The sequence below is a fragment of the Gilliamella sp. B2828 genome (assembly GCF_026537125.1).
Taxonomy (GTDB): domain Bacteria; phylum Pseudomonadota; class Gammaproteobacteria; order Enterobacterales; family Orbaceae; genus Gilliamella.
On sequence record NZ_JAFNMU010000010.1, the window covers coordinates 1 to 96,518 of the forward strand.

The window sequence follows — 96,518 nt, forward strand, 5'->3', positions numbered from 1 at the left end:
ATATATTGAGAGCCCAGCAGGAATGCTGGGCTTTTTTGCATACAGAAATTACAAACTTCTAAAGAAGTTTGTATGTTTGAGTATGTGATTAGATGATTATTTTATTAATCACTTTTAATAAACTATTTTTTTATTGTTTATTCATATGTAAGTTACTAACTAATTATTAGATCCATTTATCTATGGAGTGAACAATGGATAATCTAAACTTTTTGTATCAATTCATGGGCCCAGATTTTATTGATAGATATACTACTTTACCTCAATTAATTGGTATTTTAGGTTATCTTGTAGGTATTAGTGCATTCTTACAACGTAGTGATAATGCTTTTCGTTGGCAGTTAACAATTGTTAATATCATTATGACTGTACACTTTTACTTATTGGGTCCAGAGTCTTATCCTGCGGCAATTCTTAATATAGTCAATATATTTAGAAATATTACTTCGAATTACACTAAAAATATGTTAGCAATGTTATTTTTTATTGCTTTAATGTGGATATTTTATTTTCTTACTACTCCCGATACGACTGAATTTATAAATTATTTATCTGTTATCGGTACTACATTAGTTACTATTGCATTATTTCGTTTACAACAGCAGAAAATGCGGCTACTTATACTAATGAGCAGTGTTCTATGGATTATTTATAGTTTATGGATAGGATCTTTAGGTAGTCTGGCAATTGAAGTAACTTTTGCCATAATTAATATTATAACGATTATCAAATTATCTAAAAAACAAACTATATAAAGGTATATTTACTCGATTAATTCATTTTCCTATTTATTTCTTGCTGTATGTATGAAACAATTTAGCTATATAAGAATAAATTTTTTGAGGTAGTCAGTGATTGATAATGATGGCTACCGTCCAAATGTAGGAATAGTTATTTGTAACAGGTATGGTCAAGTACTTTGGGCTCGTCGTTATGGACAAAATTCTTGGCAGTTTCCTCAGGGCGGAATAAAACTAAACGAAACGCCTGAGCAGGCAATGTTTCGTGAATTAAACGAAGAAGTAGGATTATTACCTCAAGATGTAAAAATTCTATCCGTTACAAACGGTTGGTTACGCTATAAATTACCTAAACGAATGATACGTTGGGAAAATCAACCTGTTTGTATTGGTCAAAAACAGAAATGGTTTTTATTAGAATTAATCTCTGATACATCGGTAATTAATCTTAATATGTCTTCTACTCCTGAATTTGATGATTGGAAGTGGGTTAGTTATTGGTATCCTATTCGTCAGGTTATTGCTTTTAAACGTGAAGTTTATCGAAAAGCAATGAAAGAATTTTCATTGTTAGTATTTAGCATCCAATCTGAGGTGGAAGCGCCAATAGCAAATGTTTCTAAGAAGAAACGATTTAATTTCTTCGCTCATAAACGAAAAAATAAACAGTGTGTTAAAAAATGAATCAATACTTACAATTTCCTAATTTCAATCCAATTGCTTTTTCACTAGGTCCCATATCGCTCCATTGGTATGGTGCAATGTACTTATTTGGGGTACTTGGAGCACTTTATTTAGCTAAACGAAGGGCAAATAAACCTAATAGCCAATGGACAATACAACAAGTTGAAAATTTGCTATTCTGGGGTTTTTTAGGGCTTTTTATAGGCGGACGATTAGGTTATATCTTTTTTTATAATTTTAGAGTTTTTATCGAAAATCCAATTATATTGTTTAAAGTCTGGGAAGGCGGTATGTCTTTCCATGGTGGTTTAATAGGCGCAATTTGCGTTATTGCAATTTTCGCAAAAAAGAATCATAAAACCTTTATGCAAGTAGCTGACTTTGTTGCTCCATTAGTACCTATTGGATTAATGTTTGGACGATTTGGTAATTTCATTAATGGCGAACTTTGGGGGCGTGTGACTCAATCACACATTGGTATGTTATTCCCAACTTCCTCTCATGCTGATTTTATGTTTGTACAAGCACATCCAGAGTGGTTATCGCTTTATACTACTCTTAATGGTATTTTACCAAGACATCCTTCTCAGCTTTATGAAATGATGTTTGAAGGGATTGTTTTATTTATCATTCTAAATTTGTTCATTCGTAAAAATAGACCAACTGGTGCTGTTTCTGGATTGTTTTTGCTTTGTTATGGTTTATTTCGATTTATAATCGAATTCTTTAGACAACCTGATGAGCAATTGGGACTATTTTTTAATATCATTAGTATGGGACAAATTTTATGCCTACCAATGATTTTTGCTGGTATTTTATTTCTTTTATATACATATAGAGTTAACAAAAAGGCGACAACACAATGAAACAGTATTTAGCACTTATGCAAAAGATTTTAGCTGAAGGTGCGCCTAAGTCAGACCGAACAGGAACTGGAACATTATCCATTTTTGGTCATCAAATGCGGTTTAATTTACAAGATGGATTTCCATTAGTCACTACAAAAAAATGCCATTTACGTTCTATCATTCATGAATTACTATGGTTTTTAAAAGGCGACACAAATATTAACTATCTAAAAGATAATAAAGTAACTATTTGGGATGAATGGGCAGATGAGAATGGTAATTTAGGTCCTGTTTATGGAAAACAGTGGCGAGCATGGACTTCGCCTAACGGTCAGCACATCGATCAAGTATCACAACTGATAGATCAAATCAAAAATGATCCTGATTCAAGGCGTCTAATCATTTCTGCCTGGAATGTTGGGGAATTGGATCAAATGGCTTTAGCTCCATGTCATGCATTTTTTCAATTTTATGTCGTTGATGGTAAACTTTCTTGTCAGCTTTATCAACGTTCTTGCGATGTGTTTTTAGGATTACCATTTAATATCGCTAGCTATTCACTGTTGATTCATATGATTGCTCAGCAGTGTAATTTGGATGTGGGCGATTTTGTTTGGACTGGTGGTGATACGCACCTATATTCAAACCATCTGGAGCAAACTCATTTACAATTGAGTCGAACTCCTAGGGCACTGCCAAAACTTGTTATTAGACGTAAACCACCAACAATTTTTGACTATGAGTTTGAGGACTTTGAAATTATTGACTATGATCCTTACCCTGCGATCAAAGCACCTGTTGCGGTTTAGATTCTTATAAAAAAGTTTCAGAAAAATATTACGTTAGCATATAAAATTTAAAGAACGAAGATCACAGCAAATAATTATATATTGTTGTGATCTGTATTAACTATACTTTATTCAATAAATTATTGTTTCGAAGATCTTTCTATTTTTTGCCCTTTAAATCAAGATATAGTATATAATAATCAACTTTGTTATTAACAATAACTTAATCTTAATATGAGTCAAAATCAGGAAATCCATCCTATCTTTACTAAACGCCTACTTCACCCTCGTTACTGGTTAACGTGGTTTGGTATTGGCATTTTATATTTAATTGTTTTATTTCCTTACCCAGTAATTTATCAATTAGGAAAAGGTTTAGGATTGCTTTCAATGAAATTAATTGGTAAGCGTAAAGAAACAGCAAGACAAAATCTTAAACTTTGTTTTCCTGAAAAATCACAGCTTGAACGTGATCAAATATTACGAAGAAATTTTATTTCCACAGGATTAGCTATTTTTGAAACAGGAATGGCATGGTTCTGGTCTGATAAAAGATTAGCTAAACATTCTTCTATTGTTGGTGATCCATATATCAAAAATGTACAGCAATCCGGTCAAGGTGTTTTACTTATTGGAATCCATTTTTTAACATTAGAATTGGGAGCGCGTATTTTGGGAATGAGTCATCCTGGCGTAGGGGTTTATCGACCAAATGATAATCTGGTAATGGATTATATTCAGCTTAAAGGTAGACTCAAATCTAATAAATACATGTTAGATCGCTATAATACCAAGGGTATGATCCGTGCATTAAAAAATGGAGAGTTACTTTGGTATGCCCCAGATCATGATTATGGACCTAAAAATAGTGTATTTGCTCCATTATTTTCAGTAGAAAAAGCAGCAACTACGATAGGTACACGCATATTGGTTAAATTAGGACAACCCGCCATTATTCCATTTACACCTAAGCGTGAGAAAAATGGTCGCTATACAGTATATGTAACACCAGCGCTTGAAGGCTATCCTATTGAAGATGATGTACGAGCAGCAACTTTTATGAATAAAGCTATTGAAAAGGAAATTTTAAAAGCTCCAGAACAATATATGTGGTTACACCGACGATTTAAAACTCGTCCAAAGGGGGAAGCACCTTTGTATACTGATGATGTTCAATCTGATTAATCCAATTATTTTTTATAGTGTCTGTTTGATGAGTAAAAATACGAAATGCAAAAACTAAATAAAATTATTCTATACTGTCGTTGTGGTTTTGAAAAAGAATGTGCTGCAGAAATCACAGATAGAGCTGCACAACTAGAAATATTTGGTTTTGCCAAAGTGATAGAAAACAGTGGGTATGTCACTTTTGAATGTTATCAAGATGATCAAGCTACAATACTGATAAAAAAACTCTCTTTTCGTACCCTGATTTTTGCTAGACAAATGTTTGTATCCGGTGATTTATTGACTAATTTGCCAGCTAACGATCGGATCACTTCAATAATTAATGCGTTATCTGGTCTAATAAATAATGCAGGTGATGTGCGTGTAGAAGTTCCTGATACGAATGAAGGTAAAGAATTAGCTGGATTTTGTCGCAAATTTACTGTACCACTTCGTCAAGCATTGCGAAGTAAACGTATTTTGTTAAAAGTTGAAAATCCAACAAAACCTGTTATTCATCTATTTTTTACTAATAGCAATAGTTGTTATGTTGGTTATTCTTTAAGCCAGAATAATTCACCATTTTATATGGGAATACCAAGACTAAAATTTCCTGCTGATGCACCAAGTCGTTCTACATTAAAATTAGAAGAGGCTTTCCATATTTTTATTCCTTATGAGGAATGGGATGAACGCTTAAAAGGTGGTTTAAACGCGGTTGATTTAGGTGCTTGCCCAGGCGGTTGGACTTATCAATTAGTCAAAAGAAGTATGATGGTTTATGCTATTGATAATGGTCCAATGAATGATAAGTTAATGGAAACTGGGCAAGTTAAACATTATCGTGAAGATGGCTTTAAATTTATACCTAAAAAGCATAATATTTATTGGTTAGTTTGTGATATGGTTGAAAAGCCGACTAAAGTAACGCAACTAATAGCCAAATGGCTTATTAACGGTTGGTGTCGAGAAACTATTTTTAATCTTAAATTACCAATGAAAAAAAGGTATGAAGAAGTAAAACAAAATATAAAGTTACTCAACGATGAATTAAATAATAATCAAATCAATGTTCAAATTCAGGCTAAACAGCTTTATCATGATCGCGAAGAAATTACTGTTCATGTGCAACGAATTTGGGGATAGCAAATTACAAGAGAGTAGGTGTATGAATTTAAAAAATTTCTTTTATACAATATTAATATCTACATTATTGACATTTTTAACTGGATGCCCAAGTAATCAAGCTCAACTTAATGATTATGATGGAAATAAAAGTTCTAGTTATTATCTATCTCTCGCGGATCAAAGTTCTGGAAATGTTAAAACCAATTGGCATTTATTAGCTATTCAGGCATTAATTAAAGAAAATAAAGTTTCTCAAGCAAAGGATTTATTATCTCAACTATCTTCTGATCTCAATGATAAACAACAAAAAGAAAAATTATTATTGCAAGGTGAAATTGCCGTAAAATCAGGCAAATCATTTAATATCAAACAGTTAAATTCTGATGAATTAACTAATTCACAATTATACCGTTACTACTTTATTAAATTAAGTTTGGATGAAAAAAATAGAGATGTTAATGGACAAGCCCATGATTATATTGAATTAGAAAAATATATCCCAGCAAACCAGAAAAAACAATTATTAAATGATACATGGAAATTTTTTAGTAAATTAAGTTCTAAAGATATTAATGCCATTTTAGTTTATGAAGATGAAATAACCTTACAAGGTTGGATTAATCTAACTGATGCTTATAAGCGTAATAGTATAGAACTAAAAACACAAGAAGATGATACACCCGAAATTATTACAGAAAAAGTACAAAAACAGAGCCAATTATTAAAACAGGCTGTAAATGATTGGTTAATACAATATCCAGATCATCCTGCTAAAAATATTATTTCTGTATTAACTGGAGAACCAGTATTAAATGTTGATGATGCTAATGCTAAAAAAGTAGCATTATTATTACCATTAACAGGTTCATCACGTATTTTTGGTGATACTATTCGACAAGGTTATTTTGATGCTATTAAATTTTTTCCACAAGAGCCACAACAAAGTATAGTTTTACTTGATACAACAAGTACCGAAATAGATGTACTTCTAAGACAAGCTAAGGAACAAAATGTAGAATTGATAGTTGGCCCCTTATTGAAAGATGAAGTGATTAAGATTAAACAATTATCTCCTTCTTTACCTGTTTTAGCATTAAATAAAGTGGATAATAGTTCCACCACAGCGAGTAAAATGTGTTATTTCGCATTATCACCAGAAGATGAAGCACAAGATGCAGCAGATCATATTTATGCGCAAAACAAATTAAAGCCGTTATTGCTTGTTCCTCAAAATGATCTCGGTCAACGTGTGGCTCAAAGTTTTGCCAAAAAATGGTCTGAATTATCATCTGATAGCTCACAAGCTTATGTCCAATATTTTGGTAATAAAAGTACATTAAGTTCTGGTATGAATCGTGATGTTGGGATAACACTTACTGGAACGCCGATTTTAACAAATAATACAGAAGATCAATCCGATAATTTTGACGCTGTCTATATTTATGCCTCATACGATGAACTAACTCTTATTAAACCAATGATTGATATGGCAGCAGGAAGAACAGTTGGTAATTCATCATCACTTATGATCTACACAAGCTCTAAAAGTCATGTGGCGAATGCTTCAGAGGATTTTAATTATGATATGAATCATACAGAGTATGCTGAAATCCCAATGATCGTTAATTATTCTGATAATGTGTCAGAAATGATCCCTCATAATATCAAGAAAAATTATTCATTAATGCGTTTATATGCAATGGGGATAGATGCATGGAGACTCGCAAATCGCTTTAATCAAATCAATTCCTATCAAACTGACTTTTTAAATGGTATGACAGGAGAATTATCGACGAAGGATCAATGTGAAGTCACTCGTGCTTTATCTTGGCAACAATATACCCATGTGTCATCTAAATCAAATTCACAAGAATAACAAAAAAATTGGCAAGTATTATGAAGACATTGCTTGTCAATATTTACTAAAACAGGGACTTTTGTTTATTGCTCAAAATAGCCAGTATCGTTTAGGCGAAATTGATTTGATTATGCGTGATAAACAATGTCTTGTCTTTGTTGAAGTCCGTTATCGAAAAAATGCTAATTTTGGTAATGCTGAAATGACAGTAACATCTAGTAAACAAAATAAAATTAAGCAAGCGGCACAACTCTGGATGTTGTCAGAAAATATGAATATTGATGATACAGAATTTAGATTTGATATTTTTGCCATTACGGGCAAAAACCAAAAATGGATTATTAATGCGTTTTAATTTTTAGGTGAAAAACGTGCAAGATTTAATTAAAAATTATTTTACTGAGAGTATTCAAACTCAAATTGTAATGGCTGAGTCTTTAGGTACATCAATTGAAAAAGCGGCAAGCATTATTGTTCAAGGTTTACTTAATGGTAATAAAATTATGAGTTGTGGCAATGGTTCATCAGCTGCAAATGTACAAAGTTTTACTTCTCGATTAATTACCAGTATTAATATAGAAAGGCCCAGCATACCCGCTATAGCTTTGGTATCGGATAATGTATTATTGAGTGCAATTGCTAATCATGAAGAAGTATATGCTCGCCAAATACAAGCTTTGGGTCATCGCGGTGATATTTTGATCGTATTGACTTGCCAAGGTAACAGCCGTTCAATTATTCGTGCTGTTCAAGAAGCAGTGATTAAAGATATGAAAATTGTAGCTTTAACTGCCTTTGATGGTGGTGAAGTTATTGGCTTACTAGGTCAAAATGATATTGAAATAAGAGTTCCATCTTACAAAAAAGTAATGGCATATGAAATGCATGCCATGATTTTAAATTGTTTATGCCAATTAATTGAAAATACTTTGTTTATTCAACATGAATAAGTTGAAATAAAAACAGTATAGTCCTGCATTAATAACGAATTTTATGCTATAATTACAAGCTATTTTGATGACCTAATTTAATAAGAGAATATGGTGTTATGACCGAACTAGCCAAAGAAATAACCCCCGTTAATATTGAAGATGAGCTAAAATCCTCTTATCTTGACTATGCAATGTCTGTCATTGTTGGGCGTGCTTTACCTGATGTACGCGATGGCTTAAAACCGGTCCATAGAAGGGTCCTTTTTGCCATGCATGAAGCCGGATACGATTGGAATAAACCTTATCGAAAATCTGCTCGTGTCGTTGGGGATGTCATTGGTAAATACCATCCGCATGGTGACTCTGCTGTATATGACACAATCGTACGTATGGCACAGCCATTTTCATTACGTTATATGTTAGTTGATGGTCAAGGCAATTTTGGTTCTGTTGATGGTGATTCGGCTGCAGCAATGCGTTACACTGAAATACGTATGCAAAAGTTTGCAGGCGCGTTATTGACTGATCTTGATAAAGAAACTGTTGATTTCTCTCCAAACTATGACGGCTCAGAAATGATCCCTGATGTATTGCCAACGCGTATTCCTAATCTACTAATCAATGGTTCTTCAGGTATCGCAGTGGGTATGGCAACTAATATCCCTCCTCATAATTTATCTGAAGTCATTAATGGTTGCCTTGCTTTTATTGAAGATGAAAATATTTCAGTCGATGGATTAATGGAACATATTCATGGGCCTGACTTCCCTACTGCCGCTTTAATTAATGGCAGAAAGGGTATTGAAAATGCTTACCGAACCGGACGTGGTATTATCTATATTCGTTCTAAAGCAACTATCGAAGTTGATGATCATACTGGACGTGAAACAATCATTGTTAATGAGATTCCATATCAAGTTAATAAGAAAAAACTGATCGAAAAAATAGCAGAATTAGTCAAAGACAAAAAAGTTGAAGGTATCTCAGCACTGCGTGATGAATCTGATAAAGATGGGATGCGAATTGTTATTGAAATTAAACGAGATGCTGTCGCTGAGGTTGTATTAAATAACTTATTCTCATTGACTCAATTGCAAGTCTCCTTTGGTATCAATATGGTAGCTTTACATAATGGGCAACCTAAACTTTTAAATTTACGTGATATGATTGAAGCCTTTGTGCTTCATCGACGTGAAGTAGTCACTCGTAGAACTATCTATGAATTACGTAAAGCTCGTGAAAGAGCTCATGTTTTAGAAGGATTAGCTATTGCGCTAGCTAACATTGATCCCATTATCGAATTAATTCGCGCTGCATCAACACCAGTTGAAGCTAAAAGTAAATTATTATCTCAAGCTTGGCAGCTTGGTCATGTAGCAGCAATGCTCGAAAAAGCGGGTAATGATGCTGCCCGACCAGAAGATTTAGCACTAGAATTTGGTATTCGTGATGGTTATTATTACCTATCAGAAGCACAAGCACAGGCTATTTTAGATCTTCGTCTACATCGTTTAACGGGTCTAGAACATGAAAAGATTTTGGATGAGTATAAACAATTACTTATTCAAATTAGTGAGTTATTACATATTTTAGCTAGTCCAGAACGTTTAATGGAAGTGATTCGTGAAGAGCTTGAAGCGGTTCGTGATCAATTTCAAGATGCAAGAAAAACTGAGATCACAGCAAGCAGTGCTGATATTAATATTGAGGATCTTATTGCTCAAGAGGATGTTGTTGTAACTCTTTCACACCAAGGCTATGTAAAATACCAACCTTTATCTGATTATGAAGCGCAACGTCGAGGTGGTAAAGGTAAATCTGCAACCAAAATCAAAGAAGAAGATTTTGTTGAAAAATTACTAGTAGCAAATACACATGATACTATTCTTTGTTTCTCAAGCCGTGGACGGTTATATTGGATGAAAGTCTATCAATTACCTGAAGCAAGTAGAGGTTCACGTGGACGTCCAATTATCAATTTATTACCACTTGAAGCAGGTGAACGAATTACTGCAATTCTACCAGTCCGAGAATTTGATGATGAACATTGTGTATTTATGGCAACTGCACAAGGTACAGTTAAGAAAACTTCATTAATTGAATTTAGCCGTCCTAGAAGTGGTGGTATTATCGCAATTAATTTACGTGATGATGATGAATTAATTGGTATTGATCTAACAAGTAATGATCCTTCTGCTGTTTGCGATGATGAAGAACTTAATGATGATAATGTTGTTGAGGATATTGAAAGTGAGGATGAAGAGGTTACTCTGCTTTCAACTACTGAAGACATTATGTTATTTTCTGCTAATGGCAAAGTTGTTCGTTTCCCAGCTAATAAAGTCCGCTGCATGGGACGAACAGCAGCAGGGGTTAGAGGTATCAAACTTGATAGTAATGATAAAGTTGTTTCACTTATTGTTCCTCGTGGTGATGGCGCGATCTTAACCGCAACACAGAACGGTTACGGTAAACGTACACAACAAGAATTATATCCAACTAAATCACGAGCAACCAAAGGAGTGATTTCTATCAAAGTTAGTGAAAGAAATGGTGAAGTCGTTGGTGCCGTTCAAGTTGATGAAACGGATCAAATTATGTTAATCACTGATGCTGGAACGCTTGTACGTACCCGTGTATCAGAAGTAAGTATCGTTGGCCGAAATACACAAGGTGTTATGCTTATTCGTACAGCAGATAACGAGAAAGTGGTTGGATTACAGAGAATAGCTGAAACTGAGGATGAGGAAAGTGAATCTGATTTTTCTCAAGATGAGGAACGGCAGAATTCAGCTCTGGAGTCCGAAGAATAATTTTTAATTATCAAAAAGGATTAGTTATAACTAATCCTTTTTTATTTATAAAATCCAGAAAAGGAATAGTATTAAATGTCATTTTTTTTAAAGAAAATCTTAACGAATCTTGCATGGCAAATTTTAATTGCTTTGATACTAGGCGTAGCGATGGGCGCTTATTTATTTGAACTTTCTGTCCCAAGCCATCCTTTACATTCATACTATCAATTTTCGATAGTTAACATTTTTCAACCAGCAGGTGATATCTTTATTCGTTTAATTAAAATGATTGTATTACCTATTATACTCAGTACTCTAACTTTAGGCATTGCAGGTATTGGTGGTTCAAAAAGATTAGGAACATTGGGTTTCAAAACAATTCTCTATTTTGAAATTATCACCACGATTGCCATCTTATTAGGGCTTTTGTGGGGAAATATTTTTGCACCTGGTGCGGGAATTGATTCAACAACCTTAGCAACGACAGATATCACTAAATATACTAAAGCCGCAGAAGAATTAAGCGGAAAACCTCATGGTTTGATTGTGATGATACTAGATATGATCCCAGCTAATATCTTCAAAGCTATGACTGATGGCGCTGTTTTGCCAGTTATCTTTTTCTGTGTCTTTTTCGGTTTAGGTTTAATGTCGTTACCAGATAAACAACGTGAACCATTTGTTTTCTTCTTAAAAGTGGTATCTGACACCATGTTTAAAGTAACCAATATGATTATGCGTTATGCGCCAATTGGTGTTTTTGCGCTCATCACAGTAACAGTTGCTAAATATGGATTTGAATCTCTTCTACCGTTGTTTAAATTAATTTTAACTGTTTATTCAGCAATGATTATTTTCACATTAGTAGTATTAGGACTTGTATGTAAACTTTGTAGATTTAATATTTTTACCCTTTTAAAAATATTAAAAGAAGAGTTAGTCATAGCATTTTCAACAGCCAGTTCTGAAACGGCATTACCCAAAATTATTGAAAAGATGGAAGCATATGGTGCTCCAAAATCGATCACAAGTTTTGTTATTCCAACTGGTTATTCCTTCAATCTCGATGGTTCAACGCTTTATCAAAGTATTACGGTCATCTTTTTGGCTCAGTTATTTCATATTGATTTAACTATTCTAGATCAAATTATTATTGTTATAACATTGATGATTGCTTCTAAAGGCATAGCAGGTGTACCAGGTGCTTCAATTCTTGTTTTATCTGCAACCCTTGGTAGTGTAGGTATTCCACTTGAGGGTATTGGTTATATTATGGGGGTAGAGCGTATTTTAGATATGGGTAGAACTGTTGTTAACGTTGTAGGTAATGCATTAGCAGCGATTGTTATTGCTCGTTGGGAACATGCTTTTGATGATAAAAAAGCAAAAGTATATGAACAACACTATTTAAAATAACGTATTAACTATTTTCTTAAAAAAGCTTCAGTTTTACTGAAGCTTTTTTTTTGTAAAATTTTAATAAATAATTTATTTTACTTAAACAGGTATAATTTATGATTTATATTCTTTAATATTTGAAATGAATTATCCGTCTTTTGCTCATCCTAGATAAATAAAATATATTGCATAATTTATTACAAATAATATTAAGAGAATTTTATATAATGATATAAAAAAACCCAGCATTTGCTGGGTTTTTTTATTTATTAGATAACTATTTAATTTTAGCTTCTTTATAAATAACATGCTGACGAACAACAGGATCGTATTTTTTGATTTCCATTTTCTCAGGCATAGTTCTTTTATTTTTGCTAGTGGTATAAAAATGACCTGTACCAGCAGAAGAAACTAATCTAATTTTTTCGCGTACACCTTTTGCCATGATAGGGTTTCCTTATTAGTACTTTTCACCACGGGCACGAAGTTCAGCTAAAACTGCATCAATACCCTTTTTATCGATAGTTCGCATACCTTTAGCAGATATACGCAATTTTACAAAACGTTTTTCACTCTCAACCCAGAAACGGTGAGTTTGAAGATTTGGTAGAAAACGACGTTTAGTAGCATTCATCGCATGAGAACGATTATTTCCCACTAAAGGACCTTTTCCTGTTACTTGGCATACTCGTGACATGTCAATAATTCTCCGAAATTTCTATGCTTAAGCCTTGGGCGTAATATGTTAATGGAATTAACCTCGTCAGGCTTTTAGTTTGCTGCAGTTCTATCTGAGAAGCAGTCTAACCTCTCACACTACACCCACAATAATGAGGTAGCGAAGTATACGCTGTTATACACAAATTCTCAAGCATTATCTTATGTAAGCTTAAAATAAGTTTAAGTAAATGTCATTCAAATAAAACCCAAATACAAATATTGTGTTAATAAATATTTATCCTATACTGTCTTGGGTATAAATCATTAAAGAATGTTTGACTATATGAATTTGAAACAATTAAAATATTTCCAATTGCTTGCAAAAACTCAACATTACACATCTACTTCGGACTATTTTTCGATTAGTCAACCAAGTTTAAGCCATTCGATTTCAGAACTTGAAAAGGAAATTGGAATTAAATTGTTTCAAAAACGAGGCCGAAATGTAGAGTTAACTAAAGAAGGTAAACAATATTTAACCTATGTTGAGCAAGCATTAAATGCGCTATCGGAAGGTGAACAATTTGTTAAAGAATTGCTCAATGTTTCCCATGGACATATTGGGTTGGCTTTTATCTACTCCATTAGCTCAAATTATATTCCTAAAATCATTAAAGCTTTTTTAGCTGAACCTGAAAATAACGACATTACGTTTTCTTTTTATGAAGGGACATCACAAAATATTATTGAAGGACTTAGAGAAAAAAAGTATGAGATTGGAATTTGCTCTCATTTACAAAATGAACCCGATGTTCACTTTCGAAAGTTAACTAAGCAAGAACTTGTTTTTATTATTTCTAATGATCATCCTTTATCTAAACGTAAAAAACTTGATTTAAAAGAATTGATTCATGAACCTCTAATTCTTTTTAATGAAAAAAACGGTATAAAAACTGTGATAGATGATATGTTAACTAAAACGGGTTTGCAACCCAATATTGCTTGTCATGTTGAAACAGAAAGTGCCATGATGGGTTTGGCTTCCATAAATTATGGTATAGGCATTATGCCAAGAGTACTTATTCCTGAAGAATTTAATGTTACTCTTGTTCCCATGAATAAATGTTATCAAAAAAGAGATATTTTCATTGCAACAATGAAAAATAGACCTTTATTGCCTGCACCACAAAAGTTTTATCATTTCCTAATTGAGCATAGTGATGATGCTATTTTTGGCCGCTAAAATTATCTTGCTATTTGAGATGTCAAAATATTACCTTGAAACAGTGAAAAATTAAAAAGTTAAATTCTGTTCAAAATATTCTTTTGATAGAGTAGGAATTATTTTTTATAAATTAAACAAATTATTATAAAACAGAATCTTAACTTCTTCTGTAATTTTAGAAAAAATGATTCAATTTTATAATAAATGTGTTTTAATAATTAGGATTAAGATTTTATTTATGCCTTTTGATTTTTCAACTTTCAAGGAGATTATATGAGTCAGTTTAAGCCATATAGTATATACGGTATTATCGGTTATCCTTTAGGTCACAGTATGAGTCCACTTATTCATACTACCTCATTTCAAGATTATGGTATTGCTGCTGTTTTAGTTCCATTTCCTACTCCTCCAGAAGAAATTCCAACGTTATTTAAATCTGTAAGATTATTAAATATACGTGGATTATGTGTCACTATCCCACACAAACAGACAATTATTCCTTATTTAGATGAAGTCACAGAGCATGTAAAAAAAGCGGGGGCAGCTAATTTAGTTTATTGGGATGGCGATAAGCTTTGTGGTGATAATACGGATATTGTTGGTTTTATGGAACCACTTAGAGAAAAGAATTTGCCAGCCGAATACAAAAGAGTTTTATTACTTGGGGCGGGGGGGGCCGCACGAGCAGCAGTAGTTGGATTACAAGATCTCGGTTATACAGATATTACTGTCACTGATATTGTTGATGATTTACCACAATCGTTAGCAAATGAGTTCAATCTTAAAACCGTTACATGGCAAGATAGAAGTAAAGTAGAAGCACAAATAATTATTAATTCGACTCCATTGGGTATGACAGGTAAATTTGAAGAGCAAACACCTTATGAACAAGCATGGTTTAAAGGTAAAGGTATTGCGTATGATATCGTATATACGCCCTATAATACTCGATTCAGACAAGAAGCTGAAAAAGCTGGTTGGGAATCAATTTCAGGTCGAGAGATGTTTATCGGGCAAGCAAATGCTCAATTTAAAATTTGGACAGGCAAAGATCTTTCTGAACGGGCAAAACAAGCTGTAATTGATGCTCTAGCAGGAAAATGATTAATAAGTAAAAGTATTGACTTATCTAATTAATTTAAATTAGATGTATTGCTGATATCTATATGTTTAAATTTTATTTTAAACACGTTATTTCAATGGATGATATTGGTACCATATGTAGAGTTACAGTATATGTAAAAATATGTTAAGGAGGAGTATTTATGACTAACCTAGAATTGCAAGCGTATCGTCGCTTCCTTATGCTAAAAGTTTCAGAGGCAAGTGAATATATTGGTAAAACTGATGTTAGTACATGGCATAATTGGGAAAAAGGCACTAGCCCTGTTCCCCAATATGTTGTTACAGCAATGCAAGAATTAAAAAAACTCCGAACTGATAAAGTCAATATTATCATTAATAGTATTAATGATCGGGTTGGTAGTAGTACTATTCGCTATTTTTTGACCTATGAAGAGTTCAAGAAAGTGAATCCAAAACTTGATATCATTCAATGGCGATTACATCAATCTATTGCTACAGAGTTATATTTTCGGGGGTTAGAAAAATTGTGTTAATAAAATATAATGCAACCAATATTTATATTTAGAGATATCTTTAATAATGTGTAAACTATTGTTTACGAATATGGATTGAAATATATTAAATTATTTTATAAAAATCAATGTCTTTTTAAATTTATTATAATATGTAAAAAAAATATTGCAAAATTTAGAGTGAATCACTAGCATAGACGGTATATTCTATAAGCTGTAAATTTGAAAGGACATGACTCAATATGAATAATACTATTTTTTTAGTAGGTGCCAGAGCAGCTGGCAAAACAACAATGGGAAAAATGCTTGCAAATAAGCTATCGTTTTCTTTCATTGATACAGATTGTTATTTACTTGAAACTACAAAAAAAACAGTAGCTGAAATTGTTGAAAAAGAAGGTTGGGAAGGCTTTAGAGCCAGAGAAAGCCAGATTTTAATTGATACAACGAAGCCTAATCGAGTCATTGCTACCGGTGGCGGAATGGTACTCGCTGATCATAATCGCCATTTTATGAAACAAAATGGGACTGTCATTTTTTTATCGGCCACTGCTGAAACATTAGCTGCACGTTTAATGAAAGATCCTAATATTGCTCAGCGACCTTCATTGACAGGTCTGTCTATTGTTGATGAAATGGAAAAAGTGTTGGCTGAGCGATTACCGCTATATCATGATGCAGCACATCATGTTGTTAATGTTGAACAGGATGAAGCTCTAATACTCACTAATATACTTCACATGTTGCAAAACTAACTGAATACTCTTTTACTAAATACCACTTAATAAAGTGGTATTTTTATTGATAATAAATAAAAATAATTATTTAATAATTTATAAAAAAAACCTATTGGTAAGTTTGATTTTTATTCAATATTATGCTGCTTTTATTTATAGATAAATTCAAATCTATAGATAAATGTGAAAAATGTAAAGTTTAACAATAAATTTGTCGTTATTGCTTTCAGATTAATGCTGATGCTTGTATATTGAATACAATTATAAGGTTAAAAATTTAATTCTACATATGGAGTATAGCAAATGGATAATCGAAAAATAAATTCTTATGGAATAGTCGGATCTATTTATGCAAATTATATTATTCAAAGTATCGCATTGATTGTGATTATGCAATTTTCTCTAGATCTTTCAAAGCAGCTTAACACAGATATGATTGGTCTTGGCTATGTTGCTTCTGGTATAGGGATTGGTAAGATTTTTCTAATGTTTGCAGGTGGAATTTTATCAGATAAATTTGGAAGAAAACTTTTTATCTATCTGGGTATGGCCTGCTATGCGATTTTCTTTATTGGCATGACTTTCTGTACCAATATTCATATCGCTTTTTGTCTTGCAATTGCAGTAGGGGCTGGCAATTCTTTTTTAGATACAGGTTCAATGCCTGCTCTGACAGAGTGTTTTCCACGTTCAGCGGGTTCTGCAAGTGTCCTTATTAAAGCATTTATTTCTATTGGAACACTAATTCTTCCATTCATTGTCACTTTTTTTGATACAAACAAAATCTGGTATGGTTGGGCGTTTCTTGGCTTTACTGCTTATTTAGTTATTAATAGTTTAATTTTATTTCCTCAAAATTTTCCTAACAAAGAAACTGCAATAAAAGGTAACGGTGGTACTGAAAATTATTTCAAAGCTAAACCTAAGTTCGAAGTTGAAGGCGTTTTGTTGATCATTATGGGATTCACTACAACAGCAACGTTTGTCATAATTTTACAGTGGTTACCTACAATTGCCATTAATGGGGTTAATATGAGCGATATCGAAGCTAAACAATTGATTAGCTATTATAGTACCGCATCAATTATCTCGGTCTTTGTAACGGCATTTATCGTTAAACATTTATTAAAACCAATATATTGTATCATTATATTACCTTTACTCTCTGCAATAGTATTAATCCTATTTTACTTTAATATTTCACCTATGATGTGTGTTATCGCCGCAATTGGTATGGGATTTACAGCAGCAGGAGGTGTACTTCAATTAACTCTAGTTGTTATGCAGCAATTGTTTCCAACACGCAAAGGTATAGCTGTAGGGTGTATGTATACGTTTAGTGGGTTATCCTTTATTGTTATACCGCTCATTGTTCCTAAATTAGCTATCTATAATGTAAGTTATGCTATTTTGATCGACTTTTTTATCGCGTTGTCTAGTGTAATACTTGGTTCTATTGTCTTTTATCGATTTAAACAAGTGATTGATATGAAAAAAATATAGGACAAAATTTTAATAAAGTTTTTAAAAAACAAATAATTATTCGAAATAAAAAATGAAAGTTTAAAGGAAATAATAAATGTTAAATAAATATTTAGGCACCTCAGTTTGTTTATATATGAACTATTTTGTGCACGGAATGGGAGCGATAATTCTTGGGCTTAATATTGATTATTTAGCCGCACAATTTAATCCAGAGCTTGCCTATTTATTTAGTATTACAAAAGATTCATTAACACCGGAACAACTTGGATTAGTAGGTGAAGCTAAACAAAGTGTTTATAATGTCATGATGGGGTTAGGTGTCGGTCGATTATTAGTTTTATTTATTATGGGAACTCTTTCAGATACATTTGGACGTAAACCGTTTATAGTTTTAGGAGCCCTATTTTATATTGGATTTTTACTCGGTATTTTAGTAAGCCCGAATGTGCAAATTGCATTTATGTTTGCCGTCTTAGGCGGTATAGCTAACTCAACATTAGATGCTGGTACTTATCCAGCTTTAATGGAAGCATTTCCAAAATCACCAGGGTCAGCGTCAATTTTAATTAAAGCAGCCATTGCCGCCGGTCAATCTGTACTGCCAATTATTGTGGGTATTATTATGGCTAACCATGGTTATTTTGGTTGGTCATTTATATTATGTTGTATTATTTTAGGATTAAATGCGTTAATTGTATTAAAAATGCCATTTCCGAATTATAAAGTTACTGCAAAGGAAAAAGAGAAAGATCTACAAACTTTGGAAAACGAGACACCAACATTGAAACAAGAAGCTAATTTTTTTATTGAAGGTATATGCTTTATTGTGATTGGTTTTACCTCTACAGCGACATTTTATTTAGTCTCATCTTGTTTAAAAGATTTTTCACAAACAGTTGCTGGTATGGACTCATCTGGCGCGATTCAGGCATTTTCATCATACGGTATTGGCACATTAGCCAGTGTATTTTTAACTTCAATTTTAGTAAAAAGTTTGGTAAGACCTATTTATATTGTTGTTATATATCCCTTATTTTCAATGTTAATGTTAATTATTCTTTATAGTCATCCAACACCAATAATGTGTATTATCGGAGGTTTTGTGCTTGGATTTACAGCAGCAGGTGGCGTATTGCAGTTAGCATTAACAACAATGGCCGAATTTTTTCCATCGGGTAAAGGAAAAGTATTGGGTATTTTCTTCACATCGTCAAGTATTGCAACTACCGTAATACCATTTTTTATTGGTTGGATATCAACAAATTTTGGTTTGCGTTATGTTATGCTTAGTGATGCAATTATTGCTGGTTTAGGAACATTATTAGCAATTGTTGTCTTGATGCGTTACCAAAAAATATTTAACTTTCCTAAAAGAGTAGATAAAGTTCAATAATTCATTTAACAAAATATTTTAATCTTAAGAGTTTGCGGTTACTTGCAGGCTCTTTTTTATAGATTAAACAAATCACATTCATAAAATCAATTATTTCAATTTAATAATTGAAATTTTTACTGTTACATGAATAAAATTTCTTTTCTCAATTATTTTCAAAAACTGCTTGCGATCAAAATAAAAATAAATAAAAATACACAAATAATGAATAAATATTCAATTTAAAAGGTTGTGTAAATGAAAGAGCGTACAACTGAGTTAGTTGAAGGTTTAAGACATTCAGTACCTTATATTAATGCGCATCAGGGTAAAACATTTGTGATTTTACTTACTGGCGCTGTCCTAAACAGTGATAATTATTCAAGTATCATCAGTGATATTGGATTGCTTTACAGTCTCGGTATTAAACTCGTTATTGTTAATGGTGCACGTAACCAAATTGATGCGTCGTTAAAAAACCATCACATTGCACCTAAATACCATAAAAATACACGTATTACTGATGCAACTACATTAGATATCATCAAGCAAGTTACTGGTCTGTTACAGCTCAACATAACCGCAAGTTTATCTATGAGTTTAAATAATACCCCGTTACAAGGTGCTCATATTAGTGTAGTTAGCGGTAATTTTGTCATTGCTCAGCCATTAGGGGTTGATGAAGGTGTCGATTATTGTCATACAGGCAAAATTCGCCGCATAAACAACGAAGCTATTGCTGAACAATTAGAGCGAGGTTCTATTGTCTTGCTCGGTCCTGTAGGTGTCTCGGTAACTGGCGAAAGTTTTAATTTAGCATCTGAAGATATTGCTGCTGAAGTTGCTATTCGCTTAAAAGCCGATAAACTCATCAGTTTTTGTGCAGAACAAGGTGTACTTGATGAACAAAATCATGTAATAACTGATCTGTTCCCAGTGGATGCTGATAATTATGTTAATCGCAAAGAAGAATGTGGTAAACACCTATCTAGTGAGGCTCGTTTTTTGCGTGCGGCATCCAAAGCATGTCGTAATGGCGTCCGCCGTAGCCATTTAGTTAGCTATTTAGTAGATGGCTCTATTTTGCAAGAACTGTTTTCTCGCGATGGTATTGGTACACAAGTTGCAATGGAACATTCAGAGCAAGTTCGCTTGGCAACAATCAATGATATAGGTGGAATATTGGAGCTGATTCGACCACTTGAAGAGCAGGGTATCTTAGTTAAACGTTCACGAGAACAATTAGAGATGGAAATTGACAAATTCACTATTATTGAACGTGATAATATGACAATTGGTTGTGCTGCGCTTTACCCTTATCCAGAAGAAAAAATGGGTGAAATGGCTTGTTTGGCGATTCATCCGCAATATAGAAACTCATCACGCGGTGATTTATTATTAGAAAAAATTTCAGAAAGTGCTAATAATTTAGGATTAGAAAAAATCTTTGTGCTTACCACTCGAAGCATTCATTGGTTTCGTGAAAAAGGTTTTAATCCAGCTGAAGTGGATGATCTACCAATTAAAAAGAAACAACTCTATAATTATCAAAGAAATTCAAAAATATTAATGTTTGATTTAATTTAAATTTATCGAGAAAAAGTCCGTTATAGCAACGGACTTTTTGATTAACTAAATAGCTTAACAATAAATTCAGTGATTAACGATAAGGATGTGAAATCAGGATCAGCAAAGGTTACACCTTCAACACCTAAAAATTTAAAGAGAGGTAATGCGAGGGCTGGCAACACACATAAAAGTAAACCATTAACGAAAGAGGCAATAACCGCTCCTCTTGCTCCACCTGTTGAGTTACCAAATATTGCTGCTGTTCCACCAGTGATGAAGCTTGCCATAATTCCGGGAATGATAATAGGTAAACCAATAAAGGGGAAAACAACCACACAAGCTATTTCAGTAAAGAAACTCACAATAAAACCAACTAATACACAATTTGGTGCTTTATCAAATAACACCATTGGATCGACCGCCGGTACACAACCAGGTGCGACAACTTGGGCAAATCCTTTAAAAGCTGGGATGATTTCTTCAGTAAAAATAGCGACCCCTTTTTTGGCAATATAGAGTCCTCCGGCAAAAATAGCTGATTGTTCCAACGCAAAAATAATAAACGTATTGTTTTTAAGTATCTCTTTCAAATACTCAGCGGATGAAAAAGCACCGGATAAGCCTAGTAAAACAAACATGGTAATAAAAGTCGCAACATCTGATTGCCTCAAAAAGCTAAAACGATCATTTATTTTAATCTTTTCGATATCATTTTTTTTATTTCCTAGCCATTTACCTAAATAGGAACCTAATAAGTATGAAACGGTACCAGCATGGGCAATACAATAATCATTATTCCCTATTATTGTACGGCTAAATTTAGAGAGTAAAGTTGGAAATATCGCCATATAAAGGCCAATAATCATTGCGCCAGTTGCAACAATAATATAGCCATTATAGCCCATACCTTGTAAAACTGCGGTAAATGAAAATGCCATGAATAGCACTAAATGCAATGATAAATAAATCGATTTAAAGCGGGTAAATCTTGCTAATAGTAGATTAATTATCATCGCAAAAAAGAGGATAAAGGCGGCACTAGTACCAAGTGATTCCATCGTCAATGCGGTAATGGCTTCATTACTTGGTACGACCCCATGCATTCCAAATGCATGAGTAAACATGTTACTGAACATAATTAACACGCCACCTAAGATTTTTCCACCCGTTTTAATTAACACAAACCCAATAAATGAAAGTAGGGTGCCAGTAATAATTTTAGAAAGTTTTGCTCTCTGTAGTACCAAACCTATGAACGCAACTAATGCAATAATAATAGCTGGCTGACCAAATATATTTAGAAAAAGGTCCATTTTTTAGCTCCAAACTCAATAACATAACTTAAGATTATTATAATTAAACCGATGTTTTATATTGTGTTTTGGATCACAAATCATCAAATAACAATATGCGAATAATCAATTGGTAGCAAATTATTGATCTTGATTATGGAACATTAATTAAACTTTTTAGTTGATGATTTTCTGGGTTGATTGACGTTTATTTGTAAAAATAATTGAGGAGTCTATACCATTTAATTAAGTTTTGAGTTCTATATTGAATTACTTAATTTACATTGAACGGATAAAAATCATTTTAGAGGCGAGATTTTAAAGTCAAAACGATTAATGAGAGATCACGTTGTGGTAAAAAGAAAAATTAAAAAACAGCATAATGAACAAAAGCGAGATATCTTGCTTGCGCTTAGTCGGTATTGATTTCACGGAAATTAATGATAGATAATGCACTTTTTAGCGAAGATCAATGAAATGTTCTGTAGTTCTTCAAGTAAATTTAATAAGATTATTTATTGCGTTAATTTTGAGTCAGAAATATAAGCGTTACCTGTTTTGTTTGTCGGTTTGACAGTTTCAATTGGTAACGCTCTAGTTTGTGAATTTTTTATTAGCTCAAATCTGAGCCACCAAATTACTATTTATGAGTAATATGACTTCCTTTTTCTTTAATAATATCTGATCCTTTTTCTACATTAATTTTAGTGTGACTAAACTCAACTGATGCGTTACGAATTTTAAAACCATTTTCCGCTTCAATATTGATGTTTGAAAATCTAATATTATTGAATGGCTTTTCTGGTGTTCCAATAATAAAACCAGCGTAATTACTTTTACCTTTTACAGTAAGCTTATTGAAGCTAATGTTATTGAAGTATGGGGTTTGTTTATGCTCTTTTGGTTGTTCAGTATCCGCAGGATAAATCTGATCGCCTAACATAAATCCACCAGCAAATTCACCTTCTTGCAACGCTTTAATTTTTGCATCTTTTGTTGTTGGGCCGCCTTTATAATAAGCTGACAAAACAATTGGCGTTTTTACATTGACCATTGTTGTATTGTTATACTCAATATCTTTAACTTCACCACCTTTGCCTCTTGGCGATTTGATTCGAATACCATACATCGCATCGGTAAAGGTATTATTTTCTGCCAGTAAATTGCTCACACCGCCATATGTTTCTGAACCAATAGATAATCCACGACCGAGCATAAAGTTATTATCTGCAATATAAAAATCATGGCTAAGGTTGTTTACTGTTGATTTAATTGCAACATGGTCATCACCCACACTTATTGTGTTTTTTGTAATACTGACTCTTCTACTATCCATTGGATCAATGGCATCGGTGTTTTGCCACCAAGCTGGAGCGGATATTGTTGTTTTATTAATTGTAATATCTTCCACATTTTTAAAAACAATATGAAAACTTGGCGAATTTTGTATTGTGACGCCTTCAACTAAAATATTGTTAGCGTTTTTAAATAAAAGTAGACGTGGGCGATTGGTTGGTCCCTTTTTTCCGGCTTGACGAGTCTCGGCGCGGTATTTTTCTAAAAGCGTTGAACCTTGCCCATCAATAATTCCTTCACCGGTGATAGCAATATTTTTCTCTTCTGCAATATTAATAAACCCAATCCATTGTTTTGTTAGTGGTAATGATTCAGCTGATGATGACCATTTTTTTTGTTCTTCTGAAGGATGATATGCACTTTCCTCTGCTGAAGCTTGTACTACCGCCCCTTTTTCTAAATGAAATTCAATATTACTTTTTAAAAATAGAGGTTCAGATAGGTAATAACCCGCAGGAACAATAACTTTACCACCGCCATTTTGCGCACAATCATTAATAGCGGTTTGAAATGCTTTTGTATCATACCAAATACCTGTTGCTTCAGCGCCATAATCTCTGACATTACATTGTTTATTAGGAATATTAAGTTTGTCCAAAGTAACTGGAACAAATGGTGGTGAAGCTATAACAGCGAAACTAGCGGTAAGCGTGAGTAAACTAATCGATAATCCATTTTTTATAATTAAACGATACATGTTTTTTCCTTAATGAAGAATAAAAAAGAAGAAGTATAAAAATGATTATCTAGGTTAATAGTCTAAGAATCTGTTAATAGAGTCACAAATTTAAGAAATAATTTATAAAAATTGAAATGACGTTTTAATTTACGCAAGTGTCAGCTTTTTTATGAGATCAATTAACTAATTGATTTGCCATTTCATCACTAAAGACTAATACATCAATATAATTTGCATTTAATACCGCAATCAAACTGTTAACTTTTTCAGCATCACCTTTAACAAATATTTTTAAAGTGGTATTTTTATCTTTCAAAATAAAAGAAATGATTTTTTCTTAACGAAAAAAAAGTTTTGTAAGGCTAAAAAAATAAGGGTGATAGAAATTAAATGATCAATTCTTTTTAACTAAAATGATCAATGGAATTCTGTAGGATTTGTGAAGTGAATGACTTTTTAAGATAGAATCCTCTTGGGCGAGTTAAAATGATCTCGCCATTTTTACCAATGGCTTGAGTTAAAGCTTTTCCATTGGCTGCTTTAGGTCTAATCTGCAAATAGGTGCCATAACGTGCGGTAATTTTTTCAACTTGACCAAGTGCTATCATATCCATCAATTCTTGCCAATCTTGTTTAAGCTGTTGCTCTTGTTCAAAAGTTGGTGTCCACAGTATTGGTTCTCCAACTTTTCTTTCTGCAAGAGGTATACTTCTTTCCCCTTCAATAGGGATCCAAAGCACTTTGCTAAGTTTGTATTTAACATGGCTGGTTTCCCAAATCACACCGTGATTTGCCATTAAGGGAATAACGCTGACAAAGGTGGTTTCTAATGGTTTACCGTCTTTATTGACTGGAATTGTTTTTAGCTCAATACCTAATTTAGAAAAGTCTCTTTCTGCTTTACTGCCAGCATTCGCACCAAGGTAAGTTTCAATCAGATTGCCTACCCATCCTTTTTGCTTATTAAGATTAGCAGGGATAGGAATATTGACATACTGAGCTATCTCAGCAAAGCTATAACCAGCAGCCATTTTTGCTCGATTTAATAACTCTTGTTCATTAGAAGGATGGAAGTTTAGCATGTGTTTCAAATAAATTTAATAATATCCACAGTCAATTATATTGGTTGTGGATATTAAAATGAATCATTATTAACTTAGCTGTTCAACCCATTTAGCATAACTTTCAATAATTAATGAAAGAAAAGACTTGGTTTTTTCATTAATATTGTCATTTTCACTAAAAGCTGTACCAATATTACCGATGTAAGCTTCCGGTTGTTGTAATGTAGGCATATCAAGAAAAACTAAAGATTGTCGTAACTGATGATTGGCACCAAAGCCACCAATGGCACCTTGTGATACCGAAACCACAGCGGCTGGTTTTTTTGACCAAACACTTTTACCATAAGGACGTGAACCAACATCCAGTGCATTTTTTATGACAGCAGGTAATCCTCGATTGTATTCTGGTGTAACAAAAATCACACCATCGCAATGAGTAATTTCTTGACGAAAACGATTATAAGATTGTGGTGGCGTATCAGCATCAATATCTTCGTTGTAAAAAGGTAAATCACCTATTTCAACAATATTGAGTGAGAGTGATGGTGGTGCAATCTGTTGAAACACTTTGGCTACTTTTAAATTATAGGACTCTTTACGTAAACTCCCAACAAGAACAGCAATTTTTTTACTCATTTGTAATTCCCCCTTAATGAAATGATAAAGAGACACAATAATGTGTCTCTTATTAGGGATAATGATTCAGCATTACTAAATTTTTAGTGACCCGAAGAATCCAATTTACGACTGGTTTCAAATAAAAACCAAGCACGTTTTTCTGTTTGATCTATCCACTCTTCAATCAAACTTGCTGTTGCTGAATCGTTATATTTATCACAAATATCATGTGCAACACGCATACGAGTGGTAAGTTTAATATTATCTTGGCAAAGTTCAGCAATCATATCTGAAGGTTCAACAAAATCTGCATCATTATCAGAAATACTTTGTAATTTTGATATATGACCAATAGAACGTAATGTTGTGCCACCTAATTTGCGCACACGTTCCGCAATTGGATCAGTCATTGCAAATAATTCATCTCCGTGATCATCTAACATTAAATGGTAATCACGAAAATGAGGACCACTTACATGCCAATGAAAGTTTTTAGTTTTTAAATATAAGGCAAACACATCTGCTAATACAGAGTTCATTGCGCCGGAAATATCTTTTGATGCCTTTTGACCTAAATCAGTAGGAAACAAAATTGCTGATTGCTGTATTTTCTTTACACTAGCAACTTTTTTAGATTTAGATGAGGTAATACTTTTAGCCATGATATTCTCCTTAAGTTGAAAAACAAAACAAGTAAGTATTTACAAATTACGCTAACTATCAATTAAAGTCCAATCAAAATGAGCTATTGTTGTCTATCACTGCTATTTTAGCAATCTATGGATGACAATCGTTTCATAAACACCTTTTTTTTTAATTATTTTCTAATTTATTTCTTTCAAAATAAAAGAAAATATTTCAAAGTGTGATCTAGTTAAAAGTTATTTGTTTTTGATGTTGATAGTATTTAATCGAAATTCAACTCAATAGGAGACAATATGATTGATGCTATTTCATTTGGTGCTGAATGGTTTATTGGTTTATTTCAGGAAGGAGGAAAAGTTTTTGTGGGGATGGTAACATCGATTTTACCATTATTAATTTCATTGCTTGTAGTGATGAACGCACTGATTAAATTTATTGGACAAGAACGTATTGAACGTCTAGCTCAAGCTTGTGCGGGTAATCCTGTTTCTCGTTATTTGATTTTACCGCTAATTGGTACTTTTGTATTTTGTAATCCAATGACACTAAGTCTAGGACGCTTTATGCCTGAGTTTTACAAACCAAGTTATTACGCTGCTTCATCTTATAGCTGCCATTCAATGAATGGTTTATTTCCTCATGTTAATCCTGGTGAACTTTTTGTTTATTTAGGGGTAGCAGCAGGCTTAACCACTTTAAATTTACCATTAGGTCCTTTAGCGGTTAGCTATTTCCTCATCGGTTTAGGTACAAACTTTTTTAGAGGTTGGATCACAGACTTTTGTACAGCCATTTTCGAACGAAAAATGGGTATTAAATTAGATAGAAAAGTGCATTTATAACAATGATAAGGAACACAAAATGGCTGAATTTATTCGTATAGAAAAAGGTGAATCTGGTTGGGGCGGACCTTTAGAATTGCCTGTCATTGCTGGAAAAAAAATTGTCTATATTGCTGCCGGTACGCGACCTACAATTGTTGACACTCTCACCCAATTAACGGGTTGGCAAGCGATTGATGGTTTTAAAGAAGGGGAACCACCAAAAGAAGACATTGGCGTGGCTATAATTGATTGCGGTGGTACATTACGGTGCGGTATTTATCCAAAAAATCGCATACCAACCATTAATATTCATGCAACGGGCAAATCAGGGCCTCTTGCGCAATATATTGTTGAAGACATTTATGTGTCAGCTGTAAAACCACACAATATCACATTAATTGAAAAAGAAGATGAAGTTGGTGACAACACGGAATACCAAGCGAGCGGCACCACCTCTAATTTTAAAGATTATGATAGCAGTAAAAAAATTACTGAACAAAGTGATGGTTTATTGGCAAAAATTGGTATTGGAATGGGATCCGGTGTTGCAGTTTTCTTCCAAGCTGGTCGTGATACGATTGATACAGTACTTAAAACCATCCTTCCTTTTATGGCGTTTGTATCGGCATTAATAGGAATAATCATCGCATCCGGTTTAGGTGACTTTATTGCACATGGTCTTGTACCATTAGCTAATAATCCACTTGGTCTGGTTATATTATCGTTAATCTGTTCTTTTCCTTTGCTTTCACCATTCTTAGGTCCTGGCGCGGTAATTGCACAAGTTATTGGTACTTTAGTTGGGGTGCAAATAGGACTTGGTCATATTCCACCACATTTAGCTTTACCTGCGTTATTTGCCATAAATGCTCAGGCCGCATGTGACTTTATCCCTGTTGGGTTGTCATTGGCTGAAGCTAAGCAAGATACAGTTAGAGTTGGCGTTCCTTCTGTTTTAGTCAGTCGATTTTTAACTGGTGCACCAACTGTATTAATCGCTTGGGCCGTATCATTATTTATTTATCAATAAACGAACTAAAAAATGGAATTGTACATCCCATTTTAAGCTGACGATAGTAATGGAAATGAGTGTTTAGTCAAAATATGAGAAGGTTAAAAATGTCCAAAGTTATCTATCATTCAAATATTAATCAAATCGGTGAATTTGCATTAGAAGCATTAGCCGATGGCATGCTAATTCTATTTAAAACTGGCGCACCAGCAGATTTAGCAGATTACTGTTTTATTCATAGCCATGATGTTTTAAAGCAGAATTTGCAAGTCGGGCAAGTAATTTATTTAGGCAGTCGTATTTATAACATTACAGCGGTAGGTGATGTAGCAAATGTTAATTTTCAACAGTTAGGACATATCACAATAAGGTTTGATGGTAATAATCAAGCTGAATTACCTGGAACGGTGCATGTAAAAGGTGACATCCCTGCAAAACTTTTTGTCGGTGATGAAATTAGAATTTTAACTAATTAAGGAATATAAAAATGAAACAAGTAGCAGTTATTGTAGGTGGTGGTCAAACTTTAGGTGAATTCTTATGTAAGGGGATTGCTGATGCTGGATACAAGGTTGCTGTTGCCGATTTAAATATCGCTAACGCCAATAAAGTTGCAAACGAGATAAATCAAAAACATGGTATGGGTGCTGCAAAAGGTTTTGGTGTTGATGCAACGAACGAAAAGAGTGTTATCCAGCTGGCGAGTGATGTTGATGATGCTTTTAAACGTACGGATTTAATGGTGTACAGCGCTGGCATTGCTAAAGCTGCACCGGTTACTAATTTTATATTAAGCGACTTTCAACTATCAGTGAATGTTAACCTTACAGGTTATTTCTTATGTGCACGTGAATTTGCTAAATTAATGGTAAATCATAAAATCTCTGGTCGAATTATTCAAATTAATTCAAAATCGGGTAAAGTGGGCAGTAAACATAACTCTGGATATAGTGCGGCTAAATTTGGTGGCGTTGGTTTAACTCAATCATTAGCTCTTGATCTTGCTGATTATGGTATTACTGTTAACTCATTAATGTTAGGTAATTTATTAAAATCACCCATGTTCCAATCATTAATACCTCAATATGCTAAAAAGTTAGGTATTGAGGAAGACCAAGTTGAGCAAGTTTATATTGATAAAGTACCACTAAAACGTGGTTGTGATTATCAAGATGTGCTTAATGTCCTATTATTTTATGCAAGTGACAAAGCTTCTTATTGCACAGGACAATCAATTAATATAACTGGTGGTCAAGTAATGTTTTAATTAGAATAAAGTGCGTAAGTTAATGTAAAACTTATCGCACTTCATTATTTAGTTTATATCAAATGGACAAATCATAATTATGACCAATACGCTAATTGTCATGGCATTGTTTGCATGGTGTACCCAAATTATTTTGAGTTGGTTGCAAATACGCCGTTTTAATCATGCTTTTTCATCTATGAAAAGAAGTAGGTACTTGGGTGTTGGCCGTAGTAAAAATAAACATTTTAAACCGAGAGTATTAATTGCGCTTTCATTGGATGAAAACCAGATAGTCATTGATTCTGTTATTATGAAAGGGATCACGGTATTTGCTAAACCCAAACCCGTCTCACAATTACATGGACTGTCAGTTTTAGATATCATACCTGAAAAGGTATTTCCCAGTGAGCCGTCTTCACAAAGTGCATTAATAGTTGCTTTGACTGCCAATAAGTGAAAATTAACTTTTATTTTGAAAAGTATTTTCTTTCATTATAAAGTATAATAATTATATAAAATAAAAATTTTTATACACTAATTTTTTATACACTAATAATGATGGGATCCAAGCATGAAGGTAAGGCAAAGACAGACAGCTATTTTAGAATACTTGCAAAATCACGGACAAGTTAGTGTTGATGAATTAGTTCGACACTTTAAAACAACTGGTACAACGATTCGTAAAGATCTTACACAGCTTTATGAAAGTGGTTTAGTTTTGCGTACTTATGGTGGCGCTATGCTAAATCGTGAAATTGGTGATAGAGCCATCGATCATAAAACTTACATTAATACTGTAGCTAAAAAAGCGATTGCTCAAGAAGCTGCTAAATTGATCTATGAGGGGGATTCAATTATCTTTGATGCAGGTAGCACGGTTGCCCAGATGATCCCTATGCTTGCTAGATTCAATAATCTGACTATTATGACCAATAGTTTACATATGGTAAATGAACTGGTAGCTAATGATAATGATCAAACTATTATCTTAACAGGGGGAACATTTCGCCGTAAATCAGCCTCATTTCATAGCAATAATGCTTCAGCCATCGCCGCTTTTGAATCCTATACGTTTGATAAACTTTTTATGGGTGCCGATGGCGTAGATTTAGTTGGTGGTGTAACTACATTTAATGAAAGCTATCATGGTAGTGTCGCAATGAGTAAGGCTGCTGCTAAACTAATTTTATTAGCGGATTCTTCAAAATTTGGACGACGCAGCCCGAATGTCGTGTGTAATTTAAGTGCTGTCGATACCATCATTACCGACGATAATTTAGATGATAAATACTATAATGCATTAATTCAAAAGGCTATTAACGTTATTAAAGTAAAGCCGTTAGATAAGTAAGAAAACCTAAATTTAAAATCTTAGAAAGTGGGTATTAAACTCAATAGCAAATATCAAAGCTTATTAAAATTAACATAATAACAAGCTTTGAGTTTTTAATGATCTTGAGTAATTTCCGATTTTATTTAAAATTGCTCAAACGATAATTTTATTTATTATCCTTAAAAAAATTACTGCTCGAACGCATTATTAAAATAATAATCTCGCTCGAATTGTGCCTTCTACATTTTTTAATTTAACTAATAACTCTTCAGCTTTGCTTTGTTCTACTCTATCTATATCAATAACAACATAACCAATCTTAGGGTCCGTTTGCAGATATTGCGCAGATATGTTGAGGCCTTGTTCTGCAAATAAAGTATTAATTGCCGTTAATACCCCAGGTTGATTATGGTGAATATTAATAAAACGACTTGACCCTTTTGCTGGAATTGGTAGAGCAGCTTTAGGGAAATTAACTGCGGAAAGTGTTGCTCCTGTGTCTGAGTATTTAGCCAGTTTTGTTGCCACCTCAATACCAATGTTTTCTTGGGCTTCGCTGGTTGAACCACCAATATGTGGAGTAATAATGACATTATCAAATTTACATAATGGCGACTCAAATGGATCATTATTGCTGGCTGGTTCAGTTGGAAATACATCAATTGCTGCACCACTGAGCTTATTGGCTTCTAACGCTTGAGTTAGGGCATCGATATCAATGACACTACCGCGGGAAGCGTTAATTAAGATTGCTCCTGATTTCATCATATCAATTTCTGATTTACCGATCATTTTAATTGTTGTTGGATTTTCAGGAACATGCATGCTGACGATATCACTCATGGCAAGTAACTCTTTCATAGTTGAAATTTGTTTGGCATTGCCTAATGACAATTTTGTTTCAATATCATAAAAGTAAACATTCATACCTAATGCTTCAGCAAGTACACTCAATTGACTGCCAATGTGACCATAGCCAACGATACCTAAATTTTTACCCCTCGCTTCATGGGAGCCTGTAGCCATTTTATTCCATTTTCCTTGATGAGCTTTGGCATTGGCTTCTGGTACACGACGAAGTAATAAAATCGCTTCAGCTAATACTAGCTCTGCAACAGAACGGGTATTAGAAAACGGTGCATTAAAAACAGGAATACCTTTAACGGTAGCGGCATTAAGTTCAACTTGATTGGTACCAATACAGAAACAACCAATCCCAGCAAGTTTAGGGGCGGCATCAATGATATCTTTCGTTAAGTGTGTTCGTGATCGAATTCCAATAAATCTTGCATCTTTTAAAACGGCCTTGAGTTCCGATTCCGATAATGCACTTTTATGATATTCAATGTTGCTATAACCTGCTGATTTAAGTGTTTCAACCGCACTAGGGTGGATACCTTCAAGTAATACAAACTTATTTTCATCTTTTGTTAACGACTGAACAACCATTATTTCCTCTCTTTCCTACAAAATAGATTTGGTATTTACTATGATTTAAAATTTTAAATTTTTAAAAATTAGATAGCTTTATTTAACTCTTTTACACCTGAGCGACATCCGACTAATGCAATATCTGCCCCTTTATTGGCAAATAATCCAACGGTTACCACTCCTGCAATATTATTAATCCGATGTTCTAATTGCTCAGGATTGGTGATAAGAAGATCATGCACATCTAAAATAACATTGCCATTATCGGTCACTACACCTTGTCGATAGATTGGCTTACCGCCAAGTTTAAATAATTCTCGAGCAACATAAGAACGGGCCATCGGAATTACTTCTACTGGAAGTGGAAATTTACCAAGAACATTGACGACTTTAGATTCATCGACAATACAAATAAACTGTTTAGCCAGCGCTGAGACTATTTTTTCACGTGTTAATGCAGCACCCCCGCCTTTGATCATTTGTAATTGTTGATTTATCTCGTCAGCGCCATCAACATATACATCTAAACTATCAACATCATTACAGTCTAATACTGGAATACCGTAGCTTTTTAATTTTTGTGTCGATGCTTCCGAACTTGAAACGGTGCCTTTAATCTGATCTTTTATTGTAGCTAATGCATCAATAAAATAAGACGCAGTAGAACCTGTTCCCACTCCAACATAAGAATTTGGTTTGATATATTTTAAGGCTGACCAGCCTACAGCTTTTTTTAATTCGTCTTGTGTCATGATATCATCCTATCTGAAGGATAATTTTCTCAAAAAAATAAAATTTTAAAAGAAAATTTATTAAAGATATGGCATAGTACCCAATTGGAAAGCAAAAATCATTAGTATTTTAAGAAATATATTAATTTTTGATCTATTAAAAATTTTTTACGATATTAAAATAGCTTGAATATCCAATCAATGATCAAATCATTAGTAAAGAGATTATGAAGCGTCCAGATTATAGAGCATTACAAGCATTAGATGCAGTGATAAAAGAACGGGGATTTGAACGAGCAGCTGATAAATTGTGTATTACACAACCAGCCGTATCACAGCGTATCAAACAATTAGAGAGCTTTTTCGGTCAACAATTATTAGTTAGAACTATACCACCGAAAGCCACTAAACAAGGAGAGCATCTTCTAGGATTGCTTCATCAAGTTGAATTATTAGAACAGCAATGGTTAGGTGATAATGAGCAAAATACGACCCCTTTGTCGTTATCTATTGCGATTAATGCAGACTCTTTAGCCACATGGCTTTTACCTGCTTTAAAACCCGTGTTGGATAAAAATATTCTTCGTTTTGATATTCAAGTAAGGGATGAAGAGCATACTTTAGAACTATTGCGTTTAGGCACGGTGGTTGCGGCCATCAGTATTCAAGCCAATCCATTACCTGGTTGTTTATCTGATTTACTAGGGGCGCTTGACTATATTTTTGTTGCATCTCCTGAGTTTGCTAAAAAATACTTTCCTAATGGTGTGACTCGATCTTCGCTTTTAAAAGCACCTGCGGTTGCTTTTGACCATTTGGATGATATGCATCAAGCTTTTTTACAAGAAAATTTTAATCTTACACCTGGCAGTGTAATTTGTCATATCACAAGTTCATCAGAAGCCTTTGTTCAGCTTGCTAAGCAAGGATCTGCTTGTTGTATGATACCGATGTTACAAGTTGAGCAAGAGTTAAAAAATGGTGAATTGGTAAATTTGACCGAAGGTTTATACCAAAGACGAATGCTTTATTGGCATCGGTTTGCACCTGAAAGTAGTGTAATGCAAAATATTTCTGAAACTTTAATTCGTTATGCCCAACGTTCTTTATCTCAGCCACAAGATAGAAAATAATAAATAAAACGAGATGTTTTTACTGAAACGTAGTGCTAATCTGAAACTTCTTTACAAAGTACAATCATCACTTACAGAGCAAATAATATGAATCAATTAAAAAATGATCGTTATTTACGCGCATTACAGTGTTTACCTGTTGATTACACCCCTATTTGGATGATGCGACAAGCTGGACGTTATCTGCCTGAGTATCGACAGTTACGAGCTAAAGCTGGTGATTTTATGACGATGTGCCAAACACCAGAATTAGCGTGTGAAGTGACTTTACAACCATTACGTCGGTTTGATCTTGATGCAGCAATTATTTTTTCAGACATATTAACCATTCCTGATGCAATGGGACTTGGATTATATTTTGAAGCGGGGGAAGGTCCCAAATTTACTAAAACTATATCTCACTTATCTGATATTGAAAAATTACCTATTCCCGATCCGCAATTGTCTCTAAGCTATGTAATGGATGCGATAAGCCTGACAAAAAAAGAGCTTAATGGCAAAGTTCCTTTAATCGGTTTTTCTGGTAGTCCTTGGACGTTGGCGACTTATATGATTGAAGGGGGAAGCAGTAAAGCTTTTACCAAAATAAAAAAGATGCTTTATAGTAATCCCAAAGCACTGCATCTATTACTTGAAAAATTGTCAACCAGTGTTGCTTTATATTTAAACGCACAAATTGAAGCGGGAGCTCAATCAATAATGATATTTGATACTTGGGGGGGAGTGTTAAGTCATCAAAGTTATCAAATATTTTCTCTCAACTATATGCAATTAATTTTATCAAAGTTAAAACGAGGTAATAAAACTCCGGATATCACCTCATATGTGCCTGTTACATTGTTTACCAAGGGTGGTGGATTATGGTTAGATAATATTGTTAACACTGGCTGCGATGCGATTGGTGTTGATTGGACCGTTAATTTAAGTGATATTCGACAAAAAGGTAAAATTGCTGTGCAAGGTAATTTAGATCCGTCGGTTTTATATGCTGATAGACAAACAATAGAATCTAATGTTGATACTGTTCTTAAAGAGTATGGTACAGAGAATGGTCATATTTTTAATTTAGGACACGGTATTCATCAAGATATTCCAGTAGAACATGTACAATATTTAATTGAGGCTGTACATCAACGCTCCAAAAGGTTTCATCATGATTAAAAATCCAATTCAGTTAAGAATCGAAAAATTAGCATTATGGCAACAACGTTTATTTATGCTTTGTTTGTGTGAGAGAATGTATCCAAATTTTGTCTTTTATGCAAAACAGCAGAAAAATGAAGAAGATGCTAAAAGTTATAAAAAGATACTTGATCTGATGTGGGAATCATTACTGATTGATAATGTAAAAATCAATTTTGATTTACAATTGGAAAAGTTAGAAGTCATTATTCCTATTATCACCGAAAATAGTCCCTACATGATTTACCCTGCTATTGATGCATGTCAGGCTTTAAGTGAGGTGTTACACTCTCACTTAACTGGTGAAATAGCTGAGCACGCAATAAAAGTGAGTAGTATATCGGCAACAACTGTTGCAGAATTTGAAATGACAAAATCAAATATTGCTCTAAGTGAAGATGAGCAACAAACTTTACCTAGTGTGATTGATGAATTTGATTTTCAATGGGAAATCTATCGATTATTACGAGATGAAAATAACGATATGATTGACTTAATAAAAGGTTTAAAAGCCGATATTCGAGAATCAGCAATAAGTAATATTGGTGTTTTTTTGAGCGATTAAGCTTTTAAATGCGTCATTTTTTTATTTTTTACCAAATTTTTCTTTAACATTAGGAGAATATAGACTACATTTAATAACAATGTAATCTGAGGTTGTTTACAGAAGCAAAGTTGATTCTCGGCATTGCTTATAATGTTAACTTTAACAATAAAATAATTATGTAAGGATATTTCCATGAATAAAACAGAACTTGTCGATGCTATTGCTAGCAAAGCAGATATTACAAAAGTTGCTGCAAAAACAGCTCTAGAAGCAACATTAGCAGCTATTACTGAATCATTGAAAGCGGGTGAATCCGTGCAATTAGTTGGTTTTGGTACATTCAAAGTTAACGATCGTAAAGCTCGTATTGGTCGTAATCCAAAAACTGGTAAAGAAATCAAAATTGCCGCAAGTAAAGTACCAGCGTTTGTATCTGGTAAAAGCTTAAAAGAAGCAATCAAATAAGTTTGGTTTTTCTTCCTATTTTATTATATTGATGGGATGTACTTTTGGTCATAAGACGTTGTCTTGTGGCCTAGTTTTTCTTGGCTATTTTCTTTTTTCAACACACAGCGATTTGTTATAAAACAAAAGCAGATTTATATAAAATTAAGATTTTATTTCTACAAATGTTGCTTTTAATATTCTAGCTAAATCTTGTGGGATCAGTTCTATTTCTAAGCCTCTTCTTCCTCCCGAAATAAACATTTTTTCTAGTTGATCTGCACTTGAATCTATAACAGTAGGTAATTGCTTTTTCTGTCCTAATGGACTAATACCTCCTACTAAATAACCGGTAATTTTTTGAGCTAAACTAGGATCTGCTAAATCGACTTTTTTACAATTCAGCGCTTTGGCTACTTTTTTAAGATCTAAATGATTATCAACAGGTAATACACAAACTGCTAACGTCTTATCGTTACCATTTAAACTCACAACCAATGTTTTAAACACTTGTGCAGCAACTACGTTTAAACTGGGAGCGAGTTTATTCACGGCTTCTTGTCCATAATGTGTATCATTAGGATTATGTTCATATTGATGAATTTTAAATGTGATATTTAACTTTTTGAGAAGGTTAATCGCAGGTGTCATAGTGGTGTCTACTAGGATGAAATAAAATAGGTTAATTATTTAATTTTAACTACCCTAGTCACGAAAGTGAATAGGGTAATATGAGAAAGTAATTATTATTTAAATAATTAAATTGTTATTTTGCTCAGTTGCTTCAAGATCTGATTTGTTATTTGTTAATAGCATATTCAATCGATAAAAGAAGCAAATTGTAAAAATATTTAAGATTGTTAATAATGTTGAATAAATAACAGATAAAAAAGTATTACTGTTTACTGAATTAAAAAGCGAAACGACTAAAATTACAAGAAAATATATTAGCATCATTGGAAGAGCGAAACGCCAATACTTTAAGGTATATCTGTTACACTCAGCGAATTTTTCGAAAAAAGTTTTAGTCGTTGGTTGAGTGATTAATCCACAAAAATTATAGTAAAGTGCATTAAAAAATACAGCAAATACAATCGCGACAATTACAAATAAAAAAATGGCTACAGTATTTGGAATAATTAATCCTAAAATCATAAATATTAATCCCCCAAATAGAAATACTACTGGCAATATGATTAAGAATACCAATTCAAAACCAATCATATAGAGTAAATTGGGTAGCATTCTGGAGAATACTGTATTTAAATTCAGTTTTTCATGGATAGAATAGTTATAAATAACGGCAATTAAAATAGCATCAATTACTATAAATAATACTAATTTAATTACTAGCAATTTTAATAAATGTGGAAATGCGCTTGAATTTTCTGTTTGAAGAAGTTGAGTGAGAGTAGCTAGATCAACTGTATTTTTTAAAATTAATGATGAGACTAAATTTAAGAATAAACTGATTAGCGCGATTGGCCAAAACCGATTTCGAATAAAATTAGCGGCCTGAGTAAAAACTATGGAAAAAGAGAGTTCTGTTTGCATGTTTATATTCTTACCTCATTAGTGGTAACTATTAAGTTACCACTAAATATAATTAACGAAAGGGATATTATTGTAAAAGTGAAATGTCAGCAACTTTTAAAAATAAATTTTGTAGCTTTTTCAAAAGGGCTAAACGATTGAGTTTAACCTGTTCATCATCTACCATCACCATGACCTTCTCAAAGAAGGCATCAATTGGTGTTTTAAGCGCGGCTAATTCAACTAAAGCCTCTTGATAACGTCCATCTTTAAAGTAAGGCGCTAATTTATCCGTTAATATTGCCACATGTTTAGCTAATTCTCCTTCAGCACCATCTACCAACAGGGCAGCATTTACATGTTCAGAGATAATGCTATCGGTTTTAGACAAAATATTTGAAACACGTTTATTGGCTTCCGCTAATGACGATGCTTCCGATAATGTCCTAAAATGCGTTACTGCTTTAACTCTGGCATCAAAATCGGCAGGTTTAGTTGGATTGAGTGCTAATACAGCTTGAATGGTATCAATGGTAAAACCTTGTTCTTGATACCAAGCACGGAATCGTCCTTGCATAAAGCTAACAATATCTTCAACAACATTTTTATTGTTTAACTTATCGCCATATAGTAACACCGCATAACTTGATAAATCTGACAAATCTAAAGGTAGCGCTTTTTCAACAATAATACGTAGAACGCCAATGGCTGCACGACGTAACGCAAATGGATCTTTATCACCTTTAGGGTGTTGACCAATACCAAAAATACCCGCTAAAGTATCCATTTTCTCGGCAATAGACACAGCGCATGACACGTAAGTACTCGGTAACTCATCACCAGCAAAGCGAGGTTTGTATTGCTCCTCGATAGCTGTAGCTATTTCGATACTTTCTCCATCTTTTAGTGCTAAATAGCGACCCATGATACCTTGCGTTTCAGGGAACTCAAAAACGGTATTTGTCACTAAATCACATTTAGTCAGTTTACCTGCACGCTTAGCTTGTTCAACGTTAGCACCTATTTTATCGGCAACAAAGCCAGACAAAGCTTCTAAGCGCAACGCTTTATCTTTAACTGTTCCTAATTGTTGTTGAAATAGAACGGTTTCAAGACGAGGTAAGCGATCTTCTAAACGTTGTTTTAAATCAGATTGATAAAAGAATTCCGCATCCGCAAGGCGAGGGCGAACAACCTTTTCATTACCTGAAATCACCACTTGTGGGTCTTTTGATTCAATATTTGCCACAAAAATAAAATTTGGTAGCAGTTTGCCTTGCTTATCGTAAACTGGGAAATATTTTTGATCGCCTTTCATGGTATAGACCAATGATTCGGCAGGTACAGCTAAAAAGCGTTCTTCAAATTTAGCTGTTAACACTACTGGCCATTCAACTAAAGAAGACACTTCCTCAAGTAAACTGTCGGTTAAATCTGCTTTACCATTCAGTTTAGCTGCAGCAGCTTGAGCTTGTTGTTTGATGATAGCTTTACGTTTATCATAATCCGCGATGACTTTACCTCGTTGCTCTAAAATATCAGGATATTGATCAGCATTATCGATAGTAAATTCTTGTTCACCCATAAAGCGATGACCACGAATTACTCGGTTAGATTCAATGTCTAAAATAATACCAGGCACTAAATCTTCACCATAAAGCATCGTTACAGTATGACTTGGTCGAATAAACTCAACTTGACGGGCAGCCCAACGCATCGGTTTAGGAATGGGTAATTTGCTTAATGCATTTTTTACCATTTCACACAATAAATTAACTACAGGCTGGCCTTTTTGATTTTGCGTATAACAAAGCCATTCTCCCTTATCAGTTTGGATCCGTTGAGCCTGCACTACGCTAATACCACATCCGCGAGCCCATCCTTCCGCTGCTTTGGTTGGATTGCCATTTGCATCAAATGCAGCACTCACTGCTGGACCACGTTTCAGGATTTGGCTATCTGGCTGTGTATCATTTAAATTCAATACTTTTAATGCTAAACGACGAGGCGATGCATACCAAAGTACTTCACCGTGTTCCAATTTGGCATTATCAAGTTGTTCAATAAAATTCGCTGCAAAACTCTCAGCTAATGTTCGGAGTGATTTTGGAGGTAACTCTTCAGTACCAATTTCCACTAAAAATGTTTTTTGCATAATCTTTAAATTCCTACTTTGCTACGCTTGGGTTAGAACGTGAATTTTGGCACATAGGGAAGCCGAGTGCTTCGCGTGATGCATAGTATGCTTCAGCCACCATTTTGGTTAATGTTCTGATTCGTAAAATATACCGTTGCCTTTCAGTAACTGAAATTGCTTTACGTGCGTCAAGTAAATTAAAACAGTGAGCAGCTTTTAAAATACGTTCATAAGCCGGTAATGGCAGTGGTTTTTCGAGTTCAAGTAAAAATTTAGCTTCTTTTTCATGCTGTTCAAAACAGTAAAATAAAAATTCAGTATTGGCATATTCAAAATTATAAGTTGATTGTTCAACTTCATTTTGATGAAACACATCGCCATAAGTTGTTTTACCAAATGCACCGTCACTCCAAACTAAATCATATACGCTATCTACACCTTGAATATACATAGCGAGTCGTTCAAGACCATAAGTAATTTCACCTGTAACAGGTTTACACTCAAGTCCTCCAACTTGTTGAAAATAAGTAAATTGGGTAACTTCCATACCATTTAACCAAACTTCCCAACCTAGTCCCCATGCGCCTAAAGTTGGGTTTTCCCAGTTGTCTTCAACAAAACGAATATCATTGATAGTTGGATCCAGACCTAACTCTTTTAATGAACCTAAATATAGCTCTTGAATATTGTCAGGAGAAGGTTTTAAGATAACTTGAAATTGATAATAATGTTGTAGCCTGTTTGGGTTTTCGCCATAGCGACCATCGGTAGGGCGACGCGAAGGTTGTACATAAGCAGCATTAATAGGCTCGGGACCAAGAGCTCGTAAGCAAGTCATAGGGTGAGAGGTTCCTGCCCCGACTTCCATATCTAACGGCTGAATCACCGTACAACCTTGATTAGCCCAGTAATCTTGTAACGTTAGTATTAACCCTTGAAAGGTTTTGACATTAAACTTTTGCATGATGTTATCTTTATGGTTGAATTGATTTTTTGGTAATTTAAATAGTTTTATATTTTATACTTTTTATCAGTGCTTGTGAAATATCTAATATACTATTATGCTGCAATTATTCTTAAACCCACTGAGATGGTATACATTTTGCTTATTTAGTTATTTGTATGTATAGTATTTTATCATTTACGTTTGATAATAAATCCTAATTACAATTCTATGGCTATTTATCAAAAATTTCTTATCCCTATTTTAATTGGATTAATGCACGCCAACTTCTTGTATGCTATGGATGATAATCAGAAGTTACAAACTTTGCGCCAGTCAATTAAAGAACAAGAAATTCGTTTAGCTGAACAGAAAAAGGAAAGAACACAATTAGTGAGTGATCTCAAACACCAAGAAACTGAGATTGCCAAACTGTTGACTTCAATTGAAAAAAATAATGTCACATTGAATAAACTTAATAAGGAAATTACTCAGTTAATCAAGCAGATCGATGAGTTAAATGTTAAACAACAGCAACAAAGACGCGCATTAGCAAAGCAACTTGAAACAGCTTTTAAACTAGGTAAAAAAACAGGTTTTGAGCTTATTTTTGCTAGTGAACAAAGTGAACGTAATGAACGTCTTATCACCTATTTTGGTTACATTAATGACGCCAGAGAACAACATATTAATGCTCTGCGTGAAACTCAATTACAGCTTAACGAAAAAAAATTAGCTTTACAAAAGAAACAGGTCTCCCAGCAAACGTTACAAACAAAACAAAAGCAGGAACAAATAGGACTTGAAAAAAATCGTCAAGATAGAAAAAAAACGATTACTTCATTAGAATCATCCATGCAAGTAAATCAACAAAAACTGGCTCAATTGCATGAAAATGAGACAAAACTACAAGCAAAAATTGCTGAAGCTGAGAGAGAAAGCCGGCGTGTAGCAGAAGAAGAAGCAAGACAAGCAAAAAATATACAAGCAAAACAAAAAAATAATAATTATACTTTAAGCCCTGATGAGCGTTCGCTCATGGCTCGAGTGAGTGGCATTGGTAAACCACAACGCCAGTTTAATTGGCCTGTAAGTGGAACTGTCTTACATCGATTTGGTGAGTCACTACAAGGTGAATTATATTGGAAAGGAATGGTGATAAATGCTAAAGATGGTACACAAGTGAAAGCGATAGCCAATGGACGAGTAATATTAGCGAGTTGGTTACAAGGTTATGGTTTTGTTGTCGCAATTGAACATGGTAAAGGTGATATGAGTTTGTATGGATATAATCAGAGAGTGCTTGTGGCAGTCGGTGATAAAATTTATAGTGGTCAACCCATTGCTTTAGTAGGCTCTAGTGGTGGGCAAAATAGTTCAGGATTATATTTTGAAATTCGTCGAGATGGAAAAGCGTTAAATCCTAGTGGATGGTTAAAATAGTGGTTCGTTTACTTAGTTCAATGGCCCTCGGTCTATTATTACAAACAAGCAATGTATGGGCGGCACAGTTAGCAATTGTTATTGATGATTTTGGCTATAGGCAACATAATGAAGAACAAATTATTAAGCTTTCGCCTAATATTACTGTGGCGGTATTGCCTAATTCTCCAAATGCGCATCGTATTGCAAATATCGCTCATCATCATGGTAATGATGTGATCATTCATTTGCCAATGGCGCCATTTGGTAAGCAGCCGTTAGAAAAAGATACTTTGTATCCTTATATGGAAGAAGAGGAAGTTGATCGTATTGTAACTGATGCGGTAGCACAAGTACCTCATGCAATTGGTGTTAATAATCATATGGGTAGCTTAATGACATCCAACCAAATTGGAATGGAAAATGTTATGAAAGCACTCCGCCATCACTCAATGTTTTTTTTAGATAGTAAAACTGTCGGAAAAACAGCGGTCATAGATGCTGCAAGTATTTATGATATTCCCGTCTTAGAACGAGATGTATTTCTAGATGATAAGCAAAATGAAGCTGCTATTAGTCAACAATTCGAATTAGCTATCAAAGTTGCACGTAAAAATGGTTCAGCCATTGCTATTGGGCACCCACATCCACAGACGATCAATGTGCTTAAAAATAAACTGGCTAACTTACCATTAGATATTGAATTAATCAAAGTCAGTCAACTTGTAATTCCATTACCAACAGAATCTAAACCAAAAGTAACATTAAAATACATTGTTGAACATTGTATAAAACGTTTAGAAGATGCATGGAATTTTAATAATGATCTAAATAAATAATTATCTTTTTTCTAATGTTCGATGGCGAATTTGTGTTTGTTTATTTTGTGCTTGAAAAAATTCAGCTAACTGTTCTGCAATAAAAACAGAACGGTGTTGTCCACCGGTACAGCCAATAGCGATAGTTAAATAACTTCGATTATTTTTCTCCAACATTGGCAACCATTGTTGTAAATAATTAGCGGTTTGATAAATAAAATTGGTTACTTCATCTTGTTTGGATAGATAATTTATAACAGGCTTATCTAATCCGGTTAGGGGTCTTAAATTGATATCCCAATGAGGATTAGGTAAAAAACGGACATCAAATACAAAATCGGCATCAACTGGTAATCCATGTTTAAACCCAAATGATTCAAAAATGATAGTCAATTCACGCTCTTTTTTACCTAAAATACGTGTTCTTAAAATGTCAGATAATTCGTGAACGGAAAGATTATCAGTATTAATTACTAAACTTGCATGTGATTTTAACGATTCTAAATAATTTTCTTCAAGATCGATTGCTTCCTCAAGTGAATATTTTTGGTTGGCTAAAGGATGGATTCGCCTTGTTTCACTATAACGACGGATAAGAGTATTACGGCTACAGTCTAAGAAAATGATTTCAGGTGTTACTGATTCAGGAAGTTTTTGCAGTATATCGTAATTAAATTCAAAATTGATAGGTAAATTGCGAATATCAATACTAACAGCAACAGGCGTATTATTATTTTTTAATGCATCGGCTAATTGCGGTAATAAAGCGACAGGAATATTATCAACACAATAAAATCCCATATCCTCTAGCGCTCGTAAAGCAATTGATTTTCCTGAACCAGAACGTCCACTTACTATCATCAGAATCACAATTAAAACTCCAATATTGATGTTTTTTTCAGTATATACTGTTTGTTTGTAAAGATGCAATTTCGTGTTGATATGAAACTGATTTAATTTTCGGTTTTAATCTTAGCAATAAGTTGTTTAAGTGCTTGTCCTCGATGAGAAATCTGGCTTTTATGCTCTTTTGTTAACTCTGCTGCACTGCAATTGAGTTCAGGTACATAAAATAATGGATCGTAGCCAAAGCCACCTGTACCTCGTGTTTCATTCAAAATGATGCCATTCCACTTTCCTAAGCAAATAATTGGTGTTGGATCATTTTCATGTCGCATAAATGCCAATGCACAATAAAAATAAGCGGAACGTTTTTCACTTGGTACATTGTTTAATTCCTGTAATAATTTTTGATTATTGTTTTCATCGTTACCTTGTTCACCTGCATAACGGGCAGAATAGATCCCTGGAGCACCGTCAAGAGCATTAACCACTAATCCGGAATCATCAGCGATTGCTGGCAATCCAGTAAATTTAGCGGTATGTCTTGCTTTTAATATCGCATTTTCAATAAAGCTTAAACCTGTTTCATCCACATCAGGTACATTGAACTCTTTTTGTGCAACAATGTTAAACCCTGCATTGGCTAAAAGGTTTTGGAGTTCATTAACTTTACCTTGGTTATTTGTTGCTAAAACAATTTTTTGCATTCTAATTTCCTTAATATAACTTGTTTGTTAAATATTATCGTTAGTGAATTTTGTGTCACTGTGGGGAGTTGATATATGCACATTTTTAAAAATCGGGTTCGCACGTAAAAGTCATGCTTTCACCTGTTTTAGGATGATTAATGGTCAGTAATTGGGCATGTAACAACAATCTTTGAGACATCGAAAATGCCTCAGGATGCGCATAAAATTTGTCTCCTAAAATTGGATGCCCAATAGCTTGCATATGAACACGTAATTGATGTGACCGCCCCGTAAATGGAAATAATTTAACTCTGGTGGTATTATTGGCATTTCGTGAAATAACTTGATATTCAGTTAATGCATGTTTACCATTTTCAAAATCGACCATTTGCCTAGGGCGATTAGGCCAATCACAAATTAAAGGCAGTTCAATTTTTCCCGTATCTTGCGCAAGATGCCCATATACAACAGCAATATAGGTTTTTTTAGGGATCCGTTCTCGAAATTGCTTTTTGATGTCTCGATCTGCTAATTTTGATAGTGCTGCAACCATAATACCACTGGTTGCCATATCTAAGCGATGAACAGACTCCACATAACTGTATTTCTGTTGTAAACGGTGAATAATACTGTCAATAAATTGAGGTTTATTGCCTGATACCGACAATATACCAGGTTGTTTATTAACAACGACAATATGGTCATCTTGATGTAGGATAGAAAGCCAAGGGTCAATGGGGGGATGATATTCCAAAAGCATTTATGTATGACAATTCTCAAAATAAAATTGCCATACATTTTAGCAAACTCAACAAAAAGTGCCAGTTTTATAAAAGTGCCTCTGGCTTGACATTATGTTTTCTTGCCGAGAAAAATTGAGCAATAAAGACAGCTAGCCCAACAAGAAAATAACAGGTGAAAATAATAATCATCCATTGAGACATTTCGATGGTTAAAAAAGTCCAAATTTTATCGGCACATGAGCCATACGCATTAAACATACTTGGTAACCATTGATTTAAAGGTAACCAAGATGGAAATTGAACGTTAATTGAACATGTATCACTGAGGTTGGGTTCAAATTGTAAATGGGCATGAAATGTGGCTAGGGTAAATCCTTTATATGCACTAATCAACCAAATCAAAATTCCGATTAATCGAAAAATAAAATTATTAGGCTTAATCAATCCAATAATGCTTGCAAGCATAATTCCAAAAATTGCACAGCGTTGATAAATGCATAATGTACAAGGGGCTAGTCCTAACCCATATTGAAAATAGAGAGCCGTTAATTCAAAAATAAAGGTAGAAAGGAATAATAAAAACCAAGCAGCTCTGCCATGTGAGTAATGATTGAGTAGTGATAACATACTATTTTATTCCTCCATATTCCGTTATAATTACCTATCTTTAATTATATCGAAAGTAATCTAACTGATTTTTTAGTGATGGTAGTGTAGTTTATTTTCGGATAATGTAAACGACTTTTATACATTGATGGCGGATTAATCACTTCTTATGGATTCAAACGTTCCACAAACTAAATTGCAAGTCTCATTTGTTACAATTTCAGAAGAAAATGCGACACAACGAATTGATAACTTTTTAATCACACATTTAAAAGGTGTGCCTAAAAGTATGATTTATCGCATACTAAGAAAAGGTGAAGTGAGAGTTAATAAAAAACGCGTAAAACCCGAATATAAATTAAATCATGGTGATGAAATTCGTATTCCTCCTATTCGCGTTGCCGAAAAATCGACCCCCGAAATTTCAACTAAGCTTAATAAAGTAGCCGATTTGGAAAAAGCAATTATTTATGAAGATGATGTGATTTTAGCAATTAATAAGCCTTCTGGTATTGCTGTTCATGGTGGTAGTGGTTTGAGTTTTGGTGTTATTGAAGGATTACGTGCATTAAGACCCGAAGCAAAATTTTTAGAATTAGTCCATCGAATTGATCGTGAAACATCGGGTGTGTTGTTAATCGCTAAAAAACGTTCTGCATTAAAAGCATTACATGAGCAGCTGAGGCTTAAACAGATGCAAAAAAATTATCTTGCATTAGTTAAAGGAAATTGGTCGTCGGAATGTAAAGTAGTGCAGGCTCCATTACTTAAAAACGTATTAAAAAGTGGTGAACGAGTTGTCCGAGTTGATAAAGAAGGAAAACCTTCTGAAACACGATTTAAAGTTGAAGAGCGATTTGATTTTGCAACTTTAATTAAAGCCAGTCCGGTTACGGGGCGTACTCATCAAATTCGAGTTCATACTCAATATGCTAACCATCCAATTGCTTTTGATGATCGTTATGGTGATAACCAATTTGATGCACTATTGGTAAATACAAAGCTTAACCGGTTATTTTTACATGCAGCAAATGTGAAATTTATTCATCCTAAAACTTTACAAGAAATGCAATTACATGCGCCTATGGATGATAAGTTACAGGCATGTTTAAATCAGCTTAGAAATGATAAATATCAACAAACAGAATCGTTAAAATAAAAAAAAGGTAGTGAGTACGAATGAAAGATCTCAATTTATACTTAATTAGACATGGGCAAACAGAGTGGAATGTTAAAGATCAAATGCAAGGATCGCAAAATTCACCTTTGACAGAGCAAGGCATTTTGGGTGCGAAAATAACAGGGAAACATTTAAAAAATGTGCCTTTTTTGCAAGCATACTCCAGTACTCAACAACGTGCTATAGAAACACGAAATTATATTGTTAACGAAAATCTTCATAATATTCCAACTTTCGAACTGTCTGATTTGCAAGAAATGGATTTTGGTAATTGGGAGGGAAAACACGTACCGACTCTTAAAAAAGAAGTGCCAGAATTTATGACTTATTTAACCGATCCCGCTAATTTTGATGCATCTGTTAATAAAGGTGAAAATTACCTGGATGTTCTAACACGAATGAAACAAGCTTTAAATACAATAATCCAACAAGTGCCACAAAATACAGGCAATATTTTGGTTGTTTCGCATGGAACGGTATTACGGTTATTACTTTGCGTATTAAATGGAGGCGATTGGCGTTTACATCGTGATGAACAATACTTTCCTCGTATGTTAAATACCAGCGTAAGTGTTGTTAATTATCAACAAGCCGATGACCAGTCAGAAGGGAAATTTACGGTTAAATATTATAACAATATAGATCATTTAACGGATAAATAATTGGCCATGTATTTTTTATTATCTCTCAAATAATGTGTTTAATAACATAAAATGAGAGATAATAAACTGGCATAACATTTATGTTTTACTGTATTGTGAATACCGTTGTTGTAGCTGTTGTAACTGTTTAATTCTAGCCTCAATCCTTGACATCAAGATTTGATCGCCTTTCGTATGATTTTTAGCATTTTGTAATATTTGGATTGAACGTTGAAATTGACCTTGTAGTGCAATGAGTTCTGCTTGAGCACTCATTTCTTTAGCTCTTGAATGCAATCCCCCATAAGCCAAAATCAGTAACTCCCAACCATTGGTATCATCATTGTGATCAAAAGTATATCGATGAAGGATACTTACGGCTTTTTGATAATTTTTATTTTGCACATAAGCATTAGCCAAATTGAGTTGTAATGCTGAACTATTTGGAGATTTTTTTAATGCAGCTTGCAATCGATTAATTGCAGCACTATTGTTATTCGTACTTAGATCAATATCTGTCATTAAATCTATGTACCAAAGATTATTGGGATCATTATCTAATAATGGTTGCAGTTGCTGTTTTGCTTTTTGATAATTACCATCTCGATAATCCGTTAGTGCAGCACCATAAATCATAGCCATTTTGCTTTGTTCATTATTGATTTTTTTGTAATCTTCAAGTAATAATTTACCAGTATTGCTATTATTATTGAGTAAAATTGCTATTCTTGCTTTGGCTAAATAATAATTAAGTGAAGGAGCAACATCTTTTTTGGAATATTGCATTGAACGATTACGAATATCGGCTAAACGACTATTTGGTAGCGGGTGAGTAAGCAAAATTTCTGGCTGCTTACTACTAAAACGGGTTTCATCCGCTAGCTTTTGCAAGAATTCCGATGAAGCATATGGATCAAACCCTGCTTTAGCAAGTGTCCTTAAACCAACACGATCGGCTTCTTGTTCATTACTTTGAGTAAAACTAATCATACTTTGCGTTGAACCAGCAATAGTACTTGTCATTGCCATCATCCCAGCTTCTGGATTGGCTAATGCTAATAGTAAAGAACCTAATGTAGCACTCCAAACATAAGGACTGTTACGATTCTGGTTTTCCATTGATCTCGCTAAATGACGTTGAGTAACATGTCCAATTTCGTGAGCCATGACAGAAGCTAATTGGCTTTCATTATTTGTATCTAATATTAATTTAGAGTGAATAACCACATTACCGCCAAACATAGCAAATGCATTAATTATATTGCTTCGTATAATATAAAAATGAAAAGGTGTTTGTACTGATTCTGCTTTTGAAACTAATTTTTTACCTAAATCATTGATATATTGATTCAAAACTGGATCGTTAATAATAGGGGCATCCGCGCGTAATAACCGCATAGAATAATCGCCCATCTCCATCTCTTGTCCTATACTTAACGTTGAAGCAGCGGTCGTACCTATATCAGGAAGATTGATATTATCGGCATAAACTAAAGGGGCATGTTGTAATAATAGTGAGGTAGATAGCACAAATGCGACTGTTTTTTTTAACATTATTTCAACCTATAGGAATATGAATATTTGACAATTATCATTTTAGATGAAAAAAAACACAATTTCACTTTGATTTATTAATCAATCTATAAATATATCAGGTTTTGAGGATAAAAAATAATAAAATATTATAATACTGCGGCTCTAATTTTTTCGATATCTACATTTTTGATGTATTTAACAATATTAGGATAAACATTATAGTGATGACCAAATTCTGGGTTCATTAATTCATCAATGGCTTGAGATTTTGACCAATTTTGGAAGACTATACGATACATAGCCACAGCAACACCAGTACGATCGCTACCATGCCAACAATGAATTAAGACTGGTTTGGGGGATTGTTTAAAAGCTCTGAGTATCTCAATCATTTTTTCGTCGGTAATATTGCCAGCCCGTACCTTGATCCAAACTTCGGAAAGAACAGTATTTTCTAACTTATCTCGATTACTATGCAATAAACGCAAGTTGATAATGGTTTTAAAACCTAACTTACTAAGATATTGTATCTGTTTTCGAGTAGGCTGTTCTGATCGTGAAAGATCGTTCGAGATTTTATAAAAATTATTGGGTAAATTATTGCTAGGTTTCATATTAAATTGGCAGTCAAATATCCTGAAAAAGACACAACACAACATGAATAAATTTGTTATTTTTACGTTGATAAAGCAATAACAAGGACTTAATTGTTGTGTTGTGACAGCATAAATATGTGCAATTTATCTATTAATTTTATACCAATTGACGACGGTTTTGGATAAATTCAATGATGCTTTCAATTTTTACCATTTCTTTATCCCCTCCACAGCGGTGTTTATATTCCACTTCGCCATTTTCAAGATTTCGTTCACCAATAACAATGGTATGTGGAATTCCTATTAACTCAGCATCGGCAAACATCACACCTGGTCGCTCTTTACGATCATCAAGCAACACTTCAATACCTGTAGCTTGTAAATCCGCATAAAGTCTTTCAGCTGTTGCTTGTACTTTTTCAGATTTATGCATGTTCATAGGAATAATGACAACACTAAATGGAGCGATGGCTTCTGGCCATACAATACCACGTTCATCATGGCATTGTTCAATTGCTGCGGCCACAATGCGACTGACACCAATGCCGTAACACCCCATAATCATAACATGGTTTTGTCCATCCTCGCCTTGAACCGTAGCTTTCATGGCTTCTGAATACTTAGTTCCAAGTTGGAAAATGTGCCCAACTTCAATGCCGCGTTTAATTTGTAATGTGCCTTTACCATCAGGACTCATATCACCTTCAACCACATTACGAATATCTTCAATGCGTGGAAGAGCAACATCTCGTTCCCAATTAATATTAAAGTAATGTTTATGATCAATATTCGCTCCAGCACTAAAATCACTCATTACTGCGACATCCCGGTCAATAATAATTGGCATATTTAGGTTAATTGGACCTAATGATCCAGGACCAGCATTAACAATAGCGCGAATTTCTTCATCAGTTGCAAATTCTAATGGTGAAGCAACAATGTCAATTTTTTCAGCTTTGATTTCATTTAAAGTGTGATCACCACGCACTAATAATGCGACTAATTGATGACCACTTTCTTTAGTTGCTTTTACCATTAATGTTTTAACCGTTTTTTCAATTGGTAAATTGAACTGTTGAACTAATTCATCAATGGTTTTAGCATTTGGAGTATCCACAATTTCCATTACTTTTGTTGGCGCTGCACGGTTTTGAGTCGGTGCTAATGCTTGGGCCATTTCGATATTGGCTGCATAATCTGATTCAGTTGAAAAAACAATATCATCTTCACCACTATCAGCTAAGACTTGGAATTCGTGTGACCAATTACCTCCAATTGATCCGGTATCGGCACGTACTGCTCTAAAGTTTAAGCCTGCGCGAGTAAATACTGCACTATAAGCTTTGTACATGTCATCATAAGTTTCTTGTAATGATGCTTGTGACGTATGGAATGAATAAGCATCTTTCATAATAAACTCACGTGAACGCATTACACCAAAACGTGGGCGAACTTCATCACGGAATTTGGTTTGAATTTGATAAACATTCAATGGTAGTTGCTTATAGGAACTAACTTCATTGCGTAGTAAGTCGGTAATCACTTCCTCATGTGTTGGTCCTAATACAAAGTCGCGATGACCACGGTCTTTAATACGTAATAGCTCTGGGCCATATTGTTCCCAACGTCCACTTTCTTGCCAAATATCAGCAGGTTGGACAACAGGCATTAGTACTTCAATTGCACCAGCTTTATTCATTTCCTCTCGGACAATGTTTTCAACTTTTTTAAGTACACGATAACCAGTTGGCAACCAAGTATATAAACCTGCCGCAACTTTTCGAATCATACCGGCACGTAACATTAATTGATGACTAATTACTTCAGCATCAGCTGGCGTTTCTTTTAACGTAGAAAGAAGATATTTACTGGTTCGCATGAATTTATCCCGAAAAATAATTTACTTATAAATATACTAAAAATGCTTGCTAGTTTAGCAGTACCCAGCGCAACACTAAAGTAATTTTATCGTTATTTTTGATGTGAAATAGATAATAAAAACCTTAATAGCCTTTCAAATAACACAAGCGACTTGCGATCAATGCCAAATCTAATTCTAATTTAAATTGCATTATAATTTTTTGGCCAATTGAAAATTGTTGGTAATTTTATAAATATTTTGTATTAAAATTGATGCTTTAATTTTTTTGGCAACACTAAGTATCAAAATAGATATATTTTTAAAATATATGATATTGATTATATTTAACTTATTATGTTTATGTGACAAAGATCACGTTGATAAGGATATTAAGTTGATATCATATGCGCAAAATTTTTAAACATAAGGAGTAGTTTAATATGGACCAATTAACCATTAATGAGGGGATAACAATTTCTAAAGAGGATGCGGCATTATCTAAATGGCGTAAAAGCGATACTCTATGGATGCTAAGCCTTTATGGTACTGCGATTGGTGCAGGAGTTTTGTTTTTACCAATTAATGCGGGTGTTGGAGGTTTAATTCCTTTATTAGTGATGTTAGTTCTTGCTTTTCCTATGACATTTTTTGCTCATCGAGCTTTGTGTCGATTTGTATTGTCAGGTAAAAACCGAGAAGGGGATATTACTGTTGTCGTTGAAGAAGCTTTTGGCCGCACTGCAGGTAACTGGATAACAGTACTTTATTTTTTTGCTATTTACCCCATTTTATTAGTATACAGTGTTGGCATTACTAATACCGTCGACAGTTTTATGGTGCACCAACTTGGTTTGGCTTCACTACCAAGAGTTTTGTTATCTTTTATTTTGGTCGCTTTTTTAATGTCGATTGTTCATTTTGGTGAAGGGTTTATTGTAAATGTTATGTCCATTTTGGTGTTTCCTTTCATTGCGGTATTAATGATTTTAGCATTATTTTTAATTCCTGAATGGAATGGTGAAATTTTTCATAATATTTCTTTTAGTAATAATGATTATAGTGGTCATGGTACTTTAATGACACTTTGGTTGGTCATTCCTGTTATGGTTTTTGCATTTAATCATTCGCCGATTATTTCTTCTTTAGCTGTTGCGAAACGTAAAGAATATGGGGAAACTTATGCTGAACCAAAATGCACTAAAATTATTGCAGTCAGTAATATTATGATGGTTGTAACTGTGATGTTTTTTGTATTTAGTTGTGCACTTTGTTTATCACCTACAGAACTTTTAGAAGCAAAAGCGCAAAATATTTCAATATTATCTTATCTAGCTAATCGCTTTAATTCGCCGGTGATTGAGTATATTGGTCCACCAATTGCCTTTATTGCTATGGCTAAATCGTTTTTGGGACACTATTTGGGAGCTAAAGAAGGGTTTAATGGTATAGTGAATAAAGCTTTACGTTGTCGTAACAAAACAATATCTGAAAACAAACTTGAAAAACTTGTTGTGTCATTTATGTTTTTAACAGCATGGGGCGTTGCAACACTAAATCCGAGTATTTTAGGTTTAATTGAATCACTAGGTGGTCCAATTTTGGCTGTCCTATTGTTCATAATGCCTATGTATGCCATTCATAAATTGCCCACATTAGCAAAATATCGTGGCAAACTGAGTAATGGATTTATTGTGATCATGGGATTCATTGCGATTTCAGCCGCTATTTATAATTTAATTTAAGATTAACCCATTATTTATTATGAATGATTTGATTTTTTAATGAATAAAATCCATGGGTATTAGCCAATAGTATGCAGGATCTATAGGTAAAATAGTGTTAATAGTGAATTAGCTTATTGGCCGTTTTGTTACAATAGTAAATTTTTAAAGATTTAGACTCGCGCCATTGAGTTGCGTTTGTATCAAAAAGGGAAAAATATGAGTTCGGTATTTGAAATATTTAAAATAGGTATTGGTCCTTCAAGCTCACATACTGTTGGCCCTATGAGAGCAGGAAAGGCATTTGTAGATCAACTGATAAATAATGACATGATGTCATCAGTTACCAAAATTGTTGCTGATGTTTATGGATCTTTATCACTAACAGGTAAAGGTCATCAAACCGATATTGCAATTATTATGGGGCTTGCCGGCGAAAAACCTGATAGGGTTAATATTGATAGTATTCCATCATTCATTGAAAGAATCAGTCAAACGCATCGCTTACCGATTTATAATAATCGTTACGAAATCGATTTTTCTCTTGCGAGTTGTATGGTGTTTCATTCAAAATTTTTGCCACTCCATGAAAATGGTATGAAATTGAGTGCCTACAATGGTGAAACTCTGCTGTTTGAGAAAACCTACTATTCAGTAGGTGGTGGTAAAATTGTAGAAGAAGAACAGTTTGCACAGCAAAAACCAGAAACAGTAAAACTGCCTTATCGGTTTTCTTCTGCCTCACAATTATTAAAATATTGTGAAGATAATTCTTTATCAATTTCAAGTATTATAATGAAAAATGAGCTGCAACTTCATTCGTATGAAGAAATTGAAGATTATTTTTCACGCGTAGGGCAAACTATTTTAGAATGTATCAAACGTGGCATGAACACAGAAGGTTTATTACCTGGGCCACTTAAGGTACCACGCCGAGCTTTCTCTCTTTATCGGCAGCTATCAACAATGAATGATCAGATCATCGGCGATCCTATGGTGATCATTGATTGGGTGAATATGTTTGCATTTGCAGTTAGTGAAGAAAATGCAGCTGGTGGGCGTGTGGTTACGGCTCCAACTAATGGTGCTTGCGGTATTATTCCTGCTGTTTTGGGTTATTATAATAAATTTATTAATCCAGTCACGCCTGATATTTGTATTCGATTCTTTTTAACCTGTGGTGCAATTGGACAACTTTATCAAATGAATGCTTCTATTTCTGGTGCCGAAGTGGGTTGCCAAGGTGAAGTGGGCGTGGCTTGTTCAATGGCTGCTGCGGGATTAGCTGAACTTTTAGGGGGTAATCCTCAACAAGTCTGTATGGCGGCTGAAATTGCGATGGAACATAATTTAGGTTTAACGTGCGATCCTGTCGCTGGGCAGGTGCAAGTGCCATGTATTGAGCGTAATGCTATTGCAGCGGTTAAAGCTATTAATGCCACAAGAATGGCGTTGAGAAGAATAACGGCAGCAAAAGTCTCTTTAGATAAGGTGATTAAAACAATGTATGAAACCGGTAAAGATATGAATGCTAAATATCGAGAAACATCGCGAGGAGGATTGGCAATTACGGTACATTGTAATTAAGATCTCATCATTTATCTTCGTCTGTTTTATCATTGGCGAAGATAAAAATTACCCTATATACTTATTTTTAGCATTTTGTTTTTTAGAGTATCTTTTTAGTATTTCCAGCGCATGGTATTCACTTTAGAGCGTAAAAAATCATTTTCAATTAGTATTTCAACTGTTTCTTTTCTGGTTGTTCGTTGTTTTCTTTTTCGTTTTGGTTGGTCTGCATAAGTTTTGTGAATGACTTCGTTGTAGGCGAGTAGATTATTGAGTTGATCGAGTTCACCTAATCCTTTAAGAACTGAAATTAATGTTTGTAATGTGATTGATTCGCCTTGCTCAATACGTTTTATCGTTGCTATACCAATTTGAGATTTATCTGCAAGTTCTTGTTGTGATAAATTTTTTTCGATTCTAGTTATTTTTATTCGGCGACATAACAATTTAATCATATCGGTAATTTCATTCATGAAATATCCTTACTGAGTAAACTAAAACTACAGGTTATATGTTGAGCTAAATTTATAATATATCATTTAGACTGTCGATGACATCACTGGCTAATAAACTGTATTTATTTCGTCTTTTTAACGCCTCATCACCCGCCAATCCATGTAAGTAAACGCTTACTGGGGCCGCTTTTATAGGTGGTAAATGTTGTGCTATAAGTCCTGCCATAATTCCGGTTAAAACATCACCAGTCCCGCCCGTTGCCATACCATTATTACCGGTTTGGTTAATATAAGTGGCGTTTTGAGGGATTGTGACAATGGTTTTTGCATCTTTAAGAACGCAGATTACGTTATAGTCTTGTGCAAATTTTTTTGCTGTCATGATGAGATTGTTTTTAATTTTTTCAATTGGTAGATTGATTAATCTGGACATTTCCCCTAAATGTGGAGTGACAATGATGGTTGAGTGCGCTTGTTTTAATAATTTCAAATTCCCACCTAAGGTATTAAGTCCATCAGCATCTATAATAATGGGAATCGTAGCGTATTGTAATACGTGCATTAATATTGTATAAGTATCTTTAGATACTCCCATTCCCGGCCCAATAACGATGACTGAGGCCCAATTTATTAATTCTTCAAGTTTTGTTGTATCAATTTGATTGGGAATATAAGGTGTAAATAATACTTCAGGTAGTTGTGTTAATAAAATATCACGATTGCATATTGGTGTGTAAATACGTACTAACCCAGCACCAGTTTTATAAGTGGCTTTAGCTGAAAAGAAGGCTGCTCCGGACATATTTTCTGATCCGGCAATAATCAATACGTTACCATAGCTACCCTTATGACTATGATTCGATCTACGTGGTAATAACTGGCTCAACTCACTAGATTGATAAGTATAATGAGTTGCTGGCGTATCTGCATAGAGACCAATATCTGCAATAGTGATTTCGCCGGCTAATTCAGCTCCTGGATAAAGTGATAAACCAATTTTTGAATAGGCGAATGTTACCGTTTGTTTCGCTTTGACAGCAATACCAAGAATGTTACCCGTATTGCTGCAAAGTCCTGAAGGAATATCAACAGCAAGAACTTCAGCGTTACTCTGATTAATCAATTTAATTGTATGAAAAAAATCACCTGTAACGATACGATTAAGCCCTATACCAAAAATAGCATCAACAATCGTTGTATATTTAGTTAAGGACCCTTTGAGTGAAGTTACAAAGGTAATATTATAATGTTGTGCTATTTTGATTTGCTGTAACGTTTCATTTGAAGCCTTTTCTGGTTTGCCAATTAAATAAACATTAACATCAATGTTTTGTAATTTGAGTAAGCGAGCAATAGCAATACCATCACCACCATTCTTACCATATCCACATACTACAGCCACTTTATTTAAATTATAGTTATTTTTATTAAGTTGATTCACCACGGCTAGGGCAGCACGTTCCATGAGTACCAAGGAGGGTAAACCAATTTTATTTGAGGTATAAGCATCATAATGCTTCATTTCAGACGAGGTAACTAAGTATTGCATGATACTGCCTCTTACTGTAAATGAGATGCCACATTAAGTGGCAAAATCATACAGGTAAATTCACCCATCATTAGAGTAATGATTGTTCATCCAATTGATCTTTTAGCTGTTTTTTTTTTAGGCTTTCTAAAATTTTATCATGTATTCCGCTAAAACCGCCATTACTCATAATTAAAATGGCATCAGAAGGTTTAGCGGATTTCGTTATCATTTCAACAAGCAAATCGATATCGCCAGACCAGTATGCAGGTTGAATACAACCATCAACAACATCTGCTACTAACCATGGTAATTGTTCCGGTTGGAATATAAAAACTTCATCAGCACGACCCAGTGATGGTGCCAACTCATCTTTTGATACACCAAGTTTCATTGTATTTGAGCGAGGTTCAAGAACGGCTAAAATTCGGCGATTAGCTCCAATTTTGCTACGCAAAGCTTCAAGAGTTGCCAAAATTGCAGTCGGATGATGGGCAAAATCGTCATATATTTCAATATTATTAACTTCACCATAAAGTTCTAATCGTCTTTTCGCATTGATAAACGTACTTAATGCTGCACAAGCATCCGTAGGTTGAATGCCCACATTATGAGCGGCAGCAATAGCCATCAGCGCATTATGCATATTATATTCACCCACTAAAGAATATTTAACTTCGCTCACTTTTTCGCTATTATAATAAACCGCGAAGTGGCTGGCATCACTATTAATACGTTGTGCTAGCCAACCTGTTTCAGATTCCGTAAAGCTTTGTTCACTCCAGCAACCTTTAGCTAATACTTGTTTTAAATTTACATCATCTTGTGGCGTGATGATAAGTCCTTTACTTGGTACTAAACGGACTAAATGATGAAATTGCTTTTGGATTGCACCAAGATCATCAAAAATATCAGCATGATCAAATTCTAAATTGTTCATGATTAAGGTTTTAGGGCAATAATGCATAAATTTTGATCGCTTGTCGAAAAATGAACAATCGTATTCGTCAGCTTCAATTACAAAAAAATTACCTTCGCCTAATCGTGCCGATACATCAAAATTACCCGGAACACCACCAATAACAAAACCTTGCTGATAACCTTGTTTTTCTAATATCCAATTGACCATTCCAGCAGTCGTTGTTTTACCATGGGTACCTGCAACAGCAATCACCCAACGATCGCGTAAGACATTATCATGTAACCATTGAGGGGCTGAAATATAGGGAATATTATTATCAAGAACATATTCAACGCAAGGGTTACCTCTTGATAGCGCATTACCGATTATTACCAGATCGGGAGTAGGGGTCAATTGAGAAGGATCATACCCTTCAATAATATCGATATGCTCTTTTTGCAAAAGTGTACTCATCGGCGGGTAAACATTCTTGTCTGAACCCGTTACGTTATGACCTTGCGAACGGGCTATTAATGCAATTCCTGTCATAAATGTGCCACAAATTCCTAGAATATGAATATGCATTTTTAGTCCTTAACTTTAATAAAAATGTATTGATAATAATATTTGTTTAGTTATCACTGTTGTTTTGATTGGCAATTGGATGTAATTCCGAAATGTCTGCGTAATTATAGTCGATTTTTATGGCTTATGCGATAGGCCATAAATATCTAATCAATAGTTTTGCCATTTGATTACCACGAAATTCATCTACCATTAAATGATAAACGATTTTGACATTTTTTAATGATTGATCTGGCCATTGTTGCAAGTTAGCATTAAACAATATGCCTTCAACAAGTGGTCCTCCCTTTTTGGGTTCCAAAACTAATCTAAGATGTTTTTCTGCAAACAAGCGCTGTTGATGAATAATAAATTCCCCATCAAAAATGGGTTCAGAAAAACCTTCTCCCCAAGGACCGGCTTCTTTTAAATGTTTTGCTATGACATAATTAAAATCTTTACCCTCTATTTCGCCATCTGTTTCAATGATTGGTTCTAATGGTGTCTTAATGAATTTAGTATTGACTAGCTCTTCGAAGCAAGTTTTAAATTGTTCAAAATCCTCTTCACGAATGGTTAAACCTACCGCCACTGCATGACCACCAAAATTCACAATTAAATTCGGGTATTGCTGATCAAATTCATCTAATAAATCACGTAAATGTATTCCTGCTATTGATCTTCCAGATCCTTTTAAATAACCATCTGTAGTTGAGGCAAATGAGATAACAGGTCGATAATACTTATCTTTTAATCGAGCCGATAAAATACCAATAATACCTTGGTGCCATTGAGAGTGGTAAACAATCAGTATGTCTGGAATGGCTGTTGCTTGTTTTTCAATTTGTTGAATAAATGATAATGCTTCTTTATGCATAGTTTGCTCAATCAATTTGCGATCATTATTGAGCATATCAAGATTTTTGGCTTGTTCTATAGCCGTATCAAAATCATCACAAAGTAATAATTCAACACTTAAAGACATATTATCCATTCTTCCTGCTGCATTTAATCTTGGTGCAATATAAAAAGCGAGATCTGTTGCAGTGAAAGAAGATGGCTCTTTTCTTGCAATATACAATAAAGCTTTTATTCCTTCACAACAATAGCCAGATCGAATTCGTCTTATGCCTTGATGGACCAAAATTCGATTGTTGTGATCCAGTTTTACTACATCGGCAATGGTACCCAAAGCTACTAAATCTAATAAATTGGCAACATTGTATGGTATTAAGTTATTTTTTGTATACCAATCTTCCTTACGTAACTTAGCCCTTAATGCGAGCATAAAATAAAATGCTACCCCGACTCCAGCTAAATGTTTAGATGGAAAAGAACAATTAGGTAAATTAGGATTGATTATGGCATCAGCCCTGGGTAACTGTTCTGGACATAAATGATGATCAGTAATAATGACCATTAAGTTAGCTTGCTTTGCAAACTCAACAGCTTCAATGGCAGCAATACCATTATCAACAGTGATTATCAAATCCGCACGTTGTGAAATGGCTTTTTTTACGACGCTTACACTCAATCCATAACCATCTTCAAAGCGATCTGGAATGATATAATCAACAAATTGACAGCCCATTTTTTTCAGTGCTGTTACGGTTAATGCCGTACTTGTTGCCCCATCGGTATCGAAATCACCTACAACAACAATGCGTTTGTTCTCTTTCATTGCTGAATAAAGGATTTCAACAGCATTTTGTGTGCCAGTTAATTTATCATAATTGCATAAATTACGCGTTGTATAATCAAGTTCATGCATGGATTTAATGCCACGTAATGCGTATATTCGTTGCAATAATTGCGGAATATCTTGTGATAACTCGGGAAAAGAATCAGGTAATTTTCGATGTAATATTCTGTTTTTATTCATATTATAGATGTTAGCGTCAAAACGCTAACATATGTCTTTATGTTCGTTTTAATTAATAATTAAAATTGATTCGTAAAATCTTACTTAATCGATTTTTTATTTAAAATAGTAAGTAATTTATCAGCAGGGACATAGCCAGAAACAAGTTGACCATCAGCTAAAACAATGGCAGGTGTGCCAGTAATACCAATTTGTTTACCAACATTAAATTGTTGGGTTACATAAGGTATCATACTGCTTGCTGGAGAGATAGGATTATCTTTGTAAGCATTTTCAAAAGCAGCTTTACGATCCGCTACACTCCAGATTGATTGCATGTTTTTTCCAACTTCGCTATCTGCGCCAGCTCGAGGAAAAGCAAAATAGTGTACTGAAATACCTGCATCCAAATATTTATTAATATTTTCATGCAACAGTTTACAATAATGACAGGTATAATCCGTAAATACGGAAATAACATATTTTTCATTGTTAGCTTTATAGACAATAGCATCTTTCTCAATCGATTTGATTAATTTAGCATTGTGACTATTAGCGATATTTTGAGGTTCGTTGCCTTGAACATCAAAGATTGGTCCTTGAGTTAGGTATTTTCCATCATCAGAAACATAAAAAACGCCATCAGGTGTGATCACGGTTTTAAATCCATTTACTGGACTATTCTCAATTTTTATGTCTTTGGTTTGATATCCTAATTGGTTTAAGCTTTTTGTAATATCGGCATTCGCTGCTAGTACTGAAGTTGAGATCAATGCTAAACCTATACTTAAAACTATTTTCTTCATTTAATTATCCTTATTTTGTTGAGAACTATGCTCGAGGATGATGTTTGCTGTGTAACTGTTTTAATCTTTCCGTTGCCACATGTGTGTAAATTTGAGTGGTCGATAAGCTACTATGACCGAGTAACATTTGTACCACGCGTAAATCTGCACCATGATTAAGCAAATGGGTTGCAAAAGCATGTCGAAGTACGTGTGGGGAAAGTGCCTCAATGTTAATACCGGTTAGTATGGCATAATATTTAATTCTATGCCAGAAGGTCTGTCTGGTCATTTTTTTACCTAATCTGCTTGGAAATAGTACATCAACTGCGCCATTTTTTAAAAGATCATTTCGGGCATATTTAAAATAATACTCTAACCAATAAATCGCTTCTTCACCGAGTGGCACTAAGCGTTCTTTGTTACCCTTACCGATGATTCGAACGACGCCTTGACGTAAGCTCACATCACTTATTTCTAAATTAACCAGTTCAGAAACACGTAAACCTGTGGCGTAAAGAACTTCTAACATGGCTTTGTCTCGAAGCTCAATAGGATCTTCAATACTTGGAGATTCAAGCAATGCGTCGACTTGTGATTCAGTTAAATCTTTGGGCAGTTTTTTCGGTAATTTTGGTGATGATAAAACTGCTGAAGGATCATCAGTGCGATAATTTTCTTGATAAAGATACTGAAAAAATCTTTTAGTCGCGCTGAGTAAACGTGCAGAGCTACTGGCTTTATAACCATCTTGAACACGCTGCATTAAAAAATTCTGTAAATTGTTAGTTTGCGCGGTCAATAATGTTACATCTTGTTGTTGCAGTGATTGACTTAATGCAATTAAATCAAGTTTATAAGATGTAATAGTATTTTCTGCTAAACTACGTTCCAGCCATAGCGAGTCTAAAAATTGTTCAATTAACATTTTATTTTGTGCTGGTATGTTTTTATCAGATATCAAAAGTAGTCCCTACGAATAATTTGTGATAAATATTATATACCAACTGAAGATAAGAAGTTAAAGATAGGTTCAGATTATAAGGCGATATAATCTTTTTTTGATGCTCAATTACAATTAGATTTAACCAATATTTTTACTCAAAGATATAGTTAACCTGAAACTTTTTGACAAAATTAATTTCATTATCTAGTCACACTGAATTTTGTAAAAACGTTAATGTCCATTTTTAATTATACGTCATTAGCTGCATAGCACTATTAAATATCCGACGTTTCAATTTAGAAAAATCTAAGAAGCTTGATATGAGTTCTTAATACAATTTTAACTACTTTTATCATCAATTCTGACTTCGATCTCCTTCATTTTCAGATGTAATGGTAGTTTTTGTTTTAAAATAAATGATACCGGTATAACTCTTTGAATCCTTTGTTTCTGAAGCAGAAATACTTTTTTACGATAGGCAGGTTGGCAACGAATTTTAGGCTCAATTTATTAGCAAATAAGCCAATGGGCTTCTGTAATTGAAATAGGATTTTGTCTATGGTTTAGGGTGAAAATTATCTATTTGATCTCGCCATTTATTATAATTCCAAGTGACCACTTTGGTTTTCGGCGTTTCCAAATAATCTAATGCCGCTTGTTTTTCGGTTGGGGGTAAGTTGTTGCTCCAAACGATTTTGGATTTCTTTGTTATATTCCCAAACCGGTGGTAGTTGCTCTGCATCCCACGCTAAATTCCTGCCTATCTCGATAATTTTTTTTGCATAATCACTTAATAGTGACCAGGCATTGGCTTTAACCGGATCTTGCTCCCGTCCTAAACCATATAAATAGGCTTCAGTCATGCGCAATATGCCTATAATCGAGCTATGCTCTGCTATTAGCTATGCATAATCTATCGCCTGTTTTAACTTGTCTGATTTTAATACTTTGCGGTATTCGGTTAATTTATTCAGTTGCTCATATTTCTGATCTTTATATTAACGCCCTTGTTGAAATAACATACGGGCTATCAAACCTTCGTAGCAATGATAGCCACCGTCAATGGCGTAATTAAAATACTCAATACTTTTTTCTAATTGCTCATCTGTACAGGGTCTCGCCATGCCTTGTTCATCATACCTACAAGCCCCCTTACTCCAACCTTTTCTAATTGCAAAATACGGATATTTTAAATCGGCAAACTTATCCCATAAGTACCCCCGCATTTGCTCACTTTTAAATACGTAAGGTTCGACTAACGGTTTACCTGGATTATCCACTAACTGATCCCGATACTTATGCATAAATTCTGTAAATGAGATCATCCCTTTTTCTTCGTAATCTTCATCAAAGAATTTATGCCAAGTAAGAAGAGAGTAATAATATGGCATGGCATTTTTATCTTATTGCCAGGCATGTTTTAAAAATTTGATTAAGTTGTCCGGGCTAACTACCGCATGGAATACTTGATCGTCAAAAGCTGATTCATACAACTTTTTAGCTTCTTTTATATGTAATAATTGATTTTCAGGAATGGTTGAAGGGTAAATTGTAAGGTCTATAATTAAATTTTCCGGTTGATTAAGTTCATGATTTTGTTTTTTTGAATCATCATTGCTTAAATATATAAGACCAATACCGATAATAAAACCCAAAATAATGACAAAAATGATCATTTAAGTTGTAAAAAATATTCAGGAGTGTATACCGTTTTATTCTAAAATCGTGGTAATTTTAAATTAGAAGCGTAAATTGCAATAGTGAAAAATACTTAGATTTTATGCCTTCTTTATGCTTTCTTTATGAGTATTTTGTTCAGAGTTTTGATTAAAAGTCACACATTAATCTATTTTTATATTTTCGTTTTTTTATATGAACTGATATATACTGCAATACGGTTTGATTTTTTTATGTTTGTTATGTTGAAACGAAATTTTCATTTTTTTATTGCATTATATGTGCTGTTTGTTGTCGGTTTTGAAACTTATACTTATTGGCATGCACAACTTCGAAGCTGGCAACCAGCAACACCAATAGGGCGTATGGTGTTTTATTACAGTTTTTTTACTGTATTATCTAACCTTATGTTGGCAATAAGTTGTTTATGGTTAGCTTTTAGCCCGAATTGTAATCGTTTTATTTTTCGAGTTATTCGATTAAATGGGTTGGTGGGGGTAATCATTACTGCTATTGTGTATAACTCGCTTTTGCGTGGCATTCATATCCCGCCCAATATATATATGCGATTAGCTAATGAAAGTTTACATGTCGTTATTCCCACATTTGGTATTTTAAGTTGGTTGATTTGGGGACCATTTCAGCGGATTAATTTTCGCGTCATTATGGGATCTTTAATTAGCATGTTAATTTATGGTGTTTATACTTTTGTACGAGGGTATTTTACTCATTTCTATCCGTATCCTTTTATCAATGTAACAAAAATCGGTTATTGGCAAGCATTGATTAATGCAAGCATTGTTATACTGGTATTCCTCGGGCTCGCATATTTATTATGGGCTATTGATTGGTTAAGAAGGAGGTAAAAATGAAATTATATATTTACGAACATTGTCCTTTTTGTGTAAGGGCTAGAATGATCTTTGGTTTAAAAAATATCCCAGTTGAGCTACATGTATTTCTAAGTGATGATTTTAAGTCTCCCGAAAGCATGATAGGTCAAAAAATGGCCCCAATTTTACAAAAAGATGATGGCAGTTATTTGCCTGAAAGTTTAGATATTGTTCATTATGTGGATAATCATTATGGGAGCAAACCTATTTTAATCGGACCAACATCTGCAAATATTGAAAATTTAATTAAACAACTACAACAATATGATTATAAATTAGAGTGCCCACGCTATATAAAACTTGGTTTGGCAGAATTTACTACTCAAAGTGCAATCAACTACTTTGTCACAAGTAAAACTAAAAAAATAGGTTCGTTTGATGAATGTTTAGCACAGACGGATTCATTGGTATCTAAAATATCTAAATTATTGAATGATCTTGAACCGTTAATTATCTCGTCACAAGCGTGTAATGGGCAATTATCTTTAGATGATATATGTTTGTTTCCTGTGCTACGCAACTTAACATGTGTAAAAGGATTGTCTTTTCCACCTAAAGTGCAAAGTTATATTGAGTCGATGGTTAAATTAACTAAAGTAAATTTATTTTTTGATAAAGCGCTCTAATATCATTTAGGACGTTCTAATTTATTTTTTATTGACAGCACATCTTGGTAATAACATTTTTAGCACTTTAAAAGAGAGTACAGGTAAATAGGATAACATCCTGTACTCTATCTTTGCTTACTCGTAATTTACAGCTATTTGGTTCGAAATTATGATTAATTACCTAATTTAATATCGATCACTTCTATGTTTTGTTTACCACCATAAATATCATACCAAGGTGTCGCATACTGTTTTAAAATTTTATTGAGGTGTTCAACATTTTCACGTCCTGTTTGATCTAACCAGCGTTTAAGACCGTCTTTTCCTTCTTTGGCATAAGCTGCAACGCCTTCAAACCATGTTGCGCGACCACCTAAAATACCACTGTATTTAGCGCCGTTTTCGCCAGCAAAAATTAATTCTTGATGGAAAGTTTTAGTGGGTACACCTGCACTCAAATAAATAAATGGGCGAGTTGCTACGTCATTGGCCTGTTTAAAATAATCAGCGGCTTGTTTTTGGGTGTAAACAACAACATTATTATCATTAAATCCTTCAACATTTTTGAAAAGTACTGGGACTTCAACTTTTAGTACATCAATATAATATTGATTTTTAGTAAACTCTTTAATGGTATTAATGACTTTTTGAGGTTTTATTTTGGCAAATTCAGGGCTTTTATCATCAGTTACCACATTATCATAGACGATTGGTTCTACAAATAACGGGATATCCGCCGCTCTTGCTTCAGTACCGATACGTTCTAAAAAAGCATGTTTTTTTTCTAGAATATCTTGAGGATCATCGGGATTATAATAAACCAAAACTTTTGCGGCATCGGCTCCTTTTTTCAATAACCGTTGTAGAGAGTCTTCTGGCAAAACATCGGGTAGACGACCTGGAGTATTAGCATCATAACCTGTTTTTTCGTAGGAGATGATTAATCCAGCATCTTTATTTTTTTTAGCCATACCTTTAAAGCCATACTCTTCATCTAACAAGATAGCACTAACATATTTGGTTAATTCTTGTGAGACAAGCTCTTTGAACTCATACACCATATCTATATGATAGTGATCTTTACCTACTGCCGATTCCATCATTTTTACCATTGAACCGCGTTGGTCAATCGCTAATGCTGCAATCACACCATCTTGGTTAGATAATTGTTGCATGCGTGTGAATTTACCTCGAGTAATATGTTTTATAGCCATTTCACGACTCTCCATTTTAAAATATTTTTTGATTGTAGTTTTAATTTGTCACGGTATATTAATCATTTAGTGCTGTTTATCTAATCAAATAAGATATATTTTAAAAAAAGATTTTATATTATACCGATAATAAAATGTAGGTTGTCGTTTTAATTGATATTTTCTTTTAAAAAATAGGGTGTTCAGGTATATTAGTACATTAAAATATACTATGTGTAAAAAAAAAATTACAAGGAAGATCATGTCATACACAGCACCCATTACGTACACTCGTACTTTAAATAAACAAGATTATAAAACGTTAGCATTGTCTGCTTTAGGTGGAGCTTTAGAGTTTTATGATTTTATTATATTTGTTTTCTTTTCAATTACTATTAGTCATCTGTTTTTTCCAAATGATATGCCAGTATGGTTAAGTCAGGTACAAACATTCGGTATTTTTGCAGCAGGTTATTTAATTCGTCCCTTTGGAGGAATTATTATGGCGCACTTTGGCGATCTTTTTGGTCGAAAACGAATGTTTACGCTTAGTATACTGCTTATGGCTTTACCGACGTTATTTATCGGTTGTTTACCAACATATACCCATATTGGTGTTTTTGCTCCTTTATTACTCCTACTTATGCGATTATGTCAGGGTCTGGCAGTAGGCGGTGAAGTACCCGGTGCTTGGACATTTGTTGCTGAACACGTACCAAAAAATAAAATTGGTTTAGCATGTGGAATTTTAACCAGTGGCTTAAGTTTAGGTATTTTATTCGGATCATTGGTTTCAACTGTTATGAATAAAAGCGTCTCTCCCGAACAATTAATTGATTGGGGATGGCGAATTCCTTTTCTTATTGGTGGTATTTTTGGTTTGATGGCAATGTATTTGCGCCGTTGGTTAAAAGAAACCCCAATTTTTCTTGAAATTCAGAAACGTAAACAGCAAGAATTGTCTAATAAAATTCCTGTTATTACCGTGATAACTCAATATTTACCCCAGACAATATTATCAATGTTACTGACTTGGGTTTTGTCTGCCGGTATTATGGTCATTATGTTAATGACCCCCATTTTATTGCAAAAAGCATTTGGTTACTCACCTATTGATGCATTACAAGCTAATATATTAGCCATCATTGGTCTGATTATAAGTTGTACTTTTTATGGCATGATGATGGATAAGTTTGCTATGGGTAAAGTCATATTAATGGGTTGTATTTTTGCTACACTTGCTATCGCTATTTTTTATTTATCATTAGATAACCATCAACTTTTATTTATCACTTATTCTCTAGCCGGATTCTGTGTTGGTATTGTTGGGGCTTTTGCGTGTTTTATGGTGAAAGTTTTTCCTGCTCAAATTCGTTATAGTGGCGTATCGTTTTCATTTAATATGGCGTATGCCATCGCAGGTGGATTAACACCTTTATTAATATCTTTTTTGAGTGACTTTGTAAGCAAAATGGCACCTGCTATGTATGTGGTTGGGTTATTTACACTAGGTGCATTAATTGGGCTATTTTTATTAATAAATAACCAGAGTCAGAAATATATTGCAAAAGATATTGGTTAATAATCATTGTGTTAAACTTAAATAAGGAGCGAGTATTTAGACTCGTTCCTTTAAGGTATATAAACATTTTTTCCTGCCCATGATCGTCCATTCTTTTCCTGACAGAATCTTTCAAAATATCTTAATACGTTGTTAACTGGCGTTAAATTTCATGATATGAATGCAAAGTTAAAATTAGGATTATTGATCGTGAAAATACTTTTGTTATCCATTTATTTGGCAAAGTTTAATTAAGTTTATAAGTATGCTTTTTTATTCAATAGAGAACAAAAAAATAAAAAACTAACCAAATTATCAAAATCTAATTTAAACACGTTTTTTTGAAATATTTCGCTATTGTTTGTCAATATGTTTGAGGTTAGATATACGTTTCAATTAGGATTATTAAATATTCAATGTTTTTAATAATTTTGTGAAATAACTCATTTTTTTTCAGCATGGTTAGGATAAAATAAACTCAGTTATATTGTATTTTCAAATTATGTAGGAGAAAAAAATGAAGGCAGCAGTTGTTAGACAAGAGTGCGATGGTCAAGTTGAAATTAAAGATATTCCACTGCGTCCATTAGAAGCAGGTGAAGCTTTAGTAGAAGTTGAATATTGTGGCCTTTGTCATACCGATCTTCATGTCGCGGCAGGTGATTTTGGTAAAAAACCAGGTCGTGTTATTGGACATGAGGGAGTAGGGATCGTGACTAAAATTGCTCCAGATGTAAAAAGCTTAAAAATAGGTGATCGTGTCAGTATTGCTTGGTTCCATGCTGGCTGTGGTTCGTGTGAGTATTGTATTTCAGGTCAAGAAACCTTTTGCCGTAGTGCTTTAAATTCTGGATACAGTGTTGATGGTGGTATGGCAGAACAGTGTATTGTAAAAGCGGATTACGCTGTTAAAGTGCCAGAAGGATTAGATCCAGCTCAAGCAACCAGTATAACTTGTGCAGGAGTAACAACTTACAAAGGTATTAAAGTTGCAGACACCAAACCGGGGCAATGGCTTGCGGTATTTGGTATTGGTGGTTTAGGCACCTTGGCAGTTGAATATGGCAAAAAAGTATTCAACAATAAAGTGGTGGCGATTAGTAATAGTGACAGCCAGTTAGAACTATGTAAAGAACTGGGTGCTGACTTAATTGTCAATCCGAAAAAAGTAACTGATGTTGGTGCTTATATTAAAAAACATACGGGTGGAGGTGTGCATGGTGCGGTAGTGACATCGGTCACTAAAACAGCCTTTAATCAAGCAATTGAGTCTGTTCGTCCTTTAGGTAGAGTGGTCGCTTTAGGTTTACCTTCTGAAACTATGGATTTAAGTATTCCTAAAACGGTATTAGATGGGATTCAAATTTTAGGTTCTTTGGTTGGTACGCGTGAAGATTTAGCTGAAGCATTCCAATTTAGTGCTGAAGGTAAAGTTGTACCAATAGTTGAAAAGCGTCCATTTGAAGACATCAACGAAATGATTAATGAAATGAGAGAAGGTAAAATTCGCGGTCGTATGGTTGTTGATATGAAAATGAAAAAACAGAGCTGATCGTTTTTCTATTTAAGTTGAAAAAGAATAAAAGCTGGCTTGATGCCGGCTTTTTTCTTGACTAAATATTGATTTATTCATTTTACTTTCGCGACTTTTACTATCAATAATATTAATCTTTCTTGTATTTTATTGATAAATCCCTATCATAAATCTATTTTGCTCGCTAATTTAATATGTTTTAAGAGGACCTGTATGGAAGATCACAATTTAGAAAATAATTTACGGAAAGATCTTGGTTTAGTTTCTGCATTGTCACTGGTGGTTGGTATGGTTTTAGGGGCAGGTGCATTTATGAAACCACCTGCCGTATTAGAAGTTGCTGGTGATTATAACTATGCATTATTAGCGTGGATTATTGGTGGTGTTTTTTCTATTTGTGGTGGATTAACACTTTGTGAATTGGGTGTTATGTTTCCACGTACAGGTGGTATGCTGGTTTATTTGGAAAAAATTTATGGCTCAAAAGTTTCCCATCTTTATGGTTGGATGATTACGGTGCTTTTTGCTCCGTCATTAGTTGGCGCATTGGTGGGGTATTTTAGTTCGGTATTTTGTCTGTTATTTGGCATAGATGATTCTTTTAAAATGGCGGTCAGTGCTGGTGTTTTAGGTTTTATTGCTGTTATTAATGCTATTGGCGTGAAACAAGCCGGTTATCTGCAAACGATTGCTACTGTTTGTAAGCTTATTCCTATTTTATTATTAGCGGTATTTGGACTATTGAAAGGCAATGGTCAAGTCGCATTATTTAGTACTAGTGGTCAAGGTATTGAAACTTATGCTCCGTTTGCTGTAGCGATTTTGGCCACTTTATTTGCTTATGATGGCTGGGCTCAAGTAGCCTCGGTTGCTGGTGAAATTCATAACCCTGCAAAAGTGTTACCTAAAGCAATCATTTTGGGTATTATATTTTTAGTTATTGTTTATGCTTGCATCAATATTGCATTATTTAAAATTTTTCCTGTACAAGAAATGGTATCACTCGGTCATGATGCATCGGCTGTTGCTTCACAACGTATGTTTGGCCATTTAGGTGGTAATTTAGTTGCTGTTGGCATTATGATCTCAATTTTAGGAGGAATTAATGGTTATATTATGACGTTATCTCGTACTATTTTTAGTATGGCAGAACGAGGAACCATCATTGGTGCACGTTATTTAAGTACAATTGATGATGATAGCCGCTCACCGGTTAATGCTATATGTGTATTAGTGATATTTTCTTTTTTATATTCGATCTTGCTTGATGCAGATCGTTTATCGGAAATCTCGATGTTTTCAATTTGGGTATTTTATTTATTAACATTTATCGGTGTTATCATTGCCCGTAAAAAGTATGCTAATGTTCCAAGATCTTATAAAGTAATTGGTTATCCAATTATTCCGATTATAGCTATATTGGGTGCTATGTATGTTATTTATGGTATGCTTGTTTATCAAACCTTTAATGGCATTGCGTCCATCATTCTGACATTAATTGGTTTACCTTTATATTATTATTACCATAGAAAGAATCAGAATAAAGAGCTTTCGCTTGGTAAAATGAAGAAATACAAAGTGAAAATGCAATATATTATCGCCATTTCTGCAATGATTATCGTTGCTCTGTTAGCTCTTTATGGTAATGTGGTTAGTAGATAATTATTGAATGTATAAAGCTTATCGTGAGATAGGTTATTTAAAAATGATAGAAATAAAAAACCGACATTAGTCGGTTTTTTTGTGCATAATTTCATCGTGATAATTTTAAAGGTACGTTGAAATTAGACCATAAATATTTTGATCATGATAAATTCCATTTAAGTATTCCGCCTGTTTAAGTGTGCCTTCATAGCTAAAACCGCATCGTTTTGCAACAGCATTACTTTTTGGATTATCTACAGAGCATTTGATAACAAATCGTTTAATTATTTTTTGTGATGCATAGTGATGAGTAAGAGCTTGAATGGCTTGAGTCATAATACCTTTACCTTCTGTTCGTTTATCGAGCCAATAACCAATATAAGCGGTTTTATTGTTTTTATCTATCTGATTGAAAGACAGTAAACCGACGAGGTTATTATCCAGTAAAATTAGATAAGTTTTGGTGAGATCTATTTGATGTTCAATTGTACAATTATCTAAGAAATTTGATGTGTCTGTTTCATTACTGACAAACTTCGTCCATGCCATATATTGACTAAAATTATCACGGTTTACATCAATAATATTGTATAACTTTGTCGAGTATCGTCGATCTGGTGGGACTAAGTGAATATGCTCATTGACAAAGATGCCTTGTTGATTGGGATTTGTCATTAACGATTCCTTTAAAAGAGTACAATCAATTTTTTATTAACACAAATTAAAGAATGATATAAATATAAGTTAGTTCATGAGTTGTAATTTTAATTGTGCTGTTACTGTACTTATAAAAACCTACCAGACCATTTGATCTGGTCATTGAATTGTTATCTTGTATTAATTAGAAACTTTTACGCTTTAATCATTTGCCGTTCTTTTATGGTTAAACAAGTAATTGTGGATGACCAATAGCGTAAAGATAGCAATAATAATCACCATTATTATGTCTTTATTGAACCATTTAGCCATATTACCCAAGATAATACCAATTCCACAGAAATCAACATCTGAGAAAGTCGTATTTGCAAAACCAAGTGAACCTAAAACAGGTAATAAAAGTACCGGTAAAAATGTGACTAATAAACCGTTAGCAAATGCACCAAGTATAGCACCTCGACGTCCGCCCATTGCATTACCGAAGACACCTGCCGTTGCGCCACAGAAGAAATGAGGAACCACGCCAGGTAGAATTAATACAGCATTTAACTGACCTAATACAAATAGACCAACTAATCCACCAAGGAAACTAAATAAAAAACCAATTAATACGGCATTAGGTGCATATGGGAAAACAACTGGACAATCTAAAGCTGGTTTGGCATTTGGCACAAGTTTTTCTGAAAAACCTGTAAATGCAGGGACAATTTCAGCAAGAATTAAGCGTACGCCTTGTAGAATAATAAATACACCAGCTGCAAAGGTAATTGCTTCGATAATTGCATAAACGAGGTAATTATCACCATTACTTAATGTTGTTTGGATATAATCAGGTCCTGCAAAAATGGCAAGAATTAAATAGATAATCATCATTGTTAATGAGATTGAAATTGAGCTATCACGTAAAAAACTGAGATTTTTAGGTAAATTCATCTTTTCTGTTGATCGAGAGTTTTTACCTACGACTTGACCAAACGCTCCCGCTAATACATAACCTAAGGTACCAAAGTGACCAAATCCAACATCATTATTACCTGTAATTTTACACATATAAGGTTGAGCTATCGCAGGGAAAAATGCCATTATTAACCCTAGTACTAATGCTCCAGTAAAGACTAATTGCCATCCTTCAAAACCTGCAACAGTTAGAATAATGCTGATCATACACGCCATATAAAATGTATGATGCCCAGTTAGAAAGATAAATTTTAAACATGTAAAACGCGCAACAACAATATTCGCAATCATCCCAAAAGCCATAATCAATGCTGTTGCTGCTCCATATTCATTTAATGCCATCGATACAATTGCTTCATTATTAGGAATGATGCCTTGTAATTTAAAGGCTTGCTCAAACATCATGCCTAAGGGTGTAATTGCACTGATGAGTACGCTTGCACCACCGCCTAAAACTAAAAATCCTAAAATCGTTTTAACCGTTCCTTTTACCGTATCAGCAAATGATTTGCGTTGGGCGATTAACCCAACCATAGCAATCATGCCAACTAACACAGCAGGTACTTTTAAAATATCAACGATAAATTTAACAACTTCTTGAATCATCGCAACACCTCATTATCCGATTATTGCTTAGCAAAATGTTCAACGAGCTTGGATTCCAAATCATTGATATCAATTATATTATTTAGAACCACAAGTTTATTACTAGGAATGCCAGAGCTGTCTGCTAAATCTTTGGTCATAACAAATACATCAGCCTGTTCAGGTGTTGCTGAGGCAAGATCTGCATGTGTTACTTCTGCTTCAATACTTAATTTTTTTAGAACTTTTTTGATATTCATTTCAACCATAAAACTGCTACCAAGACCTGAACCACAAACTGCCATAATTTTCATTTTATTTATCCCTTTCTTAATGTTATTAAATTTAATAGCGATTGATTACAGCCAAAATTTGATCACTGTTTTGTGCCTTAAAAATTGTCTGCATATCGTTTGATTCACTAAACAGACCAGCTAATTGAGTTAATATTTCAATATGGCTTGTACTGTCACTAGCGGCTAACAAAGTAATTAAATATACGGGGTCATTTTCTGTTGAATTGAATTTCACTCCTTGTTTGACCAATAGCATAGATAACCCTAATTGATTGACACCTTGCTCCGGTCTGGCATGTGGCATGGCAATGCCAGGCGCCAATACGTAGTAAGGTCCAATTGATTCATGCAATTGAATAATTGCTTGGACATAATTGGGTGAAATGGCATTATTTTCTAATAATGGTTTTGCACAAATTTGTATCGCTTCTTTCCAATCTTGAACAGAATCGACAATGTTGACTGCTTGGCTGGTTAACCATTTACCTAACATTTTTCCTCCATTAAAACCGATATCAATAATAGTTACTTTAAAAACTAACATACTAAATAAGAATAGAAATAAAAAAAAAATAGAAATGTGATAGCGCTATCAAAGTTGATGAAAATTTTTCTTATTTTGTGATGGAGATAACATTTTTAATACGACGAACATAAAATAGTTATTTAGACGTAATAGTATTATGTAAATCAGAGTGAGTTCAAATGAAGCTATCACACTTATATATTATTGATTATATGCTGTCTATTTTTCGTGTTTTGCTGTCATTAATATAACATTTATTAGTAAAAGTTTAGATTAAATTCAATCGGAATAAAAGATGCAAGAAATAAAGAAGCGTAAAACAACGGGACAAATTACTTTATTTGATGTTGCTAAATATGCAGGTGTCGGAACAATGACCGTATCCAGAGCTTTACGAACCCCAGATCGAGTTTCAGATAAACTTCGCCAAAAAATTCAAATTGCTGTTGATACGTTAGGATATAAACCCAATATTGCAGCAAGTTTGTTAGCTTCCGCATCAGCGAATCGAGTTATTGCTGTTATCACGACTAAAATATATGATCATTCAGCTCAACTATGGTTAAATTCGCTTCAAACACACTTAGCAAAAGCGGGGTATACAACCTTAATCATTGAATCTTATCATTATTACAAATTTGAATCACAAATGTTAGATGCTATATATAGTCACAATCTTGAAGCAATTTTACTATTCCAATTTGAAGATGAAGGTTTTGTTAAGCAGATTTTGAAAAATAAAATTGTTCCTATTTTGAATATTGGTAAGAATTATGATGGATTAACCAATATAAATATTGGAATAGATGACAGTTTGGCTATGTATATGCTAACTGAACATGTAATTAAAAAAGGTTATCAATACATTGGTTTACTTTGTGCTAACCAAGAATATCAAATTTTTCAACAGCGTTTACACGGATGGCATAAAGCAATGTTGGTCTATCATCTTCCTACGTATCGAATTATTAATGCCGCTAAACCAGCTAATTTTAGCACTGGAAGTGAGTTATTACCTGATATGTTATTAAATTGGCCAGAATTGGACGCATTAATTTGTACTTCCGATGAATTAGCTTGTGGTGTCCTGTATGAATGCCAACGTCGTCATATTCGAGTACCTCATCAGTTAGCGGTAAGTGGTTTTGGTGATAATGAGTTCAGCCAAGTGAGTTTTCCTGCATTAACAACCATCGCTTTACCATATAAAAAGATCGGTGAATATACGGCCACTTTGTTATTAGATAGTTTGAAGAATAAAAAAGCATCAGAAAAAACAGATTTGTCCGAATTAGCTCCAGTCATTCGATTGCGGGCTAGTGTTTAACTAGTTTTATAAGATAGATGATTTAAATTATATTACACTCGACTCGAACCTCTAATCAGTTCTCATCCTGTCAAAATACAGATAATAAAAAAGCCCACTTACTGAGTAGGCTTTTTTATTTGAAATTGGTCGGCGAGAGAGGATTCGAACCTCCGACCCACTGGTCCCAAACCAGTTGCGCTACCAAGCTGCGCTACTCGCCGTTAGGAAGCGCATAATACTGCGCTAACAAAAAAGTGTCAATACTTACCTAAAAAAATATGCTAGTTATTTTCAGATTTTGTAAATGGGGCAGGCGTTTTACCAATACGTTGATAAAATTCGATAACAAATTCTTCATAACGTTTGTTTGCTACAGCTTCACGGATCTCTGCCATTAGACGTTGGTAATAACGCAAATTATGAATAGTATTTAATCGTGCACCTAAAATTTCCCCACATTTATCTAAGTGGTGCAGATAAGATTTTGTATAATTTTTACATGTGTAACAATCACATTGAGGATCGAGCGGTGTCGTATCGTCTTTATATTTGGCATTACGGATTTTGATTACACCATTGGTTACAAAGAGATGACCATTGCGTGCATTACGTGTTGGCATTACGCAATCAAACATATCAATGCCGCGGCGAACACCTTCAACTAAATCTTCAGGTTTACCAACACCCATCAAATAACGAGGTTTATCAATCGGCAACTGCGGGCATGTACCTTCCAAAACACGATGCATATCCGCTTTAGGTTCCCCAACTGCAAGACCACCAACGGCATAACCATCAAAACCAATTTCCGTTAATCCTTTAATTGAGATGTCTCGTAATTCTTGATGGATACCACCTTGAACAATGCCAAATAGAGCATTTTTATTGCCTAGTTCATCAAAGCGTTTTCTGCTTCGTTTGGCCCAACGTAGTGACATTTCCATTGATTTTTTGACATAATCCCATTCGGCAGGATATGGCGCACACTCGTCAAATATCATGACGATATCAGAACCAAGATCATATTGGATTTCCATAGAAATTTCTGGAGATAAAAAGATTTTGTCTCCATTGATTGGATTTCTAAAATAGACACCTTCTTCTTTAATTTTGCGAATATCACCTAAACTAAATACCTGAAAACCACCTGAATCGGTTAAGATTGGGCCATGCCATTGCATAAAATCATGCAGATCACCATGTTTACGCATGATTTCTTGACCTGGTCTTAGCCATAAATGGAAAGTGTTACCTAATAAGATTTGAGCTCCCGTTGCGGCGACTTCTTCCGGTGTCATACCTTTTACCGTTCCATAAGTTCCGACAGGCATAAATGCAGGGGTTTCTACCGTATATTCGACTCCACGACGATCGAATTTCATACGCCCACGACGAGCTAAGCCGTCGGTATTATCTAATTCAAATTTCATTTATTTACCTCTTGCGACCAAATAAACAGTTTGGCGCGTATTATTGATATAATGCGTTGTGTATTATTACATTGCGATGCCTAGTTTATCGTGCTTGACTTGAATTAACAACTTTTGATGGGATTTTTAGAATTGTGAATTATGTGATATTGTTATTTTTATTATCATTAATATTTTTGTCGACCGCATGTCAAAATAACAGAAAATATTGTATGCCTAAACGCATACCATCTGAAGCAGTAAAAATTTTATCTGAACAAGATATTCTAGCAATTAGCAAGCAAGCGTGTAATGAAATGGATAATAAGGCAACGATTGCAGCTAATCATCATGCTTTAAGTAAACGGTTAACTAAAATAGCTGAAACATTGCCTAATAATATTCATAACATAAAAGTAAATTATAAAGTCTATTTAAATACTGAACCTAATGCATGGTCTACAGCAAATGGTTGTGTTCGAGTGAACAGTGGATTAATGAAATTATTAACGGATAATGAATTGCAAGCTGTATTGGCGCATGAGCACGGACATATTGCACTTAACCATGCTATTCAATCATTTCGACAAGCCCCGTATATTGAAGTTACCGATAAAGCTAATGAAATTGTTATCATTGTAAAACAAGAGATTGCTCAAAAGTATGAAATTGAGGCTGACGAGTATGCTCTTAATCTGTTATTAAAAGAAAAAATTGATCCAAGAGGTTTGGTAAATATGTTATTTAAAATGCCTATTCATGCATCAGAGCATCCAACATCTCATCCTTCAAATTTGTATCGTATTAATAATATTTTAGATAAATTAGATAATCAATAGATAGTAAAATTGATTTATTGGAAAAGTTACCAATCAAATTTGACCTATCCGCTTGATTAAGCAACTTTTCATTAAATATCGATAAGATTATAGAATTATTCATTAGATTGTTTGGTGATAAACATAGCATCACCATAACTAAAGAATCGATACTGTTGCTTGACAGCTTCCTGATAAGCATTCATTGTGTTTTCATATCCTGCAAATGCTGATACAAGCATAATTAATGTTGATTCAGGCAGATGAAAATTTGTGATCAGTGAATCAATGACATTAAAGTGGTAACCAGGATAAATAAATATCTGTGTATCAGCAAAAAAAGGAGCAATTTCTCCGGTTTTTTGTGCGGCGCTTTCAAGTGCTCTAACCGAAGTGGTACCCACAGCGATAACTTTATTACCTCTGGCTTTGCAGGCTAATACCGCTTTGACAACTTCTTCGGAAACCTCCGCGTATTCTGCGTGCATAATGTGCGTTTCGATATTTTCAACTCTTACCGGTTGAAATGTTCCTGCACCAACATGTAAAGTGACAAAAGCCATTTCAACCCCTTTTTGATTCAGTTTTTCTAATAAACTTTCATCAAAATGAAGTCCAGCCGTAGGCGCTGCAACTGCTCCAGGTACTTTATTGTAGACTGTTTGGTAAACTTCACGATCTTGGTCATCGTCAGGTCTATCAATATAAGGAGGTAAAGGGATATGTCCAATTTGATTCAAAATGGTAAGTACGTCGTCCGGAAATTGTAGTTCAAAAAGACTATCATGACGAGTTACCATAGTTACAGTAACAGTTGAGTTTTCTCCTAAGATTAATTCCATTCCCTCTTTAGGTGATTTTGACGCTTTTATATGTGCAAGTGCACGATTTCCATCTAATAATCGTTCAATGAGTATTTCAATTTTACCGCCAGATATTTTTTTCCCAAAAACACGTGCTGGTATGACTCGTGTGTTATTAAAAATAAGTAAATCGCCGGGATTAATTCTGTCTATAATGTCAGTAAAAATGCCATGGCTAATCTTACCTGTCTTTCCATCAAGCGATAAAAGTCGGCATGCACTTCGAGTTTCTGATGGATATTTGGCAATGAGTTCTTTAGGAAGTGTAAAATCGAAATCAGATAGTTGCATAAGTTTATACCTTAAAAAATGGATGACTAGTCTAAATCTCATATACTGAGTAATCAAGTAAATATTTTTCAAGTGTTAAAACAAGCAATTATTTATTGATTATTAATAAAGTTAGTTTAAAATTTCTTCGTCTAACTTAACTTATCTTTAGTTTAGATGGATATAAATAATTATTGAAATAAGGAAAATATTATGAAAAAACATCAAAAAACATTATTAATTGCCTTACCACTAGTTGCAACCATGTCTCTCACTGGTTGTAATATGAACCCAGATGATTTAGCTAACCTTGGCATGAAAGGTCTGAAAGCTGCAACATTAAGTGATGCTGATGTTAAACAATTAAGTAAAGATTCTTGTGCACAAATGGATGCTACGTCAAAAGTTGCTTCTGCAAACAGCGCTTACTCTAAAAGATTAAAGAAAATCGTTAAAGCTTTGGGTAACAAAGTTGATGGTACGCCTATTAACTATAAAGTATATATTACTAAAGACGTTAATGCTTGGGCAATGGCGAACGGTTGTGTGCGTGTCTATAGTGGTTTGATGGACTTAATGACAGATAATGAAATTCAAGGTGTTTTAGGACATGAATTAGGTCATGTTGCTTTAGGTCATAGTAAAAAAGCCATGCAAATTGCTTATGCAACCGAAATTGCTCAAGATGCCGCATCTGCATCTGGTAATGCAGCAGTTTCTTCAATCTCTAAATCTAAATTAGGTGCTTTAGCATCTACAGTAATTAATTCTCAATTCTCACAAAAACAAGAACAAGAAGCTGATAATTACGCATTTGATTACTTAGTTAAGAAAAAAATTAATCCATCAGGACTTGCAACTGCATTTGATAAATTAGGTGGCGGAGATTCTTCAATATTAAGCAGTCATCCATCTTCTAAATCCCGTGCAGCAAATATCCGCAAAAAAATTGCCCAAATAAAAAAATAAAACTCCTTTATTTTTAAAAGCGCCATTTATGGCGTTTTTTATCTAACTTTTATGCAATTATTTTTCTATATTGATAAAAACCATCGTCAGTGATTTTATTTTTCTTCTCCTGATCTATTAAGTAATGTTCGGTTCTTTTCTAATATTGAGTATAGTTACGATGAGATGTTGAAAAGCAATGTAGTGGAAATAATCAGTCTTACTCAATGAGAAAAGTAGATCTTATTTATAAACAGTCACTCACAGTATTAAGGTTAAATATCAAACAAATTGAAAAGCACTTGACAGAATTAATGTGGTTTATTACCCAATTTAATATTTTGATATCCTAACCCCAGCGGTGACTGGGGTTATTTTATTGTTTATAGGAAGATAAGAATTTAGCGAATCTTTCAATAGCATCTTCAAGTTCACCAATATGAGGTAAGGCGACAATCCTAACATGATCAGGTTGATGCCAGTTAAATCCAGTGCCTTGTACCAGTAATACTTTTTGTTGCAGTAAAAAATCTAAGACTAATTTTTGATCGTTATGAATATTGAATTTTTTCTGATCAAGTTTTGGGAACAAATACAAAGCACCTTGTGGTTTAGTACATGATACGCCAGGGATATCATTGAGTAATCGCCATGCCAACATACATTGATCGTAGAGTCGCCCTCCGGGAACAATAAACTCATTAATACTTTGGTATCCTCCTAAAGCAGCTTGAATGGCATGTTGCAGTGGCACATTTGCACATAAACGCATTGACGCCAGCATATTTAAACCTTCAATATAGCCTTTTACGTGCTGTTTTGGTCCACAAAGAGCCATCCACCCTTGTCGAAATCCTGCTGTTCGATACGTCTTTGATAAACCACTCATGGTTATGACAAAAAGATCGGGAGCCAAGGCTGCAATTGAATGATGAACAGCATCATCATATAAAATTTTATCGTAAATTTCGTCAGCGAAAATAATTAAATTATTTTGTCGAGCAATTTCAGCAATCTCAAGTAACACTTCCTTACTGTAAACCGCACCCGTTGGATTGTTGGGATTAATAATCACAATTCCTTTTGTTTTGGAAGTAATTTTGTGCTTAATGTCTTCTAAATCGGGTGACCAATTGGACTCTTCATCACAGAGATAATGGACTGCATTCCCTCCAGATAGACTAATTGCGGCTGTCCATAATGGATAATCAGGCATTGGAACCAAAATTTCATCCCCATTATTGAGTAGTGCTTGCATTGACTGTACGATTAATTCTGAAACACCATTTCCTATGTAGATATCTTCAACATCTAAATCTGTAATTCCTCTCGATTGATAATGTTGCATAATTGCTTTGCGAGCAGAATAGAGACCTTTTGAATCACAATATCCTTGTGAAGTGGGGAGATTGCGAATGACATCAACTAATAATTCATCTGGAGCGGTAAAACCAAACGGGGCGGGATTTCCAATATTGAGTTTAAGAATCGTTTGACCTTCTTCTTCGAGACGCTTTGCATGTTCAAGAATTGGTCCACGTATGTCATAACAAACATGATCCAATTTATTGGATTTTTGGAAATTTACCATAATTCTGCCCTTTCTATTTATTGTGATAATTTTTTATTTTTTAATTAAAAAAATAATCTACTCCTATTTCGATAATTTTTGAAGATGTTATTATAATTAGCTTAGGAAATGTCTTTTGATTGTGTAAAATTTGTGCGGGAGTGTTATGAAAACTATTTTAACGGTAATCGGTAAAGATCGAACGGGGATTATTGCAGGTATCAGTCAGAAGTTATATGAGTTAAATATTAACATTTTAGATGTAAGTCAAACGATTATGGGTGAATATTTTACCATGATTATGTTATTGGATTTATCGAAAATTGATATGTCATTTGATGATGTGAAGACTGCATTGACTCAAACGGGCGACAATCTAAAAGTAAAAGTGAATATTCAACGGGAAGAAATTTTTGATGCAATGCATCATTTATAATTTAAATTTTGTACTTTATTAAAGGATAATACTTATGGAAACCAAACAAATCCTCGAAACGATTAAAATGATTGAGGAAGAAAAACTCGATATTCGTACAATTACCATGGGTATTTCACTTCTGGATTGTATTGACAGTGATGGTGAAAAAGCACGTCAAAAAATCTATAAAAAAATTACGCGATTAGCTAAAAATCTGGTTAAAGTTGGGGATGAAATTACTTCAGAATTTGGCATTCCAATTATTAATAAACGCATTTCAGTTACCCCTATTTCGTTAATTGCTGGAGCGAGTGACGATAAAGATTATGTTGAATTTGCTAAAACGCTTGATGCAGCAGCTAAAGCTGTGGGGGTTAACTTTATTGGTGGTTTTTCAGCGTTGGTACAAAAAGGATGCCATAAAGGTGATGAAATTCTAATTAAATCAATTCCTCAAGCATTAGCACAAACAGAAAGAGTCTGTTCATCAGTTAATGTCGGCTCTACGCAAACAGGCATCAACATGAATGCTGTAAAATTAATGGGGCAGATCATTAAAGAAGCTGCGGCATTAACAGCCGATAATAGCAGTATGGCATGTGCTAAATTAGTGGTATTTGCTAATGCGGTTGAAGACAATCCTTTTATGGCTGGGGCATTTCATGGTGTCGGTGAAGCCGATTGTGTCATTAATGTGGGGGTCAGTGGTCCTGGTGTCGTTAAACGAGCGCTTGAAAAAGTGAAAGGTGAGCCGTTTGATGTTGTTGCTGAAACGATCAAAAAAACCGCATTTAAAATTACTCGAATGGGACAGCTTGTTGGTAAAGAAGCATCAGAGCGTTTAGGCGTAAAATTTGGTATTGTTGATTTATCTTTAGCGCCAACTCCTGCTATTGGTGATTCTGTTGCCCATATTTTAGAGGAAATGGGATTAGAAGCTGTTGGCACTCATGGAACAATTGCAGCACTGGCTATGCTAAATGATGCAGTTAAAAAAGGTGGTGTAATGGCATGTGGGCATGTGGGGGGCTTAAGTGGCGCCTTCATTCCTGTATCGGAAGATGCGGGGATGATTGATGCAGTAAATAATGGCGCATTAAATTTGGAAAAACTTGAGGCTATGACGTGTGTTTGCTCAGTAGGGCTTGATATGATAGCCATTCCTGGTGATACTCCAGCTGAAACCATTTCGGCAATTATCGCTGATGAAGCTGCTATTGGTGTTATTAATCACAAAACTACCGCGGTGCGAATTATTCCAGCGGTTGGTCTAAAAGTCGGAGATAATATTGAATTCGGTGGGTTACTTGGGCATGCACCTGTGATGTCAGTCAATAAATATTCCTCTAGTGATTTTATCCATCGTGGTGGACGAATTCCGGCTCCAATTCATTCATTTAAAAATTAATTCATTTTTAATAAATTGGTTGTTTATATTATACACCGTCTGTAAAAAGCAGACGGAAGTCAACCGATTTATATTCTATTCTTCCTTCAGAAATATCTTTTACTCGCTTGGTAAAATTATTATCACTGAAGTTATAACGCTCCCTATGATGTGCAATATCATGGCGACTTTTTGGTATCAAATCCATTCGTGTCTTTTATTTTTATTTCCTAAAATCAATCACATCTAAACAGTACTTATTTAATTCAAGCAATAGCCAACAATCAGTATTTTAAAATTTGATGATCACAGAATGATGGAGGATGAAATGGGGAATGAATCTAGCGACCAAATTTTTTTTGAAGATTTGATTCTTTTAGATAAAGACTTCCAAAATACAAATCAATTTTTTGAATTCACATTTTCTGTCTTAAAAAAGAAAAAGTATGTTACTCACTCCTTCTTAGAGGCAATTAAAAAAAGAGAATCTTCATTCCCAACCGCTTTACCTACTGAACCTTATATCGTTGCTATGCCTCATACTGACATTGAACATGTGATTAAGCCATTTATCTTTTTTACTCGACTCAAAGGAACCATTCCATGGTGTGAAATGGCAAATAACGACCATGTTTTAAATGCTAATTTTGTTTTTTTACTTGGATTTAATGAAAAAAATGGACATATTGATTTGTTACAAAAATTAATGTCCCACTTTGTCAATTCAGGTTTTTTAGAGTCGCTTTTTCATGCAAAAAACAAACATGAAGTTTTTACATTACTAACGTCGAATATTAATCTATAAGGAGGCAATATGAAAAAAGTTATTGTTGCATGTGGCAGTGGAGTTGCTACATCTCAAACTGTTGCAAGTAAAGTTACACGTTTATTAAAAGAACGAAATCTTGATGACATAAAGGTCGAAGTTGTCGATCTAAAATCGGTTGATGCTCACATCAAAAATAGCGCGGCATACATAGCGATAACCAAAATTGAAAAACAATATCCTATCCCAGTAATTAATGGCATTGCATTTTTAACGGGAATAAATATGGAAGCTGAGTTACAAAAAATTATCGATGCCTGTAAATAGGAGTGCATTATGGACTTTCTTGCAACAATGATAAATTATATTTTAAATTTAGGTGCTCCAGTCTTTGTACCTTTCATTATGCTTATTGCTGGCTTAATTGTACGAATGAAATTTAGAGAAGACGCATCAGCCGCTATTACGCTAGGTGTTGCATTTGTGGGTATGAGTATGTTGATTGGTTTTATGGTTGGTGCCATTGGCTCAGCTGCACAAACAATGATGGAACGTACAGGCATTGAGCTTAGTATTGTTGATGGCGGTTGGACGACTATGGCAAACGTATCTTGGGCTTGGCCGTATGCTTTTCTTATGTTTCCTTTACAAGTGGGCGTCAATATTTTAATGCTGGTCTTAAGAAAGACCGATACATTTAACGCTGATTTATGGAATGTATGGGGCAAAATCTTTACTGCATTTATTGTTGTCGCAGTAGCTACACCTATTTTAGGTCCTCTTGTGGCATTAATTCTTGCTTTTATTATTGCCATACTCCAAATCATATTGGAACTCAATTCTGGTGATATAAATCAACATCGTATTGAAAAATTAACTGGTATTCCTGGGGTGACGTGTACCCATCGAATGTTATTTTTCTGTGCGATTTATTATCCTTTTGATCTGCTACTTCGCAAAATCCCTATTTTAAATAAACCGATGGATGCAGCAACATTACGTGCCAAAATTGGTATTTTTGCTGAAAATCATGTTATTGGTTTTTTATTAGGCGTGACCTTTGGAATTATTGCTGGTTATGATGTAGCAGCCATCTTAATGTTAGGAGTGCAAGCCGCTACTGCATTGATGTTATTTCCAATGATTTCTAAATTATTTATGCAAGCGCTCTCGCCAATTTCTGAAGCAATTAGTGATTATATGAATAAGCGTTTTTCTGGACGGAAATTGTTCGTAGGTTTGGACTGGCCATTTATGGGCGGGGCTAGTGAGATTTGGTTTAGTGTAATTGTTGCTATTCCGGTTACTTTAATTTGGGCAGTTATTTTACCGGGCAATAAAATTCTACCATTTGCTGGCATTATTAACATTGCTCTTATTGTTCCAGCTTATATTTTGACTAAAGGTAATACTTTAAGAATGGTGATTTTAGCAATTATAGGTGTGCCATTTTTTTTATTTGTTGGTACCCAATTTGCGCCTATTATTACAGATTTAGGATTATCAACAAAAGCAATTGATATTCCAGCCAATCAATTGATTTCAAACAGCTCTATTGATGCACCGATTTTTACCTATGCGTTTTCTTTTATTTGGCAATGTTTGCAAGGTTATTTTATACCCTTAATTTTTGCTGTCTATTGGTGTGTCGGGTATTTCTTTTATTCCCGTGAGCTGCGCAGAGAAACACTACAAGATTTAGCTAAAAATAATTGATAAATGAGTATTTAAGCTTTCGTTGGAAATAGTTTTTGGTCTCTCTGATGGTAATGATCATCAGACAACGAACAAAAGGTAATTGTGATATGGTTGTTGATAAGAGAATTCATACTGTCCTAAATGCCTTGATTCAAAATCCAAGTATCAGTGGTGTAGAACTTCAAGCTGAATTTGGGTTAACACGCAAACAGCTTAGTTATACCTTTAAGAAAATTAATGATTTTCTTGAGTCTTCTAATCTTGAATTAATTAAACGTTTTAAAACAGGAAAATTTAGTGTACCAAAACATGTCATTGAAACATTTAGAGATGAACCTGTTTCCAAAACTATCGGACGTTATATATATTCGGAAGATGAGCGTGTCCATTTGCTTTTGTTCTTTTTATTAACTCGAACCGAAAGATTGTCCTTGATACATTTATCTTCCGCTCTTACTGTTAGTCAAAATACCGTTATTAATGACATAAAAAAAGTACAAATAATGATGGTGCAATATCATCTTCAAATAAGTTACGACCGTGAAAATGGTTACAGAATTGTCGGTAACGAAATTGACAAGCGTTATTTGTTGCTGGAATTAATTCGTAGAATTATCAGTATGCCTATCGCAGATAAAATTTTTAAACAAAATGATATTATTACCCAAGGCGGATTAGAACAAGTAGGACAAGTATTTAGTGAAATAGAGAAAAAATTAAAAATTATTTTTACCGATGAGCAGTTACAAGAACTGACCTATTTTATTTGTTTTATGTTAAGGCGCATTGAATCGAATAAAAAAATTGAATATTTACCAAAAAATTATGCTGAAGTTGCTAATAGCCGTGATTTTCAACTGATGAAAAAGTTGATTGAAAAATTTGGTATTACCGATTTAAATGAGCAGATTTTTTTAACCATTCTTGTGCAAAGTTCAAATATCCAAACGTTATCCGATAAATATTTCCATTTAGATACAGTCTTATTGGAAAGCGCTGTTGAAGTGATTAATAATTTTGAGCAGATTAGCTGTATTACTTTTAAGGATAAAAGTGAACTTATTGAACGCATTTACCAACATTGGAAACCCGCCTATTATCGAATTCGTTACCACATTACCAATATTAATAGTGTCTATGACATCGTATTACAAGAGTTTGGTCATTTGCATGAAATGGTACGAAAAGCCATCGCACCATTTGAAAAAATTTTGCATGGTAACATGCCTGATGAAGAGGTCGCTTTTATTACGGTTTTATTCGGTGGTTGGTTAACTCGTGAAGGTTTGATAAATCAAATTAAAACCAAAAAAATCGCAATTGTTGTTTGTGAAAATAGCGCAACGGTTTCAACTTATCTTTATTTAACTTTACAGGTCTTACTACCTGAATTGCATTTCTCCGATGCGATGTCAAAACGTGAGTTTGAAAAATATAATCATTATTATGATATTGTGTTTTCAACATCATATTTATCGACGGATAAACTTTTATTTATTGTTAATCCTTCCGTTAATAATTTTCATAAAAATGCTTTTCGTAATCAGGTGATCGGTACTTTACAAGGAATTGATCCAAGCATCATTCAAGTTGAAGAGCTCATGTTAATTATTGAAAAGTTCAGTAATATAAAAGAGCGAAAAGCTTTACAAAAAGAGTTAACCGCATATTTGTATAACGATGAAGTAAATGATAATCCTTTACGCATTACTCAACAGGAAATTCCATCGCTTGCTGATTTAATGCAACAAGAACATATCAATATAGCGCAATTAGTCGATCTTTCATGGCAAGATGCACTTGAACTAGCCGCTAAGCCACTTTTAAGTAATCAATCTATTGAGCGTTGTTATCTTGAAAGAATGGTTAACAAAATTCAATTTGAACAACCTTATATTATGTTGGTGGATGGTTTAATTATTGCTCATGCTGGAATAGATGATGGTGTTAATAAAGTAGCCATGTCGTTGCTTAAATTCCCCCAGAAAATTGATATTTGTGGTTACATTCAAGCAGATTTAATCGTTGTTCTTGCGACCAATAATCCACAAAAACATCTTAAAGCTTTAGCTCAATTAAATGAATTATTAGAACTTCATGACGGAGCAGCAAATATACGAAAAGCAAACGATAGCCATGAAATTAGGAAATTGTTTGCACACTATCAATGAATATTTTGCCAAAAACAGGAGTCATAAAATGTTAGAGATTCAAAAACAGAAGGTTGTTGATATGGCACAAAAATCCAGCGAATGGGGATTATGTAAACATAAAGCTGGTAACTCAAGTGTTAGAGATGAACAAACTGGGTATGTGCTGGTAACACCAACAACCATTGACAAAAAATTATTAACCATTCGGGATATTGTGGTGATGGATCTTGATGGTAATATTATTGAAGCTGATTCAGGATTAAGACCTACAAGTGAATGTTTAATGCACCTTGAGATTTATAAAGCTCGTGAAGATATTTTTGCTGTATCACATACTCACTCTATTTTTGCTACTTCATTTGCAGTCTTATCAAGACCTATTCCAGCGGTCGTTTATGAATGTACTATTCTTAATTTAAAAGATGGCGTTATCCCTGTTGCACCTTACGGCAGACCAGGAACAACGGAACTTTCACATAGTGTTATAGAACCCATTAAACGTGCTGATGCGATTTTAATGGAAAAACATGGCGCTATAGCTGTGGATAAAGATCCTTATGAGGCTGTTTTAAAAGCTGCTTATATTGAGGAAATGGCTGAAATTTATTATCACGCATTGCTTATCAATGATGGTAAAGATCCAGGCGGTTTTCCACCAGAAGAGTTACAAAACTGGGCGTATCCTTCACAAATCAAATTTAAAAACTAATGTTTAATATTCTTTATTTTATAACGTAATAATTCAACATTACGTTATAAAATGCAGATGTTTTCATTTATTTTGATACTATTAACTGAAAGATCTTTTTTATTGTTGCTCAATAGGAGTTTTATAAACTGTTTTTACTCAATGTGATTTATTTAAATCCGCCGATGACCAGCGGATTATGTTATTTATTGCATTTGAATACATTCATTCATGTATTTTAAAATATATGCCATTGAAACCGACCCAGGATCCATATGCCCAATCGTACGGTCGCCTAAATTTTTAGCCCGCCCAAATACCGCAATCATTTGTTTGGTTTTTTCTGCGCCTTCCATTGCTGATTTAGCAATTGTTGGTAACGCTTCATTAAGTGTAAGTGAAGTTAATTCATTGGCTGCTTTTGCACCTGCTGCTAATGCATCTACCATCGTTTTATCTCCTGGTTCTGCATTACCACGTTGATATACTCCTTGCCAACCGGAATTAAGAAATTTAGCGAAGAGTTCAGAGTTTAATTCCATCGTGCCAGCAATACTTTTTCCGCCTGTCCTAAATAATGTTCCAAATATAGCACCTGAAGCTCCGCCCATACTTGTCATTAATTTTGTGCCAATTTGGGTAAATAAATCACCTATATCTTCAGGTTGAAAATTCTCATCATGGAGTAATTCAATGATAGATGTGAATCCTCGTTTTATCCCAATTCCATGATCACCGTCACCAATTATTTGATCTAAAGCTGTTAATTCTGGTTCGATTTCGACCATTCTTTGAGCAGTAAACAACATTATTTTACGAATGTGTGATAAATTCATTTTATTTTCTCCATCCAAGAGTTTGACAAGGTAGATCATAAAGACGTTGCAATTCATCATCTAATTTCATTACTGAGATTGAAAAACCTGACATTTCAAGTGATGTACAAAAATGCCCGACAGCAATATCGTGGCTGATAATACCTCGGTTATTAAGTTCAATTCCGACTTTGCGTGTTACCACTAATAGTTCTGTATTACTAAGTGCCCCTAAATTGTTAATCAGTACGCATACACGATCTCCTGTTTGAAAAGGTAAATCATCACACAGGCGATCTATCATCTCTTTGACCACTTCATCACTTGGTGTCATAGCTTGTCGATGTAATCCTGCCTCACCATGAATACCTATCCCAATTTCGATTTCATTTTCATCCAATGCAAAATTAAAATTATTTGATTGAGGTAAAGCACAGCCATCAAGTGCGACACCTATAGTGCGAACATTAACGTTAGCTTTTGATACAACTTGATAAAGATTTTCAAGATGGTATTTCTCAAATTGAGATGCAGCACCTGCAATTTTATATAAAAACATAATACCGGCTACACCACGACGGTTAGAAAGCTTGGATAAAGGAGCAGAGGCAATATCATCGGTTGCTCGAACAGTTTTAGTGACAATGTTTTGTTCCGCTAATAATTCGGCTGAAATATCAAAATTCATCCCGTCACCTGAATAGTTACCATATAAAAAAAGGACACCTTTACCATTTTCAATGGCTTTCGTGAGTTCAATTATTTGGTCTGGTGATGGTGAAGTAAATACTTCTCCTAATGCGCAACCATCAATGCCTCCTTCACCAATAAAACCGGCAAAAGTTGGTTCATGACCACTACCGCCTCCTGAAATAACTACCACTTGTTTGTTTGAGATATGGTTACCATAAACAGCACAATAATCTGAAATAGCCGTTAATTTACCATTATAGGCATAGACCAATCCTTGCATGACTTCTTGCCTTATGTTATTTGGATCATTAAGTAATTTTTTAGGCTTACGCATTGATTTTTCCTCTTTAATTGTTCATGTTTAATGGCATTTATTGTAGGTAAAACTAAAAAATCAAACGAACACATTTAATGACAAATAATATCCCTTTGGTTGCTCATCATAGGAAGCAACCTTTTCAACCATTTATTTAATAAAATACAACATCTGTTTGTAAAAAAGTTTGAGGTTATAGGTGTATTTGTGTAAAAACATTATTAATTCAATAAGATAAAATTTATTTAAATCATTGGTTTGATATTAGAAAAATTTTTGTTAAGGGATTCTCATATAAATTGCTAACTTGCACAATAAGGTTATAATCGATTTTCAAGCATGATGATTTGATGAATAAATAGAGTAGAGAGTATGAAAAATCTTGGAGCGATCTTTACTGCATGCATTTTAATAAACATGCCAACTAATCAAGCGTTATCTGTACCTAAAACGGATGAAATTTCAATTCAATCATCTGATAAAGTCTTGTCAAAATTTAAGTTACCAGAGAAAAGTCGATTTTTTACTATCGATTTTGAAAAAACTGAAGCGTTCAATTCTAATAATATCCAGAATTTCACTGATAATTATGTCGTGCTTTATAGTAATGATTTGAATGACGCAAGAATTTTAATTATTAATGAAGTTGTCGCTAATGAAAAAGAGGCCATGCAAATATTTCTTGGGCAAGCTAAAACGCGTGGTAATCCAAAACCAGAAATCAAACTTTATAATAACGTCAAATATATTGATGGTATTGATTCCAGATTAAACAGACGTTATATTCTTGTCCAACAATTTGATGAGGCTAACAGTTTAGTAACAATAAAATCTTTAGTCTATCGACTCAATACTAAAAATACTGATTTTTTTGATATCATAAACCCCATTGAACCACAGCAACTGGTTGATGAATTAATCAATTTTGCTAAATAATCATTTGTGATTGTATTCGTATTTTGACGAGAACTAACCACAATAAAAGTAAATGTTCTCACCTTTATAAAAGGACAGTAATTAAAAAGTTATTAATAGCTTTAAAAAAAACAGTTGAGTAACAATAAATACTAAAAATAATGGAGAAACGGTTAGAATTAAACATCTATTTTAGGATTATTACTCATGTAGAGGAGACCATCTATTGAGATTGGTTAACATATTGCGCTTGAATCTATGCGCTGTTAGTATGCTGGCATAATTTGATAGATGAATGGTAATTATGCAAAACACATTTTCAGAATCTTATTTTCAACGTTTTAGCGGAGTTGCACGATTATATGGTGAGTCTGCATTAACTTTTTTTTCTCGTGCACATGTCTGTGTGATTGGTATTGGCGGAGTAGGTTCTTGGGTTGCTGAATCACTCGCGCGTAGTGGTATAGGGCAAATTACCTTAATTGATATGGATGATGTGTGTGTTACTAATACTAATCGTCAGATTCACGCATTAAAATCTAATATTGGCAAACCTAAAACATCCGTCATGGCAGAACGAATTTTGCAAATTAATCCTGAATGTATTGTCAATGAAATCGATGATTTTATTAATATTGATAATGTTAGCCAATATTTGGGAACGAAACAAAATCCACGATATGATTATATTATCGATGCAATTGATAGCGTTCGTGATAAAGCAGCTGTCCTTGCTTATTGTAAGCGTCAAAAATTAAAAATGATTACAATAGGGGGGGCAGGAGGTCAAAAAGATCCTACACAAATAAAGATTGTTGATCTAGCAAAAACCATTCAAGATCCTTTAGCGGCTAAATTACGCGAAAAGTTAAAAAATGATTATAAGCTTAATAAAGACAGTAAAGGTAAATATTCCATCCCTTGCGTATTTTCGACTGAGCAGCTAACTTATCCAACTAAAAATGGTCAGATTTGTTTTGCTAAAAATCAAGCCGACAGTAATAAAAAAATGGACTGTGAATCAGGATTCGGAGCAATAACAACGGTAACAGCAACGTTTGGTTTTGTTGCTGTGAGTTATGTATTGAACAAATTATGTAACATATGATTATCTCTCTCAATTTAAAAAAATAGTTTTTATTTTTTTAAAATAAATTCTTTTAAAGGACAATTAACGTTTGACTAAAAATAATTGTCTTTTGAGTTCCTATTGTAAATATTTTTCTTTATTTACCTTCTAAAAGTCTAAATATATCTATTGATTTAAAAAACAATCTTTTTTTTTGTTCATATATTATTGTATAAAGCGCAAATCTGATTTACGATAATGCCAATTTCGTTTTGTAATTATGTCTAAGCATTAAAAAGTTTCAAGGAAGACGCCAAACGATCCCGGTTTATTTTTTATATTTCAAGGAGAAATCTATGGCAGTAACTAATATGAATGAGTTAAATGAGTTAATGACTCGTGTGAAGAAAGCACAAGAAACTTATTCAAATTATACTCAAGAGCAAGTCGACAAAATCTTCGTAGCAGCAGCAACAGCGGCCGCCGCAGCTCGAATCCCTCTCGCACAACAAGCAGTTGCAGAATCAGGAATGGGAATTGTTGAAGATAAAGTAATAAAAAATCTTTTTGCCGCAGAGTATATATTAAATAAATATCGTCACGATAAAACGTGTGGCGTAGTGGCTGAAAACGAACCATTTGGCACTATTACTTTAGCAGAACCTTTGGGCATCATTTGTGGTATCGTCCCAACTACCAACCCAACTTCTACCGCAATTTTCAAATCGTTAATCAGTTTAAAAACTCGCAATGCTATTGTCTTTTCACCTCACCCTCGAGCAAAAAAATCCACTATCGAAGCAGCCAAAATTGTATTAAATGCCGCAATTAAAGCTGGTGCACCGAAAGATATTATTGGTTGGATTGATGAGCCATCTATCGAATTGTCTAATGCTTTGATGCATCATGATGATATTGCAGCTATTTTAGCGACTGGTGGACCAGGTATGGTCAAAGCGGCATACAGCTCTGGTAAACCAGCACTAGGTGTTGGAGCAGGTAATACGCCAGTAATTATTGATGAAACGGCAGATTTGAAACGAGCTGTTGCTTCAGTACTGATGTCTAAAACATTCGATAATGGTATGATTTGTGCGTCAGAACAAGCGATCGTTGTAGTTGACTCTGTTTATGATGAAGTGCGTAGTTTATTATCAGAATATGGTGCATACGTTTTAAATGCTAAAGAAACTAGAGCAGTACAAGGCATTATATTAAATGATAAAGGCGCTTTAAATGCTAATATTGTAGGTCAACCAGCTATTAAAATTGCAGAATTAGCAGGATTTAAAGCTCCGGTAGGTTCAAAAGTACTTGTTGGTGAAGTAACTAAAGTTGATTTATCTGAGCCATTTGCGCATGAAAAACTTTCCCCTACTTTAGCAATGTTTAGAGCAAAAGATTTTACTGAAGCAGTTGAGAAAGCGGAAAAATTAGTAGAAATGGGGGGGATGGGTCATACCTCTGTACTTTATACAGATCAAGATAGCAACCGTGATCGTATTGATTATTTTGGCAGTAAGATGAAAACTTGCCGTATTTTAATTAATCAACCAGCTGCTCATGGTGGTATTGGTGATTTGTATAACTTCGATTTAGCGCCATCTTTAACATTAGGTTGTGGTTCTTGGGGTGGAAACTCGGTATCTGAAAATGTTGGACCGAAACACTTACTAAACAAAAAAACCATCGCTAAGAGAGCAGAAAACATGTTATGGCACAAATTACCAAGTTCTATCTATTTTAAACGGGGCTCATTGCCTGTTGCTTTAAGTGAAGTTGTCGAACAAGGCGCAAAACGAGTATTTTTAGTAACCGATAAATTCTTATTTAACAATGGTTACTCAAAACAAATCACTGATCAATTAGAATCGCAAGGCGTTATCTGTGAAACATTTTATGATGTTGAAGCCGATCCAACGTTAAGTGTGGTTCGAAAGGGTACTGAATCAATGACATCCTTCCAACCTGATACTGTTATTGCTTTAGGTGGTGGTTCACCAATGGATGCGGCTAAAATTATGTGGGTTCTTTATGAACACCCTGAGACCAAATTTGATGAGCTAGCATTACGCTTTATGGATATTCGTAAACGTACCTGCCATTTCCCTAATATGGGTAAAAAAGCGAAACTAATTTGTGTTACAACCACTTCTGGTACAGGTTCTGAAGTGACTCCTTTTGCTGTAGTTACTGATGATGCTACTGGTCAAAAATATCCTTTAGCTGATTATGCAATTACTCCAAACATGGCTATTGTTGATGCTAACTTAGTAATGAATATGCCAAAATCACTTTGTGCTGCGGGTGGTTATGATGCAGTAACTCATGCTTTAGAAGCTTATGTTTCAATTATGGCAACGGAGTTTTCTGATGGGCAAGCATTACAAGCATTAAGCATGTTAAAAGCTTATTTACCTGCTAGCTATAAAGAAGGGGCTAAAAATCCACTGGCTCGAGAAAAAGTACATAGTGCTGCAACATTAGCTGGTGTTGCTTTTGCTCAAGCATTTTTAGGTGTTTGTCACTCTATGGCGCATAAGATTGGTGCTGCATTCCATATTCCTCATGGGGTGGCAAATGCAATGCTAATTAGTAATGTGGTGCGTTTTAACGCAACCAATAAACCTACTAAACAAGGCACCTTTAGCCAATATGGTTATCCTAAAGCTGTTAGCCGTTATGCTGAGATAGCTGATCATTTAGGTTTAACTGCTGTAGCTGATAAAGATGAGAAGAAAGTTGAGAAATTAATTGGTTGGTTAGATCAATTAAGAAAAGAACTTGATATTCCATTCTCAATTAAAGAGTTTGGTGTGGATGAAAAGACCTTCTTGGCCCAAGTGGATCAACTTGCTGTTGATGCCTTTGATGACCAATGTACGGGTGCTAATCCACGTTATCCTCTAATTGCTGAATTAAAACAAATCCTACTTGATACATATTATGGTCGTGCATATCAAGATAATGGAGATATTAGCGAGGAAGTTGCTGTACATACAGCAGCCAAAGGCGTAGCAAGTACTAAGAAAAAAGCGTCAAAAAAGAAATAATTTAATACATTATTTTTGATCTAAAAAAAGCCTGAAATAGCCTAAATTTCAGGCTTTTTTGTATTTTTTGATTTATTTTTAAGCAAACAAAATAAAATTTGTTTTTTTTGCTTGCAAGGTTAAATGTTCTAGTACATAATGCGCAGCACTTAGGCCGGCTTAGCTCAGTAGGTAGAGCAACTGACTTGTAATCAGTAGGTCGCCAGTTCGATTCCGGCAGCCGGCACCATTTTCCTAAGTAGACAAATTAATAAAGATTCGGGGTGGGGTTCCCGAGCGGCCAAAGGGAGCAGACTGTAAATCTGCCGTGTCACACTTCGAAGGTTCGAATCCTTCCCCCACCACCATGTAATCTGATATTAGCAATAGCTAATCGAAGCATTTAGGTAGCCGAGTTTGAACATGCGGGCATCGTATAATGGCTATTACCTCAGCCTTCCAAGCTGATGATGCGGGTTCGATTCCCGCTGCCCGCTCCAATTGCTGATATAGCTCAGTTGGTAGAGCGCACCCTTGGTAAGGGTGAGGTCGGCAGTTCAAATCTGCCTATCAGCACCATTCTTGTTATTCTCCTAAACTTCTAAAAATATCGAATTTGCCTGCTTTAAAGCTTGTCACTATACAGCTTTATCTGTTATTATTCAGAGCTAATTTTAAGTTAGTATTATGTTGATAATTTAATATGATACTTGGTTAATGTGGTGATTCACCACCGATTTGTATTACATTTGAGGGACAATCAATGTCTAAAGAAAAATTTGAACGTACAAAACCCCACGTTAACGTTGGTACAATCGGCCACGTTGACCATGGTAAAACAACTTTAA

Annotated in this window: 93 protein-coding genes and 5 tRNA genes; 57 read left to right on the forward strand and 41 right to left on the reverse strand. The window is 34.1% G+C overall.

Features of this window, described 5'->3' with window-relative positions; translation table 11 throughout:
* The first annotated feature begins 194 nt into the window (after positions 1-194).
* From J3U19_RS08840 to gltP, 11 genes are all read left to right on the forward strand, one after another.
* Positions 195-755 (forward strand): YgjV family protein, encoded by a 561-nt coding sequence (locus tag J3U19_RS08840; protein ID WP_267346082.1) that lies wholly within the window; start codon positions 195-197, stop codon positions 753-755.
* Between the two features lie 96 nt (positions 756-851).
* Positions 852-1,424 (forward strand): RNA pyrophosphohydrolase, encoded by a 573-nt coding sequence (gene rppH / locus J3U19_RS08845; RefSeq protein ID WP_267341559.1) that lies wholly within the window; start codon positions 852-854, stop codon positions 1,422-1,424.
* Entirely contained in the window at positions 1,421-2,290 is an 870-nt protein-coding gene (lgt, locus tag J3U19_RS08850) for a prolipoprotein diacylglyceryl transferase (protein WP_267341560.1), read from the forward strand. The genes rppH and lgt overlap by 4 nt, the downstream gene beginning before the upstream one ends.
* Positions 2,287-3,081 (forward strand): thymidylate synthase, encoded by a 795-nt coding sequence (gene thyA / locus J3U19_RS08855; RefSeq protein ID WP_267341561.1) that lies wholly within the window; start codon positions 2,287-2,289, stop codon positions 3,079-3,081. The genes lgt and thyA overlap by 4 nt, the downstream gene beginning before the upstream one ends.
* Before the next feature lie 213 nt (positions 3,082-3,294).
* Positions 3,295-4,245 (forward strand): LpxL/LpxP family Kdo(2)-lipid IV(A) lauroyl/palmitoleoyl acyltransferase, encoded by a 951-nt coding sequence (gene lpxL / locus J3U19_RS08860; RefSeq protein ID WP_267341563.1) that lies wholly within the window; start codon positions 3,295-3,297, stop codon positions 4,243-4,245.
* 45 nt (positions 4,246-4,290) lie between these two features.
* Positions 4,291-5,373, forward strand: a complete 1,083-nt coding sequence (gene rlmM / locus J3U19_RS08865) for a 23S rRNA (cytidine(2498)-2'-O)-methyltransferase RlmM (protein WP_267341564.1) — start codon at positions 4,291-4,293, stop codon at positions 5,371-5,373.
* A gap of 22 nt (positions 5,374-5,395) precedes the next feature.
* Positions 5,396-7,231 (forward strand): penicillin-binding protein activator, encoded by a 1,836-nt coding sequence (locus J3U19_RS08870; RefSeq protein WP_267346083.1) that lies wholly within the window; start codon positions 5,396-5,398, stop codon positions 7,229-7,231.
* A complete protein-coding gene (locus J3U19_RS08875; protein ID WP_267341566.1) occupies positions 7,200-7,568 on the forward strand; it encodes a YraN family protein in 369 nt (122 codons plus the stop codon). The genes J3U19_RS08870 and J3U19_RS08875 overlap by 32 nt, the downstream gene beginning before the upstream one ends.
* Positions 7,569-7,584: 16 nt before the next feature.
* Positions 7,585-8,163, forward strand: a complete 579-nt coding sequence (locus J3U19_RS08880; protein ID WP_267341567.1) for an SIS domain-containing protein — start codon at positions 7,585-7,587, stop codon at positions 8,161-8,163.
* Between the two features lie 98 nt (positions 8,164-8,261).
* The gene (gene gyrA, locus J3U19_RS08885) at positions 8,262-10,958 is read left to right on the forward strand and encodes a DNA topoisomerase (ATP-hydrolyzing) subunit A (protein WP_267341568.1); all 2,697 of its coding nucleotides are present in this window, start codon (positions 8,262-8,264) and stop codon (positions 10,956-10,958) included.
* Between the two features lie 75 nt (positions 10,959-11,033).
* Positions 11,034-12,356: a glutamate/aspartate:proton symporter GltP gene (gene gltP, locus J3U19_RS08890; protein WP_267341570.1), complete on the forward strand. Its 1,323-nt coding sequence runs from the start codon at positions 11,034-11,036 to the stop codon at positions 12,354-12,356.
* Positions 12,357-12,615: 259 nt separating this feature from the next.
* Here the strand turns inward: gltP and rpmG are convergent, their stop codons facing one another.
* A complete protein-coding gene (gene rpmG / locus J3U19_RS08895) occupies positions 12,616-12,783 on the reverse strand; it encodes a 50S ribosomal protein L33 (protein WP_025314526.1) in 168 nt (55 codons plus the stop codon).
* Between the two features lie 15 nt (positions 12,784-12,798).
* Entirely contained in the window at positions 12,799-13,035 is a 237-nt protein-coding gene (gene rpmB, locus J3U19_RS08900; RefSeq protein ID WP_025314527.1) for a 50S ribosomal protein L28, read from the reverse strand.
* Positions 13,036-13,341: 306 nt separating this feature from the next.
* Here rpmB and J3U19_RS08905 point away from each other — a divergent pair, with 306 nt between their 5' ends.
* The 7 genes from J3U19_RS08905 to argA all read left to right on the forward strand — a co-directional run bounded on the left by J3U19_RS08905 (position 13,342) and on the right by argA (position 21,002).
* Entirely contained in the window at positions 13,342-14,241 is a 900-nt protein-coding gene (locus J3U19_RS08905; protein WP_267341575.1) for a LysR family transcriptional regulator, read from the forward strand.
* Positions 14,242-14,496: 255 nt separating this feature from the next.
* Entirely contained in the window at positions 14,497-15,327 is an 831-nt protein-coding gene (gene aroE / locus J3U19_RS08910) for a shikimate dehydrogenase (protein ID WP_267341577.1), read from the forward strand.
* A 161-nt stretch (positions 15,328-15,488) separates the two neighbouring features.
* Positions 15,489-15,842, forward strand: a complete 354-nt coding sequence (locus J3U19_RS08915; RefSeq protein ID WP_267341579.1) for a DUF1870 family protein — start codon at positions 15,489-15,491, stop codon at positions 15,840-15,842.
* Between the two features lie 221 nt (positions 15,843-16,063).
* Positions 16,064-16,576: a shikimate kinase AroL gene (aroL, locus tag J3U19_RS08920; protein WP_267341580.1), complete on the forward strand. Its 513-nt coding sequence runs from the start codon at positions 16,064-16,066 to the stop codon at positions 16,574-16,576.
* Between the two features lie 285 nt (positions 16,577-16,861).
* Complete coding sequence (locus J3U19_RS08925) at positions 16,862-18,061, forward strand: MFS transporter (protein WP_267341581.1); 1,200 nt, start codon at positions 16,862-16,864, stop codon at positions 18,059-18,061.
* A gap of 76 nt (positions 18,062-18,137) precedes the next feature.
* Entirely contained in the window at positions 18,138-19,436 is a 1,299-nt protein-coding gene (locus tag J3U19_RS08930) for an MFS transporter (protein WP_267346086.1), read from the forward strand.
* Positions 19,437-19,673: 237 nt separating this feature from the next.
* Positions 19,674-21,002, forward strand: coding sequence for an amino-acid N-acetyltransferase (gene argA, locus J3U19_RS08935; protein WP_267341583.1), 1,329 nt, complete (start codon positions 19,674-19,676; stop codon positions 21,000-21,002).
* Between the two features lie 41 nt (positions 21,003-21,043).
* On the opposite strand, the gene J3U19_RS08940 is transcribed toward argA, so the two are convergent.
* The 6 genes from J3U19_RS08940 to J3U19_RS08965 all read right to left on the reverse strand — a co-directional run bounded on the left by J3U19_RS08940 (position 21,044) and on the right by J3U19_RS08965 (position 26,655).
* Entirely contained in the window at positions 21,044-22,297 is a 1,254-nt protein-coding gene (locus J3U19_RS08940) for a PTS ascorbate transporter subunit IIC (protein ID WP_267346089.1), read from the reverse strand.
* A gap of 619 nt (positions 22,298-22,916) precedes the next feature.
* Positions 22,917-24,329 (reverse strand): glycoside hydrolase family 28 protein, encoded by a 1,413-nt coding sequence (locus J3U19_RS08945; protein WP_267346090.1) that lies wholly within the window; start codon positions 24,327-24,329, stop codon positions 22,917-22,919.
* 157 nt (positions 24,330-24,486) lie between these two features.
* Complete coding sequence (locus tag J3U19_RS08950; protein WP_267346091.1) at positions 24,487-24,627, reverse strand: sugar-binding domain-containing protein; 141 nt, start codon at positions 24,625-24,627, stop codon at positions 24,487-24,489.
* Positions 24,628-24,715: 88 nt separating this feature from the next.
* Entirely contained in the window at positions 24,716-25,393 is a 678-nt protein-coding gene (mutH, locus tag J3U19_RS08955; RefSeq protein WP_267341586.1) for a DNA mismatch repair endonuclease MutH, read from the reverse strand.
* 69 nt (positions 25,394-25,462) lie between these two features.
* Complete coding sequence (locus tag J3U19_RS08960; protein WP_267341587.1) at positions 25,463-26,011, reverse strand: NADPH-dependent FMN reductase; 549 nt, start codon at positions 26,009-26,011, stop codon at positions 25,463-25,465.
* 83 nt (positions 26,012-26,094) lie between these two features.
* Positions 26,095-26,655, reverse strand: coding sequence for a Dps family protein (locus J3U19_RS08965; RefSeq protein ID WP_267341589.1), 561 nt, complete (start codon positions 26,653-26,655; stop codon positions 26,095-26,097).
* Between the two features lie 276 nt (positions 26,656-26,931).
* Here J3U19_RS08965 and srlA point away from each other — a divergent pair, with 276 nt between their 5' ends.
* The 6 genes from srlA to srlR all read left to right on the forward strand — a co-directional run bounded on the left by srlA (position 26,932) and on the right by srlR (position 31,074).
* Positions 26,932-27,480 (forward strand): glucitol/sorbitol-specific PTS transporter subunit IIC, encoded by a 549-nt coding sequence (srlA, locus tag J3U19_RS08970; protein ID WP_267341591.1) that lies wholly within the window; start codon positions 26,932-26,934, stop codon positions 27,478-27,480.
* A gap of 19 nt (positions 27,481-27,499) precedes the next feature.
* Positions 27,500-28,492, forward strand: coding sequence for a PTS glucitol/sorbitol transporter subunit IIB (locus J3U19_RS08975; RefSeq protein WP_267341593.1), 993 nt, complete (start codon positions 27,500-27,502; stop codon positions 28,490-28,492).
* An 89-nt stretch (positions 28,493-28,581) separates the two neighbouring features.
* Complete coding sequence (locus tag J3U19_RS08980) at positions 28,582-28,950, forward strand: PTS glucitol/sorbitol transporter subunit IIA (protein ID WP_267341594.1); 369 nt, start codon at positions 28,582-28,584, stop codon at positions 28,948-28,950.
* Between the two features lie 11 nt (positions 28,951-28,961).
* Positions 28,962-29,741 (forward strand): sorbitol-6-phosphate dehydrogenase, encoded by a 780-nt coding sequence (gene srlD, locus J3U19_RS08985; protein ID WP_267341596.1) that lies wholly within the window; start codon positions 28,962-28,964, stop codon positions 29,739-29,741.
* A gap of 79 nt (positions 29,742-29,820) precedes the next feature.
* Positions 29,821-30,180: a transcriptional regulator GutM gene (locus tag J3U19_RS08990; RefSeq protein ID WP_267341598.1), complete on the forward strand. Its 360-nt coding sequence runs from the start codon at positions 29,821-29,823 to the stop codon at positions 30,178-30,180.
* 114 nt (positions 30,181-30,294) lie between these two features.
* Positions 30,295-31,074: a glucitol operon DNA-binding transcriptional repressor SrlR gene (gene srlR, locus J3U19_RS08995; RefSeq protein WP_267341599.1), complete on the forward strand. Its 780-nt coding sequence runs from the start codon at positions 30,295-30,297 to the stop codon at positions 31,072-31,074.
* A gap of 189 nt (positions 31,075-31,263) precedes the next feature.
* Here srlR and serA read toward each other — a convergent pair whose 3' ends face one another.
* Together serA and rpiA are read right to left on the reverse strand one after the other, a co-directional pair.
* A complete protein-coding gene (gene serA, locus J3U19_RS09000; protein ID WP_267346093.1) occupies positions 31,264-32,505 on the reverse strand; it encodes a phosphoglycerate dehydrogenase in 1,242 nt (413 codons plus the stop codon).
* A 68-nt stretch (positions 32,506-32,573) separates the two neighbouring features.
* Entirely contained in the window at positions 32,574-33,239 is a 666-nt protein-coding gene (gene rpiA / locus J3U19_RS09005) for a ribose-5-phosphate isomerase RpiA (protein WP_267341602.1), read from the reverse strand.
* Between the two features lie 206 nt (positions 33,240-33,445).
* Here rpiA and J3U19_RS09010 point away from each other — a divergent pair, with 206 nt between their 5' ends.
* From J3U19_RS09010 to J3U19_RS09025, 4 genes are all read left to right on the forward strand, one after another.
* On the forward strand, positions 33,446-34,351 hold the full coding sequence (locus J3U19_RS09010) for a LysR family transcriptional regulator ArgP (protein WP_267341604.1): 906 nt from the start codon (positions 33,446-33,448) through the stop codon (positions 34,349-34,351).
* Positions 34,352-34,438: 87 nt separating this feature from the next.
* Positions 34,439-35,512, forward strand: a complete 1,074-nt coding sequence (hemE, locus tag J3U19_RS09015; RefSeq protein WP_267346095.1) for a uroporphyrinogen decarboxylase — start codon at positions 34,439-34,441, stop codon at positions 35,510-35,512.
* Positions 35,505-36,098 (forward strand): YjaG family protein, encoded by a 594-nt coding sequence (locus J3U19_RS09020; protein ID WP_267341608.1) that lies wholly within the window; start codon positions 35,505-35,507, stop codon positions 36,096-36,098. Before hemE ends, J3U19_RS09020 begins: the two co-directional genes overlap by 8 nt.
* 174 nt (positions 36,099-36,272) lie before the next feature.
* Positions 36,273-36,545 (forward strand): HU family DNA-binding protein, encoded by a 273-nt coding sequence (locus J3U19_RS09025; protein ID WP_267341610.1) that lies wholly within the window; start codon positions 36,273-36,275, stop codon positions 36,543-36,545.
* Positions 36,546-36,689: 144 nt separating this feature from the next.
* Here the strand turns inward: J3U19_RS09025 and ybaK are convergent, their stop codons facing one another.
* From ybaK to glyQ, 4 genes are all read right to left on the reverse strand, one after another.
* Positions 36,690-37,175, reverse strand: coding sequence for a Cys-tRNA(Pro) deacylase (gene ybaK / locus J3U19_RS09030; protein ID WP_267341612.1), 486 nt, complete (start codon positions 37,173-37,175; stop codon positions 36,690-36,692).
* 99 nt (positions 37,176-37,274) lie between these two features.
* Positions 37,275-38,078 carry a hypothetical protein gene (locus tag J3U19_RS09035; protein WP_267341614.1) on the reverse strand — a complete coding sequence of 268 codons (804 nt, stop codon included), beginning with the start codon at positions 38,076-38,078 and terminating at the stop codon, positions 37,275-37,277.
* A 67-nt stretch (positions 38,079-38,145) separates the two neighbouring features.
* Positions 38,146-40,215 carry a glycine--tRNA ligase subunit beta gene (gene glyS / locus J3U19_RS09040; RefSeq protein ID WP_416380290.1) on the reverse strand — a complete coding sequence of 690 codons (2,070 nt, stop codon included), beginning with the start codon at positions 40,213-40,215 and terminating at the stop codon, positions 38,146-38,148.
* Between the two features lie 10 nt (positions 40,216-40,225).
* On the reverse strand, positions 40,226-41,158 hold the full coding sequence (glyQ, locus tag J3U19_RS09045) for a glycine--tRNA ligase subunit alpha (RefSeq protein ID WP_267341617.1): 933 nt from the start codon (positions 41,156-41,158) through the stop codon (positions 40,226-40,228).
* A gap of 210 nt (positions 41,159-41,368) precedes the next feature.
* Between glyQ and envC the strand changes: the two genes are divergently transcribed.
* Together envC and J3U19_RS09055 are read left to right on the forward strand one after the other, a co-directional pair.
* Entirely contained in the window at positions 41,369-42,580 is a 1,212-nt protein-coding gene (gene envC, locus J3U19_RS09050) for a murein hydrolase activator EnvC (RefSeq protein WP_267341619.1), read from the forward strand.
* Complete coding sequence (locus tag J3U19_RS09055) at positions 42,580-43,398, forward strand: divergent polysaccharide deacetylase family protein (RefSeq protein WP_267346099.1); 819 nt, start codon at positions 42,580-42,582, stop codon at positions 43,396-43,398. The genes envC and J3U19_RS09055 overlap by 1 nt, the downstream gene beginning before the upstream one ends.
* Here the strand turns inward: J3U19_RS09055 and rapZ are convergent, their stop codons facing one another.
* The 4 genes from rapZ to dsbB all read right to left on the reverse strand — a co-directional run bounded on the left by rapZ (position 43,399) and on the right by dsbB (position 46,279).
* On the reverse strand, positions 43,399-44,247 hold the full coding sequence (rapZ, locus tag J3U19_RS09060) for an RNase adapter RapZ (RefSeq protein ID WP_416380289.1): 849 nt from the start codon (positions 44,245-44,247) through the stop codon (positions 43,399-43,401). It lies immediately after the preceding gene.
* Positions 44,248-44,330: 83 nt separating this feature from the next.
* The gene (locus tag J3U19_RS09065) at positions 44,331-44,927 is read right to left on the reverse strand and encodes an XTP/dITP diphosphatase (protein WP_267341623.1); all 597 of its coding nucleotides are present in this window, start codon (positions 44,925-44,927) and stop codon (positions 44,331-44,333) included.
* An 85-nt stretch (positions 44,928-45,012) separates the two neighbouring features.
* Entirely contained in the window at positions 45,013-45,669 is a 657-nt protein-coding gene (rluA, locus tag J3U19_RS09070; protein ID WP_267346101.1) for a bifunctional tRNA pseudouridine(32) synthase/23S rRNA pseudouridine(746) synthase RluA, read from the reverse strand.
* Between the two features lie 67 nt (positions 45,670-45,736).
* On the reverse strand, positions 45,737-46,279 hold the full coding sequence (gene dsbB, locus J3U19_RS09075) for a disulfide bond formation protein DsbB (protein WP_267346103.1): 543 nt from the start codon (positions 46,277-46,279) through the stop codon (positions 45,737-45,739).
* A 148-nt stretch (positions 46,280-46,427) separates the two neighbouring features.
* Here dsbB and rluC point away from each other — a divergent pair, with 148 nt between their 5' ends.
* Together rluC and J3U19_RS09085 are read left to right on the forward strand one after the other, a co-directional pair.
* The gene (gene rluC / locus J3U19_RS09080) at positions 46,428-47,417 is read left to right on the forward strand and encodes a 23S rRNA pseudouridine(955/2504/2580) synthase RluC (RefSeq protein WP_267341627.1); all 990 of its coding nucleotides are present in this window, start codon (positions 46,428-46,430) and stop codon (positions 47,415-47,417) included.
* A gap of 20 nt (positions 47,418-47,437) precedes the next feature.
* Positions 47,438-48,100, forward strand: a complete 663-nt coding sequence (locus J3U19_RS09085) for a histidine phosphatase family protein (RefSeq protein ID WP_267341628.1) — start codon at positions 47,438-47,440, stop codon at positions 48,098-48,100.
* A 78-nt stretch (positions 48,101-48,178) separates the two neighbouring features.
* Here the strand turns inward: J3U19_RS09085 and J3U19_RS09090 are convergent, their stop codons facing one another.
* The 3 genes from J3U19_RS09090 to proS form a co-directional block, all read right to left on the reverse strand.
* Complete coding sequence (locus J3U19_RS09090; RefSeq protein WP_267341629.1) at positions 48,179-49,633, reverse strand: M48 family metalloprotease; 1,455 nt, start codon at positions 49,631-49,633, stop codon at positions 48,179-48,181.
* Positions 49,634-49,761: 128 nt separating this feature from the next.
* Positions 49,762-50,229 carry a dual specificity protein phosphatase family protein gene (locus tag J3U19_RS09095; RefSeq protein ID WP_267341630.1) on the reverse strand — a complete coding sequence of 156 codons (468 nt, stop codon included), beginning with the start codon at positions 50,227-50,229 and terminating at the stop codon, positions 49,762-49,764.
* 139 nt (positions 50,230-50,368) lie between these two features.
* Positions 50,369-52,090 (reverse strand): proline--tRNA ligase, encoded by a 1,722-nt coding sequence (gene proS, locus J3U19_RS09100; protein ID WP_267346105.1) that lies wholly within the window; start codon positions 52,088-52,090, stop codon positions 50,369-50,371.
* A 422-nt stretch (positions 52,091-52,512) separates the two neighbouring features.
* Here proS and J3U19_RS09105 point away from each other — a divergent pair, with 422 nt between their 5' ends.
* Positions 52,513-53,814 carry a serine/threonine transporter gene (locus J3U19_RS09105; RefSeq protein WP_267341632.1) on the forward strand — a complete coding sequence of 434 codons (1,302 nt, stop codon included), beginning with the start codon at positions 52,513-52,515 and terminating at the stop codon, positions 53,812-53,814.
* A gap of 198 nt (positions 53,815-54,012) precedes the next feature.
* Positions 54,013-55,380 (forward strand): L-serine ammonia-lyase, encoded by a 1,368-nt coding sequence (locus J3U19_RS09110; RefSeq protein WP_267346108.1) that lies wholly within the window; start codon positions 54,013-54,015, stop codon positions 55,378-55,380.
* A gap of 95 nt (positions 55,381-55,475) precedes the next feature.
* Here J3U19_RS09110 and J3U19_RS09115 read toward each other — a convergent pair whose 3' ends face one another.
* The 9 genes from J3U19_RS09115 to J3U19_RS09155 form a co-directional block, all read right to left on the reverse strand.
* Positions 55,476-55,835, reverse strand: a complete 360-nt coding sequence (locus tag J3U19_RS09115; RefSeq protein ID WP_267341635.1) for a helix-turn-helix domain-containing protein — start codon at positions 55,833-55,835, stop codon at positions 55,476-55,478.
* 52 nt (positions 55,836-55,887) lie between these two features.
* The gene (locus J3U19_RS09120; RefSeq protein ID WP_267346111.1) at positions 55,888-57,366 is read right to left on the reverse strand and encodes an NAD(P)H-hydrate dehydratase; all 1,479 of its coding nucleotides are present in this window, start codon (positions 57,364-57,366) and stop codon (positions 55,888-55,890) included.
* A 70-nt stretch (positions 57,367-57,436) separates the two neighbouring features.
* Positions 57,437-58,831, reverse strand: a complete 1,395-nt coding sequence (gene mpl / locus J3U19_RS09125) for a UDP-N-acetylmuramate:L-alanyl-gamma-D-glutamyl-meso-diaminopimelate ligase (protein WP_267346112.1) — start codon at positions 58,829-58,831, stop codon at positions 57,437-57,439.
* Between the two features lie 124 nt (positions 58,832-58,955).
* Positions 58,956-60,692 (reverse strand): single-stranded-DNA-specific exonuclease RecJ, encoded by a 1,737-nt coding sequence (gene recJ, locus J3U19_RS09130; protein ID WP_267346114.1) that lies wholly within the window; start codon positions 60,690-60,692, stop codon positions 58,956-58,958.
* 80 nt (positions 60,693-60,772) lie between these two features.
* Positions 60,773-61,477: a bifunctional protein-disulfide isomerase/oxidoreductase DsbC gene (gene dsbC, locus J3U19_RS09135; RefSeq protein WP_267346115.1), complete on the reverse strand. Its 705-nt coding sequence runs from the start codon at positions 61,475-61,477 to the stop codon at positions 60,773-60,775.
* A 25-nt stretch (positions 61,478-61,502) separates the two neighbouring features.
* The gene (gene xerD, locus J3U19_RS09140; protein ID WP_324123803.1) at positions 61,503-62,402 is read right to left on the reverse strand and encodes a site-specific tyrosine recombinase XerD; all 900 of its coding nucleotides are present in this window, start codon (positions 62,400-62,402) and stop codon (positions 61,503-61,505) included.
* Between the two features lie 599 nt (positions 62,403-63,001).
* Positions 63,002-63,265 carry a hypothetical protein gene (locus J3U19_RS09145; RefSeq protein ID WP_267341643.1) on the reverse strand — a complete coding sequence of 88 codons (264 nt, stop codon included), beginning with the start codon at positions 63,263-63,265 and terminating at the stop codon, positions 63,002-63,004.
* A 135-nt stretch (positions 63,266-63,400) separates the two neighbouring features.
* The gene (locus J3U19_RS09150; protein ID WP_267341644.1) at positions 63,401-63,793 is read right to left on the reverse strand and encodes a hypothetical protein; all 393 of its coding nucleotides are present in this window, start codon (positions 63,791-63,793) and stop codon (positions 63,401-63,403) included.
* Between the two features lie 12 nt (positions 63,794-63,805).
* On the reverse strand, positions 63,806-64,078 hold the full coding sequence (locus J3U19_RS09155) for a hypothetical protein (RefSeq protein WP_267341646.1): 273 nt from the start codon (positions 64,076-64,078) through the stop codon (positions 63,806-63,808).
* A gap of 234 nt (positions 64,079-64,312) precedes the next feature.
* Here J3U19_RS09155 and J3U19_RS09160 point away from each other — a divergent pair, with 234 nt between their 5' ends.
* Positions 64,313-64,945, forward strand: a complete 633-nt coding sequence (locus J3U19_RS09160) for a Pr6Pr family membrane protein (RefSeq protein WP_267346117.1) — start codon at positions 64,313-64,315, stop codon at positions 64,943-64,945.
* Positions 64,946-64,947: 2 nt separating this feature from the next.
* Positions 64,948-65,598 (forward strand): glutaredoxin 2, encoded by a 651-nt coding sequence (gene grxB, locus J3U19_RS09165; protein WP_267346119.1) that lies wholly within the window; start codon positions 64,948-64,950, stop codon positions 65,596-65,598.
* Between the two features lie 155 nt (positions 65,599-65,753).
* Here the strand turns inward: grxB and J3U19_RS09170 are convergent, their stop codons facing one another.
* Positions 65,754-66,788, reverse strand: a complete 1,035-nt coding sequence (locus J3U19_RS09170; protein WP_416380291.1) for a tagatose 1,6-diphosphate aldolase — start codon at positions 66,786-66,788, stop codon at positions 65,754-65,756.
* 247 nt (positions 66,789-67,035) lie between these two features.
* Here J3U19_RS09170 and J3U19_RS09175 point away from each other — a divergent pair, with 247 nt between their 5' ends.
* The 3 genes from J3U19_RS09175 to J3U19_RS09185 all read left to right on the forward strand — a co-directional run bounded on the left by J3U19_RS09175 (position 67,036) and on the right by J3U19_RS09185 (position 71,530).
* Positions 67,036-68,355, forward strand: coding sequence for an MFS transporter (locus J3U19_RS09175; protein ID WP_267346122.1), 1,320 nt, complete (start codon positions 67,036-67,038; stop codon positions 68,353-68,355).
* A gap of 496 nt (positions 68,356-68,851) precedes the next feature.
* Complete coding sequence (gene adhP / locus J3U19_RS09180; RefSeq protein WP_267341655.1) at positions 68,852-69,886, forward strand: alcohol dehydrogenase AdhP; 1,035 nt, start codon at positions 68,852-68,854, stop codon at positions 69,884-69,886.
* Positions 69,887-70,081: 195 nt separating this feature from the next.
* Positions 70,082-71,530 (forward strand): APC family permease, encoded by a 1,449-nt coding sequence (locus J3U19_RS09185; protein ID WP_267341657.1) that lies wholly within the window; start codon positions 70,082-70,084, stop codon positions 71,528-71,530.
* Positions 71,531-71,635: 105 nt separating this feature from the next.
* On the opposite strand, the gene rimL is transcribed toward J3U19_RS09185, so the two are convergent.
* The 4 genes from rimL to J3U19_RS09205 all read right to left on the reverse strand — a co-directional run bounded on the left by rimL (position 71,636) and on the right by J3U19_RS09205 (position 74,500).
* On the reverse strand, positions 71,636-72,187 hold the full coding sequence (gene rimL, locus J3U19_RS09190) for a 50S ribosomal protein L7/L12-serine acetyltransferase (protein ID WP_267341658.1): 552 nt from the start codon (positions 72,185-72,187) through the stop codon (positions 71,636-71,638).
* A 183-nt stretch (positions 72,188-72,370) separates the two neighbouring features.
* Entirely contained in the window at positions 72,371-73,732 is a 1,362-nt protein-coding gene (locus tag J3U19_RS09195; RefSeq protein ID WP_267346124.1) for a PTS ascorbate transporter subunit IIC, read from the reverse strand.
* A gap of 20 nt (positions 73,733-73,752) precedes the next feature.
* Positions 73,753-74,025 carry a PTS sugar transporter subunit IIB gene (locus tag J3U19_RS09200; protein WP_267341661.1) on the reverse strand — a complete coding sequence of 91 codons (273 nt, stop codon included), beginning with the start codon at positions 74,023-74,025 and terminating at the stop codon, positions 73,753-73,755.
* Between the two features lie 31 nt (positions 74,026-74,056).
* The gene (locus tag J3U19_RS09205) at positions 74,057-74,500 is read right to left on the reverse strand and encodes a PTS sugar transporter subunit IIA (protein WP_267341663.1); all 444 of its coding nucleotides are present in this window, start codon (positions 74,498-74,500) and stop codon (positions 74,057-74,059) included.
* A gap of 328 nt (positions 74,501-74,828) precedes the next feature.
* Here J3U19_RS09205 and J3U19_RS09210 point away from each other — a divergent pair, with 328 nt between their 5' ends.
* Positions 74,829-75,860 (forward strand): LacI family DNA-binding transcriptional regulator, encoded by a 1,032-nt coding sequence (locus J3U19_RS09210; protein WP_267341664.1) that lies wholly within the window; start codon positions 74,829-74,831, stop codon positions 75,858-75,860.
* Between the two features lie 126 nt (positions 75,861-75,986).
* Here the strand turns inward: J3U19_RS09210 and J3U19_RS09215 are convergent.
* Positions 75,987-76,063 (reverse strand) — tRNA-Pro (locus J3U19_RS09215).
* 60 nt (positions 76,064-76,123) lie between these two features.
* Positions 76,124-77,272: a tRNA guanosine(34) transglycosylase Tgt gene (gene tgt / locus J3U19_RS09220; RefSeq protein ID WP_267341665.1), complete on the reverse strand. Its 1,149-nt coding sequence runs from the start codon at positions 77,270-77,272 to the stop codon at positions 76,124-76,126.
* A 212-nt stretch (positions 77,273-77,484) separates the two neighbouring features.
* On the opposite strand from tgt, the gene J3U19_RS09225 reads away from it, so the two are divergent.
* Positions 77,485-78,090, forward strand: coding sequence for a M48 family metalloprotease (locus tag J3U19_RS09225; RefSeq protein ID WP_267341666.1), 606 nt, complete (start codon positions 77,485-77,487; stop codon positions 78,088-78,090).
* A gap of 95 nt (positions 78,091-78,185) precedes the next feature.
* Here J3U19_RS09225 and queA read toward each other — a convergent pair whose 3' ends face one another.
* Positions 78,186-79,223, reverse strand: coding sequence for a tRNA preQ1(34) S-adenosylmethionine ribosyltransferase-isomerase QueA (queA, locus tag J3U19_RS09230; RefSeq protein WP_267346125.1), 1,038 nt, complete (start codon positions 79,221-79,223; stop codon positions 78,186-78,188).
* Positions 79,224-79,415: 192 nt separating this feature from the next.
* Here queA and J3U19_RS09235 point away from each other — a divergent pair, with 192 nt between their 5' ends.
* Positions 79,416-80,171: a M48 family metalloprotease gene (locus J3U19_RS09235; protein ID WP_267346127.1), complete on the forward strand. Its 756-nt coding sequence runs from the start codon at positions 79,416-79,418 to the stop codon at positions 80,169-80,171.
* A 355-nt stretch (positions 80,172-80,526) separates the two neighbouring features.
* Here the strand turns inward: J3U19_RS09235 and J3U19_RS09240 are convergent, their stop codons facing one another.
* On the reverse strand, positions 80,527-81,741 hold the full coding sequence (locus J3U19_RS09240) for a pyridoxal phosphate-dependent aminotransferase (protein WP_267341670.1): 1,215 nt from the start codon (positions 81,739-81,741) through the stop codon (positions 80,527-80,529).
* Positions 81,742-81,886: 145 nt separating this feature from the next.
* Between J3U19_RS09240 and J3U19_RS09245 the strand changes: the two genes are divergently transcribed.
* The 7 genes from J3U19_RS09245 to J3U19_RS09275 all read left to right on the forward strand — a co-directional run bounded on the left by J3U19_RS09245 (position 81,887) and on the right by J3U19_RS09275 (position 88,851).
* Complete coding sequence (locus J3U19_RS09245) at positions 81,887-82,156, forward strand: ACT domain-containing protein (protein WP_267341672.1); 270 nt, start codon at positions 81,887-81,889, stop codon at positions 82,154-82,156.
* A gap of 34 nt (positions 82,157-82,190) precedes the next feature.
* Positions 82,191-83,546, forward strand: coding sequence for a PFL family protein (locus tag J3U19_RS09250; protein ID WP_267341674.1), 1,356 nt, complete (start codon positions 82,191-82,193; stop codon positions 83,544-83,546).
* A gap of 307 nt (positions 83,547-83,853) precedes the next feature.
* Positions 83,854-84,330: a PTS sugar transporter subunit IIA gene (locus J3U19_RS09255; RefSeq protein WP_267346128.1), complete on the forward strand. Its 477-nt coding sequence runs from the start codon at positions 83,854-83,856 to the stop codon at positions 84,328-84,330.
* Between the two features lie 9 nt (positions 84,331-84,339).
* Positions 84,340-84,618, forward strand: a complete 279-nt coding sequence (locus J3U19_RS09260; RefSeq protein WP_267341677.1) for a PTS sugar transporter subunit IIB — start codon at positions 84,340-84,342, stop codon at positions 84,616-84,618.
* A 9-nt stretch (positions 84,619-84,627) separates the two neighbouring features.
* The gene (locus J3U19_RS09265; protein WP_267341679.1) at positions 84,628-86,007 is read left to right on the forward strand and encodes a PTS galactitol transporter subunit IIC; all 1,380 of its coding nucleotides are present in this window, start codon (positions 84,628-84,630) and stop codon (positions 86,005-86,007) included.
* A 47-nt stretch (positions 86,008-86,054) separates the two neighbouring features.
* Positions 86,055-88,160, forward strand: coding sequence for a BglG family transcription antiterminator (locus J3U19_RS09270; RefSeq protein ID WP_267346130.1), 2,106 nt, complete (start codon positions 86,055-86,057; stop codon positions 88,158-88,160).
* 28 nt (positions 88,161-88,188) lie between these two features.
* A complete protein-coding gene (locus J3U19_RS09275; protein ID WP_267346131.1) occupies positions 88,189-88,851 on the forward strand; it encodes a class II aldolase/adducin family protein in 663 nt (220 codons plus the stop codon).
* 185 nt (positions 88,852-89,036) lie between these two features.
* On the opposite strand, the gene dhaL is transcribed toward J3U19_RS09275, so the two are convergent.
* Together dhaL and J3U19_RS09285 are read right to left on the reverse strand one after the other, a co-directional pair.
* Entirely contained in the window at positions 89,037-89,666 is a 630-nt protein-coding gene (gene dhaL / locus J3U19_RS09280) for a dihydroxyacetone kinase subunit DhaL (RefSeq protein WP_267341683.1), read from the reverse strand.
* 1 nt (position 89,667) lies between these two features.
* Positions 89,668-90,672 (reverse strand): dihydroxyacetone kinase subunit DhaK, encoded by a 1,005-nt coding sequence (locus tag J3U19_RS09285; protein ID WP_267346132.1) that lies wholly within the window; start codon positions 90,670-90,672, stop codon positions 89,668-89,670.
* Positions 90,673-91,026: 354 nt separating this feature from the next.
* Here J3U19_RS09285 and J3U19_RS09290 point away from each other — a divergent pair, with 354 nt between their 5' ends.
* The 8 genes from J3U19_RS09290 to J3U19_RS09325 all read left to right on the forward strand — a co-directional run.
* Positions 91,027-91,590: a hypothetical protein gene (locus J3U19_RS09290; protein WP_267341687.1), complete on the forward strand. Its 564-nt coding sequence runs from the start codon at positions 91,027-91,029 to the stop codon at positions 91,588-91,590.
* Positions 91,591-91,873: 283 nt separating this feature from the next.
* Positions 91,874-92,677, forward strand: a complete 804-nt coding sequence (tcdA, locus tag J3U19_RS09295) for a tRNA cyclic N6-threonylcarbamoyladenosine(37) synthase TcdA (RefSeq protein ID WP_267341688.1) — start codon at positions 91,874-91,876, stop codon at positions 92,675-92,677.
* Positions 92,678-92,994: 317 nt separating this feature from the next.
* A complete protein-coding gene (adhE, locus tag J3U19_RS09300; RefSeq protein WP_267346133.1) occupies positions 92,995-95,691 on the forward strand; it encodes a bifunctional acetaldehyde-CoA/alcohol dehydrogenase in 2,697 nt (898 codons plus the stop codon).
* A gap of 153 nt (positions 95,692-95,844) precedes the next feature.
* Positions 95,845-95,920: transfer RNA gene (locus J3U19_RS09305), tRNA-Thr, on the forward strand.
* A 33-nt stretch (positions 95,921-95,953) separates the two neighbouring features.
* Positions 95,954-96,038: transfer RNA gene (locus J3U19_RS09310), tRNA-Tyr, on the forward strand.
* 57 nt (positions 96,039-96,095) lie between these two features.
* Positions 96,096-96,170, forward strand: a tRNA-Gly gene (locus J3U19_RS09315).
* 3 nt (positions 96,171-96,173) lie between these two features.
* A tRNA-Thr gene (locus tag J3U19_RS09320) sits at positions 96,174-96,249 on the forward strand.
* Between the two features lie 184 nt (positions 96,250-96,433).
* Positions 96,434-96,518 (forward strand): GTP-binding protein (locus J3U19_RS09325; protein ID WP_010312103.1); only part of this gene is annotated, 85 nt, incomplete at its 3' end.

Coding starts and splice junctions, on each gene's coding strand:
- J3U19_RS09035 (WP_267341614.1), bottom strand. CDS start 38,078: ATGCAAACAGAACTCTCTTTTTCCATAGTTTTTACTCAGGCCGCTAAT.
- glyQ (WP_267341617.1), bottom strand. CDS start 41,158: ATGCAAAAGTTTAATGTCAAAACCTTTCAAGGGTTAATACTAACGTTA.
- dsbB (WP_267346103.1), bottom strand. CDS start 46,279: ATGTTATCACTACTCAATCATTACTCACATGGCAGAGCTGCTTGGTTT.
- rluC (WP_267341627.1), top strand. CDS start 46,428: ATGGATTCAAACGTTCCACAAACTAAATTGCAAGTCTCATTTGTTACA.
- J3U19_RS08875 (WP_267341566.1), top strand. CDS start 7,200: ATGTGTCATCTAAATCAAATTCACAAGAATAACAAAAAAATTGGCAAG.
- J3U19_RS09290 (WP_267341687.1), top strand. CDS start 91,027: ATGAAAAATCTTGGAGCGATCTTTACTGCATGCATTTTAATAAACATG.
- J3U19_RS08965 (WP_267341589.1), bottom strand. CDS start 26,655: ATGGCTAAAAGTATTACCTCATCTAAATCTAAAAAAGTTGCTAGTGTA.
- J3U19_RS09245 (WP_267341672.1), top strand. CDS start 81,887: ATGAAAACTATTTTAACGGTAATCGGTAAAGATCGAACGGGGATTATT.
- rimL (WP_267341658.1), bottom strand. CDS start 72,187: ATGACAAATCCCAATCAACAAGGCATCTTTGTCAATGAGCATATTCAC.
- aroL (WP_267341580.1), top strand. CDS start 16,064: ATGAATAATACTATTTTTTTAGTAGGTGCCAGAGCAGCTGGCAAAACA.
- J3U19_RS09200 (WP_267341661.1), bottom strand. CDS start 74,025: ATGAAAATTATGGCAGTTTGTGGTTCAGGTCTTGGTAGCAGTTTTATG.
- adhP (WP_267341655.1), top strand. CDS start 68,852: ATGAAGGCAGCAGTTGTTAGACAAGAGTGCGATGGTCAAGTTGAAATT.
- argA (WP_267341583.1), top strand. CDS start 19,674: ATGAAAGAGCGTACAACTGAGTTAGTTGAAGGTTTAAGACATTCAGTA.
- J3U19_RS09285 (WP_267346132.1), bottom strand. CDS start 90,672: ATGCGTAAGCCTAAAAAATTACTTAATGATCCAAATAACATAAGGCAA.
- srlR (WP_267341599.1), top strand. CDS start 30,295: ATGAAGGTAAGGCAAAGACAGACAGCTATTTTAGAATACTTGCAAAAT.
- J3U19_RS09275 (WP_267346131.1), top strand. CDS start 88,189: ATGTTAGAGATTCAAAAACAGAAGGTTGTTGATATGGCACAAAAATCC.
- J3U19_RS08930 (WP_267346086.1), top strand. CDS start 18,138: ATGTTAAATAAATATTTAGGCACCTCAGTTTGTTTATATATGAACTAT.
- J3U19_RS09105 (WP_267341632.1), top strand. CDS start 52,513: ATGGACCAATTAACCATTAATGAGGGGATAACAATTTCTAAAGAGGAT.
- J3U19_RS09095 (WP_267341630.1), bottom strand. CDS start 50,229: ATGAAACCTAGCAATAATTTACCCAATAATTTTTATAAAATCTCGAAC.
- tgt (WP_267341665.1), bottom strand. CDS start 77,272: ATGAAATTTGAATTAGATAATACCGACGGCTTAGCTCGTCGTGGGCGT.
- hemE (WP_267346095.1), top strand. CDS start 34,439: ATGAATCAATTAAAAAATGATCGTTATTTACGCGCATTACAGTGTTTA.
- rlmM (WP_267341564.1), top strand. CDS start 4,291: ATGCAAAAACTAAATAAAATTATTCTATACTGTCGTTGTGGTTTTGAA.
- J3U19_RS08960 (WP_267341587.1), bottom strand. CDS start 26,011: ATGAGTAAAAAAATTGCTGTTCTTGTTGGGAGTTTACGTAAAGAGTCC.
- rpmB (WP_025314527.1), bottom strand. CDS start 13,035: ATGTCACGAGTATGCCAAGTAACAGGAAAAGGTCCTTTAGTGGGAAAT.
- ybaK (WP_267341612.1), bottom strand. CDS start 37,175: ATGACACCTGCGATTAACCTTCTCAAAAAGTTAAATATCACATTTAAA.
- J3U19_RS08840 (WP_267346082.1), top strand. CDS start 195: ATGGATAATCTAAACTTTTTGTATCAATTCATGGGCCCAGATTTTATT.
- J3U19_RS09160 (WP_267346117.1), top strand. CDS start 64,313: ATGTTTGTTATGTTGAAACGAAATTTTCATTTTTTTATTGCATTATAT.
- J3U19_RS09025 (WP_267341610.1), top strand. CDS start 36,273: ATGAATAAAACAGAACTTGTCGATGCTATTGCTAGCAAAGCAGATATT.
- J3U19_RS08925 (WP_267341581.1), top strand. CDS start 16,862: ATGGATAATCGAAAAATAAATTCTTATGGAATAGTCGGATCTATTTAT.
- J3U19_RS09085 (WP_267341628.1), top strand. CDS start 47,438: ATGAAAGATCTCAATTTATACTTAATTAGACATGGGCAAACAGAGTGG.
- proS (WP_267346105.1), bottom strand. CDS start 52,090: ATGCGAACCAGTAAATATCTTCTTTCTACGTTAAAAGAAACGCCAGCT.
- J3U19_RS09185 (WP_267341657.1), top strand. CDS start 70,082: ATGGAAGATCACAATTTAGAAAATAATTTACGGAAAGATCTTGGTTTA.
- J3U19_RS09195 (WP_267346124.1), bottom strand. CDS start 73,732: ATGATTCAAGAAGTTGTTAAATTTATCGTTGATATTTTAAAAGTACCT.
- J3U19_RS09020 (WP_267341608.1), top strand. CDS start 35,505: ATGATTAAAAATCCAATTCAGTTAAGAATCGAAAAATTAGCATTATGG.
- J3U19_RS08945 (WP_267346090.1), bottom strand. CDS start 24,329: ATGTATCGTTTAATTATAAAAAATGGATTATCGATTAGTTTACTCACG.
- J3U19_RS09210 (WP_267341664.1), top strand. CDS start 74,829: ATGCAAGAAATAAAGAAGCGTAAAACAACGGGACAAATTACTTTATTT.
- srlA (WP_267341591.1), top strand. CDS start 26,932: ATGATTGATGCTATTTCATTTGGTGCTGAATGGTTTATTGGTTTATTT.
- mutH (WP_267341586.1), bottom strand. CDS start 25,393: ATGCTAAACTTCCATCCTTCTAATGAACAAGAGTTATTAAATCGAGCA.
- rpiA (WP_267341602.1), bottom strand. CDS start 33,239: ATGACACAAGACGAATTAAAAAAAGCTGTAGGCTGGTCAGCCTTAAAA.
- tcdA (WP_267341688.1), top strand. CDS start 91,874: ATGCAAAACACATTTTCAGAATCTTATTTTCAACGTTTTAGCGGAGTT.
- J3U19_RS08915 (WP_267341579.1), top strand. CDS start 15,489: ATGACTAACCTAGAATTGCAAGCGTATCGTCGCTTCCTTATGCTAAAA.
- J3U19_RS09145 (WP_267341643.1), bottom strand. CDS start 63,265: ATGACTGAAGCCTATTTATATGGTTTAGGACGGGAGCAAGATCCGGTT.
- J3U19_RS09120 (WP_267346111.1), bottom strand. CDS start 57,366: ATGCAATACTTAGTTACCTCGTCTGAAATGAAGCATTATGATGCTTAT.
- dsbC (WP_267346115.1), bottom strand. CDS start 61,477: ATGAAGAAAATAGTTTTAAGTATAGGTTTAGCATTGATCTCAACTTCA.
- J3U19_RS09115 (WP_267341635.1), bottom strand. CDS start 55,835: ATGAATGAAATTACCGATATGATTAAATTGTTATGTCGCCGAATAAAA.
- J3U19_RS08940 (WP_267346089.1), bottom strand. CDS start 22,297: ATGGACCTTTTTCTAAATATATTTGGTCAGCCAGCTATTATTATTGCA.
- J3U19_RS09235 (WP_267346127.1), top strand. CDS start 79,416: ATGAAAAAACATCAAAAAACATTATTAATTGCCTTACCACTAGTTGCA.
- mpl (WP_267346112.1), bottom strand. CDS start 58,831: ATGCATATTCATATTCTAGGAATTTGTGGCACATTTATGACAGGAATT.
- gyrA (WP_267341568.1), top strand. CDS start 8,262: ATGACCGAACTAGCCAAAGAAATAACCCCCGTTAATATTGAAGATGAG.
- grxB (WP_267346119.1), top strand. CDS start 64,948: ATGAAATTATATATTTACGAACATTGTCCTTTTTGTGTAAGGGCTAGA.
- J3U19_RS09270 (WP_267346130.1), top strand. CDS start 86,055: ATGGTAATGATCATCAGACAACGAACAAAAGGTAATTGTGATATGGTT.
- J3U19_RS09065 (WP_267341623.1), bottom strand. CDS start 44,927: ATGCAAAAAATTGTTTTAGCAACAAATAACCAAGGTAAAGTTAATGAA.
- J3U19_RS09155 (WP_267341646.1), bottom strand. CDS start 64,078: ATGATCATTTTTGTCATTATTTTGGGTTTTATTATCGGTATTGGTCTT.
- dhaL (WP_267341683.1), bottom strand. CDS start 89,666: ATGAATTTATCACACATTCGTAAAATAATGTTGTTTACTGCTCAAAGA.
- J3U19_RS09225 (WP_267341666.1), top strand. CDS start 77,485: ATGCCTAAACGCATACCATCTGAAGCAGTAAAAATTTTATCTGAACAA.
- thyA (WP_267341561.1), top strand. CDS start 2,287: ATGAAACAGTATTTAGCACTTATGCAAAAGATTTTAGCTGAAGGTGCG.
- J3U19_RS09175 (WP_267346122.1), top strand. CDS start 67,036: ATGTCATACACAGCACCCATTACGTACACTCGTACTTTAAATAAACAA.
- srlD (WP_267341596.1), top strand. CDS start 28,962: ATGAAACAAGTAGCAGTTATTGTAGGTGGTGGTCAAACTTTAGGTGAA.
- adhE (WP_267346133.1), top strand. CDS start 92,995: ATGGCAGTAACTAATATGAATGAGTTAAATGAGTTAATGACTCGTGTG.
- J3U19_RS09150 (WP_267341644.1), bottom strand. CDS start 63,793: ATGCCATATTATTACTCTCTTCTTACTTGGCATAAATTCTTTGATGAA.
- gltP (WP_267341570.1), top strand. CDS start 11,034: ATGTCATTTTTTTTAAAGAAAATCTTAACGAATCTTGCATGGCAAATT.
- J3U19_RS09265 (WP_267341679.1), top strand. CDS start 84,628: ATGGACTTTCTTGCAACAATGATAAATTATATTTTAAATTTAGGTGCT.
- rluA (WP_267346101.1), bottom strand. CDS start 45,669: ATGCTTTTGGAATATCATCCCCCCATTGACCCTTGGCTTTCTATCCTA.
- lpxL (WP_267341563.1), top strand. CDS start 3,295: ATGAGTCAAAATCAGGAAATCCATCCTATCTTTACTAAACGCCTACTT.
- aroE (WP_267341577.1), top strand. CDS start 14,497: ATGAGTCAGTTTAAGCCATATAGTATATACGGTATTATCGGTTATCCT.
- J3U19_RS09090 (WP_267341629.1), bottom strand. CDS start 49,633: ATGTTAAAAAAAACAGTCGCATTTGTGCTATCTACCTCACTATTATTA.
- J3U19_RS09205 (WP_267341663.1), bottom strand. CDS start 74,500: ATGTTAGGTAAATGGTTAACCAGCCAAGCAGTCAACATTGTCGATTCT.
- lgt (WP_267341560.1), top strand. CDS start 1,421: ATGAATCAATACTTACAATTTCCTAATTTCAATCCAATTGCTTTTTCA.
- J3U19_RS09250 (WP_267341674.1), top strand. CDS start 82,191: ATGGAAACCAAACAAATCCTCGAAACGATTAAAATGATTGAGGAAGAA.
- queA (WP_267346125.1), bottom strand. CDS start 79,223: ATGCAACTATCTGATTTCGATTTTACACTTCCTAAAGAACTCATTGCC.
- J3U19_RS09110 (WP_267346108.1), top strand. CDS start 54,013: ATGAGTTCGGTATTTGAAATATTTAAAATAGGTATTGGTCCTTCAAGC.
- J3U19_RS08870 (WP_267346083.1), top strand. CDS start 5,396: ATGAATTTAAAAAATTTCTTTTATACAATATTAATATCTACATTATTG.
- J3U19_RS09240 (WP_267341670.1), bottom strand. CDS start 81,741: ATGGTAAATTTCCAAAAATCCAATAAATTGGATCATGTTTGTTATGAC.
- rpmG (WP_025314526.1), bottom strand. CDS start 12,783: ATGGCAAAAGGTGTACGCGAAAAAATTAGATTAGTTTCTTCTGCTGGT.
- J3U19_RS08990 (WP_267341598.1), top strand. CDS start 29,821: ATGACCAATACGCTAATTGTCATGGCATTGTTTGCATGGTGTACCCAA.
- J3U19_RS08975 (WP_267341593.1), top strand. CDS start 27,500: ATGGCTGAATTTATTCGTATAGAAAAAGGTGAATCTGGTTGGGGCGGA.
- J3U19_RS09010 (WP_267341604.1), top strand. CDS start 33,446: ATGAAGCGTCCAGATTATAGAGCATTACAAGCATTAGATGCAGTGATA.
- J3U19_RS09260 (WP_267341677.1), top strand. CDS start 84,340: ATGAAAAAAGTTATTGTTGCATGTGGCAGTGGAGTTGCTACATCTCAA.
- J3U19_RS08980 (WP_267341594.1), top strand. CDS start 28,582: ATGTCCAAAGTTATCTATCATTCAAATATTAATCAAATCGGTGAATTT.
- recJ (WP_267346114.1), bottom strand. CDS start 60,692: ATGAATAAAAACAGAATATTACATCGAAAATTACCTGATTCTTTTCCC.
- J3U19_RS08905 (WP_267341575.1), top strand. CDS start 13,342: ATGAATTTGAAACAATTAAAATATTTCCAATTGCTTGCAAAAACTCAA.
- serA (WP_267346093.1), bottom strand. CDS start 32,505: ATGGTTGTTCAGTCGTTAACAAAAGATGAAAATAAGTTTGTATTACTT.
- J3U19_RS09255 (WP_267346128.1), top strand. CDS start 83,854: ATGGGGAATGAATCTAGCGACCAAATTTTTTTTGAAGATTTGATTCTT.
- envC (WP_267341619.1), top strand. CDS start 41,369: ATGGCTATTTATCAAAAATTTCTTATCCCTATTTTAATTGGATTAATG.